This window comes from Rhodoblastus sp., assembly GCF_019449565.1.
Classification (GTDB): Bacteria; Pseudomonadota; Alphaproteobacteria; order Rhizobiales; family Beijerinckiaceae; genus Rhodoblastus.
The window spans coordinates 1-89,282 of record NZ_JAGRPM010000019.1; the positions used below are offsets into that span (position 1 = coordinate 1).

The following is an 89,282-nucleotide window of genomic DNA, read 5'->3' on the forward strand; positions in this document are numbered from 1 at the left end:
CAAGGTGCAGCGGAAAACCGCCGCGTTGGCTTTGTCAATCACGGCATGGACGAACACGTCCTGCCCGAACCAGGGGTGAAGCGCGTACAAGACCTTCCGGCTAACGGTCCCGTGGGTCTTCTCAAATCGGGTTGTACAATCGCCAGCGGCCTCACGCCGCCCATGGCGGGCAGCCGCCTGCCGTGGTTTATTGGAACGCCATTGAAACCGACCAGCAGGCCCAGCGAGTAGCTTAAATCACCCCGGAATTTGTCCAACCAATGGGGAGTAGCTCAAAGGCGGCCTGCGCCTGCACCGAGGTAGCGGTAATATCCTGGACTTCATTGACGATCTTGCTGGCGTTTCCCGCGAGCTTGCGTGCAAGTGACGCAGCCATTTCTAATTGGTTCTTGTAGACTGATTGGAGATCGTCATTCAGGGCCATGGAATCCTCCGCAAGTCGACGCGCACTGACCTGGGCCGCCGCGCCATGGAGTCCAACTAGCAGCCGCGCGGACATTGGGTAAGATCGCAATCACCCTTAAGGGTTTCTCCTTAGTCGGAACGCGGAGGACCGCCACAGCGCGCCGAGGCCTTTTCTCTCCGACATTCTCTCATGTCTTTTTCTTGGGCGCTTTGCGCAAATTCGGCAGCGCGGCAAGCGCTTATTCCGCTCATTCGGTTACGCCCGGAGCCGGGGCGGAAAGAATTTTCCGGCCCTGGCGACAAGATAAAAAGATTTGACCGGCGTTCGCCATTTTAAGCGTAGAAAATTGTTCAGGAAGAAAATAGTTCTATATCCGGCCATTGTTGCGTGTATTACAAATTAATTTCGAGAATTAATTCGCTGTTTCATTCTGTTTGACATTCATTCTATTTGGCGCAGGATTTACACCCGCATGTATCAGACTGGCGTGACACGCATCCTCATTTGAGCGAGGGCATCCAGATGATCGAGACCAGTTTTATTGAAATTGAAAACCACCCGGTCGGCATGATCGTAAGCGAGCGCGCGGGCTGCCGGTTTTATGGCGCGAGTCATATCTTCGATGCGATCGACGGCCAGTATTTTTCTTCCATCGATGCTGCGCAGGACGCTGCCGAACTCGTCGTCGCGTCGACTCGAGGGCATGTCGCGCCAGCCTCCGCTCGCGTCGCGGGCTGAGACGAGCGCAGGCGTGGCGTCCCGCCGAGGAGCATTCTCGTGAATAAGCCACTTGCGGCCAAGGCTGGCGCCTTCGCCCGGAGCCCTTCGCCCGCAGCGGCGCAATGTCCGGGCGGTTTTGCGGACGCCGGCCTTTTCCAGTTTCCGCAATTGCGCTGGGCCTTCAATCATGCGCGCGAACTGGGGCCGACAAAAGAGGTCGCGCGTGGCGATGGCCCGGTTGTTTCTTTGGAAAGCGCGCCGCGCCATCTGGGCGCGCTCACCTTTGTCAAAGGAGACGGCGAACGGCTGACGCTCTCGGAAAGCCTCACGCGAACCCATGCCGATGGCTTCATCGTGCTTCACAAAGGACGTCTCGTTCACGAGACCTATGCGGGCCAGGGCGCGGCGCATCGGCCGCATATCTGCATGTCGGTCACCAAATCCGTGGTTGGGACCATTGCGGCAACGCTCATCCATGAGGGCGCTCTCGATCCCGATGCGCTCGCGCCATATTATGTGCCGGAGCTTTCGCAGGGGGCCTATCGTGACGCGAGTCTGCGCCAGATCCTCGATATGCTGATCGGCGTCGCCTATCGCGAGGATTACGCCAATCCCGATGCCGAAATCTGGGATTATGCGCGGGCTGGCGGCCTGTTTCCGCGCCCAGAAAGCTACGACGGCCCGGAAGGATTCCGCGCCTATCTGACGGGGCTGCGCAAACAAGGCGAGCATGGCCGAGCCTTCGACTACAAGACCGTCAACACCGAGGTTCTCGGATGGATCTTGCAGCGCGTCACCGGTCAGTCTCTCGCCGATCTCGTTTCCGCGCGGATCTGGTCGCGGATCGGCGCCGAATCCGACGCTTTTTTTCTCGTCGATGGAACAGGCTCGGAAGCGGCGGGCTGCGGCTTTGCCGCGAGTTTGCGCGATCTCGCCCGCTTCGGCGAAATGATGCGCAACGACGGCGCCGCAAACGGGCGGCAGGTCGTGCCTGCTGCGGTTGTCGCCGACATTCGTCGGGGCGGCGACCGCACCCATTTCAAGGCGGCGGGCTATTCGACCCTGCCGGGATTTTCCTACCGCAACATGTGGTGGGCGACGCATGATGCGCATGACGCCTTTTTGGCGCGGGGCATTCACGGGCAGAGCCTCTATGTCGATCCCGTCGCCGAGGTCGTCATCGCGCGCTTTGCCAGCTTCCCGCTGGCGGCGAACCGGCACAATGATCCGCTGACCTTCCCGGCCTATCGCGCCATCATCGAAGCTCTGAGCGCATAGGCAAGCGGCGTCAGTTCTGCGCCTTGCGAACCCGCGCGCGCAGACGCGCCAGCATCCCCATCAGCCCGCCCTTGCCGGCGGCCGCGTCGATGCTGCGCCTGAGCGCCGAGAGGCGGGCGATGACCGCCGCCTTATATGGCGCGACGAAGTCGTGGGCCTTGTCGCGCCAATAGATCACGAAGGCGTAAAAGCGCGCGAACCAGCCGATTGTAAGCAGTTTTTCGCGCGTGAGATCGAAGATGAAGGCAATGAGGCCGAGACCGACGAATTTCAACACGATGAAGGCGAGGGCGCCTCGCAACAGGCGACCATGCGCGATCTGGTCCACCGCGACGATCTTCAGCGGCTCGATGACGGCAATGGGAATCAGGAACAGCAGCAGCGCGCCATAGGGCGGCAGGCGCTCGATCAAACGTGCGACGGTGTCCTTGAATTCCCGCCAGGGAATATGGCGGGCGGCCCATCGGCCAAGGAGGATCATCTTGTCCCACAGCCAGGCCTCGATGAGAAAGACGACCGCGGCGAAGGTCAACAGGGCGTGCTTGAGGCGATGGGCCATCTGGCTTTTGTTCCGATCGTTTCCGGCGCTTTATATCATCAAAGCGCTCGCGCCGCTTCGGATTCCGGCGCCTTTGGCGCAGCCCGGCGCGGCCGACGCCGCGCTCGGCCTTCAGAGCGCGGCCCCGCCCGCACGGGGGAGTCGGGAATTTACTTGAGCTGGTCGGCGACCTTTTCGATCCCCGCCTTGGCGCAGGCCTCGTCCTTTTCGCCGCCGGGCGCTCCGGAAACGCCGACGGCCCCGATCACTTCGTCGCCGATCTTGATCGGGAGCGCGCCCTGCGCGGCGATTACGCCAGCGAGATGGACGGCGCCGGTGGTTGGATTGTCCTTCACCCTCTGTGCGAAATCGCCTGAAGGCGAGCGGAAGGTCCGCGCCGTATAGGCCTTGCGCAGGCTGTTCTCGAAAGTGTGCGGCGAGGTTCCATCGCCCCGCAGGGCGGCGATCGACTGGCCTTCGTCGCCCACCACATGGATCGAGACGTGGTAGCCCTGTTGCAGACAGGTCTCATAGGCGGTTTGCGCGATCGTCGCCGCCAGCGCCGCCGGCAGGTATTTTTTGGCCGGCAATTCGGCCTGGGCGGGGAGTGCGAAAGCGGTCGCCAGCGCGGCGGCGGCGATGAGGCGGAATCCTGCTTGCATTTGAGTGCGATCCTCTTTTGAGTGCGGGCCTCTTGGGGAAAATCCGCACGCATTATAGAGGCTATAATAATATTATAAAGATAGGAATTATAGAAATATTCACCGCAAGGGCGCGGCGCCGCGTTGGCCGCGCGCCCGCATGGCGGCGATGGAGGTCCGGTCGAGAATCAGCGCCATCGAATCGCGGACGTCGAGCATGACGTCGCGCACCGCGCAGGCGTTTTCATCGGGGCAATCGTGGCAGGGGCGATAGGCGGTGCGACTCGCGCAGGCGATCGGCGCGAGCGGCCCGTCGAGGATTCGGATGATCTGGCCGGCAGTGATGGCGTCCGCGGGACGCGCCAGCTGATAGCCGCCGCCCTTGCCCTTCTTGCTGGAGAGTATGCCCGCCTTTGTCAGTTCAAGCAGAATCGCGTCCAGAAACTTGCGCGGAATGTTGTTTTGTTCGGCAATTGTCGCGGCCAGGCTGACGCCGTCATGGCCCGCGAGGTGTATCAGGGCCTTCAACCCATATTTCGCTTTGTTCGATAACATGGCGTTCCAGATCGGCGACAAGGGTTTCTGCGATCAAATCCGCGCCTGGGCAGTCGCGATTCTTGACCGGACGATTACCGCATAAATAGCCGCGCGGCGTCAAATTTTCCATTGCTCCCCGCAATAGAGAGAAAAATTCCCCGGAATCACGCGGTTTGATGAAGCGGCGACGCAAATGCGCTTTGGCTTTTTGCCCATTGTTCGCAGGCCCTGCTCGCGGGTTTTTGCGGCGCCTCAAAACGGCGTCGAAAATTCTTGCCATTAAATCCGATGGATTATATAGGTTATTAAACGCCCGCGCCTACATCACAGGTCCCGCGATGACAGCAGCCTTTGCGCCAACACTTTCGGCCCGGTCGGCCATTCCACAGACAGAAAGCTTTTCGGCGCCCTCCGGAGCGCAGAACCTGCTGACGCTCAAGAGCGCCCGCCAGAATTATATCGCCGAGGCCGTCGCCGTCGGGGTTTATGCCTTGATTCTGGCCGCGGCGCTGACCTATTCAACAACGCCCCAGCAGGCGCCGGCGGAAGAGCCGATGGAACTGGTGATGGAGGCGCCGCCGCCCGCGGTGGAAGAGCCGAAGCCGCCGGAGCCGGAGGCGATCAAGCCTCCGGAGCCCGAGGTCGAGGAGCCGCCGCCGCCGCCCCCGGCAGCCATCGAGCCGGCGGTCGCGCCGGTCGAACCGCCGAAGGCGATCGAGCCGCCGAAGCCCAAGCCGAAGCCCGTGGCCAAGCCGGTGGAGCACAAGGCTCCGGCAACGCCGCGTCCCGTCGCCGCCGCGCCTGTCCGCGCCGCGCCTGTTCCCGCTGGCGCGACGCCGTCGGCCATCGCCAACCAGATCCATATGCGCCTGGCGCGCGCGGCGGCCAACGCCTATCCGGAATCGCAGAAGCCGCGTTCGGCCCGCATTTCCTATCGGGTGATGGTGGACGCTTCCGGCCATATCACCTCCTTCAGCATAACGCCCTCCGGCAACCCGGCCTTTGACGGGGTCGCCTCGCGGCTCGGTGGGCGCATCGGCACGGTGGATCCGCCCGGCCGGCCGGCGGCCCTCTCGGGCGTCATCAATTTCGCCTATCGCTAATTCGACATCAGGCCGGGCGAGGACCCGGCTCCATCCAACACGCAATGCAAGGACCCGATATGAGCGATCCAGTTTCAAACGCCGCGGCGGGCGTGGCGCATAGCCTTTCCCCCGTCGATCTGTTTCTTCAGGCTGACACTGTGGTCAAAACGGTGATGGTGCTGCTGGTCCTGGCTTCCGCCTGGGGCTGGGCGGTGATCCTGGACAAGGAGATTCGCCTGAAGGTGCTGAATTCGCGCGCCAGCCGCCTCATCAACAGCATCCAGAAGGAATTGCCCTTGTCGCATCTGGCGGTGGATTTCGCACAGACTTCGCCCAGCGATCCGCTGGTGCAGGTCTACAAGGCAGCCGCTGACGAATATACCCGCTCCGCCGATCTGATCGCCACGGAAGCGCAGCGCGACGCGGTGCAGGAGCGTGTGCATCGCGCCGCCAACCTCGCCAGCGCCTCGGCGCTCGGCCATTTGCAATCGCGGCTCGGCAGTCTGGCGACCATTGGCGCCGTTTCGCCCTTCGTCGGCCTGTTCGGCACGGTCTGGGGCATCATGACCTCGTTCCAGGGCATCGCGGCGTCTAACAATACAAGTCTGGCGGTTGTGGCGCCCGGCATCGCGGAAGCCCTTTTCGCGACGGCGCTCGGCCTGGTGGCGGCCATTCCAGCGGTGGTTTTCTACAACCGTATCGGCACCGACATTTCCAATTACGCCAAGAAGGTTTCGAGCTTCATCGGCGTGTTCGAAATCGAATTGTCCCGTCAGCTGTCGAAGAAAGGGGAGCGCAATGGCCTTCGCGTTGCGTAATCAGGACGGCGGGGGCGATGTCGCGCCGATGGCCGACATGAATGTGACGCCGCTGGTCGACGTCATGCTGGTCCTGTTGATTGTTTTCATGGTCGCGGCGCCCTTGATGGCGGTGGGCGTGCCGGTCGACCTGCCGAAGGCGCAGGCCAAGCAGCTCAATGACCAGAAGCCGCCGATCGTCGTCAGCATCGATGCGACCGGCTCCTTCTTCATCGACCAGACGGCGATCGACAGCGACAAACTGCTGCCGACGCTGACGTCCAATTCCGAGAACGACAAGGAGCGCCGCATCCATGTGCGCGGCGATCGCAACATCAATTACGGCAAGGTCATGGAAGTCATGGGCCTGATCAACAGCGCCGGCTTCACCAAGGTGGCGCTGGTGTCGGAGGCGCCGGGACAATCGGCTCCGGCCGCGGCTTCGGCGGTAGCCGCCCCGGCGAAATGAACTTGCGTTGCAAATGAAAAAAGCCGGAGGCCCGAACCTCCGGCTTTTTTATGCGTTCTTCGCGGCGGGCGTCAGAGGCCGCGCGGGTCCTCATAGGCGAGGACGAGATGCGCGCGAACGGGCGCGTCGCCGATATTCTGATAGGAATGCGGCACGTCGGCGTCGAAATGAATGGCGTCGCCGGCCCCGAGGCGATAGGCCGGCTCCCGGCCCGTCACGATTTCCAGCGTGCCGCTCACCACCAGAAGATTCTCGGACGTTCCCGGCGCATGCGCCTGAGACTGTTCCAGATGGCCGGGCGCGATCACGAGCTCGTAAATCTCGACGCGCGGTTGAAGGCCGAACGCCGTCAGGGCGCGCGACTGGAACGCGCCGCCGCTCGACACCAACACATTGTCGTCGGACCGGCGGATGATCGCGGCGCCGCCGCGTCGCGGCGTGGCGATCAGGCTGCCGAAGGGGACATCGAGCGCGTTGGCGATCTTCCAGAGCACATCGATGCTCGGCGCGCGCTGGCCATTGGCGACGGCGTCCAGATGGTGGCGTTCAACACCGGTAAGATCGGCCAGCTTTGCAAGGTTGACGCCGTCCAGTCTGGTTTTCGCGCGCAGGCGGGCTGCGATCACCAGGGTGAGATCCTGCTCGGTGACGGGCGGACCTTCGGCATGTTTCGCGTTCATCGCGGGAGACTCCACAGATTAATTTATAAAAACTATAGAAACAATGTAATATAAAGGTCAAGCGCGGTTGTGCTCATAGTTTCAACGATTTGTCCGCTGGCCAGCCAGGAATCTGGCGAGCTGTTCGATCTCGGCGTCGGAAAGCTTTCTAGCGACCTCATTCATCACTCCGCCGGGGCTGTTTTCGCGCTCGCCGACTTTCCACAGATGGAGCTGGCTGGTCAGGTAGAGTTGGCGCTGACCGCCAATGATAGGGGCGGGGGCCTTGTTGTCGGCGCCGATCTCGCCGGACCCATTTTCGCCGGTTCCGTTCTCGCCATGGCAGCCTTGGCAGGCGGGCAGGCCGCGCGCGTAATCGCCGCTTTCATAAAGCGTCCGGCCCGAGGCGCTGAATTCGGCCTCTTCGGCGTCCCAGCGCGGGGCGGCGGAGAAAAACGCGGCTATATCGGCGATATCCTGCTGCGACAAGCCGCTGGCCATGGCGGTCATGATCTCGCTCTTGCGTGCACCGGATTGGAAATCGTTCAGCTGCTTGCGCAGATAGGCGCTGAGTTGCCCGGCCAGTTTCGGATAATGCTCGGAAGTGCTGATCCCTGCCTCGCCGTGACATTCTTGGCACTGCTCGGCCTTCGAGCGAATATTGCCGCGCGCCGCATCGCCGGCAATCGTCTCCCCGCGAGCGGAAGAGGCAAGGACGGCCGCCGCGAGCAGCAGGGTGGGAAGATGAAATGTTTCGCGCCGCACGGTTGGTCTTCTTCGCCCTGACGTCGGAAAGAAACGGCGCCCGGGGAGACCGGGCGCCGGATCAGCAGGTTAGGCGTGGTTTCAGAGCTTGGTGCGCAGAGTGACGCCAATCGTCAGCGGCTCGATATAGGAGACGCCGCCCAGGCTCACGCTGGTCGACAGGCTTTGGGTGCTAAGCGCCTGCTTGTTGAACAGGTTTTTCGCCCAGATAGCCAGGTCATATGCGTCATTTGGCGTCTTCAGTCCGAAGCCAAGGCTGGTGATCCCATAGGCGCTCTGCGACAGCACGTAATTGGTATAGGCCGAGCTAAGCGAGAACTGCGTCGCGCTTTTGAAGAACTCGTTGGCGTAGATATAGCCTTTCAACTCCGTGCCGAAATAGCTCCCCAGATGGTGCTCGTAACTGAAGCCCAACGTGAACGAGATTGGCGTCACGTTGGGAATGCGCGTGCCGCCCGAAAGGTTGAGCTGCGCAGTCGGGTAGGCGGCGGCGTAGTCGGCTGGCGGTGCGGCGTTGGGGAAGTCCATGTACCACGCGCCATTATAGGCGCCGGCAAAGTTGATCCAGAAATTCTCGAAGGGCGAATAGCGTCCATCGAGTTCGAAGCCTGCCAGACGCACATACGGGATATTGCCGAGGTAGGATTTGTTGATGGTGTTCAGATTGCCGGAGGTGTCGGTATAAGTATACCAGCGCGCCAGCGTGGCCTGGAAGTTGGTGATGTCGTTCAGGTAGATGTTGGCGTTGACCTGCAGCCTGTTATCAAACCAGTTCGATTTGAAGCCGAGCTCGTAGTCGAGAGCGACCTCGGGCTTTGTGATGATTGGCATGCCGCCGACCACGGGAAAGACCTTGTTGGCGGCGGAAAGGCTCGCGCTCTGATAGTAGATCGGCACAGCCGCCGTATTGGCCGCGCCGGATTTCACGCCGCGCGCGACATTCACATAAGCGGTGATGTTGTCATTGAATTTGTAGGACGGGTTGATCAGGAACGAGATCGAATCCGTATCCTGCTTGTCTTCTTGATAGAAATTCGTGCCGCCAATTGACGAGATGACGTAATTGGTTCGGACGTTTGTCAGGTTGGCCGGAAGCGTAGCGCCGCCGAAATAATAGCCGCGATCGGAGGCTGTGCGCTCTTCGTAGGAGTTGCGGACGCCAAGTGTCAGATTGGCGTGCTCATCGAAGTGATAATTTCCCTGAAGGAAGCCTGCGAGCGTGGTGATTCCCGCCGTGCCGTAGAGATTGGCTTCGACGCCGTTCAGGATGGAGGAGGAATTGAGGCCCTTGTTGGTGGTGTTCCTCTGCAGCAGGCCGACCGCGTCAGACCCATATTGCTGGCGATTATTCGAGGTGATCGACTCTTTCAGGAAATAAAACCCGCCCGTCCATTCGAAAGTGCCGCCCGTCGGCGACGACAGCCGTAATTCCTGCGAATATTGGTTCGCGCCGACGTCATAGCCGCTGATGTTGTTGATGTAGTTATAGAGGCCGTAATTGCCGTCGCTGTTGTTCGGGTGGAAGTCGAAGTGGCGGAAGGCGGAAACGGACGTAAAGGTCAGGTCGCCGATCTGCGCATCGAGCTGGTTCGAGAAGCCATCTGTGTGCGTGATGATGCTGCCAATATTGGTATAGACCGTCGCGAAAGGCTGGGCGGCGATGCGCGACGCATATTGTGGATAGAGCCAGGCAAGCGCCTGGTTGGGATTGTTGAACGTCTTGGCCACGCCGCTAGGGTTGGTGGCGGTGATGGAGCGGGACTGCCCATTGAAATTTTTGGTCCAGCCGTCGTTCCAGGTTCCGTTGCTGTTATTGGTTTCGTTGGTGGCGAAATGCTCGTAGATCAGACGATCGGTGAAATTGTCGAAAGTCCCGAGCAATTGCGCGCGGACGCCCCAGCGGTTGGTGTCCTGGCCCTTGAGGTTGGTGTTGCCATATAGGTTAGGCAGCCAGCCGTCCTGTTTCGCGCCAAAAACCGAGACGCGATAGGCGATCTTGTCGGGAATGAGCGGGCCGGTGGTCGTGAAGGTTTCCTCGGCCAGGCGACGGCTGCCGAAGGTGGTTTCGGTCGTCGTCTGCGGCGTGAAGCTCGGCGTGTTGGTGTTGATGATCACGGCGCCCGTGGTCGTGTTTTTGCCCAGCAGGGTGCCTTGCGGTCCGCGCGCGACCTGCACCGAATTGATGTCGTAGAGCGTCAGCCAGGAAAAGCCGATATAGGTATAGAACACATTGTCGACGATCAGGCCGACGTCGCCCTCTGAGCCGTCCGCGCCGCCTGAAATGCCGGTGATGCCGCGCAAGCCGTTGGCGCTGGTGCGGGGGTTTGTCACGCTTGGCGTGAAACTCGGAACGCGCTGGACGATATCCGACCATTTCTCGATATGCTGAGTGTCGATGGTCTTTTCGCCGATCGCGGAAATGGGCAGCGGCACGTCCTGCGCCTTTTCGGCGCGATCGCGCGCGGTGATCGTCACCTCTTCGATGACCGCCGAGGTTGGATTGATCGTCGCGCCGGGCGCCGCTGGCGCGGCCGCCGCGGCGGCGGCCGGCTCGGGTTGCGCCGTTTGCGCATGGGCCGCGAACGCCAATCCTAAAGCCGGAAGCGCGGCGACTCCGCCAAGAAAGGCGATGGGAAACGCCCGGACGCCAGACAACAGAGCCTGTCGCCGCCGAGCTAAGCAATTACGCATTCTGACCCCCAGATTTCAATACGCCAGCCAATGGCCCCTGAGGGCGCGTCGGAGCGCCGGTTGGGCATTGGATATTTTTCCTATCAACATAGTATGATTTTGGTTCAGACTCTGAGTCAACCAATGATGACTAAAAAATGGCGCAAATATTTTGCGTCGCCATTTTGCGTTGCGGGAAGGCAACAGCGCGCCCGCTCGCCGGAAGGCGTGATTCAGCGGTAGGAATGCTCATATTTTTAACGAAAGGTCGGGATTTCACGCGTCTTTTCATAGGGGTTAAGCGGGGGGCGTGCACGCGCAGGACATCCAATTTGGGCCTTGCCATGGCCGTCGCGTCCGGCCGCAACCGCCGGAGGCATCGACGAATCTCATTTCCTGGCGCGAAGCCCGATTGTCAAAAACGAAAAATGAAAGTATTCCTATCGTGATAATAGGATTCTGAGCCGGTATCCGAGCAAGCGGCGACGGCGGAGATAGTTCCGGCGCGCGCCTGCCGAACGCGATTTTTGATGAGGTGAGATACAGCCTATGAAAACGAACAGAGTGAAAGCCTTGGGGATCGTCCTGCTCAGCTTCACATCGCTCACGCCATTGTGGGCGGTTGAGAAGTCGGCCTTCGCGCAAGCCGCTCCTCCGCCAGCCGCCGCGCTAACGCCAGAGCAGGTCGCCGCCGAGGCGCGCGCGGCCTCCATCAAGGCGCTCGCCGCTTCCGCAGAGGCGCTGAACGCTTTGGCCCGAGCCTTGACCGCCTTGCCGGCGCCGGTCGCGCAGGCCGATTCATCCGCCGTTGCGACGGCGCCGAAGCCTTCCGCTGCGGCATCAGCCCCGGCTTCCGGCGCCGCCGCGCTGCTCGCCGCCTCAAGGGGCGCGCCGTCCGCCACCCCGCCTGGTTCTTCTCCCGCCGCCGCTCCCGCGAGCGTCGCCTCCGCTCCTGCTGCGCCAGCCGCCTCCGCTTCTGCTGCGCCAACCGCCTCCGCTTCTGCGCCAGCCGTCGTAGCGGCCGCTCCGGCTCCCGCCGCGCCGCACTGGTCCACAGTGCCAGTGGTGGCGCCCGCGGCGCCGCAGGTCGCGCAAAAGGATTGGGTTCGCAATCCGATCGACGCTTTCGTTCTCGCCAAGATCGAAGCGAAAGGCCTCAAGCCTTCGCGCGAATCGGACCGGGCAGCCTTTATCCGTCGCGCGACCCTCGACGTCTGGGGCTTGATTCCTTCGCCCGAAGATGTCGCGGCCTTTGTGAACGACAAGTCGCCGGACGCCTATGAGAAGCTGGCGGATCGCCTGCTCGCCTCGCCGCATTACGGCGAGCGTCAGGCGCGGCGCTGGCTCGACCTCGCGCGCTATGCCGACAGCGCCGGCTTCCAGGGCGATGCGACGCGCGAAAACTACTATCGCTACCGCGATTACGTGATCAACGCCTTCAATTCGGACAAGCCCTATGACCTGTTCATCAAGGAGCAGTTGGCGGGCGACGAATTATTCCCCGGCGATCAGAACGCCCATATCGCCACCGGCTTCCTGACGGGCTATCCGGACAATCCCAATTCGCGCGATCTGGTGCAGAGGAAATACCAGATCACCACCGACATGGTCGATACGGTGGGCTCTTCGATTCTCGGTTCGACGATTGGCTGCGCGCGCTGCCATAATCACAAGACCGACAAATTCACGATGAAGGACTATTATTCGCTCCAGGCCTTCTTCGCGAACACCAGCACGACCGAGGATTTTCCAGTCCAGAAGGGCAGGGCGGAAGAAGCCTATCTGAAGAACCTGCAGAAATATCTGGATAGCGTGAAGGAGCTTCAGGACCGGCGCGCGGCCCTGCTGGCCCCGGTCAAGGAAGTGGCGCTCAAATATCACAAGGAGCGCTATCTGACGGACAGCCGCGAAGCTGTCTTCAAGCCCGAGAAGGATTGGAACCCGCTCGACCGCTGGGTGAACCACCGCCTCGTGAATCACAATGTCACCAATGACGACATCATCGGCGCGGCGTATCTGCGCTATGCGTCCGAGGACAAGGAAGCGCCCGGCTACGGCCCCGAAGCCAAGGCGCGCTGGGAAGAATATCAGCGGCTCACGACGGAGTTCAGGAAGGCCGACAACCAGAAGCCCGCCAAGGGCTCGGTGACCTTCACCGCCGTCGAAGAGCTTGGCCACGCCGACTCGCCGCCGACCTTCATCTTCGCGGGCGGCAGCCATGAAAAGCCGACCGACGAAGTTCAGCCGGCCTTTCCGGCCGCGCTGACTGACAAGGCGCCGTTCATCACGCCGACCGCCACTTCGTCCGGACGCCGTTCGGCTTTGGCGAACTGGGTCGCCAGCAGGGAAAATCCGCTGACCTCCCGCGTCTACGCCAACCGCGTCTGGAGCCAGTATTTCTCCTATGGCATCGTCCGCACGGTGAGTGATTTCGGCAAGGCGGGCGATCGTCCGACCAATCCGGAACTGCTCGATTATCTGGCGGATTCCTTCGCCGGAAATGGCTGGAGCGTGAAGGCGTTGCATCGCCAGATCCTGCTGTCCAACACCTATCGCCAGTCTTCCGAGCCCCGCGAGGAAGTGGCGAAGGCCGATCCCGACAACAAGCTTCTGGCGGTGTTCCCGCGCCAGCGCCTTGAGGCCGAGGAAATCCGCGACGCGCTGCTCGTTGCGTCCGGCAAGCTGGAGGATCGCGTCGGCGGCCCGAGCGTGTTCCCTCCCGTCCCGGCAAATCTTGGCGCCGGTCAGGCCTGGCAGGTGTCTAAGGATCCCAAGGATTGGTATCGCCGCAGCGTCTACATCTTCACGCGCCGCAGCGTTCCCTATCCGCTGCTCGAAGCCTTCAACGCGCCAAACACACAGCAGGTCCACAGCACCCGCGAAGTGACGACGACCCCGTTGCAGGCGCTGGCGCTGATCAATGACGACGCGGTGTTCCAGCTGACGCAGGCGATCGCCGGCCGCGTGATCCAGGAAGCGGGACCGGACGAGACGGCGCAGTTCAACCGCCTCTTCCAGATTCTGTTCAGCCGCGATGCCGACGATTACGAGAAGGCGGCTCTGACCCGCTTCCTTGACGATCATCAGAAGGTCATCACCAGAAGAATCTTCGACGGCAAGTTCTCGCTCGCCCAGCCGATCGCGCTGAAGGAAGACGAGAACCCCAATCCCATCCGCGCGGCGGCTTTCGTGGATCTCGTCCACACCGTCGTGAATTCCAACGACTTCGTCTACCGCTTCTGATTTTCCGCAAATTCGAGAACAAGGACTGCCCAGATGACCAATCAATCAAGACGCCAGATGCTGTTTCGGACCGGCTTCGGACTCGGGGGCCTCACCCTCAGCTCGATGATGCCGGGCGGCGGCATTTTCGCCGCCAGCGCCGCCTCGCTGGTCGATCCGCTCGCCCCGAAGGACCCCCATTTCGCCGCCAAGGCGAAATCGGTGATCTGGCTGCACATGGATGGCGCGCCGAGCACGCTCGACCTGTTCGACTACAAGCCGGAATTGATCCGCCTCGCCGGTCAGGAAGTGCCGGCTTCCTTCCTGCAGGGCATCAAGACCTCGACCCAGGGCGGCGTCGGCAAGCTCTACGCCTCGAACCGCAGCTGGAAACAATATGGCCAGAGCGGCGCCTGGTTCTCCGACCTGTTGCCGAACATCGCCCAGCACGCCGACAAGATTGCCTTCATCAAGAACAGCAAGACGGTCGGCGCGACGCATGACATTTCGATCCTGAAACTCAACACCGGCGATGTGCAGCCGGGCCGCCCCTCGCTCGGCGCCTGGGTCGCCTATGCGCTCGGCGCGGCCAATCCCGATCTGCCCGGCTATGTCGTGCTCTATGACGGCAATCGCGAGCCGACCGGCGGCTCCGTCAACTGGAGCTCCGGCTTCCTGCCGGCGGTCTATCAGGGCACCGCGTTCCGTCCCGGCGATTCGCCCATCATCGATCTCGAACATCCTGAACTGGTCTCGGACCCGCAGCAGCGCGAGGAGCTGAACCTGCTGAAGGCGCTGAACGATCATCGCTCGGCCCTGCGTCCCGAGGACACCGAACTTCAGGCCCGCGCGCGCTCCTATGAACTCGCCTATCGCATGGAGAAATCGGCGCCGGAAGCGATTGACCTGGCCAAGGAGAACGACGCGACCAAGGAGCTTTACGGCCTCAACGACAATGCCACGAAGGGTTATGGAACGAACCTGCTGCGCGCCCGCCGCCTTGTCGAACGCGGCGTCCGCTTCATCCAGGTGGTGTCGGGCCCTGTAGCCGATACTGGCGGCGTGGATCGCAACTGGGACGCCCATTCGGCGCTCGAAAAGAACCATGGCGCGCATACGCGAAAGGTGGACAAGCCCATCGCCGGCCTGCTGCAGGACCTGAAGGACCGCGGCCTGCTCGACACCACGCTGGTGGTCTGGACCTCGGAATTCGGCCGCACTTCTTACGGCCAGTCCGGAGACGGGCGCGACCATAATCCCTGGGGCTACACGCAGTGGCTCGCGGGCGGCGGTTCGAAGGCCGGCTATACCCATGGCGCGACCGACGAGATCGGCCTGCGTTCGATCGGGACCGGTGTCGACACCTATGACCTCCACGCCACGGTTCTCAACCTGTTGGGCCTCGACCACCTCAAGGTGACCTATCTCCGTGGCGGCCGCCGCGAGCGCCCGACCGTCGTCTATGGCGACGTCGTGCGTGAGCTGATCGCCTGAGAAAATTAGCGCCGAAACCAAGGCCGCCTGGAAGGTCATCCTTCCAGGCGTTTCTTCGCCTGGCGTCCTGCCGGGAGCGAACGCAATTCACAGACGGGAAATCAAGGCTCAAATGCGGAAAATGCTGATGCTTTCGACGCTGGCCGCGATGATCGGCGCAGCGCCGGTTCTGGCCCAACGCGTCACGATCGATCTCAAGGATTACGACGACGATCTGATGCACGATATCGACCGCGCGCTCAAAAATTTTGAGCCGGATATCTCCGGGCAGAACGCCGAGGCGGCGCGCGACGATGTCGCGGAATTGCGCCGTGGCTTCACCTATACCGAAGATTATTTCACGAAGAAGGGCAACACGCCCGACGCGGTCGAGATCTCGCGGCAGGGGTTGCAATTGCTCGAAGCCGTGGTGAAGGATCTGGACGCGCAGAATTTCGATTCCGCCGCCGAAACCGCCCGCGACGTCTCGAAAGCGTGCCGGAGCTGCCACGACACCTATAAGCCCGACAAGGCGCGGTTCTAGCGCCATGCCGCTTGGGCCTGATGCGCGCCCGGGGCGCCCGACCGTCGTTTTGTTCGACCTTGACGACACCCTGCTCGACCATGGGAAGGCGATGCGTCAGGCGGTCGATCATGTCCACGCGGCCTTTCGGCTCGCCGCCTCGCTCGACGAGTTCCACCGGAATTGGTCCGACGCGTCAGAGCGTCACTACAGCCGCTACCTCGCCGGGGAAATCAGTTTCGCGGAGCAAAGGCGCGCCCGGGTGCGCGACGCCGTCGGGCAGGGGCTGAGCGTTGGTGCGGTCGATGAAATTCTTGGGCAATTCATTGCGGAATATGAGCGCCGCTGGATTTTGTTCGACGACGTCTTGCCCTGTCTCCAATCCTTGTCAGGCTTTCGCCTGGGGCTGCTGTCGAACGGCGCCGCCCGGGAGCAAAGGCGCAAGCTGGCGTCGCTGGGCCTGCTGTCGTGTTTTGAAATCGTCCTGACCTCGGAAGAGGCGGGCGCCGCCAAGCCGGACGCGGCGATTTTCCTGCGCGCCTGCGAGGCCTTGGGTGTCGCGCCCGCCGAGGCTATCTATGTCGGCGATCGCTGTGATCTGGACGCCGTCGCGGCCCGTCGCGCGGGGCTGGATGGCGTGTGGCTGAACCGACGCCGCAAGGGGCATCCGCTCGCCGCGACTGTCAACGCCATCGCCGGGCTCGACGAACTGGCGCCGCTGCTTAGAGAGCGGGCGCGAAAAATCATTGGCGCGTTGAAATTGAACCGGCGCGCTCTCAGAATTCCGCCGCGTCCGCCGCCGCCGAGGGGGCGTGGGTGACGATGACCACGAGAATGGCGGCCAAACCCACAACCAGCAAAACCGCAAGCCAGGTCCGCGACCCCCGGATCGCTTCCCCGGAGGGCACGACGTGTTGCGGCTTGCGCCCCGTGATCATGGCGCGCGCCAGATTTTCATTCTTGAAAATCTTGTGGCCGATCACCGCCAGAACATGCAGCGCCACGGCGCCCGCCAGCCAGTAGAACAGCTTGCGGTGGATCGAGGTCGCCTCAAGGCTGAAATCCTTCGTGACATACCCCACGAGCGGCCCGACGTTGAAAATCTCGTCATTGCCGAACAGACCCAGCACGGCCTGCGCCGCCAGCGCGCCAAGCAGCGTGAGCACCATCAGCGCGCCCAGCGGATTATGGCCGGGATAATGGGCGTCCTTGCCCGCCGCCAGATCGCGCACATAGGCCAGGGTTTCCGAGGGGCCGCGTAAAAAATTCCGGAACAGCGCGTGGCGCGTGCCGACGAGGCCCCAGACGATGCGAAACGCGACCAGCACGATGACGGCGTAGCCGGACCAGACATGATATTTGAAATAAGCGACGCCCAGCCTGTTGGTCACGAAAGCCGTCACGATGGCGGCGACGAGCGACCAGTGAAAAATCCGCACCGGCAGATCCCAAACCTGCCGCTCCGCCACGGCGGGCTCCTGCGCGGTCGAGACGGAGTTCAGGGATTCTTCATAGGAGGTCATGGACGTCGCGCTTGCGCTTGGGTTGGAAGGTCTTGGGTTTGAGAGATCCGGACGGGCGCGCCCGTGGGGCGATACAGTTGCGCCCGTCCGAGGCCGGGCCCAGCGCGGGAGGACGCCGGGCGCGGGGAGGCCGCCTTATTTCAGCTTGAACTCGTCGTGGCAGGACTTGCAGTCCTGTGCGACCGCGCCGAGCGCGGTCTTGAACGAATCCGTCAGGCCCTTGTCCTTTTCGTTGATGTCGGACAGCGCGACCAGATGGTCCTGAAAATCCTTCAGGCTCTTCTGGAATTCAGCGTGCTTGGTCCAGACTTCCGGCTTGGCCTTGGTGTCCGGCTCGCCGATGTTCGAGTTTTCAGGGAAAGCCTCGTTCAGCAGGCCGGACAGGAACAGGACGCGGGTGATGCGCTTGTTGACTTCGGCGGCGTCATAGGGGCCGCCGTCCTTCAGGATCGCGCCGAGCGGACGGAAATTCGCGCCGATCAGCTTGAAAATGGATTTGCGGACATCGGCGGCCTGGCGGGCGGCGTTAGCGCCGCCGGCGGCAGGGGCAGGCGCCGCCGCAGGGGCGGGGGCCGGTGCGGGCGCGTTCTGGGCCTCCGCGACCAGCGCGCCGCAGGCGCTCGTAGCGAGCGCCAAGCCTAAAATGGCGGCGCGGCGCCGCTTCGACACATGCGAGATCATCTTTAGAAAACTCCTTCGATTGTGGTTTGATCTGTTTCGATTTCAGCCGCGCAAAACGCGGTTGAAGAGAGCAAGGGTTCGCTCCCAGGCCAATTTGGCGGCCGCCTCGTCGAAACGCGGGGTGGTGTCGTTGTTGAAGCCGTGCTCGACGCCGGGATAGATGTAGGCCTGATATTTGACGCCGGCCTTTTCCAGCGCGGCCTCATAGGCGGGCCAGCCAGCGTTGATGCGCTCATCCTTGCCCGCGAATTGCAGAGCCAACTCGGCCTTGATGTCGGCGACCTTGTCGAGCTGCGGCGCCGCTCCATAGAAGGGAACGCCAGCGGCGAGCGTCGGCAGGCTGACCGCCAGGAAATTGACGATCCCGCCGCCGTAGCAGAAGCCGACCGCGCCCAGCTTGCCATTGCCGTCGGGCAGGGCGCGCGCGAAATTGGCGGCGGCGATGAAGTCCTCGCGGGTCTTGGTTTGGTCGAGCTTGGTGAAAAGCTCGCGCGCGGCGTCCTCATTGCCGGGATATCCGCCCAGCGGGAAGAGGGCGTCGGGCGCGAAGGCGATGAAATTATCGACCGCGAGCCGCCGCGCGATATCCTCGATATGCGGATTGAGGCCGCGATTCTCGTGGATGACGAGGACGACCGGGAGCTTGCCTTCCGCCTTGGCGGGGCGCGCCAGAAGCCCACGCACCTTGCCGAAACCAGGGGCGATTCGATCTCGACGAATTCGGTCTTGATGCGGGGATCCGTCGGCGCGATTTTCTGCGCGGCGGCGAAGCGCGGGTTCAGCGCGTCGAGCAATTCGATGGCGGTGGCCCCGCTGAGCGCCGCATAGGTCGACGCGCCCTTCAGAAAGCCGCGCCGGGACGTCAGCCCATGCACATATTTGTCGAAAAGCCGCAGCACCTCGGGATGGAAATCGGTGGCCTGCGTCAGTTTCTTCTTGTCGTTCATTTTGGCGTCTCCGGCGCTTTCGCCGCGATCAGGGTTTGGGCGCGGCGGGAGCGGTCTGGACAGCGGCTTCGCGCGGCGGCGGCGCGACGATCTTCACGATGGTCCCGCCTTCCTGCTCGTAAACCTGGGAGCCGACGGCGCCGACGACCTTGAAGCCCTTCTCGCTCAGCAGGTCGCCCGCTTTTCCAGCGCGGCCCGCATGGTTGGAGACCGTGACGATGGGGCGATCCTTCGGGATGAAGGCAAGGTTCTTTTCCAGCTCGTCGATCTGGACATTCAGATAGACGGGGAAGGTGCCGATCTTGGAGATCTCGTCGGGACGGCGCAGATCGATGAACAGGACGTGGCTGGGATCGGCGAGCAGGCCGTCGATGGCGGCGCGATGCAGCTCGGGCGTCTTGTAATTATAGACAAACGCGGCCCGCGCAGGCGCCGCCGCCGGCGTCTGGGCCAGGGCGGGAGCGGCGAAGGTTGCGGAGAGGAGAAGAAGCGGCAAAATCTTGCGCATGAGGGTTCCTGGATTAGGTAAGATTTACATAAAGCCTATCGACTAAATAGTATTATGTCGGGACTTTTGCCTGCGCGCAACCCCGCACGGCGCGAAAATCGCGACATGCCCGCAAAGTCAGGGCTTGTGCTGTTCGCGCCACTGGCGCACGGCCGCCAGGGTGTTTTCGATATGCTTTTCGGGCGCGGAATCCTGATAGGCGTAGATGATCTTGCCATCGGGCGCGATCACATAGGAGATCCGGTCGGCGACCATGGCGCCGGAGGCGCTGGGCTTGGTGCGCAGGGCGTCATAGGAGCGAATGACGGCGGCGTCGGGATCGGCGGCGACCGGGAATTTGTCGCGGCACTCTTTCGAGGAAAAGTCGATCTGGGTTTCGATGGTGTCGGACGACAGGCCGATCAGCGATGCGCCCGCCGCGGCGAAGTTCTCGGCGTTCTCGGCGAAATCATGCGCCTCGATGGTGCAGCCCTTGGTGAAGGACTTCGGGTAGAAATAAAGGACCACGGGGCCCTTTTTCAGCGCCTCCGACAGCCTGAAGGTGAAGCTCTTGCCGGCTAACGCCGCCTGCAAGGTGAAGTCCGGAGCGGGGTCGCCATCCTTGAGCGCCGCGAGGGCGGCGGTGGAAAGCAGGGCGCAAAACAAGGCGCCAGCGAAAAGGGGTTTCATGGCTCGCTCCGTTGACATTCAGATAACAGCAGATGGGCGGGATGTTGGGGCGCTTCAATGGCGATGGGAAAAATGCGCAATCCGGCGCTGCGCCCCCGTTTGAAAGGCGCGACGCCGGGCTGCCAGGGGGCGGCTTTTTCCTATTTCAAGCGCGCCTGAATCTTCTCCACGCCTGCCTTGGCGTAGGCCTCGTCCTTGTCCGAGCCTCGCGCGCCGCCGACGCCGATGACGCCGATCACCTCGTCATTGACCTTGATGAGCACGGCTCCCGCGCGCGCCAGATAGTTCGGGTTGGCGGCGATTTTGTCGGCGAGATCCTTATTGGTTTTCACCTCTTCCGCCAGCTGGCCCGACGGCTCCTTGAAGGCGAGCGCGGCCTGCGCTTTGAAATTACTATTCTGTACGGCGCGAGGCCCAGTGCCGTCGGACACCAGCACCGCCTTGAGGACTCCGGCGGAATCGATCACGCTGACGGCGATCTTCTGGTCCGCCGCCTTGGCGGCCTCCAGCGCCGTTTGAGCGGCTTCAATGGCGAGATCGAGCGCCGGTCCGCGCGCGGGCGGCGGTGGCGGGTTTTGCGGCGCCCCGACCGGGGCGGGCGCGCCCTGCGCAAGCGCGGCGCCGGCGGAAGCCAAAAAGAACAGAAGGGAAGGGCTAAGCTTTTTCATTTTTCGTTTCTCGGGAGTTGCGGAGGTTTGACGAAATTGGTCACGTCAATATTTCGCGGCGGCGACAGTGGTTTCCGCAGCTCCAAATTTATAGGTAATGCCGGCCCGGACGACGCTGGTGCTGTAGCTTTCCGAAAAAACCTTGGGGGAGTTCAGCAGGTTGTTCGTGTTGCTGGCGAAGTTGTAATAGCGATATTCAAGTCGCGCGGACCATTTATTGTTGATCGCATATTCAACGCCGGCGCCGACGTCATAACCATTGATCGCGTTGGAAACCCCGGCGACCTGAGTGCCGGCGACGTTCAAGGCGGTGTTGTTGGCGAGGAAGGCATAGCCGCCGATGGCATAGACCAGATAATTCTTGACGGCGTAGCCCAGCCGTCCGTCGGCGGAGGCAAGCCAGTCATGATAGGATCTAACGGTAAAGGCTTTCGGAGCGTAAGGTACGGAGCTGCTCAGATTTCCCTCGACGCTCAGGAAATCGAACGATCCCTGTACGCCGAAAACGAGCGAATTAACCTGGTAATTATAGCCAAAATGGGCGCCGCCAATGAAGCCGTCATTGCGCCAGCTCGAGCTATAGGCGGCCGAGGGCAGGTTGAAATCGGTCGAGCCAAATGCGCCGCCCGCCTGTGCGCCGCCATAGGGGCCGGTCCAGTTGACGGACTCCGGCGCGAAGGCGGGAGGGGCTTTCTGCGCAGGCAGATCAGCCGCGGCGGCGGCGCCCGTCAGCGCGGAGAAGGCCAGAAGGAAAAGCGTGAATTTGCGCATGGTTTGTGTTCCTGAATTGAACTCTCTCGCGGAGGCGGACATTGTTTTTTGCTGACGCCGGCCCGCCGGGTCGGGCGGATCGGCGGCGGTCTTGGGAGCGACCATCGAAGAGCGCGCCGGTGTCTTTGGTAGCCTGAATTAAAACATATAAATCCTATCAAGATAATATATTTATATGCAAGCGATTATCGTTGCGTGGCGCCGGATATGCAAAAATTTCGGGGCGATCGGCTGCTCGGCGCGCTTCGCCCCTGCAGGAGGTTCGGGCGAGCCCCGCCGCAGGCGATCTTCACACCGGTCTGGCGCGGGCGCGCTTTACGTTCCGCGAGGGGAGGCTGGAGAAAGGCCTGTCGGGATCGAGGTCTTTGGCAGGACAATTGCTTGCGTCGTTCAAATGCGCAAACCTCGCGGTTTGCGCTCCGATCCGATGCTGTCGGATTGGAACAGGCTCCAGAGGCTGTTCGCCATGGTTGAAAAATCTTCGCCCTTCCTGACGGGTTTCGCGCAAATCCACCCGGCGCTTGGCATATTGCGTCACGCCGCGCTGCTCGCAGAAGCCGACGCCGCGCCGGATGACGAAGAGTTGGACCTGCTCTACCAGCAGGCCGACGCCGGCTTTCTCCTTGATACGGAGCCGGCAGACATCTGGCCCGAACTCGCGCGTGGCCTGATGGGGCGTGCGCCATCGAAAATGCTGGCCAATCTGCGGGAATGCCGGGCGCTGGAGCAAATCCTGCCCGAGGTCGAGGATTTGTTCGGCGTCCCGCTGCTCTCGGACGAGCCGGCCGAAGTAGACCTTGGCGATCACGTGCTGAAATCGCTCGACGAGGCGGCGAGCGCCGGCGCTGGACTGAGCGTGCGCTTCGCGCTGCTGACCATGCATGTCGGCAAATCGGATTCGCCGCGCGAACATCTGCCTATTCATTACAAGCATATCGAGCGGGCCCGCCCGCGCATCGAAGCCATCGCGGCGCGCTTCGACGTCGCGCCCGAATGTCGCGATCTTGCGCTACAGGCTCTGGCCGAATGCGAGAGGGTCCATCGCGTCTCGAAGATGCGCGCCGGGCCGGTCGCCCTCATGCTGGAACGGCTGGGCGCCTTCGACACGCCGGAGATATTCGCGCATCTGTTGGCGGTCTGCGCCTGTGATTTCCGCGCCTTTCCAGGGCGCTCGGGCTTGCCTTATCCCAAGGCGGAGTTGTTGGAGTTGGCGCTCGGCGCCTGCGCGGATATCGCTCCCGGCGCGTCCGAGGCCGTACAGGAAGCCCGCGCTATGGCAATCGCGCGGGCGTTCCGTTCGTTGCGATGGGAAGACGAGGCCGATTAGGCTTCTTTCGGCGCCGGCTCGGGGGAGGCGGGCTGCGCGCCCTTCTTCTTCGCCTTGCGCAATTCCTCGAAACGCTGCAGCACGGCGAAGAAGGACGGCACAAACAATACGGCCAGACAGGTCGAGGCGATCATGCCGCTGAACACGCTGATGCCGAGCGAGCGTCGGGCGTTGGCGCCCGCGCCAGTGGCGAGCACCAGAGGCAGCACGCCGAGGATAAAGGCGAAGGACGTCATCAGAATTGGGCGAAAGCGAACCCGCGAGGCCTCGGTCGCCGCGTCGGCAATGGCCATGCCTTTGAAGACGCGGTTTTCGCGCGCGACTTCGACGATCAGGATGCCGTTCTTCGCCGAAAGCGCGATCAGCAGCATCAGGCCGATCTGGGTGTAGAGATTATTGGCGGCGCCCAGACTCGTTAGCGCGACGACCGGGCCGAGTAGGGCCAGCGGCACGGCGGAAAGAACCGCCAGTGGCAGGATCCAGCTTTCATATTGGCCCGCGAGCACGAGATAGACCAGCAGGATCGACAGGCCGAAAACATAGTAGAGCTGGTTGCCGGTGATTTTTTCCTGATAGGACATCGCTGTCCATTCGAATGTGACATCCTTGGGCAGCACGCGCTTGGCGATGGCCTCCATGGCGTCGAGCGACTGTCCCGAGCTGTAACCGCGCGCCGATCCGCCGACGATGGTCGAGGACGGATAGAGATTATAGAGGGTGTCGAGCGCCGGCGCGACCGCTTCGCCGAGATGGGCGACCGCGCCGAGCGGAACCATATTGCCATCCTGACTGCGCACGTACAGATTCATCAGATCGTCCGGACGCAGGCGGAATTGCGAATCCGCTTGGACATAAATCTGCAGCGAGAGGCCGTATTTATTGAACTGGTTGACATAGGTCGAGCCGACATAATCGGTGAGGGTCGCAAAGACGTCGCCGACGGAGACGCGCAAGGCCTGCGCGCGGTCGCGGTCCACGGTGAGCGTCACGCGCGGCGCGTCGTTGCGGAAGGTGGTGAGGACATTCTGCACGGAGGGCTCTTTCTTCGCCTCCGAAACGATCTGATTCGTCAGGTCGCCGAGCTTCTGGTAATCCGTGCTGCCGCCGAGCAGTTCGAGCTGCATCTGGAAACCGCCGGCGTTGCCGATGCCCTGGATCGCGGGCGGGGGCAGGACATGGGCCATTCCGTCTGGCAGGCTCGCGAGCGCGTTCGACAGGGCCTTGTAGATCGAGAGCAGGTCCTGGTCCTTGGCCTTCAGGCGTTCGTCGAAGGGCTTGAGCATGACCCAGGCCGCGCCCGCGTTGAACAGATCGGCGCTATTGTCGAGCAGAGACATGCCGGAAATGCTGATGACGCGATCGACGCCGGGGATTTCCAGCGCCGCCGCCGCGGTCTTCTTCAGCGATTCCGTGGTGCGGCCCATCGCGGCGCCTTCGGGAAGCTGGAGCGCGACCATGAGATAGCCCTGGTCGTCGATCGGAATGAAGGCGGTCGGAAGACGGGCGATGCCCCAGATCCCGAGACCGGACACGATCAGCGCAATCACGACCATCAGCCCGCAGCGGTGAACCATGCGGCTGATGAAATTGGCGTAGCCGCGCTCCATCGGATCATAGATCTTGTTGAAGGCGCGGAAGAAGAAGTTGCGCTGTTCCGGCGGCGTCGGCGGGCGCAGCCAGAGCGCGCATTGGGTGGGTTTCAGGGTCGCGGCGTTGAGCGCGCTGATCAGCGCGGTCACGGCGATCACCAGCGCGAATTGTGCGAACATGTTGCCGGTGAGGCCGGGAACGAAGGCGGCCGGAAGAAACACGGCCATCAGCACCAGCGTGATACCGATGATCGGCCCGAATAATTCGTCCATCGCCTTGATCGCGGCGTCGTGTCCGGACAGGCCCCGTTCGATATATTTCGTCACGCCTTCGACGATGACGATGGCGTCGTCGACCACGATGCCAATCGCCAGCACGATGCCGAACAGGGTTGAGAGATTGATGCTGAATCCCAGCGCGGCCATGCCCGCGAAGGCGCCGATGATCGTCACCGGGACCGTGGTCGCGGGCACCAGCGTCGCGCGGAAATTCTGCAGGAAGACGAGAATGACGACCAGGACGAGGAGGCCGGCTTCATAAAGCGTGCGATAGACCTCGGAAATCGAATCCTGGACGAAAACCGTGGTGTCGTAAGGGACGGCATATTGCAGGCCGTCGGGGAAGCGCGTGGCCATCTCGGCCATCAGCTTCTTGACTTCCTGCCCGACCTGAAGGGAGTTCGAATCCGGCGTCTGATAGATGCCAATGCCGGCCGCCGCCTTGCCGTTGACGCGGAAATCCTGTGAATAGGTCTGCGAGCCGAGTTCGATCCGCGCGACATCTCTCAAATGGATCAGCCGGCCGCCCTGTGCGGTCTGGTCCTTGATGACGATGCTGGCGAATTCCTCCGGCTCGTTCAGCCGCGATTTCACATCGATCGTATATTGGAAGGCGACGTCGCCCGGCGCGGGCGGCGTGCCGGTCTGGCCGGCGGCGATGTTCTGGTTCTGCTCGCGGATTGCGCGGATGACGTCCTTCGGCTCCATCCCGAAGCTTTGCAGCTTGCCGGGGTCCATCCAGATGCGCATGGAATAATTGCCGGCGCCGAAGACCTTGACGGCGCCGACGCCGGGCAGGCGCGCGAGCGCGTCGACCAGATTGATGGTCGCGTAATTGCTCATGTAGAGCGCGTCATATTTGTCGTCGGGCGATTGCAGCGTCACGATCTGCAAGATCGCAGTGTTCTTCTTCTGGACGCTGACGCCCTGCGACTGCACCGGCTGCGGCAGCGAGGCCAGCGCCAGCTGGACGCGGTTCTGCACCAGCACCTGGTCGATATTCGGATCCGTGCCGATCTCGAAGGTGACGGTCAGGCTATAGGTGCCGTCCGGCGCGCTGGTCGACTGCATGTAGAGCATGCGGTCGACGCCATTGACCTGCGTCTCAATCGGCAGGGCGACCGTGTTGAGCACGGTCTGGGCGCTGGCGCCGGGATAGCTCGCCGTGACCGCCACGGTGGGCGGCACGACATTGGGATATTCGGAAACGGGCAGGCGGAACAGCGACACCGCGCCGATGAGGACGAGCACGATTGCCAGCACATTGGCCAGCACCGGACGCTCGATGAAGAATTTGGACATCATCGGCTGGGGTTCCCGTTCCTGGCTATTCGGCGCTGGTCAGTTTGGGCGTAACCGTCAGGCCCGGCGACGAGCGCCAGAGTTCGCCGATGATGATGCGGTCGTTGCGGTCGATCCCGCTGGTGATTTCCTGCAACGATCCCACGGTCTGGCCGAGCTGCACATAGCGCTTCTCGATGACATTGGCGGCGTTGACGACAAGCAGGTAGCGCCCGCCTTGGTCCTCCTGTAGCGCGCGTTGGGGCGCCAGCAGGGCGTTCTGGACGACCTTGCCCATCGGCAGGCGCAGCTTGACGAAAACCCCCGGCAGCAGGGTCCGGTCGGCGTTAGGGAAGATCCCGCGCAGATAGAGCGTGCCGGTGGCGGCGTCGATGGCGGGCGCGACATATTCCAGCGTTCCCTTGTGCGGGAAGCCTGTTTCGTCGCTGAGCGCCGCCTCGACCGGAATCTTGTGCAGCTCTTCCAGCGTCAAACGGCGCTGGTCGAGATTGGCGCGGATCTGCAAGGCCTGCTGCGAGCTGATATTGGCGACGGCATAGATTGGATCGAGCTGGGTGATCTGCGCGAGAATGGCGGTCTGGGCGCTGGCGCCGACCATATTGCCGACATCGATGAGGTGCTTGCCCATCTGGCCGTCATAAGGCGCGCGCACTTCAGTATAGCCGAGATTGAGCTGGGCGAGCGCCACCTGCGCCTCCGCCGCCAGGATATTCGCTTCGGCGGTCTTCTGCTCATAGACCCAGTGATCGACCTCGACCTGTGAGGTGGCGCGTTGTTTCAGCAGCGCCGTGTAGCGTCCGACCTCCAGCTTGGCGTGGTCGCGCGCGACCGTGGCGGCTTGAAGCTGGGCCTGGGCCTGTTGCAATTGCGCCTTATATTGATCCTGCTGGATGATGAACAGCAGGTCGCCCTTTTTGACGATCGCGCCGTCTTCGAAAAGGATCTGCTCCAGATAGCCCGGCACGCGCGCGACCAGCTTGACCTGGTTGACCGCTTCGGCATTGCCGATGATTTCGAGCGTGTCGCTCACGGTCTGCGTCTTGGGCAGCATGACCGGGATGACCGGCGGCGCAGATGGCGCGCCGCTCTGGGCATGTACTGCAGCCGGGAGCGGATTGGCCAGCGTAGCGAGGAGGGCGAGGGCGGCGGCGCGCGCCGCGCGTTGCGGCGAAGAACGGAAAAGCTTTTTCATGGCGATCACCATTGCGGCGGCCTCACAGTCGGTCCGAGGTCAGACGGGCCAGGCAGCCCGGGCGTCGCCACCGGCTGCTGGCCGGCGGGCGGGAGCAATTCGCCCCAATTGGTGCGCGCGCGCATTTCGTCGCGGACGGAATCGTTGACGAAATCCTTGCCCCAGCGGATCTGCCAGCCGCCGCCCATCGCGCGATAGGCGGTGGTGAGGCTGACGGAGACATTGCCCTCTGCGGCGGCGAGATTGTTCTGCGCCTGATAGAGGTTCTGCTCGGCGGTCAGGACCGTGGTGAAATCACGCGTGCCAAGCTGGTACTGGGCGAGGGCGATGGTCAGGGCGTTGCTGGCCGCCGAAACGCTCTTCCTGAGGAAAGCGACCTGCTGGCGACCCTGAATGAAGCCGCTGAGGCCGTCCTCGACTTCGCGCTGCGCCTTGAGCACGCTGTTCTTGTAATTGGTGAGCAGCGCCTGCAATTCGGCGTCCTGCGCGCGGACATTATTGGTGATCTGCCCGTAATTCAGGATCGGCCAGCTGAACGAGGGACCGAAGGCGAAAGTGAGGCTCGGCGAGGTGAACAGCTGGTTGATCTTGTTGCCATTGGTGGTGCTGACCAAAGTGCCGAGCGCGCCGCCGAGCGAAAAGGCTGGATAGAGGTCCGCCTGGGCGATGCCGACCTGCGCGCCTTGCGCGATCGCCTTCAACTCCGCCACGCGGATATCGGGCCGGCGGCGCAGCAGATCGGCTGGAATGCCGACGGCGACGCTGGAGGGGGGCGCCGGAATGCCGCGCGAGCCTTTTAGCAGGCCGTCGACCGTCTCGGGCGGCTCGCCGAGCAGCACGCGCAGGGCGTTTTGCTGCTTTTGCAATTGGGCGGCATATTGCGGCACCGCCGCTTGCGTCTGGGCGAGCACGTTTTGGGCCTGATAGACGTCGAGCTCGGAGGTCGCGCCGCCCTTGAAGCGGGCGCGGGCGATGTCCAGCGCCTCCCGCTGCTTGACGACATTCGATTGCGCGATGGCGATCTGCGCCTGCAGGGTGCGGATGGCGATGTAATCGCTGGCGACATCGCCGATCAAGGTGACCAGCACGTCGTCATAGCTGGCGATGGAGGCGAGATAGGCGGCGTCGGCGGATTCGACGCCGTGGCGGAACTTGCCCCAGAGGTCCAGTTCCCAGGTGGCCTGAGCGCCGAGATCGACCCGCCAGAATTGCGTCGACAGCGTATTGCTGGGGTTGGAGGTCGCGTCCGTGCGGCTTGGCCGGAGATAATCCGCCGTGCCATTAAGCTGCTGGGTCTGCGGATAGACTTCGCCGGCGGCCTGTCCCAGCACCGCCCGCGCCTTGAGCACGCGCGCGCCGGCCTCCATCAGGGTCAGGTTCTGGTCATAGGCGATCTCGACGAGCCGATTGAGCGTCGGGTCGCGGAAGGCGGTCCACCAGTTGCGGTAGTCCTGACGGCTGGTCTTGACCGCGGGATTGCTGGCTTCGCGCCATTTCCCGCCAATCGGCGCGTCGGGGATCACGACATTCGGGCCGACCGAACAGGCGGAGAGGGACGTCGCCAGGGCGAGGGCCGACAGAATTGCCATACGGCCGCGCGGCGCGCCGGCGGATCGGCGCCAGCGCCGGGACATGCCGCGATCTTGCTTCATAAAACTCCGTCCCCGGGGCTCTTAACCGAGCGTCAACTAGTTAGCTTTTTAATGAAAAACGAATCTCGTGAAATGCTAGGCGCCACTGATCGGACGATCAAGCGGACCTGAGGCTTTGCGCGCAATTCCTGTCACGCGTGTCATTAGCGCAACAGGCATTTTTTCCCGGTCCGCCATAGATTTAGCATCACGCGACCAGAAAGCCGCGTGATAGCGCGTTGCGCTACGATCCGTATCGCAGGTCAGGCGAGGTAGTCGTGGACGACCTTGCCGAGATCGAGCGTCAGGTCCGCCAGGATATGGGTGGCGGAAACCACCTCCAGCACGGGCAGTTCCGCCACCGGCGCAAGCGCGTGATGGAACAGCTCCAGCGCCGCCGGGCCGGTCCAGGCGCCTTTGAGGTCGATGTCGGTGAGGTAATATTCGACCAGTTCGCAGATGCGCGGCGTCCCGTCGACATGCGGGATGATCTTGAGCAGGAAGTTCGGCGCCTCCATCGAGGCCTTCACCGCCGCGAGATCGGCCTGCTTGTGCTTGTAGCCCATGGTGCCGACGGCCACGCGCACGGGGCCGTAATGCAGCTCGCCGACGAACGTGTCGATCTCGGCTTTCAGGGTCGGGCTGGCCAGCTTTTTCGGGAAGCCCCATAATTCGCGCCCGCCCGCGATTGGCGGATGGTCGTCGAGGAACATGCAATGGGTGTAGCCGCCCTTGCGGCCCTTGAAACTCACCGGAATGACCTGCCCGGTCTCGGTGTAATCGCCGAAGCCGGTTGAATCCGGCATGCGGATGAACTCATATTTGACCAGCGGTTCGTCGACCTGGAGCGGCTCGGGGACAAGCTCGCGCAGCTTCGCCGGATCGGTCCGATAGGTGATGATGAGATATTCGCGATTGACGAAACGATAGGGCCCGATGGGATAGGCGGGGCTGGTCAGGGGCATGGCGAATGCCCGGCCGAGTACGTCCTTTTCCTTCATGTCTTGCTCCGTTAGATGGCGGCGTCGGTTGGGCGTCAGGCTTCGTGGGAGAAATCGAACACGCGGAAGCCTTCGCGATTATGCGGGCGTTGCAGAACCTCGGGATGGGAGAGCGCCTTGCGGCCGGCGGCATAGCCGGCGCTCCAATGCTCCTCCATCGTGCGGCGGGAGAATTCATAATCCTTCGCCGCCCCTTCGTAGTTCTTGGCGTGATAGATCAGATGGACGATGTTATAGACCGACTCATCGGCTTCCTTGGCGAGATACGCAACCTCTGGCAACGCGCGAACTTCTTCCGGTAAATGCTCGTAAGCTTGACGGAAAATCCGCCTGAGCCTCTGGGCGTTGAGGACCTGGTGGGTCGCCTCGCGGGTCCGGCTGGAAAACATGATGTCCTTCTGCCGCACCTCGGCCTCCGAGAGATCGCGAGGCAGCTCGCCGGTGGCGCTCCAGAGATCGACCTGGAAGGTGAGCGTGTCCTTGCGCGGGCGGGAGTCGAGCACCCATTGCAGCGGCGTGTTGGAGACGATGCCGCCGTCCCAGTAAAACTCGCCGTCGATCTCGGTGGCCGGAAAGCCCGGCGGCAGCGAGCCGCTCGCCATGATATGGCGGAAGTCGATTCGATGGGTCTTGGTGTCGAAATAGGTGAAATTCCCGTTGCGGACATTGACCGCGCCGACGCTGAGGCGGGATTCGCCGGAATTGAGCCGGTCGAAATCGACCAGCCGCTCCAGCGTCGCTTGCAGCGGCGCCACGTCGTAATGGCTGAGTTGAGCCGGACTCGGCGCGGGCCAGACGAAGGGGGACGGAACGCGCGGGCGGAAGAAGCCAGGCGCTCCCAGAGCCGCCACGCCCATGGCGCGGAACTGGTTGAGCGCGCGGTGAACGGTCTCGTTCAGATGTTTGATGCTTGGATTATAAGGCGCGCCGAGCGGCCCGAGCGGTGGCTTGGTCACCGTCTCCCAGAACTCGCGCAGCTTTTCGACCCTCTTTTCCGGCGCATTGCCCGCGATCAAGGCTGAATTGACGGCCCCGATGGAAATGCCGGAAACCCAATCGGGATGAATATCCGCCTCCGCCAGGGCCTGATAAACGCCCGCCTGGTAGGAGCCGAGCGCGCCTCCGCCCTGAAGGACCAGAGCAACCGAGTCGAACTGCTTTTCCGTGGCGTCACGCCCGGAACGGCGGGTTGAATTCTGGGCCATGAACACTCCTGCGCGAGCTGAGTCGCGGCTGAGCCTCGCCTGGATAGTTCTTGGAAACAAGGCGAAAAATAATTCGGGCCCAAGGTTCTTTTAGAATGACGCGCGGCAGGTTTTGCGCGCGACGCGGCCTATTTGCCGCCCGCGTCGATGCCCGGCGGCGCGTGGCGCCAGGCATAGCCGTGAACCGCCTTGTCATAGCCATAGGAATAGAGCGCCCGCATATAGCTTTGGTCGAAATCTTCCTTGTGCGGGGCTTGGAATTCCGGATCGATATAGGCGAGGTTGAAGGCGACATTCGCCTGTTTCACCAGCGAATAGATGCGGTAGAGATCGCCGACGCCGTTGTAATTGATCAGGGTGCTCACAGCCTTTTGCGCGATTGGCAGGGTGTGGCGGTCAACGTCGCTGAATTCCACCGTTAGACGCGCATTGCGTATGACATAGCCGAAGGCGCTTTTCCGCTGGTAGCCGGCCAGTTTTCGCGCCTTGCGAAGGTCTACGCCCGGCGGCAGTAAAAACGCCTGGCTGACGGCGCCGCCATCGACATGCAATTCGCGATAGGCGCGGCCATTGGCCTCGACATCGAACATGACGGGCGGGAAGGCGGCGGGAATCGCGGCCGAGGCGAGCATGATGTGGCGGATCAGGTCCAGTGCGCGCGGATCGCCGCTCTCGGCGATGGCGCCAATGTTCCAGCGCACGGGCACGCCGGCGTCGAGATCCGTAGTCTGGATGAAGAGCAGCCGTCCCTTGTGATATTCGGCCGCGATCTTCGCCATTAGGGTTTCGTCGATATGGCGGGAGATGGTCTGAAAGAGCGGCGCCGTGTCGGCGAGGGCGTCGTCGATGATCGCGGCGGAGAGGATGAAACGCTTCTGGTAGATGTGAGCCGGCGTCACATTGGTATAGACGTCAGTGAGTGCAGAATCATAATCCGAGCCCAGAAAGGCGAAGGGCGCGATCAGGGCGCCGGTGCTGACGCCTGTCACCATCTTGAACTGCGGCCGGTCGCCATGCGCGGTCCAGCCCGCGAGCAGCCCGGCCCCAAAGGCGCCGTCGTCGCCGCCGCCCGAGAGAGCGAGGAAATGGGCGGGCGGAAGAACCGAGCCGCGCTTCAATCCGAGACTTGCGCCTTCGCGGATCAAGCTGCGCTCCAGTTCGCGGTCCATTTCGGCGGTTTGATCGGCGAAATAACGGGCGTTGGGAATGCCGGGAATCGTCGCGTATGATTTCGCACTGAGGGGCGCGACATCCGGGCGGCCACTTGGCGCGCAGCCCGACAGGGCAAGCCCGGCGATCAATGCGAGGGCGGAGGCGGCGACCCAGTTCATACGTGACAAATCGGCGGCTTTCCTTGAGCGGGCCAAGGTTGGCGCGCCGAGATCCATTGCAAAATGCATCTGATCGATAAACATGGGCGCGGCGGGGGGCAAGTCGCTTTTCTCCGCAAGGCGCCGGCTGTCGGCAGGCGGGGAGCGAATCGCTGAACATGGGCTTCAGGATTTTACAGGGACTTTTGCCGCTGAAGCCGCGCGAGGCTTTGAAAGACGCGCTCGCCGGTCTCACCTTGGCGTCGATGAACGTGCCTCAGGTGCTCGGTTATACGCGCATCGCGGGGACGCCGGTCGTCACCGGCCTCTATACCGTCCTGCTGCCGCTGGTCGGCTTCGCCTTGTTCGGCTCGTCGCGGCATCTGGTGGTGGCGGCAGATTCGGCGACCGCCGCGATCTTTTCCAGCTCGCTGTCGCGCGTGGCGCCTGTCGCCAGCGAAAAATACATGGCGCTGGTCGGCATGTTGACCCTGCTGACCGCCGCGCTGCTGTTGCTGGCGCGCATCTTCAAGCTGGGTTTCCTGGCGGATTTTCTTTCGCGCACGGCGCTGGTCGGGTTTTTAACCGGGGTCGGCGTGCAGGTCGGCGTCGCCATGCTGCCCGACATGCTTGGCGTTGGCGCGGATTCGCATCGCACGCTCGGCCAGCTCTGGGAAGTCCTGCGGGGCTTGCCCAATCTTCATGCGTTCGATTTGGCGCTTTCGGCGGTCGTCGTCGCCGCCATCCTGTTCGGGCGGCGGTTCGCCCCGCATTTCCCGATGTCTATGGTTCTCGTGGTCGGGATGATCGCGGCAAGCGCCTTCTTCGATTTCGCAGGGCGCGGCATCGCCGTTATCGGCCCCGTTCCGGGCGGTCTGCCGTCGCTGCGCTGGCCCGACGTGAGCTGGTCGGAGACGCTCCTGCTATTGCCGGTCGCAGCATCCTGCTTCGTGATGATCATCGCCCAGAGCGCCGCGACCTCGCGCGTCTACGCCTTGCGCCACAATGAGCGCGTCGATGAGAACGCCGACATTCTCGGCCTCGCGGCGGCCAATGCCGGGGCGGCGCTCACGGGCGCCTTTGTTGTCAATGGCAGCCCGACGCAGACCGCAATGGCCGACAACGCCGGCGCCCGCAGCCAGTTCGCGCAGCTTGTTTTCGCGGGCCTGGTGGTGGTCGTTCTGATCGCTTTGACGGGGCCGCTGCAATATTTGCCGCATTGTGTGCTCGCGGGCGTGGTTTTCACCATCGCGGTGGGAATGGTGGACGTCAAAGGGCTGATGGCGATCCGGCGCGAAAGCGCGAGCGAATTCCGTCTCGCCCTGTTTACCGCCGCCGCGGTTCCCTGCATCGGCGTCGAGCCGGGCATTCTGCTCGCTATCGCTCTGTCGCTGGTTGGCCATGTTCGCCATTCCTACCGGCCGCATATCGCCATGCTGGCGCCGAATGGCGAGGGCCGCTGGGAGCCGAGGGACGCGCAGCCAGGCATTGAGACGGCGCCTGGCCTGATCGTTTTTCGCTTCGGCGCCGATCTGTTCTACGCCAATGCGGATCGTTTCGCCGACACGGCGCGCGACCTGATCGCCAAGGCGCCGTCACCGGTGCGCCATTTCGTGATCGACGCAGCCGCCCTGACCGATATCGACTTTTCCGCCGCGCGGACCTTTCGCGACCTGCTCGGCGAACTCAGGGACAAGCAGATCGAAGTCGTGCTGGGCCGGGTCAGCGCCAATCTGCGCGCCGATCTGGAGCAGCACGCCCTTGTCGAGGCGCTCGGCGCGGAGAAAATTTTCCCGACGTTGCATAAGGCGCTGGCGGCGGTCGGCGTCGATGGCGCATCGCGCGTCGGTTCGGCGGCGTAGGTCCTTAGGTCAGCGCGCCTATGACCGCGCCGCCCATCAGCGACGCCAACGCGCCGGCGACGAGCGCGCGAAAGCCGAGCGCGACGATGTCGTGCTTCCTCTCAGGCGCCATGGCGCACAGGCCGCCGACCAGAATGCCGACTGAGCCGAAATTGGCGAAGCCGCACAGGGCGTAAAGCAGGATCAGCCGCGAGCGTGGGCTCAGCGCGCTATCGGGTAGCGCGGCGAGATCGATATAGGCGATGAATTCGTTGAGCGCGATCTTCGTGCCGAGCAGCCGCGCGGCGGTATCGACGTCGGGCGCATCGACGCCGATGGCGAAGGCCAGCGGCCGGAACAGCCAGGAGAAAATGCGTTGAAGGCTGAGCGGGGCGCCCCAGAGGTCGGGCAGGGCGCCGAGCATCGCGTTAAGAAGCGCGACCAGGGCGAGCAGCACGATCAGATGGGCCAGAACATGGGCGAGGATGACCACGCCATCGCTCGTGCCGCGCGCGAGGGCTTCAAGCGCATTGCGCGGCGGGTCGGCGATGACGATGGCCGCGTCGCGCTCATCGCTCGGTTCAAAGGGAATGAGAATGGCGGCCACCGCGATGGCCGCGGGCGCCGAGATCAGTGCAGCGGTCAGCACATGGCCGAAGGCCTCCGGAATGGCCGCGCCGAGGATATGGCCATAAATCACCATGACCGAGCCCGCGATGCCCGCCATGCCGGCGGACATCAGGGCGAAAATCTCGCCGCGCTGCATCCCCACGAGATAGGGCCGGATCAGGATCGGCGATTCGACCATGCCGACGAAAAAATTCACCGCAGCGCCCGTGCCGAGCGCGCCGCCGACGCCGACCGTGCGGCGCAGCGCGAAGGCCATGCCGCCGACAACCTTCTGCATGAGTCCCCAATGGAACAGCAGTGCGGAAATCGCGCAAATTACCAGAATCAGCGGAAAGACATGGAAGGCGAAAACCATCGGCGAGCCCTTGCCATTGGGCTCGAAGGGCAAAGGCGCGCCGCCGAGATAGCCGAAAACGAAACTTGTGCCGGCCTCAGTCGCCTTGTCGAGCGCGCCGACCGCGCTGGCGAGCGTCGCCATGAAGGCGCTGGCGGGCGGGAATTTCAGCAGCAGCAGGGCCAGCGCCGCCTGCATAGCAACGCCCGCAACGACAACGCGCCAGGGAATGGCGCGGCGGTTCTCGCTTAGGGCGAAGGCAAGGCCGAGCAGGCAGGAGAGGCCGAAAATTCCGTGCAGGATATTCATTGGGGACCGGAAACAAGGGGCGGGGCTTGCACACCTTAAGCAATCGGAAGGCCAGAACCAGCGGGAAGGCCCCGATCTCGGAAAGGCGCCCGCGCTGCCAGCGCGAAAATCTTGAGCGCAAATTGTTCTCGCGCATTGCGGAGCAGACGTCGCAGGGCAACATAAAGCCCATGCGCAAACTCGATCTCGGCAAGGTCTATCAGAAGCTCGAACCCGGGCCTGTCGTTCTGCTGACGACGGCGGAGAATGGCCGCGCCAATGTGATGACGATGTCCTGGCACATGATGGTCGAATACGGATTTATTGGCTGATAAGTCTGTGATAACAATAGGATGGTGGGGTGGCCGGATAGTGGCGGAACACGGGGGGACGTGGGTAAAGCGAGGCATGAAAAATATTTCTTGGCACTGCCTTGCTCGGGGCCGTGGTGGCCATCGCCACGGGAAAAAACCGACCATAGTAAGGGCGTGATTTTTGAGTCATCTATCGGCTATCGATCTACGAAAGGATAAAGCTGATGAAGACCCTTCTGCTGTGCAAGGCCACCATATCCGTGATGGCGCTGACGGTCCTTCTTGGGCTGCCGGAGGAATCGACGCCCGCGCAGGTCGCAACAGCCTTCGCCCAGTGGCTGGAGGACACCGGCGGTGAGCTGGTAGACGTTCAGCTCAAACGCCCATGACGGTAATGAATTTTTGCCGGAGCTCTGAATATGGGGTGCGGCTTCCACACGACTGACAAACATGACGCGGTCTTACACGCAACGTGCCCCGCTCCGGAATGCTCTCGTGGACCAGAATTATTTCCGGCAAGTCGTAGTCGTAAGCGCCCGAGATTTTCGCACAAATTAGACACGTCGCCGTCGCGCTGTCGAGGACGGCCCGACAGATGGCAAGATCCACATCATTGCGGTCCCGCCGAGCCATGGCTGTCGGAACATCGATTAGCCTAATAGAGGTGGGGCGGGTGCGGTCCTTGGCGGCGGCTGGGGGCTTGGGCTTGGTGGTCATGCCGTCACCATGGTCAGCCGCCGCTCTTGGCGAAGGGCTTCAAGGCGACGCGCTACCCGCTCGTCAAAGGCGATCTTGGCCAGTCGCCGGTTTTCGGCGCGCTCGAGCTTCATGCGCTCGGTGTCCTCTGCCAGTAGCAGCGCCTTGGCCGCGCGCTTTGCCGCCAGCTTGTCCATGCGCCGGGTCAGACGTTCTTCCCTGAGCTGCTGCTCCGCCCGGACTCGGTCGGCTTCAAGTTGGGCTTCAAGCTGGACCTGACGTTCGGCGTCCATGCGGGCGGCTTCAAGGACGTGCTGCTCCCGCTGGAAGTTGGCATAGGCGATGGCATGGGCGGTGACAGACCGCTCGTAAGCGCGCAGGACCATGACACACTCAACCTCCCAATGGTTCGCCGCCACGCCGTCGCCGTTGGCATAGGCTAACGCCCTTTGCCGTTGGGCGTCGCGCAACTGGATGCGAAGACGGTCCTTGGTGATGAAGGCGTGCAGGAGGTCAAGGCGTGTTTTTTCAAGCATGATGTGGTTGTCCAGGGTCTACGGCACGCGCCAAACCGGCGTGGCGCTGTTGGGACTGCGGGCGTCGGTGTGGAAGGGTGGCGTTGGTGGAGTGCCTGCGTCCCAGACCGGCAACGCGGCGGAATCGTGTGACTGGTCGCTTCCCGCAGCCGTGGCCAAGTCCGCCACGACTCTGACCGGACATGCGCCGCCATCATCCGCTTGCGAATTTGGCCAAGGGCCACCCCCCGGCTGGGGCACGAAATAGACCGGCTTCGCCGATTGAGCGTCCGTCTGCGAACTGGGCGGCTGACCTGTCCACGTTGGGCGTGGGACGATGCAAACCGGAATGGCCCCCGCTTCCAAATTCTGTTTGTTGGGATAGCTCATCAGCTAAGACCTTTCGGTGTCCGTACCCATTGAGCGTAGGTGGCGGACAAGGAGCTTTCGCCAGCATCCACGGGGGCATCCATGGCGTCCACGACACCCGCCGTAGGATTGCACCGGGCGGGCGTGGTGGGCGGGGCCGTTGGCGTGGGCGGGTCCATACCGGGCGGAGGCGGCGGGGCCTGTGTGGCGTCCCCTGCGCTCTGGTCGAAGCTGTATCGGGGCGCCGGTGGCGTAACTGGAGCTAAGTGACCGAACGCCCTTGCAGCCATGTCCACGATCCGGCGGGCGAGGGGGACGTGACGGCGGGCAAGCTGATGGAGCATGGCAGGCCTCGTGGAAGGTGGAGCCGCCCAACGCGGAGACGATGACGTCAGGCGGCCCCGTGCCCGCTCGAATACTCTTGATGCCGCTCAGAGAGTATCGACGTGCGGGAACTCAAATGGTTGGGGCGGCAACGCATAAGGGACATCGCCGCCCCGGTCCTCACCCCCGGCCAAGGGGCTAGGCTCTGGCCACGTAACCGAGCAGGAGCGTGGCCAGAATTCAGTTCAGACCCACAGCGACCGCGACCGCTCAACAATCTGAGACGGGGTCAACATGCGGACGTGCTTCGCTGGCAATGTGAAGTCGCGGACGAAACTTTGGCGCGAGAAGAACTGATTTTCTTTGTGCCCAGAGACGGGATCGACCACGCGCCGCATGACCATCTCACCGTCTGGCACGGCATCGTTTGATACAGCAAACCTCGAGACTTCATCGAATAATTGAGCCTCTAGGTTTGTGAAGGCCGCGTTCTTCGGCAGGGCGGCGAAATCCACCCGCTTCAGCTCAGACGAGTTTGGGAGACGCTGCTGCAACTCGCTCGCAATCCTCGAGCGGTACGAGAATTCATCTTCACCCGGCAATGCCCTTGGCGCTGCTCGATTGAATAAACTGAGCACTTCGTCGCACCTCGACTGAGCCTGCCTACAGGCGCTGTCCGCCCGTTTTTGGCTTTCCTCCCGCTCAGCAATTTGCCGGCGACGAAGGTTCTCCCGCGCGGTGGCGTCTTCAGCTTCAATCTTGTCCATGGCTTTATCGATGCTGTTTAGCTTGGACATGACGCGGTCTAGCATTGTGGACATCATTGGTCTCCTTTATTTGACGACGAGTTCGGGTATGGAGCACCGGCCCCCGGCGGTGTGGACATGGGGACGTTCCCCGGAGTGTCGTCGCCACGGCCATTGCTGGGACTCGACCCCGCACCGGGTGAGCGTGGTTTGGTAGCACCCGGCGAGGGCTTGCTGTGAATCGTGCTGCTGCGGCTGCGAACGGTCTTCATGGCAGTCAAGCTCCAGCCGCCGCCCGGTGACGGGGGCGGTCCAAGGTGGGAATGGGGTTGATGGGTAACGCCCGGTCGAAGTCCCGGAGGCTGCTGGCGTACACCTGAGCCTGTTGTGGCAACACGGCCGCCGCGTTGTCTGGCATCAGAAAATGGAGCCGAGTCTCGGGTTGGATTTCGTTTTCAATGAGCAAGGCCGTCGCGGCGTCCCGGATCGGGCTTGGCGTGTCGGTAATGACGACCACACCACACAGGCGACTGACGGCGTACAAACCGCCGGGGAGGGCGGAGACGCGGAGTCGCAGGGGGGAGGGACCAACAGCCATAGCTCTGCACACGCAAAAAAGAGACTTTGCGGGCAAGACGGATGTGTAGTTGGTGGATAAGTGAGGTAGATGGTAGTATTGAGGCCCTGCCCGGGATAAAAACAGCTTACGGCGTTTTTTGGGGTTTGGGTACTGTTATTGCATATCACTCGGTAATTACTTGTATCGTGGTTTTTACCAGTCCCAGACCAGCACCTTTTCCCGCGCGGCTGTTCCATGTCCTCGACCAAGTCCATAACTCTGTTTTAGTTATGAGTATATCTTGGAAGTGAGTTCATAACATCTTGGTGCAGGCAACCGGTTTGATCAGATGAAGGCGGTCGAGCCCCAACGCCGCGCCGATGAACGCCTTGGCCACGCTATCCATGTGTGGTGGTGCAACCACACATGCGGCCCATAACAGTCTAATACGGTTCCAGAGGTGTTATATCATTGATATACCGAGCTTTTTTCTCGACCATGACCATCAGCGGATGCGATGCGGATGAGTTGGCGGGGGTTATTCCGCAGCCTCGCTGGACTGCTGGTTGCCCTCAAACACGCGAACAGCCGACACCAACGCCCCGTGATAGCGTGCCAACCTGAATCCGTTCGTGACGTGGTTAAAATGGTCATAGGCCAGCTTGGCCAAGGCGTGATCATCGGCCGTGAGATTCTGGTCGTACTGGGCCTTCCAAAGGGCGGTGCGAACGATGTTGGTGCTGGCCGTGGGGAACTGCTCGACAATGGCCAACACCAACCGCAGGGCCGTGATCGTTGGTTCTTTGGTCAGCGTGTCCCGGACAAGGTCCATGATTTCGGTGTTGAACCTTAAATGGTTGGGGAACTTGCCCCGGTGGACGGGCGGCAACTCGACCATAAGGTCGCCGGTGATCTCGTCAAGGACAACAGGCTTCCAACCCGAGGAACTCGGCGGCGTTGGCGCGGCCATGGCGGCTTTGGCGAATTTTGCGCGGGTGTCCGGGGTGGCGTTCTTCCAAGCGGTGACGAGCGCCACGAGATCGGGGGACGGCTTCACCGGTTCCGCCAATTTGCTGGACATGGACGTGTCCAGCTTGGTGGCCGGTTTGGTGGCCGAAGAAGTCGTGGAGTTTTTGAGGTCCATGTGCTTGGTCATTCAGGTATTCCTTTTCCGTGTTGTTAAAGACGTGTTGGGTGTCGGACGTGTAGGGAGCGCCGTGGGCTGGTTTGGGGAGCCGTTGGGGCGGGGTAGTACCGGACAGGGTGGACATCCCAGCCCACACCCTCCGGTGCTGGCCGGTGCCCCCGCCGGTGCCCCGGCAACTGCCCCGCGGCGGCGTGGAGTTGGTGGGTTACGGGCTGGGGGGCAGAACTGGCAACATCCTCTACGGGCTGGGGGGATAGAACCACGCCCCTTGCAGCTTCCTCGGTCCTGGATCACTTCCTCCAAGGATCCACGTGAGTAAATAAAATACGGGCAGGGGGGACAGGGCGGTGGAAGGTGGGGAACGTAACACGCCCGTCACCCCCTTTAGGGGGTGCCAGTGTTGTGTTCCTCCCCATCCTCCGTAACCGGCCGCCCCTACAGCCTTGAATGTTGGTATGAGGCCTTTGTTACCGGCCCCATACCGTTTGACCTCAGAACGGCAGCAGTTCATCCCCGCCCATCCAGACCAGCACCGGCCGGCTGTTGTCGCCCCTCAGCACACCAATCTTACGCTTCTCCTCCGCATCAGCGAGGCTGCGGCTGAACGCAACCTTGCGTGACTCAGCCGAGATATCCTGCCGCTTCCCGTAGAACGCTGCACGCAGCCGCTCGGCATCGTGCGCCATCACTTCCACAGTCCCGACCTTGTGGGGCTGCCCACCTCCCCCCGCCTCGATCTCCTTCATGCACTCGACAACGATGTCCATGTTGAAATTGGTGGACGGCTCCTTGGTCTTGGTGGCCTTGCTCTTGGGCGAGCGGTCTTCCGCCTCCTCGCCGACATAAGCCCCCTTCCACTCGACAATGGCGGGAGAGCCCTCCGACTCGGCGGTCAGGTCAAACTTGACAGGCGGCAGGGGATCGCCAGCCCTGAACTTTTCAAACACGACACGCCGGTTGCTGTGAACCATCGTTGCAATATCAATGTCGGTCCGCACGCTCAGAATGGCATCATAGGCCGCCGTCTTAGCCGATGATCCACGCGCCCCCTTCGTCTGGTCCTTACCCAGATGGTCAACGACCAAAAACAAGACTTGGTGCTCATGCGCCAGCCGGGCCAGCATGGCCAGAACCCGGTCCACCTCGCCCGCTTCATTCTCATTGCTGAACATGGCCCCGCGCGTCAGGGTGTCCACAACGACCATGCGCAGGTCACCGCCACCATGCTCGGCCACCTGTTCCTTATAGCGAACGATCAGAGTTCCCAGCCATTCCTCAGCGTTTTCGTCCGTTAGCGCAATGCGGGTGCGGGTCGGGCGGCCGAAGGGAACCTTACTCAGGTCTGTTTCCCCGTACTTACGCCGCAAGGTCTCGGCCGCCCGTGGTGCCACCGATGGCGCACCTTCATAGGCCAACCAAAGAACCGCACCCGGAGCCAGCACCTTACGCCCGGCAAACTCGCCGCCTTTGACTACAGCGAGGGCCGCGTCATTGACCGCGTAGCTCTTTCCCGCATAGGCCAAGCCCAGAACGGTGGCCACGCCGACCAGCGGCAGCATGCCTTCAACCAATTGAGGCTCGGGTGTCGGCTCCTCGTCCCCGAGCCACGTAATGCCGTAATCAGCTTCCTCGATCACCGACCGCACTTGGACAGAGGTAGTGCTCCGCCGCCTGCTAAAGGCGTCGTCCTCCATCAGTTTTTCCGCCCGCTGTTCGTCCCAAAAGTTGTCTGAATGATTATTCATTGCTCTGCTCCCAGTTAGCGCAGGTAAACTTCAACATCGACGCCTGCGCGCGCCCATTGGTGACAGGCAACGGAGGCCGCCCGCCTTTTGTCCTCACCGACAAGGAGCTTCACCTTGTGGAAGCCGGTGCCGATGAGGAGTGTTTCGATACCGTTGACGGCGACCACGACCGGCCCATGACCCGCCCGTTGCAGCCCGGTCACCAGCTTGTCTGTGACCACGAGGACGTCGCCCTCGCAGGCGTCGGTCAGCCAGATGCCGCCGCCATGGGCCGGGCCATGGGTCGTGATGGAGCCGTCCAAGCTGACCGACCAGACGCCACAAAAGCCATCCGTCACGCGATGTAGGGCAGCCCAGACGGTGGGCCGGTCAGGGGTGAAGCGCAGGCGGGTCAGGGCCGCCGAGGGCAGGGCGTCGAGCTTGGCGTGCTGGAGCAGCCAGCGTTCCCCGTCCGTGTCGGCGATGGGCTGGGCGTTGTGCCACAAGGGCCGCACCAGATCGACCTTGGCGGCGTCCTCGGGCCGGGGGGCTGTGGCCACATCAAGGTTCTTGGAGCTCCACCCGTAATGTTCATTAGCGATGTGAAATATCGTCGCCAGTGTGTAGGTTTTACCGGATGTCCTGAGCCTGAACCCGCTGTAGGTCTTGACCGTATAGCGTGGGTCATTTCTGGTACATAGCGCCGACCAGCGATAAAAGAGGTCGCGGTAGGCCTCCGCTAAATCAAAAGCGTCGGCGCTGACATCCCCCGAGTCCTGCTCCTCACGATCCGGGCAGACGTTGCCATGTTTCAGGTTGTCAGCCTCGACGCCGGCGCGCTTCAAACCGGCGCAGACCTTCAACCATGTGTAACGGTCAACTCCCTCGCCCCGGTTGTTGATGGCCATGACGGCACTGGCTACCTCAGCATAGGTCGGGGCAGAGCCTTGGGGCTGGGGTGGAGTCGGAGGGACGTAGGGCTGGCCGGACAGGTTCGGTCCCGCTACCCGGAGCAGCCATTCCAAATCCTCAGGCCGCAGGGGAGCAATAGCGTCGCCTTTGATTGATTGGCCAGTGAACGCAAACCAGCCCTCAAACTTGAGCTCGATGGCCAGTGGATGGCGGCCCTTGCTTTGGACCTTGGTGAAGGTGCGGTTGTGGCACTCTCCCCCCGACACCCGTTCAAGGTCTTCGACGTCCTGCTTTTTGATTAGGCAGTAGATCTTGAGGCCGGTTTGACTGGGGCTGATCTCGGTGTAGGAGTCGAGGCGATCAACGATGTCCTGTGCCCATGGTGTTAGCTCGCCGGTGTCCGTGTCGCGGCAGCTATCGAGGTCGACGCCAAAGATGGGGAAGGATTTCTGGCCAAGGATGAGAGCCAGGCCTTGGGTAGGGGAGGGTTGGCCAACAGCAGCGGCGGCGACGGCGTAGGGTTGCCACGGCTCGGCTCTTGTGTAGGACGCCCAACGCCGGGTGATTGGATCGCGCGGGGCGCCCTTGTTCCATGAACCGTCGTCGCGTTGTGTGGCCTGCCAGTAGGCCCAGACGGGGGCATCTCTAAGAAGTAATTTTGTTTGTGTATTCATCACCAACCGCCCAAGATTTTTTGGGGCGGGAAGGTCAAAGCAGCTTTACAAAGTCGGACAGGTGGGCTATACCTAGATTGCTTTGCTACCCGCCTACCTGTTCAACCTGAACAAAGAACGCCTCCGCACCAACGGGGGCGTTTTTTTGTGCTTTGCACATCACGCCACTATTGTAACCTGCCTCAGGCTAAGCTGCTTCCCGCGGTCCTGTAAAGGGATAAACGCCGAGGGAGCTATGCTATTACTGCCGGACAGCGCCTTTTACCTATGCAGCTCTTGCATGACAGCGCCTTTTACTTGGGGATCAAAACGCGATCTCCCGGCCCCGCTGCCGTTCTGCTGCCACCATCTTCCGCAGCTCCAGCATGTGGGGGCCGGTGGCTACGCCCTCGCCATACTCGTGGAAGACCGTACCGGCCTCGTCAATAATTGCGCGCACTTCAGAGCCAGTGTAGTCGATGCGCTCCCAAGCTTCATGAATGGCCGGGACCAGCCATTCCCTGCTGCCGGTCTTAATGATCACCCAGATGCTGTCCCGGTGTGCGTAAAGGCCGAGGATGTTGCTACCTTCCACGCGGAGCTGGATCTCCACCAATGGCCGCCTTGCTTCAACAAAGCCCAGCAGCCGGTAAAGGTCGTTCACACAACAGCAGCACTCGTCACTGTTGGTCTGGTGGACTACTGGGCGCATGTCGTCGATCCTGCCGTGTTTGCCAGACCAAAAACATCCTTAAAGAGCCGGTAGGTCTTGATGTCCTCCGGTGGTAGCATTTCATCCCCCGGGAGAAGACCAAAGAGCGTCGCAACGACATTCCAATACTCACGCATGATCCTTGAGGTTTTATTGTACGGGTCATCCCTCAAGCGCGCGGCCATGAACTCGTTGACATCAACAAAGTCGCTTGTGCGGTGCATGTGGACTTCTATTTTAGACCGCAGGCGCATGGCGTAGATTTTCAGTTCCCGTCCCCACGTAGCAGTAGACTCTGAACGTCCTTTGTCGCGCAGTTTTTCATAGACCGTGTCGGCCTCATGCCGGCGTTGTTGATGGTTCATTTTTGCCTCCTGTTTGACCTGAATCCGGCGCTGGCGCATCCGCACCAAGTCCGCATTTTGGTAGTGCCCCCGACATCATGCTCTATGTCGTTGGAATCACGGTCTATTTTCCGGACGTATACAGACTAGTCGATTATGTGCCGGTCTTTGCGACGGCCTCGGCATAGGAGGAGAAGGTCAAAGCTTCTTCAAAAGCCTCGACATCCTTCACGCGGTAGAAATAGGAACGAGGACCGATACGTAAAAATTTGGGACCGGTCCCGCTGCACCGCAAGGAGGAGATGTGGTTGATTGACCGGCCCCAACGCTTGGCGAGGTCAGCAGTGGTGAGTAGATCGGCGGCGGGGGTGCGGTTGTTGCTTGGAGTGTTCATGTGGTTTACCTACTAGTTCCAAAGGATATTGGAGGGTAAACCGTGTTCGTGGGCAATGTCCAGTGTTATTTGTGTACAAAGCCCTTTACAAGCTTGTATAACGGACTTTACAACTACAGGCAATCAATAATAGTGAGTATAGAAAACAGGCTTACTCGACGGCATGGGGTAGTTGGACGCCAGACAAGGCCATCGTGTAGCTGTTGACCGCTGCCTGTAGCTCTTGTCTACGCCGCAACAAGACCTTTGAGCTGCATTTACCGGCGTAATGATCCCGCTCCGCCTTGGTGGCGCGGGCGCGGCAAGCATTGAGGTTGTCACGGGTCTTCTGTACTTGGACAGGGTTAGACATGGTGATCTCCGTCAATTCTGGTCGTAGGCCAAGAGGATGCCGTACACCCCCGCGTCCAGCAAATCATCGGCACGCCGGTAGGCTTGCTTGTCCCCGACCCTGAAGCTGCCGAACTGCGCCAGCAAATGGTTGCGGACGACGCCCTTCAACTTGAGAGTCTTGTTGAATGCGTGGTCGGTAATCTTGACCTGCCCCTCGTTGACCAAGGGTTCCGCTGCCAATGCGCGGAGGTCTTTACCACGGGCCACAAGATGGCTCGGGATGGGCTGGCAAATGTGCGGGAACTTCGCCAGCAACATCTCTCCCAACGCCACGCCCTCGATGTAGATGCCTTGCTCGTTCAACCGGACCTTGTCCCCGGTGAGCTCTTGCAGGCGTGCCTCGCACGTCAACAACCATTGCTCAACGTCAGCAGCTCCAACTTCTACGGCATCCCAATCGAGTATGAAAAGGCCACGGGGCTCAAGGTGGACGTTGAGGCCGAAGAAGACGCAGGCCGCCGCATCGTTTTCACTACCGCCCTTCACGGCCGAGTCGATCACGGCAAAGGCGATGTCAAAGGTCTTTGGGACCGGCGGGGCAACACCGTCAACTAGCAGCTTGGTGATGCTGAACAGGGCGAGGCCACTGAGGTCCACGAACTCAGCAAGGAACTCCTGCCTGAAAATTAGCGGGTGATGGACACGCGAAAGCCTGTCCAATTCCTTGGCCGGCAAAAAGGGATTTTTTGAGCTGGGGGCATGGAACTGCGTAAATCCAAGCTCGGTCTGGTGGCATATCTTATAAAAAAAATTGGACTCGTCGATGCCGTTTGGCGTTGAAGCCACGACAACATCACCGGCGAAATCAGAATAATCGAGTGTAGTTGCCAATATACTCGCGTCGTAAATGTCGCTCAGGTCCGGGCCACCAAACGCGGCCTCGTCAATTAGAACGCGATGGTACTTGCGGGACCGGCCAGCTCGTTCATGCTCAAGGGACCAGCATTCAATAGACCCGCCTCCGGGCAAGGAGAGGTACCCGGCGCTCTTGTTGGACGTGTCCGCGACACCGCCCAGAACCATGTCAAGGGCCATGAAGGTCGGGGCACTGAGTTTGTAGGTGGGAGCAAAGATTCCACAGGCCCGACCAAGCAAAGCATCATCGATGGCGAGGGCCGTTATGAGAGCGGTCTTGCCAAACCGGCGACCACAGCGCAACGCCGTGAAGCGTCCGGATTGGATGGTGGCCAAGGCGTCAATCTGGCCTTGGTGCAAGGGGCCGTCTGGCAGGCGCAGCACACTATTAGGCAACCCTACAGCTTGCAGGGCTTGCGCTGGGTGGCCTTCGTCGGCGTGGGTGGTGGTGGCGTCCCCGGCAGCAGGCCGGAGGCCGCCCACGACCAGCCTCTGGGCGCCGTGGACCATGGCGTCATTGTGGGCGCGCTGGGTGAAGTCCGTATAGAGTTCGCCCTGACCCTGGATGGTGGTAGAGACGATCCGGCCCTTGGCATCGGTCGCGCGAGCAAAGTCGGCACGCTGGCCGGTGAGAAAGTCCACGGCGGCGAAGGTGCGCAGGGCCGGCGCGCTCCGGGTGGCCAAGGCCGTGCTGAGCATGGACTGGACTAGGCGGCTGGCCGTGGCGAGGTTGCTCATTGATCGCCGCTTAGCAGAGCTTGCAGCTTGGCGATATTTCCTTCCAGCTGAACACCAACGAGCAGTTCGGTGAAGGCCTTTGCGCCGTCGATTAGGAATTTCGCGGCGTCGGTGTCGAGTTCCCCGGCAGTCGCCTTTTCCAGTACCTTTGAGACGAATTGTGATGCGTCCGTCGCCGTCACCAGCTTGGGCAAGTCTGCACTCGGTTCAATGAAGCGCAGGGGCGGTTTCGGGCTGGGCTTCGATTCAAGGTAAGCGGTTGCGGCGCGCAAGCATGCAAGCTTCAGTTCGGGGTCAACTCCCTCGGCGTGGGCCATCTCCATCATTTCAATGGGGCCGCGTTTCCATCCACGCTTTTCGAACTCGTCCAGCAGCTCTTGAGTGCGCTTGTTGGGGGTTCCTTTTGCTCGCCCCATCCCAACATTCTGCAAGGTTTCGGGATGCCCCCTACTCTTCGCTACCTTTGGGGATTCTTTGGTCATCAGAATAGTTCTCAGTAGTTGCTTATCCGACGCAAACAATACCCTATTGGCGGTATCTCAGCAACTATTGTGTATTATTCAGGACGCCGGAACAACACAACATTATCCCTCAATACTGGCTCTATCCTTGATCGTGGTCTAAGAGCCAAGGCCACACGGCAAACCACCACGACCAGCCTACACACCGCCCAGCCCGAGGCCATGACAAGAACATAGGCCAGCCAGCCGAGGACCAGCATCACCATGGCCAAGCTCAGCATTTGGGGGCTTCCCGCGCCGCCTCGGGCCAGCCATAAATGATGGTGTCGATCTTGATGGAGCGGGCTTCCAGCGCCGCCAAAGCCGCTCTCTTGTGCTCCGGCGTGCGACACACCATCGCAATCAGCTTGGTGTAAAACGGCACCATGCTCTCCAACAGCTTGGGCGGCCCATCCGCGATAGTGAATATCGTGAAGTCCTCGTTCATGCCTCAGCCCTGCTTCTTCATCGGGATTACGTTGGCGGTGTCGACCTTACCCTCGGCGAGGAACTGCCCCCACATCCTCAAGGCCTCGGCGCGCTTCTCGGCGAAATCGTGCTGCTGGTAGATGAGTGCGACCGAGGACAGCGACGACGACTTATGGGCCAAAAGCTTGTCAGCCACGTCCACGCCGACACCCTTCTTCGCCAGCCAAGTGACCCCCGACCTGCGGAAATCATGATAGGTCCACGGCTTCATCACAGGGCCGCCGTCCCGTACCAGCGCCTCATCGAGCGCCACCTTGATCCTCTGCATCCCGCCCATCACCCTTAGGCCGTCCGTGGTGAAGACGATGTCGCTCGTGTCATGCCGTGGCAGGGTGGCCAGCACGTCCTTGGCCGGGGGTGCAAGATCCACCCGATGCGGCTTGGCCTGCTTCATCCGTGCGCCGGGAATGTGCCAGACGTCCCCGGTGATCTCCGCCCAACGCAAACCGAGGGCCTCGGTGCGGCGAACCAGTGTGAGCATCAGGAAGCGGACATAGGCCGCGCGCAATGGGGACAGGGTACCAGCCGCCGCCCAAACACGGTGCAACTCCTCCTCCGTCAGGGACCGGTCGCGGGCTGCACCGGCCGGGGGCAGTTTCAGCCGGTCGTCCAGTTGGTTCACGTCAATATGGCCCTCGCTGTAAGCCCAGCGAAACACCGCCTTGATTCTTACGGCCGCCGCGTGCATCGCGATGGGGCCGCTGTTGGCGCGCACAAGATCCAGGGCCTTGGACACATCTTTGACCTGAATGGCGGCAACCGGCTTGGCCAGCAGCCCAGCGAAACCGCGCGTCAAGGACGAGAGGGTAACCTTGAGCGAGTTGGGGCGGCATTTGGGGGCCATGGCCTTCTCCCAATCGCCCAGCAGGACCGCGAGGGTGAAGGCGTCGGCCTCCCGGCGCTGACGGAGAATGGCCTTGTCCTCCTCGCGTTTGGCGAACGGGTCCAAGGTCGTGACCATGGCGGCCGATTCCAGCTTGGCCAAGTTGCGAGCCTGCATCACCGTCAGGTTGCCGAACCGGCCGAGCGCCTTGCGGAAGCTGCGCCCGTCCTTGGTGCGGCTCTGGAATAGGAAGGTCTTGCGCCCCGACGACGAAACGCGGACGCCCAGCGAGGGCGTTTCGGTGTCAAACACAAGGTAGTCCTTGCGGGAAGGCTCAGGTTTCAAGCCGTTGACAGAGGTGTCGGTGAATTTGATTGCCATGATTTTTGCGGACCTTTTGCGGACGCGACCCGGATGGTGTTAGGTGCGTTTCTTGGCCCTTATATGCGATCCGGCTAATCAGTCGTCAAGGCCGCAGCCCTTGTAAACCAAGGCATTCAGAGGTTAGCGGGTGTTAGCGGGTGTTAGTTGTAAAGGTCCGTCACATATTGGTCGAGTTCAATCCGCCGCTGATCGCCTGCGTTGTCAGTGAGGGTGATTACTCGCATCGGGCGCTGAAGAAGACCGGCGAATGCGTGCTCGCCATTCCACCCGCCGAACTTGCTGGGACGGTGGTGGCCATCGGCAATTGCTCGGGGCGCGAGGTCGATAAATTCGGGCGTTTCGGCCTCACGGTCAGACCAGCAAAAGAAGTTGCCGCGCCGCTGATCGACGAGTGCATCGTCAATATCGAATGCAAGGTCGTGGATCGCGCGCTCGTGACGGCTTACAATCTGTTCGTTCTAGAGGCGGTGCGGGCCTGGATCGACCCGAAGAAGGCCAAGGCCCGCACCCTGCACCATTGCGGCTATGGCCGCTTTCTGCTGGATGGCGAGGAGTTGCGACTGCGGTCCGCAAAACCATGATGTTTCAATGAATTGGAAGCCATAATTGCCGGGAGAAATGAAATGACAGTCTATCGCCTCTCGCCCATCGCCCCCGACGATCCGTCCTGGAAATATTCGGTGGAGAAAGCCCATGTTTGGGCGGGCGCCGCGACGCCCGAGGACGCCCGCGAGCTCGTCGCAGTCAAAACCGGATTTTTGAAACTTGCCGGGCAAGGCGCCATCTCGCCCTGGAAGAACGAGGGCGTCACATCCTGCAACGAAGAGCCAACGATGAACTATCCTGACCCGGGCGAGGTCATCCGCGAAGACGGCAGCCGGGTGGATCCCTGACAAGAATGCCGCCGCCGGTCGAGGACCTGCGGCGGCGAGAACAGGTGTGACGGGCGTTCAGGCCACGTTGTGCAGGCCGGCGTCGACATAGATCGTGTCGCCGGTCATGCCCGAGGCGGCGCCGCCGACGAGGAAGGCGGCGACGCGCCCGACTTCGGCGATATCGACCAGACGATGGGCGGGGCTGCGCTTCACAGCCGCGTCGATCAGCTCGTCGAATTCGGCTATGCCGCTTGCGGCGCGGGTCTTGAGCGGGCCGGGCGAGACGGCGTAGACGCGGATGTTCTTGTCCCCGAGTTCCGCCGCGAGATAGCGGGTGGTGGCCTGCAGGGCGGATTTGACCGGACCCATCACATTGTAATGGTTCACGACCTTGTCGGCGCCGTAATAGCTCATGGTCAGCAGCGCGCCGCCCTGTTTCATCAGCGGCTCGGCCAGCCGCGCCATTTCGATGAAGGAATAGCAGGAAACGTGCATCGCCTGCAGGAAGCCTTCCAGGGAGCAATCCACCACCCGGCCATGCAGATCCTTGCGCGGGGCGAAGGCGATGGAATGAATGACGAAATCGAGCTGGCCCCATTCGGCCGCGATGCGCTCGAAAACGCTTTCCATCTCGCCGGGCTTTTCGACGTCGAGCGGCAGCAGCAGGCTGGCTTCGATCTGATCGGCCAGCGGCTGGACGAAGGGTTTGGCCTTTTCATTGAGATAGGTCAGCGCCAGTTCCGCGCCGAAGCCGCGCAATTTGGCGGCGCAGCCAAAGGCGATGGAATGCTCGTTGCTGACGCCGACGACGAGGCCGCGCTTGCCCTTGAGCATTTCGCCGATCTTGAGGTCGGGATCCCACACCTTGGGCAAGGGATCGATCTTGATGGCTTGTTCGCGCATTTTTCGCTCCTGATGTAAGCGCCACCCGGCGAGGCCAGGGCAGCGCGGCGGGTGTTCAGTTCGCGTAGGAGAAGAAGCCGCGCCCCGACTTGCGGCCGAGATAGCCAGCGTCGCACATCTGCTTTAGCAGAGGGCTGGGGCGGAATTTGGGATCGTTGAAGCCGGCGTAAAGCGTCTCCATCACGTCGAGAACGATGTCGAGGCCAATGAGATCGCCCAGCGACAGCGGACCCATCGGATGGGCGGCGCCGAGCTTCATCATGGCGTCCACGTCCTCCGGCGTGGCGACGCCTTCATAGACGCAATTGACCGCCTCGTTGATCATCGGGATCAGCACGCGATTGACCACAAAGCCATAGGAGTCCTTGGAGACGCGCGCGTCCTTGCCGATGGCGCCGACCAGGGCCGTGATCGCCGCGCAGGTTTCGTCGCTCGTCTGCATCGCGCGGATGATCTCGACCAGCGGCATCATCGGAACGGGATTGAAGAAATGCATGCCAATGACGCGCGACGGAATTTTCGATGTCGCCGCGATCTTGGTCAGCGAAATGGAGGAAGTGTTTGAGGCGAGGATGGCGTCGGCGCGGCAGACCCGGTCGAGTTCGCCGATGATGGCCTTCTTGACCTCGAATTTTTCAACGACGGCTTCGACGACGAGGTCGCAGCCGTGCAAATCCTCGACGGCCAGCGTGGTCGTGATGCGGGCGAGGGCGGCGTCGGCGTCGGCTGCGGAGAGCTTGTTTTTCGAGACGAGGCGGCCGAGGCTGGTCTGGACGACGGATCGGGCGTGATCGAGCGCGCCCTGCGCCAGATCGCGCAAAACGACATGGAAGCCGGAGACCGCAAAAGCCTGCGCGATGCCAGAGCCCATTGTGCCCGCGCCGACAACGCCGATTTTCTGGATTTTCAAACTCATCAGAGCCTCTTTCGCCGAGGCGCGCCGCCCGCAGGGCCGGAGGCCCAGGACGAAGCGCGCGCCAAACAAGGGACCGGCGCCAATCGCAAGTCCGTGGCGACCGGGAAACCCCGGCCTCAAGCTTTTATAAACGGCTCTTGACGGGATGACGACTGCCGCATCCATATCACGGTTTCCATAGGCCCCGTTGATGCAAAGCCGTGAACGCGGTTTTTCAAGGCCCACTCGGCGCCATTGGCGAAATAATACACGTTAAACGTGTAATAATGCATTTTACATCCTTAAATTGAGCAGTTGTTTACCGTCGCCCCTTAACGTCGCCAGGGCGTCGCCTATCGGGAGGCGCGGCGGGGAAGGGATGAACCGCGGCCTGTTGGCGGCGTTTCATCCGGTCGCCGGATCGCCTGTTCGGCGGCTCAAGGATGGTGCGTTGACGATAGCCCTGGTCCAATCGCGCAATTCGGTCGGGACTGGATCTCCGGCGCCGGCGAGCGCGCTCGCGAAAGAGCGCAATGAGGGCAGGGCCTTTCTCGACGCCGCACCGGCTTTGACCCTGGGCGGCGCCGTGCTCGGCTGCAATTTTGGCCTGCTCAGCAATTTCGCGGGTTGGGCGCTCGTCGCCGCCGCCGGCGTCAAGATCGGTGTCCAGAGCCTCGAAAGCCGGCTGGGCGGCGGCGCGACCAAATTTCCTGACGCAGCTCACGGCCTCGCCGGCGCAGCAATGGCGGCGGCGCTCGGGTTTGTCTGCCTTTCAGTCTTTCTTACGGAAACTCCGGCGAGCATTCGGACGGCGGCAGTCATTTCCACGGTCGGCTACGCCGTCCTGGCGGCGGAGCGCGAGGCGTCGCGCCCGCGTTTCGCCAATCTGCAGGCCGCCTGCGCGCTTGGCCTGTTCGCTCTTGGCCTCGCGCTGAGCTGGGACAAATATTCGCCCATCGCAATAGCTTCGACTTTGACTCTCGGCTTCGCCTTGTTCATGGCGACGCGGCGGCGCACGCGCGGCGTGGCGCAAACGGCCGAGTCCGAGCGTCGCTTTACCATCGCGCTCAATAGTATGAGCCATTGCGTCGGAATGTTCGACGGCTCGGGGCGGCTGATCGCCGGAAACCAGCAGTTCCTGCGCATGTTCCGTTTCGCCGAGCCAGCCTTCGGGAACGCGCCGGTCGAGGATATGCTGCGGAAAAGCCTGGGGCTTCGACTGAGGAACCCCTCGGCGGCCGATGTCCTGTGCGACGCGGCGGCGGAGGTCCTGAAACGGCAGGCGCGCGAATGCGTCGCGCTTGAGCTGTCCGACGCCCGCTTCATGGAATTTACCTTCCAGACGACGCCGGAAGGTTTCTCGCTGCTGATCGAGGACGTCACGGCGCGACGGGTCTCCGAACTGAGAATCGAGCGCGTTGCTCGCGTGGACGATCTTACCGGCCTGTCGAACCGGACCAGTTTTCGAGAATCGTTGGAGCGCGCGACCGCCGCGATCGGGGAGGCCTCGCCGCCTTTCGCCGTGATGATGGTCGATCTCGACCGCTTCAAGCATGTCAACGATTCGCTGGGCCATCCGGTGGGCGACAAATTGCTGCAAAGGGTCGCCAAACGCATGCAGGAAATGGCCGATCCGGAAGATGTCGTTGCTCGGCTTGGCTGCGACGAATTCGTCTTTCTGCGCTTCAGCGCGCGCGAGGACGCGGCGCGTTTTGCCGCCAGCGCGGTCGAGACTTTGAGCGAGCCCTATCACGTCGAAGGCGCGAAACTGATGATCGGCGCCTCGATCGGAATCGCCATGGCGCCCGAGGATGCGACCGAGACCAGCGATCTGATGAAAGCGGCTGACATGGCCCTTTACGCGGCCAAGGACGCGGGGCGGGGCGCCTTCCGCTTTTTCCACGCGGAGATGGCCGAGGAGGCGCGTCGCAAACAGGAGATCGAGCAGGATCTGCGCATCGGCATCAGCCGCAACGAGTTGGAGGTGCATTACCAGCCCATCGTCAGCCTCGTCAAAAGGCGCATTTGCAGCTGCGAGGCTCTTGTGCGCTGGCGTCATCCCGTGCGCGGGCTGATCTCGCCGGCGGACTTCATGGAAATCGCGGAGGATTCGGGCCTCATCGTGCCACTCGGCGAATGGGTATTGCGGCAGGCCTGCAATGACGCGAAATCATGGCCCCGCGACGTGCGGCTGGCGGTGAATTTCTCGGGCATCCAGTTCGCGCGAAGCAATGTCGCCGACACCGTGCGCCGTGTGCTCAAGGAAACGAAATTCCCGGCGTCGCGGCTGGAAATGGAGATCACGGAATCGGTGCTGATGCATGATTTCGAGGCCGTGCTCGACACCATCAATGAGTTGCGCGACATGGGAATGCGGGTCGCGCTGGACGATTTTGGCGCCGGCTATTCATCGCTCGCCTATCTCAGCCGTTTCCGCCCCGACAAAGTGAAAATCGACCAGTGTTTCGTGCGGGACATGGCGAAGAACGGAACGGCGCTCGCGATTATCAAGGCGGTCAAGGCGATTGTTCAGGAGCTTGAAATCGACATGCTGGTCGAAGGCGTCGAAACGATGGAGCAGTTCGAAATCCTGCGCGCACATGGCGCCGACGAAGCGCAGGGCTATCTGTTCAGCAAGCCGCGCCCGGCGCAGGAGATCGCACGTTTCGTCGCGGATCCGGCGCAACTCGTGCGTGGCCGCAAGCTGCTGATCGAAAAATCCGCGCCCTGGGTGAAGGCCTGCGAGCGCGTCAATCCGGCGATGGCGCGGCGCGCCGCCGGGTAAGGCTCGGCGCGCGCGATGTTTTGCGCGCGCGCCAGACATTCAGCCATTACGGGGCGGGAACGACCCGGTAATAGACGCCATTGGCGCCATAGGCCGGCTGCAACCAGCCGGAATCGCAGCGATAAAACACCTGTCCCGCGACATCCTGATAGGCGCAACCCGTCGGCAGATAGCCATAGGTCGCCCCGACGGGCCAGGCGTAAGCCGCCGCCGTCGCAGCCGCCGCGCCTACGACCGCTCCCGCCGCCACAGCGCCCGCGCCCCAGCCCGCCGCGCCGCAGCCGGCGCAATAAGCGCCATAGCTATTGACCACCACTGGCTGATGATAATAAGCGCCATAGCCTCCGGTGTGATAGACGCCGCCGCCATCCACCGCAGTCCCGTGATAATAGCCGCCGTAATCGCTGGCGTGCGCAACGCCATTGGGACCGGCGGCGGTTCCGTGCCAATAGCCGCCCGCGTCGCTCACATGGGCCACGCCGTCAGGTCCCGCCACCGTTGCGTGATCGAAGCCGCCAGCATCGCCGGCATGAAAACCGCCGCCGCCGAAGTCTCCGCCGTGGAAGCCGCCGCCGCCGCGAAAAAACGCGCTAGCCGGCTGCATCGAGGCTGCCAAAGCCAGGGCGGCCGAAATCGCAATGATCGTTTTTTTCATCGCAAGAACTCCTGTGCCTAAGGGGCCGGGTTTCACTTCTTGTCCACGGGCGGCTGCGGGGGCGCAGGCGGCTCTGGGGCTGCCGGCGGCTTGGGAGCGTCCGGAGGGGAGAACGCGATGCGTTTGGCCTTGGCCGCCTTTTCGGAGGCGAAGGCTGTCGCTTCGACCTTTTCGCCGAGCTTCCAGTTTGAAAACTCCGTCTGGTAGAGCGCATGCGCAGGCTCATGCGCATAGACGACCGCGATCTTGCGCGGCAGATGGTCCTCGGCGCCGAGCCAGATCTGCCCGGCGGCGTCGTCGCCCGCGATGGCGATCATGTCGGTCGTCGTTCCGCCGACGGTGATCGAGCGCCCGATATAGAAGGCCGAATGGAGGTTCTTGGAGAGTTCGGCATAGGGATTGGAGGCGAGCACATCGGCGAAGGGGAAATAGATCGCGGCCTTTTCCCAGACCTCGTCGAGCAGCTTGTCGATGGTTGGCGGAGCATCCGCGATGGCTACAAGTTCGAGCGAGGGAATGTAGGCCGACATAGTCTTGCCGTCGTAATAGAACTCGTCCGGCGTGCCGTCGCCCAGCGTGATGACGCGCAGCTTGTCGGGGCGCTGCAGAGCCACCTGACTTACCGAGCTATAGAATAGCGGCTGTCCGTTCAGGGCCACGCGCTCGTAAGTGGACGTGGCGTTGAAGGTCACGGATTGCGCGCCCGCGAGCGCCGCGCTCGCGGCCTTGAGCAGGTCCAGCGCCTTGGGTTCAAGCTTTGGGGCCGCCGGCGCCGCTGCGGGCGGAGGCGGGGCGTTTTGCGCCAGCGCCGGGGGCGCGGCTAGAGAAGCCATCATGGCCAGGCAAAGGCCGAGCGTCAGTATTTTTGACATTTGGGTTTTGCTCCCTTCTTTCGGCGACCGTCTTGAAAATGAAAGGTCCGCCTCAAAACACGCCGCCAGAAATCATGCGCTTGAATGAAGAATCGGGCGTTTGAAAGAGGCCTTGAGCCTAGCATTTCCGAGCGAGGCAGAAAACATGAACAATCGCGCCCGGACGGGGTCCGGGCGCGTCGTTGCGACAATAAGATTTGAAACTTGCCTGGCCCTGGAGACGCGCCGCGCCAGCGCGGGAAAACCCGTGCTCAGAACGCGTAGGTGATCGTCACCTGCGGCCCGAGCAGGGTCTGCTGGAAGCGGAAGCTGCCATTGAAATTATTGGCCTTTTCATAGTCGACATAAAGCGCGCGGAAGCCCAAGGTCGAAGAAATATGCTGCGTCCAGTTATATCCGACTGCGGCAAAAGTCTGCCATGTCACGCTCTTGTTGTAGCCGCCAACGTCGGCTTCGGCGTCCACGTACCATTTTTCATTGATGACGTAGCGCGAGGCGAAGCCGATGATCGGGTCGACCCAATCCTTGCCTTGCTGCGCGGACAGGCCGAGACCGGGGATAGCGGTGTTCAAAGTGAGCGTGTTGTTGACGTTGAAATAGCGGGCGCCAGCAATCCCGTAGAAGCTCAAATTGGTGACTTGAAACGGGAGCCGCACGCCGCCGAAACCGGTCAGAATCGTTTGGGCCGTGTGGAGATTGGCGTTCACGCCGCCGAAATTTGCGAGGGTTCCCGTTCCACGCAAGTGCGAGCCCGCCGACAGGGCGCTCCAATAGAGGTCCACGCCTAAAATGAAACTATCGTTCCGGGCGATGAGACTCAGCGGGACGACGCCATTGAGTTTGGAAAGAATTTTGAAGAAGCCCACATCGACCGAGGAGGTCGGGAAGCTGGCGACGCCGACATTGGCGATCATGCTCGGCATCCAACCATTGACCGTCGCCTCGAAACGCCAACCGCTGGGAATCGGCGCCAATACGGGGGCGGGCGCTTCCTTGACCGACGGAAGATCCGCCGCGAACGCTGGCGCCGAGAACGGCAGAGTTAGGGCGAGAACGGCAGCGCCGCTCGATATGACTTTCCGCACGCGGTCTCTCCCAAACCAAAGCCGATTTTCTTGCGCTTAGAATGACAAAATAACCGCGCGAATGAAACGACCATCCGAGACAGGCGGGCGCCATTTCCCCCCGACGTGGCAAATTTACGACAAGCGGGAAGCGGCTTTTCGCGCTGGTGCACGCTTCATGAGACTTTCTTCACCACCGGCGGCTTCCATTCGCCCTTGCCGGGCGGAAGAATCGAGGGTTTTTCGGTCTTGGGCCAATAAAGCCGCATCACCAGATAAATCGGTCCGGCTGGCGCCGGAAGCCAGTTCGGCTCCTTGTCCGGCCCGGGCGATTGATTCTGAATATAGAGCGTCAGTGAGCCATCCGCGTTGCGCTTCATATTGGGCAGCATCGGCGAATTAATCAGGTAGCGGTCAATTGGATTCTGGATCAGGAGCTGGGTCTTGCCGTCATACATGGTGACGGACCAGAAGGCGTTGACCGGAGGCAAGCCGTCGGCGGCAAAAGTCAGCGTATAGGCGTGCGCGGCGCCGTCGAGCAGTTCGCCGTCGCCGTCCAGGCGGGTCATCGGATACATCGCCTCTTCGGCGTCATTGGCGTAGATTCCAGCCTTCGCCAATGCGGCGCGGGAGAGCCAGTCGCCATTGAAAAAGGCGGCGTCGCCGCCGGCCGCGCCGACGCGCCAGCCGTTCACATCGACGCCGCGCTTCGCCACGGCCCCATCTATCTTGCGGGCGCCCTGCTGCATGCCAAGCGCGATTTCGCGCTTCTGTTCGACCGTCATGTCATCGAAATTGAATTTCTTGCCGGGACCGATTCCGATCTGCGCCATTCTGGCGCGAATCTCCTCTTCATTGGGCGCGGGGGGAATGAATTGCAGGGCGAAATCGAGGAATTCGAAAAACAGTCCCCTGACGGAATCCTTGTCGATCTTCGGAAAATCGATCGGCGGCGCGGAGGGCGGCGCCGGCTGCTTCAAAAAGGCGGAGAGCGGCTGAACCTTGTAGCCAGACTGCACCTTGATGACATTGTCGATATCGGCGGCGTCGAACAGCTGAGTGCGGTAGATCGCGCCGCCGAGCTGGCTCCCGGATCGGAAAACCTTCTTGATCCCGGGCGGAATCTCGCCCTTCCAGTCAGGGCCGACCACAAGATAGTCGCCCGCTTCGCTTCCCGTCGTCCGCGAGCCGATATAGCCGAAATTATAGGTGCTGCCGTCGAACAGCTGCACGGAATAATAGCGCTTCGGATCGATGGCGGGCACGGACAGCACCAGCGGTTCCGTGCGCAAATCCATGAACAGCATCGAATAGGGCGTGTCGCTGTTCGGCGTGACGACTGCGGTATCCTTATAGGTGAAAACCTCGTGGGCGTTGGCGATCTCGTTGAACGGCGCCTTGAACTGGCTCGAACTCCGGTCGATCGCGATCTGATACATCACGGAGTAATTCATGACGATGGGCAGGCCGAAGATGAACGCTTCTTCCGCGATATCTCTGGCCGAGAGATCGCCGGGACGCGAAGCGTCGGTTTGCGCGCGGGCGCTCAATGGCGCGTAGGAGGCCGCGGCCAAAGCTGTGAAACCAGCGGATTTCAGTAAGTCGCGCTTGGATATCATGAGGCGTTCTCCCGTTTTCAGGAATCATTGCGGCGGCGCAAGGGCGCCGCCGCTTGTTCGCATTGTCAGACGCTGGGCGTGACGGCGTCGCTTTGGCCTATGCCTTATTTGGCGTCCTGGCCCGACGCCATGCCTTCCGCCAGCTTTTTCTTGTCGGCGTCGGTGAGGACCGGCGGCTCGACCGTGATGTTCAGCTTGTCGATCTTGCCGGTGAAGGCGAAGGGCGTCTGATAGTCGCGGTCGTCGATCGGCGTGCCGGATTTCGCGCCAATGTCGAAGGTTTCATCGATCGGCAGCATGATCGGGATCGTCTTATCAAGCGTCTGCGTCGCAACCACCTTACCGTCGACGCTGAGCGTTCCCGTGCCCGGACGTCCAAGGCCGCTGACATTGTTGAAGGCAAGGGTGGCGAAGCCCAGCCCGTCAAATTTGAAGTCGAAGACGAGCGTGTGCTTGCCCGGCGCTAGAACGTCCGGGCCTTCCCATTTCACGCGCTTGAGGTCGAGCAGGTTCCAGTTGAAGACCGGCTTGCCTTTCAGCAGATAGAGGCCATAGCCGCCGAAGCGGCCGCCTTCCGACACGATATTGCCTTCGGCGCCGCCTTGCGGGACATCGATTTCGGCCGTGATCGTATATGAGGTGTTCAGCAGGTTGGGCGCGGCATTGTCGACGATGCCGGTGACCGGGTTGCCTGAATAGTTGAAGACCTTGCGGCCGGCGGCGAGGCCTGGCCGCGGCGCCACCACGCGGGTGATGACGGAAGCGTCGAGCGGCAGCACCTGATATTTGGCGAATTCGCCAAACATCTGCTCGGTCATTTCCTTGACCTTTGCCGGGTTCTGGGCGGCGACGTCGGTGTTCTGGGTCCAGTCGTGGGCGACGTCATAAAGCTCGAACTGGAAGGAATTGGCCGGGTCGAGATTGACATTGCCGAAGCCCAGCACCCACGGCGGGCGTTTTGGCACGGCCGAAAGCATCCAGCCGTCGTTATAAAGGCCCTGCACGCCGAACATTTCAAAATATTGCGTCTTGTGCGGCGTGGCCGCGTCCGCATTGGCCTTGTCGAAAGTATAAGCCAGGCTGACGCCCTCGATAGGCTTCTGGGCGATGCCGTCCACCATGTTCGGCGCAGTGACGCCGGTTGCCTCCAGAATGGTCGGCACGACGTCGATCACATGGTGGAACTGCCAGCGGACGCCGCCCTTGTCCTTGATCCTGTTGGGCCAGGAAACGACCATGCCGTTGCGGGTGCCCCCGAAGAAGGACGGGATCTGCTTGGTCCACTTATACGGCGTGTCGAAGGTCCAGGCCCACGGCACGGCGAAATGCGGATAGGTCTGGTCCGTGCCCCAGGCGTCATAAAAATATTTCAGCTGGTCCGCGACGGGGATTTCGACGGCGTTGAACGTCATGATCTCGCTCGGCGTGCCATTCAGCCCGCCTTCGGCCGAAGCGCCATTGTCGCCATTGATGAAAATGATCAGCGTGTTGTCGAGCTTGCCGAGCCTTTCGATTTCTCCGATCACGCGGCCGATTTCATTGTCGGTATAAGCCAGATAGGCGGCATAGACCTCCGCCTGCCGGATATAGAGCTTCTTTTCGTCGGCGCTCAGCTCGTCCCAGTTCTTGAACATGTCATGCGGCCAGGCGGTCAGCTGCGCGTCCTGCGGAATCACGCCGAGCTTCTTCTGATTGGCGAAGATCTGCTCACGGACCTTGTTCCAGCCCTGGTCGAACAGGTGCATGTCGCCGATCTTCTTGGTCCATTCCGGGGTCGGATGATGCGGCGCATGGGTGGCGCCCGGCGCGAAATAGAGCATGAACGGCATCGAGGGATCGATGTCATTCAACTGGTCGACCCAGTGAATGGCGTCATCGGCCATGGCGGTGACGAGATTCCACTTCGGATTGCCCTGAAAGGGCTGGATCGCGGTCGTGTTGCGAAACAGGTTCGGCTGCCACTGGCTCGTGTCGCCGCCGACGAAACCGTAGAAATATTCGAAGCCCATGCCGCTCGGCCACTGGTCGAACGGGCCGGCCTGGCTGGCCTGATAGGTCGGCGTGTTGTGATTCTTGCCGAACCAGGAGGTGCGATAGCCGTTCTCCAGCAGGACGCGACCGATGGTGGCGCTGTCCTTCGGGATGATGGAATTATAGCCGGGGAAGCCGGTCGATTGTTCCGAAACCACGCCGAAGCCGACCGAGTGATGGTTACGGCCGGTGATTAGCGCCGCGCGGGTCGGCGAACACAGCGAGGTGGTGTGGAAATTGGTGTAGCGGAGGCCCTGCGCCGCGACTTTGTCGAGCGTCGGTGTCGGGATGACGCCGCCGAAGGTCGAGTTGGCGCCGAAGCCCTCGTCATCGATCAGAATCAGCAGAATATTCGGAGCGTCTTTCGGCGGCACGACGCGGGCAGGCCAATAGGGCTTGGATTGGGCGGCGTTGAGGCCGATCTGCCCGCCGAAATTCTGCGGAAAGGGGGGTAGCACATGGCCGTCGATCGTGGTCGTCGCATTGGGCGCGCCTGGCGAGCCGGTGATCTGCTGCGCCTGGGCGGCGCCTTCCGTCAGGCCGATGGCCAGAACCAGCGCGAATCCGAATCCTCCGAGCCGCAAGCCCGCGAGCGTCGTGGTCTTGCTTGGCGGTATAATTTCCGCGACCATCTGTCGGAACGCTATCATGGCGTCTTCCCTCAAAATTGTTCTTTGAACTCCCGGGATCTGGGTACGGGAAAAGAATTTGCCCGCACGACCCAGGGGGCAAACTTAGCAGGGGCAGCGCATCTGTCATCCGGATTTTCTTGGCAAAAACTTATTTTTTGTCGCAGCAAATGTTGCGGTTTTGCTGCGATTTCCGATGGTGGCGGCAGTTTGAGACCCATCGCGGGGCTCGGCGCTCAGGTCCAGCGCAAAGAATCGAAGCCCCGAATGCTTTGTCAGCTTTTGGCCCCAACCGTTCATGACGCGTCGCGTGTGCGACGCGCGCAACAGATAAAATAATTACATAACGATTTATACCTTCATTCCAAGCCGCACAAAGGCTGGCCTATGTATTGCATTCACATGTTGAGAGCATGAGGTCGCCCATGTCGAAAGCCGGTCAGAACCTTTTTTCGTTTCAAAGCCGCCGTCTCGCTGTCGTGATGGGGACGAATGAAATCGCTTCGGCTGTCGCGGTCGCGCTGATCCGGGCCGGCTATCCGACGGTCATGAGCCATGATCCGTATCCGCCCGTCATCCGGCGCGGCATGGCCTTCCACGATGCGCTCTTTGACGATTACATCGAACTCGGCGGCATTGTCGGGCGGCGCGCGGAAAGCCTGCTCGAAATCGCTTCGGTCCTCGCGCGCAAGAAAAGCGTGGCGGTGTCGCCGCTCTCGCTTACCGATTTGCTGGCCCTGCGCGTGGCCGACGTCCTGATCGACGCGCGGATGCAGAAGCACCGCGTCACGCCGGATTTTCGTGGCCTGGCGCGGATCACGGTCGGGCTGGGGCCGAAATTCGTCGTCGGCGCCAATTGCGACATAGCGGTCGAGACCCGGCCGGCGCGCACGGGCGCGCTTGTCGAGACCGGAGCGACGGAAGAGCCGGACGGCGAGGCGCGCCAGCTTGGCGGCGTGGGCCGCGAACGCTTCGTCTATTCCGGCCGCACGGGCGTCTGGCGTACGCCGGTCGATATCGGCATGTGGGTTCCCAAGGGCTTTCTGATCGGGCGCCACGAGGGGGCTCCCGTCCTTGCGCCGCTCGACGGCCATGTGCGCGGCGTGGCGCGGGATTCGGCTTTCGCGCCCGAGGGCGTGAAACTGCTCGAAATCGATCCGCGCGGCCGCGCCGAGGGCTGCAGGGGCGCCGACGAGCGCGGGCGGATGATCGCCGCCGCGACCCTGAAGGCGGTCAAGCTGGAATCCGCCCGGCGCGAAGCCCTGGCGGAGGCGGGGGCGGGAACTCGCTGACAGGCGTGGGGCGTTCCAATATTTCTTCAAAGGGATTGCAGGCCTACGTCCGGGCGCGGTGGAACCGAAAATCAACCCTATTGCCCTAACAAGACCTCTTACGGCGCCATTGCCGTCGGGAGAGCTATGATGCTGCCGAATAGTGTGACGACCGCGCTGGAGCTGCCGGGTTACCGCGTGGTCCGAAATATCGGGATTGTGCGCGGAATCACGGTCCGCTCGCGCTCCGTCGTTGGAAATATCGCCGGCGCGTTCCAGATATTCTTTGGCGGAAGTATCTCGGTCTACACCAATCTCTGCGAGCGCACCCGCACGGAAGCCTATGAAATGATGTGCGAACACGCCGATGCGGTCGGCGCCAACGCGATTCTGATGATGCGCTATGACGCCAATGAAATCCTGAGCGGCGTCACTGAAGTCATCTGTTACGGGACGGCCGTGGTCGTCGAAGAGGAGCAGACATGAACTGGACGGTTCCCGCCGGTTTTGGCCTTTTCCTGATCGGCGCGATCGTGGCGCTGATTCAGCTCTGGCTCCGGGTTCTCGATCCCGAAACCTTCGTGAAGGCGATGATCACGCTCGGCGTGCTGCTGGCTCTCATCCTGGCCTGGGGCCTCGTCCTGCGCGAGCGGCGCGATGCGGCGAGGCTGAAGGACAAGAGCCGGCTCGATTAGCCTCAAGCACACGTCACGAATGGTCGTGGCGGTGATGCAGGTCCGGATAATGCGGATGGGAATGCGCCAGCCGTCTGTGCCGATGACGATGGGAATGCGGTTCGACCACGTCTTCGCCGTCATGGCTGTGCTGGTGGTGCTCGTCATGCACATGGCTGTGCTCGTGATCCAGCGGTTCGTGGGCGTGCTGGTGTTCATGCCGTTCGGCGAGATGCAGCCACACGCCGAGGCCCATCAAGGCGCCGGCGACGAGCAGGCTCGGCGTCGCCGGTTCGCGCAGCAGCGCGATGGCGGCGACGGCGCCGATGAAGGGGGCGAGGGAGAAATAGGCGCCGGCGCGCGCGGTCCCCAGATGGCGCAGCGCCAGAATGAACAGCACGAGGCTGACGCCCACGCCGAAAAAGCCGAGGGTAGCGGCGGCGGCCACCGGGACGGGGCCGGGGAGGTCGGCGCCGCGCGCGAGCGCAATGACGCAATTGACCGAACCCGCCGCAAGCCCCTTGATCGCGGCAATCGCCACCGGGTCGGCCGAAGATAATTTGCGCGTGAGATTATTGTCGACGCCCCAGGCGAGGCAGGCGCCGGCGATCAGCACCGCGCCTTTGTCCAGCGACACGCCCGCGCCGTTCCATGACAGCACGGCCGCCCCGGCCAGGATCGCCATGGCCCCGGCGAAAAGCCGAGCGTCGACATTCTCGCGAAAGACCAGCCAGGCGATTGCCATGGTCGCCAGCCCTTCGAGATTGAGCAGCAGCGAGCCATTGGCGGCGCTGGTCGATTGCAGGCCCGCCATCAGCAGCAGCGGGCCGATCAGTCCGCCCGCGATGACGACCGCCGCGAGCCACGGCAGATCGGGCCGTCGCAAGGGCGCCTCGGCGCCGGGCAGGCCGATCGCGCGCCGCCCGAAATTGACCGCCGCAAGGCCGAGGCCCGCGCCGAGATAAAGCACGCCCGCCAGCAATTGCGGATCGAACCGGTCAAGCAGAAGCTTGCTGAGCGGCGCCGTCAGGCCGAACAGCAAGGCGGAGCCGAAGGCGAACGCCGCCCCCGGCAGAAGTTGGGATTGAAAAGGAAGGCCAGACATGACGCCTTCTACCACGGCGCCCGTGGCGGCAGCCAAATTTCACGCCGCGCAGGAGATGCACTTAATTGCCGTCGGCAATGCTTTCAGGCGTTTCGGGTCGATGGGTTCGCCGCATTGCGCGCAGACGCCATAGCTTCCTTCAGCGATCCGATTCAGTGCATCGCGGATCTGGCGAATCTCCTCAAGCTTGGACTTCTCGATGCCTTCAAGCGCGTCCTGGTCCTCAAGCTTGGTCGCCTGTTCTTCCCAGTTTGCGGGCAGCCCGCTGCGCAATTCGCTGTCGATCTCGGCGACATTGCCCATCAGTTCCGCCAGACGACGCTGAAGCGCCTTTTCGATGTCCTTGCTCATTTCTTTCCCCAGTCGCATTTCCGATGGCTTTCCGGTCCTTCTTAACCTGACTCCAGGATTGCCGCCATTCGCAATGGAGAGAGGGGCAGGGGCAGACGCCCCCTCAATAGGGGGGCGGGCGCAGCGCCCGCTGCGCTTTGGCTGCGTCGGCCCACCAGGCGAGGTCGTCCGCGAACCTTGGGAACGCCTGTTCCAGAGCCTTTCCCGCAGGGCCCGACGGGGCGCCGTCCGCGTCCAGGGTCTGTACGATCGGACCGACCGCCAGGGCGCTCGAAATCACCACCATGCCCATTTCGGACAGACTATTATGCCAGGCAAAGCTCGACCGCGCTCCCGAAAGACGACCAGCCGAATAGCTGGCGATTGCTGCGGGGCGCCAGAACCATTCTTCAAGAAAATGATCGGTCAGGTTCTTCAGACCCGGCTGCACACCCCAGTTATATTCGCCGACGACGAAGACGAAGGCGTCCGCGCCGCGAATTTTCGACGCCAGAGCTTCCATGGCGGGCGGAGCCGAACCTGACGGATATTCCTTGTACATCCGGTCCAGCATGGGAAGGCCGACAGCCTTTGCGTCAATAAGTTCGGCAGCGTCGCCGCGCGCGCGAAGCCCTGCGACAATGAAGTCCGCCAGTCGGATGCCCATCCGGTCCGACCGATAGGAACCGTAAAAAACGAGGATCTTGTGAGCCATCTTTCGCCTCGCCTCTAATACCTAAGGCAACTTCGATGATTGCCAAATGGTTCAGATCAATGAGACGCCTTCCATAGAAGTCCATATCGAAGCGATGGAAAGCGGCCATGCTTTGGAGCGATCAAGCGGGATCCTGACGTTCCGGCGCCGCCGATCCGGGCGAATGCGGCAGGAAGGCCGCAAGCGTCAAGCCAATGCATACCGCAACCGCAGCAATGATCACGCCGGGGATTTCGGCGGCGCCCGTCTGTCGTTGCAAGGTTTGGACGACATAGGGCGCTGCTCCGCCGAACAAGGCCGTCGCAGTGGTGGCGCCCAGGGCTAGACCGGTCAGACGCACCGCCCCGGAGAATTGTTCGGCGGTCGCCGTCGCGCCGACCGCGCTGACGCCGCCGCCAAGCGCGGCCAGAATGGCGACGCCTGCTATCGCAGCCTCGGTGGAGCCGCTAGCGATGAGACGAAACATCGCGACCGGAAGAATGACGCAGGCGAGACAAAGGCCCAGCAAGACCGGTTTGCGCCCGACGAGATCGGAAAGCCATCCAAACCAGGGCGTCACCGCAATGACGACCACCGCCGCGATACTGGAAAATTCCAGCGCCTGAGCCTCATTGCCCCGTCCGGCCGTCGCGAGAAAAGAGGGGACATAGGTAATGCCGATGTAATAGGTCACCGATCCCAGAGCGGAAATGGCGAAGCCGAGCGCAACGCCGCGACCTTCGTTGCGCAGGACTTGGATGAGAGGCCGGATCGTGCTGGCGGCGCCGACCGGCGGCTCCATAAAAAGCGGCGTTTCCACAATCATGTTGCGCGCGACAAAGACGGCGCCCGCCAGCACCCCGCCGAACAGGAATGGAAGCCTCCATCCCCATGCGTCGAGCTGCGCAACATCGAGCTTGCGCGCCAGGACCGCGCAGAAGCCGACAGCCAACAATCCGCCAATCTCGCTCGCCGCCGCCGCAAGGGACGTGACAAGACCTCTTAGATGAGATGGCGCGCTTTCAAAGAGATAGGCGACCACGGCGGTATATTCGCCTCCGACGCTGAAACCCATAAGGCAACGCATCAGGATCAGTCCCGCTCCCGCGATGGAGCCGACCTGGGCGTGGGTTGGCAACAAGGCGAGGCACAGCATCGTCAGAGTCATCGCCGCCATCGACATGAGCAGCGTCGGCCTTCGGCCGTACCGGTCGCCGAACAGTCCAAACAGGATGGCGCCGAACGGCCGCATCAAATAGGCGATGGCGAAACCGGCCAGCGTTTTGCCCAGAGCCATCTCATCCTGGCCAAAGAACACGCGCGACAAGGTTGGCGCGAAATAGAGGCAGAGCGTAAAATCATACCACTCGACCACGGTGGAAAGGCCCACGGCCAACATGGAGACGGCGCGGCGCGGGCCGGCGGCGGTCATGCGCCATCCTTGGCCAATCGCGGGCCGTTCAGTCGCCAATCCTGATGAGGTTCAAAAAATTCGCTAGTCGTGCGCGATTGGACGCAGGGAGACGCGTGACCGCTTTTGAGAAAAACGAACTGCCCGTTCATCGACCTGCCATTAGCATCCCTGATCGCTGATTGCGCGATCCGATAGCCAGGATAGTTCCGCCAAGCGTCGCCCGTCCATCCACGCTTCAATCCTTCTTATTTTCCAGCTGTTTGTGGAAAGATAGTGCCGCCGCGTCAATCGGGACCTGGTGGGCGGCCTGCCGGTCGTCAGGTTTCCCGGAAAGGTGGCGGTTGGGCGGCTTTCTCGCGCTGCAGCTTGTAAGGCGTTGGCGTCCAGCTATAAATTGAAGTTCGGCGAAGCGGCGCGAAACAATACATATTGGGCGCAACGTCGGCGTTCTTGCATTCGCCAATGCCGACCTGACTCGATTGAAATGGGAGCGCTTCGATGAGGACTTCCGCGTTATTGCGCTGGCTGCTCACGGCGGGCGCCATTTTCGGAGCGAGCGCCGCCCATGCGGATGGGGCCGGTAGCCCGACGCCGGCGACTTCAACCAATGGCGAATATTTCGATAAGCAGGGAAATCCCACATACAAGATCGAGAAAGACGGCACGGTGGATTGGTATACTTACATCGGCTACACGATGTATGGCGCCAATTGCTTGCAATGCCATGGTCCCGATGCGCTCGGATCGAGCTATGCGCCTTCGCTGGTCGATGCTTTGAAGTCGTTGAATACGTCGGACGCGATGGGAATTATTATCGGCGGGAAGAAAAATATCAGTAGTTCCCAGGAACTGGTGATGCCCTCCTTCGGCCTCAACAAGAACGTCATGTGTTACATCGACGCAATCTATATCTATTTGAGGGCGCGTTCCGACGGTGCGCTTGGCAGGGGTTGGCCAGACAAATTTGAGGCCAGGCCGGCGAATTACGAAAAAAGCCTGAATTCCTGCCTGGGCGGTTAATTCCGTCACACATCCGTCAAGCCGCGCGCCTGTATCGGCATCCTCATTGGGGACCGCTTGACCCGATCTGCCGCACCGATTGATTGAACTGGTTAAGCTGGTCGCCGAAACCATTCCGCGTTTCCGGGTCGACGATGGCGACCGGGGCGGAAAGGACCAGTCCGGCGGCGTTCCCGACCGAACCCGCGGCGCCCGCCGTCACCTGCATCATCCGGGCGCCGACGCCCACGCGCTGGTCGGTCAGCGTCTGCCCCGCCGCGATCCTGCGGCCGATCAATTCGACGACACGCGGATCTTCCGCGAACTTGCCGTGATTGAAAAAATCATGTGAGGGCAATCGGGTCATGTTGACGACCGACAATTGCTCTTGTTCGATCTTGCTCTTGTACGGCTCGACATTGGGATCGATGGCCCCCAGTCGCGGTGCCTCCCAAAGGTCCCGCGACGCCGCCAGCGCGCGGTCGTTTTCGGACACGAACAGCACGATGTGCGGGCGTTGGGGGCCGAGCGTGGCGAATTGTTGCCACGCGATATCAACATCGACATCGGCGTCCGCCAGCATGACCAGCCTGATCTTGGGGGCGACGCGGCCGTCGCGGATCGCCATCTGCCGCAGCGCTTCGAGCGTCACCCAATTGCCCATCGAATGGGCGAGGACACTGATCTTTTTGACCTCGGGGTTCTTGTCTAAATCCCGCAACAAGGCTTCAAGCGCGTCGCGCGAATAATTGGCGCTGTCGCGATCGTAATTATACGCGGAAATCTTGCCTTTCGACGGCCAAGTGAACAGAACCGGCGCCACGTCGGGGCTGGCTCCGGAATCATGCAGAATCTGCGCGAAGCGATAGACCGCGTCTTCGTAACGGTTGTTGAAGCCGTGCACGAAGACCAGCGCCTGCTTCTCGCGGGACTGGTCGACCAGGCGCGAGAACGAGGCCTTGGCCTGGTCCATCGTGATGATCTCGGATTTGAGGGTCACGAAGTCCGTTTCAGGATTGCCGGGCGGCTGACGCGGCCACTCGACTTCGCCGATCTTGCGGTTGGCGTCGGGCGGGATCGAAACCACCATGTCGGCGAAGGAAACCTCCGGCGCCCGACCGCCGCCGAACAGAAAGGCGCGCGACTCCGCCTTGGTCCGCGTTGTCGCGACGACCATTTCGACGTGGCTCGTCCCCGGCGCATGAGCGGCTGACGGGACGGGGACGAGAAAGCCTTCGGAGCTGGCGCAGCCCGAAAGTCCCAAGGCGACGATGATCGCAAAGCCTAATCCACGCAAAACCGTCCCCGCTTTCAATAAATTCCGGCTACTCCCGGTCCGTTAGAAGATGAAAGTCACTTGTGTACGCAATTGCCAGTCGGCGCCGAGATCCGGCCGGATAACATTGTAATAGGCGCCAACCATCAGATTGACCGGCAGCTTGCCGATCTTGATCACGCGGCCCACGCCGCCGCCCACCGGAACCGTCCATTTGGTTCCCTGCGTCTCCCAGTTGGCCGTGACGATCGGGGAGCTGGTGACATACCAGCCGGCGCCGAAATTATAGTTCACGAAGGGCTGGGTCAGGAAATTGTTATAGCTCGTGCCGAAGCGCCCGCTGGTTCCGCCGAGCGACCAGACGTTATTGACCAGCACGCCCGCGACCCACGGTCCCTTCATATAGACGAGGACGCCGGTCGCTCCGCCGCCCCAGACGCTGGAGCCGAGCAGGGGCGAACTGGCAGTCGGGATCTGGACGACAGGGCCGACGCCCCAGAGCCAGCCGTCGGTCGGATTGCGCGGCGACAGGAAGGCCGAGAAGGTCGTGGCGCTCGTGCCGAAGTCCTTGCTCGGCAGCGGCGACATGTCGGGATTCCAGACCAAAGGCAGGATGGTGCGGGTGATGATGTTCCAGTTGTCGCTGATGTGAAACGGAATCACCGGCTGGATATTAAGAATTTCCTGCGTGCCGTTATGTGGCCCGACGCCGAAATTGGTGTTGCCCTGGAAGGGGAAACTGTAGAGATCGCCGATCGGATTCTGCAGTTTCTTGGCGAGGTCGGATGCGCTGTCGCCGCCGCTCGCATCGGCAGGCCTGTCCGCGGACGCCTGCTGGGCCTGCGCGGGGGCAAGACCGACGAGCGCCGTGGTGGTCAGGAAGGCCCGCCAGCAGCGCCGGCGTCTTGAGAGAGATCATCGGGGTGCGCCTTGGCTTGCGATCGGCCCTTTGTGGGCGATCGTTAAATGAACGATAGGGCAGGTCTTCGAAAATCACCACGGCTGCGCCGGTCCGATTTGCGGCGACTTCACCGGTTTGGCCATGCCATAGAAGATCACGACACCCTGGCCGCCGCAGCGGGTGGACAGAGCCTCGTTGGGCTTGAAGGCCACGCAGCTGTCGATATCCTGCCAGTTGTTCATCGCCCAGACGTTGCCGGCAGGATCAACAGCAATGTCGGTCTGCATCTGCAAGCCGCCGCCGACATAGCCACCGGGCGGTGCAATCTGATCGCCCGTTTTGAAGCCGGGAGGGCAGGTTTCGGTGCGGACGCCGCACAGCTGCACGATCGGACTGCTCGGCATCGCGAAGTTGGAGACCCAGACGTTGTCGTCGCCATCGACGGCGGCGGCCCATGGCCCAGGCAGACCGCCGCCGGTGAAGGGCGAGCCCGCATAAGCCGAACCGTCGGGCCGAAGCAGCGCGACGCTGCCGCCGAAACGGCCGCCCTTCTGCTTGGACATCGTTTCGGTCAGGTAGTCGGAAGCCGCCTCCACGCCTTTGAGTTTCAGTCGAATGCCCATATCGACCAGATGCATCATGCCCAGCAGCCCGCTGCCGAACCGTTCCGTGACCCAGACATTGCCCTTGCTGTCGATGGCGAGGCCGCTGCTGTTGAAGCCGACCTTGAAGTTCTCGACCTTGGTCGGATCGGACGCAGGAAAACGGGTGACGTGGTCGACGCCGCTGTTGGACACCCAGATTCGGTCCTGCTGGTCAACCCCGAGGTGGAACGGCGCCATGAACGACTTGCACGGCTCGGCCGAGTCGGCTTCGCAAACGATCCGGCCTTTGGTCCAGTCGCCTTTGGGAAAGTGAACCAATTGCCGCTTTTCGATCCCCAGCACCCAGACATCGCCACTCGTCGTGACGATGACGCCCTGCATCAGTCCGAGACGCCCGTCGAAAGTGATGCCCTCGGCGGGCGTCAAAGGCTTGCCGTTCTTGTCGAACACTGTGATCGACTTGCTGCCGTAACTTGTGAGCCAGGCATTGTCGTGGGAATCGACCGCGGCGCCGAAGGTGCCTCCCTCCATGCCGCCGCCCGTGAAGCCGGTGGTCTTTGGCGAAAGCGGGCGGCCATTCGGAGCGAATTTGGAGGCGTGACCCTGCCACAGCGAATCCTGGCCCTGCCAGCCGACGGAGAAGTTGTCGCCGACCCAAAGGTTGCCCTCACTGTCGAACATCGCCTTGCCGCCGGCGCGATAGCCGCCGCCGTCGAATTTCAGCGGCAGCACCCAGGCGCTGGGCGGGTAGTTCAAATAGGGCATGAAAGGAACCGGCCGTAGGTTCTTGCCTTGCGGAACGGGGTAAAATGAATCGAGAAGCGCAAAAAGACGTTCGGGTTGGCGCCAAGGATAACGCGCAATCGATTGCGCGGCGGTCAGCATGTCGACGGGAGCCGCGCCTTTGGGCGGCGTCGCCGCCGCGAAGAGCTGAGTGCAGGCGTCGGCCGTTGCACGGCTGGCGCAGCCGGCCAGCACGTCAGCCAATGTGGCGAAATTGGCCATGGTCGGGGTCTGGCCGCTGTTGAGCGGGTCCTGGATGGCCTCCCCCCATCCGCCGCTTTGTAGATCGACGAAATTGGGCACATTGCCGGCGGCGATGCGCAAGCCGAGGGCGTGGCCTTTGATCTCGGCGCCCTCGATGAACTGCGCGTGGGTCCACACCGAGGCCACAGTGGTCATTTCGTTGATCGCCACCTGGGCCGGCGGCTTGTTCCCCAAAACCGTCAGAAGGGCGATCGCCGGATTGTCGCCGTCGATCTTGTCGGCGGCCGAATGCCCGCCCTTGGCGACGAGATAGAGCGAGGCGTCCGGGCCGGGCGCATTGGCCGATGCGAAGGAGAAATGTCCGTCGCCATCAGTGCGCGCCTGCGCCAGCTGCTGCGGCGCGCCGGCGCCCGCCGCCCAGAGCGTCACCGTGGAATTGGCGACCGGCTGGCCGCCGCCAAAGACGCGCCCGTCGAGAGCGTCGGCCGCAGCCGCATTGGCGGCCAAGCCAATCATGCCGGTCGTCAAAAGGATCGCGGCCAGTTTTGCGTTGTCGACCTTCCGCATCCTTGCTCCCCTCTTGAAAAAAACAACGTCCGTCGTGGACGGCATTTATGATCTTGTCCCTTCATCCGTCCAAGCTTCAGACGGCTGGGTTGGGACGCTAACATTGAAAAAAATTTTCAGGTTGCACAATTTTGGGCAATTAATGGACTTCACCGCAAGATTTCATGGCGATCATAAGGGATTTTGACTTGGATCAAGAAGAGGGGATGCGCATTCTGACGGGTCGCGGCTGGCTCAGCGCGACCTCGGTCGATTTTCAGCGTGCTATCTTGTCGTTTTGCCGCCGGGATCGCCTCGAAGCCGGCGCCCCGATTCAGGAAGGCGGCGAGGAAATTGGCGAATTGCTCGGACTTGCGAGTGGCGTCGCTGAAATGAGGAAGATCCTCGGCCCGGCGGACACGCCCATCATGCATTTCGCGCATCCGGTTTTCTGGTTTGGTTATGTCCCGATCATCTTTGGTAAGCCACGGCGCATCACCGGCGCAGCCAAGACGACGGTTTGGACCTCCATCTCCATCATTCGCTCGGCGGCAAAGCCGATGAAGAGCGGCGGCCGCAGGCGTGACCAGTTGGACGCGGACTGGAAGGTGTTGAGATCGGGGAAGTTCTGGCCGATCAGCTGCATGCGCGCCGGCATCCGGTCCCCGACAATGCCGAGCGGCGCGTCAACGATCGGATAGCGATTGAGGAGGTTCCATGGCCATCTCAGCGCGTATGCGCCTGCAAGTTTTGAGGGGATGCGTTTCGGCCATCGCACGGTCTCAGGCGTGCTGCTCGTGTACAAACTTTCCGTTCATCACGGTCATCAGAACCTTCGTCTTGTGGATGTCCTGTGGCGCGACCTCGAACAGGTTTTTTTCAAGCACGACGAGATCGGCAAGTTTGCCAACCTTGATCGATCCGACCTCGCGCTCCATCCGAACCTGATGTGCGGCGGCTAGTGTATTGGCTTTCAGGGCAGCTTCGAGCGAGAGCGCCTCGTTGATTGGCGAAAGTTGCGGGCCTTGGGGCTTGTCGAGCTCGCGCCGGGTAGTTGCAATCTCGATCGCGTCGAGGGGGCGGTAGGTGCTGTAATAGCCCGCCGCCGGCCAGTCCGTGCCGAGCGAGACAATGCCGCTATGGTCGAGGATCGACTTCACGCTATACAGCGCGTCGCTACGGGCTGCGCCCCAACGGGCGCGCGTGATGTCCCGCCATTGCTGGTCAGGCGCCGCCCACTGAGCCGAGAACTGCGCGACGATCCCGAGCTTTCCGAACCTCGGGACGTCCTGCGGGTCGATCAGGATCAGGTGCGCCAACGCATTCCGGCGATTGCGGGGCGGGTTCGCCTTGATCGCCGCTTCGAACGCATCGAGCGACAGCCGCGTGCTTCGGTCGCCATAGGAATGGATGTGGATATCAACCCCCTCCCGATCGGCGCGCCTGATAATGTCGGCGAACAGCTCGGGCGGCAGCAGGGTGTCTCCGCTCGTCGCAGGGTTGTCCGAGTAGGGCGCGAGCATGGCGGCCGTGTACTGCGCGTCGCCGCCGTCGATGTTCAGCTTCAGCACAGAAGCCTTTACCAGCTCGGACTGGAACTCCCGGCGCAAAGCCTGAATCACCGGCACGGGATCGATCGCCGGGTTGTTGTGGTAATAGGATCCGATCACCCGGAACGGCAACTTTCCGTCCCGCTCGGCCTTTGCATATATGTTGAAGCCTTCCGTCTCCGGTAAGATCTGCATGCCGGCGTCGAAAACGGTGGTAATGCCGGCAGCCGAGGCTCGCGGAAGCCATTCCGCAAGGGATTCGGCGACATAATTCGCGCTGAACGGTTCGATGGCGTTGTTGACCTGGATGATGGCCGGAACTTCAACGAGATAGCCCGTCGGCTCGCGTGTCGTCGGATCGCGCGCGAAGTAGCTGAAGCCGGGCAGGGGGTCCTTCGTGTCCTTCGTAACGCCCGCGAGCGCCAAAGCCTGCGAATTGACCCAGGCGCTATGTCCGTCGATAGCGAGCAGGATGACCGGAACGTCGGGCCAGATCGCGTCCAGATCCTCCTTGCGCGGGCCGGTCGCCGGGAAGGCGAAGTACCGCCAGCCGAAGCCGCGGACGACATCAACCTTGCCGACCGAATCGCGATAGGCCCTGAGCGAGGCGAGAATTTCCTCGCGGCTATTCATTTGCAGATCTGCGCCGCGGGTGAGGGTGGCCCCGATGAGCGGATGGATGTGTCCTTCGACGAAGCCGGGCAGCAGCATCTTGCCCGCGAGATCCACGACGCGCGTTTCAGGCCCGATGAAGCTTTGAACGCCGGACTCGTCGCCGACAAACGCGATGCGTTTGCCCTTGATCGCGACGGCGCGCGCCCACGGCTTGTCGTCGTCGACCGTGTAGACCGGGCCATTCCTGAAAACAATGTCGGCGCTCGGATCCGCTGCGGCGACCGCCTCCGCAACGAACGACGGCGTAGCGGAGGCCGCGGCTGCCGAGGCCGCGAAGACCACGCTGCGTTTGAGCGCGTTGCGTCGCGTTAGTCCGGTGGGTTCCGATGTCGATGCGTTGGGGAAGTATTGGCGGAATTTCGCCCAGTGACAACCGATGCACATGACCGCTTCTCCTTGCGTCCGATCCGGACGCTCAATGCGAGAGTTTCAGGGTGACGACGCCGGCAAGGATGAGCCCGACGCCGAAAAACCGGCCCAGGCTGACGGCGTCGCCGTAAAACAGGATCCCGAACAGAAACGTCCCCGCCGCGCCGATGCCCGTCCACACCGCATAGGACGTGCCCATGGGGATTTCTCGTTGCGCCAGCCAGAGGAGATAGCCGCTCCCGAACATGAACATCAGCGCGACGATCACACCGATCAGGCGCTGTCCTTCGACCTGCGCCATCTTCAGGCCGACCGGCCAGCCGATCTCGAGGAGCCCGGCGGACATAAGATAGATCCAGGACAAGGAATTCTCCCATTGAATGGCGCGGATGCGATGACGGCCTGCGGCCCTCACCGTTTGTCGCATCAGAAGATGAACGTAAGTTGGGTGCTCAATTGCCAATGCGCGCCGACATCCGGTTTGACGACGTTGTAATAAGCGCTGACCGACAGATCGACCGGCTGATCGCCGATATGGAAGACGCGGCCCGCCCCGCCGCCGATCGGCACGGTCCATTTGGTTCCCTGAAACTGCCAGTTCGCCGTGACATTCGGACTGGAGGAGAGATACCAGCCGTCGTCGAGGTTGTAGGCGACGAAGGGATTGAGGAGGAAAGTGCTGTAGCCGCTGCCGGATGGTCCGCGCGTCCCGCCGAGCGACCAGATGTTGTTGAACAGCGCGCCAGTGACCCAGGGGCCGGTCGAATAGACGATCGCCGCGCTGGGGCCTCCGCCCCAGACGCTCGAACCGAGCGTTGTGCTGCTGATCGTCGGGAACTGCACCACGGGGCCCACGCCCCAGAGCCAGCCGTTGATGTCATGACGAGGCGCGAGGAAGGCGGTGAAGGATGTCGGGCCTGTGCCGACCGGCACGGTCGGAATTGGCGAGGCGTCCGGGTTCCACACGACCGGCAGGATCGTTCGGGTGATGACGTTCCAGTCGTCGCTCACGTGGAAGGGGAGCACCGGCTGCGCTTGAAGAACGTTTTGCGTCCCGCCGCGCGGTCCATAGCCGCAGTTCACCTTGTTCTGCAGCGGCACGCTGATGAGGTCGCCGACCGGGTTCTGGATTTGCTTGGCGAGATCGCTGCTGCTCTCGGACTTCGCATTGTCGCCGATCAGGCGTTCGGCGGCGGCGCAGGATGGCGCTGAAGCGCCCGCGACGACCAAAGAGAGCAGGCCGGCTGCCACCTTCAAAGTAAAATGGCCGCATTTCAGCATTGAACGATCTCAATTCCAGACCGTTTGCTTCTATGGTTTTCAGGCAATGATTGAATTGATCCAAGTCAACCGCTAAGAAACATCGTATGGGTAGGGTGTTTTTTCAGTAAAGACATGGCGAGCCAGTTGAATTCAAATTCGATCAATGAAAACAGCGGCGCCACCCGCTCAATACGGAACGACTCACGAGGCTACGAAGGTCATTTGAGGGGCATGGCCTGACGAACCGACAAGGTGGAGCCGCACCCTGCGCGGGCTCGCTCCATACCATTTGTTGAAAGCGCGGGTGAAGGCCGAATTCTCCGAATAACCCAACATGTAGGCGATCTCAGTCAACGGAAGCTGCCGCTGCGCGATATAGGAGCGCGCCAGGCCGCGGCGCGTTTCTTCAAGCAGAGCGGAAAATGAGGTTCCCTCCTCGGCCAGTCGACGCTGGAGGGTCCAGCGATGCATGCCGATCGCTTCGGAAAGATCCTCTACGCCGATGCGGTTGGTCGCCAGTAATTGCCGGATTTCGCCCTTGACACGGTTGATAAACCTTGGCGCGCCAATTGATCCCGTCAACCGCAAAAGTTCCTGCGTGCGCAACGCCAGAGCCGTTCGATCCGCCTGCGGCATCGAGGCGGCCAATTTCGCATTCTTGAAAATGATCGCATTTTGCTGCTGCGACCAGTGGATCTCGGCGTCGAAGATTGTTTCGTGCTGCTTCCAGTAGGCCGGCCGCGGATGCTCGAACAGGACGATGTCGGGCGTCCAGCGCGCCCCGAGGCAGGTTCGCAGAATATTGACGAACATGCCCATCGTAAGCTCGGCGTCCTGCCGGCGGTCAATCACCGATCCATCGAGAATTCGATAGCTGAGCAGCCAGCGGTCGCCCCACGGAACGAAGCGGGTCTCGGTCGCTTGCTGATGCCAAGGAAACCAGAGCGCCAAATGTTCGAGGGCGGAGCCGAGGGTTGGCGCCGCCAGGATGATCTCGCCAATCAGGCCGAGCATCTCCGGACGGTAGCCACGGCCGTAGAGGAGGCCGAAATTATCCTGCCCTGTCTCTCGCGCGGCATTTTCGAGCATCGTGACATAGGTCGCAAGATCCAGTGATGCGCGCGTGTCATTGATCGCCGAGGAATCGAGACCCGTGATTTCAAAAATTTTCTCGGGCTCGCCGCCCTGCGCCGCGATGAACGATCCGATGCCAGTCGCCGCGCCGGCGAGGATCTTTCGGCCCAGCGCCGCCTCCTGCGGCGACGGATCGAAGAATGACGAGCGAGACATAGCCACACTTTTCGGGTCCGCAGCGCGCTTCATGAATTCACGAAAGCAGTGATTTCGCAATGACGGCTAAGACTTAACCTGACAAAGCTAGGCACGTGACACTATTGCGTCAACTCACAAATAACGGCGCAGGGCCGACTGAGTTCACGGCCGCGAATCGGCGCGGCGAGGCGGCGTTCAGCTTCGGCGTAGAGAGTCGTGTCAGACCCGACAGAACCGTATCCGAGCCGTAAGCTTAGGTTTTCACGCGAATTCGCTCGGCATATGTTCAATTTTTCATGAGAAACGACATCCAATTTCCTTGAACCGAAGGTCCCCGAAGCAAAAACGGCCTAATCCGGATCCCGATCGCCGATCAGGAAATTCTTTCGCGTCTGTGGGACGTCGGCCTGCAACGCCGCCACGTCGGCCTCGTCCTTGAGATCGACCCCGGAAAGCTTTCGCCGCCGCGCCTCAGTCAGCAGGAAGAGCAGCCGGCGCGCAGCGATAGGGAAGCTCTGGCCCTCCGGCCGCACATTTGAAATGCAATTGCGGGCGACGTCGGTGAGACCGACGCGCGGCGCATAGGTCAGGTAAAGGCCAAGGCTGTCCGGTGCGCTGAGACCTGGCCGTTCACCGATCAAGATGACCACCATTTCGGCGCCCAGCAGGGCGCCGATTTCGTCGCCGATCGCCACCCGTCCCTGTTCGACGACGCAGACCGGCGCCATGCGCCAATTCATCTCCACCAGGCTTGGCCGCACTGCCTCGAGCATGCCGATGGCGTGCTGATTGACAGCAAAGGCGGAAAGACCGTCCGCGATGATGAAAGCAATGTCGAAACCATGCGCGCCCTTTTCCGCAAGATTGGCGAGTTTGCCACGCGAGGCTTCGTCGAGGCGCCGGCCAAGGTCGGGGCGCTGCAAATAGGTCGTCCGGTCATGCGCCGCGCTCTTAAGTTCGATCGCCGGATAGCCGGCAGCTTCGAGCCTCGCAACGATACCGTCTCTGTCCATCGGCAGATGCACGGCATCGCGCGCACGCGCATGAGCGAACTGAAAATCGAGCGACGCCTTCGTCGGAATGCTCACGCCGGCGCGACCAAGCGCGATGCGCGCCTGCGTGAACCGGCGAAGTTTCGCCCAGGGGTTCGTATCGACAAGTTTCATGATGCAAGCTCCCCTCTCAGGCGATGCGCGCCAAAGCAGCGCCGAACGCTGGCGAAAGATCCTCGCGCGGGCGAAGGCGCTCGGCGCCGTCGATGATGCGCCGGTCGAAGACGCCCATGCGAAGAAGCCAATCCTCGAATTCGGGCGCCATGCGAAGGCCGAGCGTTTCGCGCGCGTAAAGCGCGTCATGGAAGGACGTCGTCTGATAATTCAACATGACGTCGTCGGAACCAGGAATGCCCATGATGAAGGTGCAGCCCGCGGCGGGAAGCAAGGTCAGGAGCATATCCATGTCGTCCTGGTCAGCCTCGGCGTGGTTCGTATAGCAAATGTCACAACCCATCGGCAGGCCAAGCAGCTTGCCGCAGAAATGATCCTCGAGCCCTGCGCGAATGATCTGCTTGCCGTTGTAAAGATATTCGGGCCCGATGAAGCCAACGACCGTGTTGACGAGCAGCGGCTTGAATTTGCGTGCGACGGCGTATGCGCGCGCCTCGCAGGTTTGCTGGTCGATCCCATGATGCGCATTGGCCGAAAGCGCCGAGCCCTGTCCTGTCTCGAAATACATCACATTGTCTCCGACCGTGCCGCGCTTCAACGCGAGCGCCGCCTCGCGGCCCTCCCGCAGAATGGCGAGATTGACGCCGAAGCTGTCGTTCGCGGCTTGCGTGCCGGCGATCGACTGAAAGACGAGATCGACGGGGCGGCCGCGATTGATCGCCTCGATCGAGGTTGTGACATGGGTCAGAACGCAGGACTGCGTCGGGATTTCATATTTGTGGATGATGCCGTCGAGCATATCCAGCAGGGCGCAGACGGCGGGCACGCTGTCGGTCGCGGGATTGATGCCGATCACGGCGTCGCCGCTACCATAGAGCAATCCGTCGAGAATACTCGCCGCGACGCCGGTCGGATCATCGGTCGGATGATTTGGCTGCAACCGCGTCGAGAGACGCCCTGGAAGTCCGATCGTGTCGCGAAACCGCGTCACGACGCGACATTTGCGCGCCACGAGAATGAGGTCCTGCACGCGCATGATTTTCGAAACGGCCGCCGCCATTTCGGGCGTTATCCCCGGCGCCAGCTTTTCCAGCGCCGAAGCGTCTGCCAGCGGGCCGAGCAGAAAATTGCGAAATTCGCCGACGGTGAGACTTGCAATCGGCTCGAATGCGGCGGCGTCATGCTCGTCGATGATCAGCCGCGTGACTTCGTCCTCCTCGTAAGGGATCAGCGCGTCGTTCAGGAAATGCTTGAGCGGAACGTCCGCGAGCGCCAATTGCGCCGCGGCGCGCTCACTGTCGTCCCCAGCGGCGACGCCCGCAAGATAATCGCCAGAACGCGCCGGGCTCGCCTTGGCGAGCAGCGTCTTGAGGTCTGGAAAGCTGAAACTTCGATTCCCGATCATGTGATTATAGGACATCAATCGCCTCCCGGCCGCTTCAACTGGCGGCCCTTTCATTGGCAAAGCCTGGGCGCGACGCGCGCGGACCTGACGCATAGGTTGGGTTGAAGCATTTCTGGACGCCGCGCGCGCGGCCGGTCATTTCGAAAATCATCGAGTGCGCGTTCAGGCTGTGCTCACGCCCCAACGCATTTTCCGGGCTGGAGAGCCGGGGCTCTCCAGCCCGGAGTTTTTATATTTTCTCGGCCGCGAGTTCCTCGGTCGATTCGATGAGATCGTCGAGCGGCGATTCTTCGCGCCGTTTAGCTGTCGTTAGGAAATAGCCATAGCCGATCGCGAGCAACGCCACGAAGATGCCGAAGACCAGCAGGTTGTAATAGATCATCGCGATCAAGCAGATCGTCGCCGCGAAGAGAGCGAAAGCCGGAAAGAACGGATAGAATGGCGCGCGGAAAGGCCTGTCCATATTAGGCTCGCTCCGGCGCAGCTTGAACAGGCTCGCCATGCTGGTCATGTACATGACGATCGCGCCGAAGACCGACATCGTGACGATATTGGCGGTGAGCGGCTGGCCGCCGATGACGATAAGATCGTCGCTGAAAATGGCGAGAATGCCGATCACGCCGCCAGCGAGAATTGCGATCCATGGCGTCTTGAAGCGCGGATGAATCGTCGCAAGTACGCGTGGCAGATAGCCGGCTCGGGCGAGCGCGAAGATCTGCCGCGAATAGCCGAGGATGATGCCATGGAAAGAGGCGACAAGGCCAAAGAGACCAAGAGCCACCAGCATGTGCAGCCAACCGCTTTTTTCGCCAACGATGAATTTCATCGCTTGGGGCAGGGGATCGTTGATGTTCGAAAGCTTGGTCCAGTCGCCCGCCGCGCCGGCGAAAAGCATGACGCCAATAGCCAGTACGAGAAGCGTCAGAATGCCGGTGATGTAAGCGATCGGGATTGAGCGCTTCGGATCCTTCGCTTCTTCCGCCGCCATGGCGACGCCTTCGATCGCGAGGAAAAACCAGATCGCGAAAGGGATCGCGGCGAACATGCCGCCGAAAGAAGCTATGCTGAAGTGATCCTCACCCGACCAGCCGCCCTTGACGAAATTGGCAATGGAAAAGCCGGGGCTGACGACGCCCATGAAGACCAGCAATTCGAAGATCGCCAGAATGGTGACGACAAGCTCGAACGTCGCGGCTATGGCGACCCCGACAATATTGAGCGACATGAAAACGAGATAGGCGCCGAGGGCGGCTATTTTCGGATCGAGCCCGGGAAACTGCACGTTGAGATAGGCGCCGATGGCGAGCGCGATCGCCGGCGGCGCGAATACGAATTCGACGAGCGTTGCGGCGCCGGCCAGATAACCGCCTGTCGGGCCGAAGGCGTGACGCGCGTAGGCAAAGGGGCCGCCGGCGTGCGGAATCGAAGTCGTAAGCTCCGTAAAGCTGAAAATGAAAGTCGTATACATGGCAGCGACGAAGAGGGCCGTGATGGTAAAGCCGAGTGTGCCGGCGCTCGCCCAGCCGTAGCTCCAACCGAAATACTCGCCCGAAATGACAAGTCCGACCGCGATCGCCCAAAGTTGAAGGGTTGTCAGACTTTGATTGAGTTCGTGGTGCGTGACTGCTCCCACATGATGGCCATGCGCCTCTTCCATTTTAGCCTCCCTGGCTGATCCTTAAGCGCTTTCGCTTTGGTTGAATCGACGGAAGATTAATGATCGCGAAGTGCGGCGACTTGACATTTCGTCACAAACAAGCGGCTCAATTTGTTTTTTTTCGATGTTCGGAATTTTCGAGACGGCTTCATGCTCGCAGCTCTGCGGAAGCACAAGTTTCTCTCACGGGAGATCGACGTCGTCGATGTTGAAGTTCACTTGCACCGTCCGGGCTTTTCATTTCGGCGTCAATACATTGTCGCCCCATCGGCCCGACGGGAGGTCAAGAGCCTCGCCGATCCTCCGTCCCGCGATGACGGCAAAACTGGCCGCGTACCTTCGCCGGACTCCCATTGATTTTAGGGGCTTGGCCAAGCAGTATCGGTTAGAAGATCAATGGAAGAATTCGCATGACGAGACCACCGAACCGGTATCGACCGACCGACGCCTTATCCGTAGCCGAAGCTGTGTTCAAACCAGCGACGCCACCAGCGGCTGAGCCCGTCCGCGCGCAAAGAAAAGGTGGCGTTCCGGTCTCTAAAGAATTGGTGTCGATCAAGCTCGACAGCGATCTGATTGCGCATTTTCAAGAAGATGGGCCGGGTTGGCAGGAGCGAATCAACGATGCGCTACGGCGGGCAACGGGCTTGTAATCCGGCAAGCTCTCAAAGGTGTTCTCTCGCCGGTTGACTTGCGGAAAACCAACGGCGGCATTCCGCCGATTCTGTTGAAAAACTCGAAAAATTGGGCGCCTCAAAACTCCCGCCAATTTCGTTGGCGAATGTCTCTTCGCATTCAATGGCGTCTAGAAATGGGTGCGGTGGTTTTCAGCGGATTTTTCGTCAAACCTACTGGTCCCCCACATCTTTTTTATACTGCCGGCTCAACGGGGCTGCAAATTGAGATGAGCGGCCAAAAAAGAGTTTTTCAACAGAATCCGCCGACTTCGTACGCTCGTCATCCTGTCCGGCAAGGCCCGGACCTGGCGCCAAGCCGGCGGCCATAGATCATATTCGAACGGCCGTTATTTGCGGTTCGGAGCTTCAGCGCCGCCTACGCGTTGTGTTTCAGGCCAGCGGTCCGCTGGGAGCTGGGGCGGGAATGGTCGGACAAGGAGGTTACGTCCATGCCCAAGACTATCCAGCAACAAGAGCATGGCCACACGCCTTGGAACAAGGGACGTCTTGTCGTTCAGAAGCGCCCCTCAAACCGAAAGAAGTCTGGAATATCCGGGCCCGGCCTCAAATCGAGGCGCGTAAACGCGAGCTTGCAACCTGGCGATCGACAGCAAATTAAGGGGGGCGATCTCACCCAATCGCAAATCGCGACGGCAATCTATAGATTGCCAACATGAAGAAAACCGGATTTCTCTATTTCGACGGGGCGCTGACGACGCGAACCAGCTTTAAAGGAGCCTAAGTTGAGTGTCGCCTTCACCAAGGAAGACAGTGCGGAAACAGCGTCGGAGATTTTGCTGCCCGACCGGCCGATATCTCCACATCCGAACCTTGTTACGGAAACGGGATTGAAGGCTCTCGAATTTCAACTCGAACAGGCTCGCGAGGCCTACGAGACGGCGCAGAAAATCGAGGACGTGAATGAACGGCGGCGGCACGCAGCAATTCCCTTGCGCGATATCCGCTATTTTGTGGCGAGAGTTCGGACCGCTCAGGTCATCACCGATCCAGCGTCAACCGAAACCGTCGCCTTTGGGAGCACGGTGACGTTTAGACGCGAGGATGGGCGCGTACAAAAGTATCGCATCGTGGGCGAGGACGAAGCGGACCCTAAGTCCGGCTCTATTTCCTTCGTATCCCCAGTGGCGCGGCTTCTGTTGAGCAAAGCTGTTGGCGACGAAGTCGGCGTATCCGGTCAAAGGCTTGAAATCATTTCAATATCCTAGTTCGCCGCATCTCAGAAGGGGCTAACATTCAACGCGAAAATGACGGCAGCTTTCAAAGCAATGTGAAAGCCCGGTAAAGTGGATGCGCAAATCTTGCTAATGTGGTCACGACCGGGGCTTGGATCGCGATCTCGCATCTGGATTGCCGGCGCCAGCGATGGTCTCAGTTTGACCCAAAGCGGTCGGCCGCGCTTGGGATCGTCGCTGGCGCTCGACGGGAGCAACGGGCGTGGGTGGTCGCGATAGACGATTCCTGGCATCAGCGCAGATTCGGCAACGCTCCTGATGGCGCCGATGACAGCGCGCTCACCCAGAATGATTCAGGCAGCAGGGATCATAGGCGTCGGCATCGCGACGGCGGCAGGTTCGGAAAAACGCTTGACGACAGCCGCGACCAGCACGCTTGCAGCGGCGAGCAGTCCCAGCACGCCGTAATCCACGACGCCCGACAAAAATCCCAAATTCATCTTCTTCGCCTTCCCGGCGGGCCTCAAAAAGTCGTCCCGTTCTCGATCTTCTGGTTCTGGAAAAAGGGCGCCGAACATGCCCCGACGCGCGCCCCTTGTGATCGTCATCGTCGCAAAGGCGCGGCCAAGCGAAATCGTCACGTTGTTCGAACAGCAATTGACGGCGGGCTGCGCAGTAATGGCGATGCAGATGGCGGCTGTGGCGCTGGGTTTTTCCGTCTGGCGCTCAGGCTGGCCGATGTTCGACGCCCGCCTCGCGAAAACGCTGGATCTCCGCGAACATGACCGTATCGTCGGCTTCCTCTATCTTGGGACGCCCGCGCGTGAGTCCAATGGGCCGCCCGTGCGGCGCCGGACGATTTTGTTCGTCATCTTTGAAGTGAAGGCCGATGCGGATCGAAGAACTCGAGCAAAAAGATTTCGCGGACTGGGCGCCGCTCTGGGCGGGCTATCTGACCTTTTACAAGGCCGATCTAACGGCGGCGGCGACAAGCCTCACCTTCGCGCGCCTCATCGACCCGACCGAGCAGATGGGCGGCTTCATCGCCCGCGACGAATTTTCTACGGCGCGGGGAATCGTTCACTGGATTGATCATCGCTCCTGCTGGACGACCGGCGATTATTGCTATCTGCAGGATCTCTTCGTCGCCGATGCGGTTCGCGGACGCGGCGTTGGAACAGGTTTGATCGAGGCGGTTTCGTCGGCCGCGAGTCTGCGCGGCTGCTCACGCGTCTATTGGATCACACATGAGACCAATCTCGCCGCGCAGGACCTTTACAACAAGGTCGCGGATCGCAGCGGATTCATCCAATATGTTCGGAAACTGGCGTGAAATTGGACCTGAGATCGATGAGGCCAACCATGCGTTTCCCTCAATTGAACGCGGCCGTCCTGGCTCTCTTGCTGGCATTCTCCGTCTCGGCAAAGGCTCAGGAAACTACGGATTGCGATAAGTTCAAATGGAGCGTTGCGCGCGAATTGGCGTGGTTTGCGGCGTCGCCCATGCCCGTAGCGTCTGGCGCAAGCGTGAGCTTGGGAGATCGGGCGTTTGCTGTGGCGCTCAAGCCGGTGGAAGCGGCCGGGTTCGTCATGGAGCCGGAGCGCGCGCCAAAGCCCGGGACCTTTGGCGCTGTTTTGAGATTCGATTCCGTCGACAAGGCGGGCGCCTACCAGATCACCCTGTCGAATGAGGCGTGGATCGACGTTGTCCAGGGGGGTGCGCGTGTGAAATCAACGGCATTTTCGGGCCAAAAGGCCTGTCCAGGCGTCCGGAAGAGCGTTCGTTTTGATCTCATCGCGGGGCCGTTGATCGTCGAAATCAGCAATGCCGAAAGCGACACCATCGCCCTCGCCATCGCCCCGGCTCAATAGAAGCCATCGCACGATACCCGGCGGGATGCTGATCGCTCCTTCGCCGCCGCGTTACATTGGGGAACAGCGCGGGGGGCGTAAGAGGGTAGGGCGCTGCTTTTATCGATCTTACTCGCTAAGACGCAAAACCGCGTCCGCCTTACCGAAATCTTGTCCGATCTCGATAAACCGTCTTAATCGGCTGCTAAGTAATCGATTTTATTGGCTGGGAGACCTGGATTCCCAGCAACATGCCTCAGTGGCCGCAAACCCCCGGAAAATATGGAGAGTCGAAGCACTCTGGACATGCTTTTGGACCATGCGATTGGACCATCTGTCAAGACCATTCTGGCTGGCCGAGCGCCTGCGGCCATCCCCTCGGTTTTGATCTCGTCGAACAATTGCGCGGGGGTACTCACTGCGTGAGTACCCGCTCTGGTCGGGTTGCGTCAGGAGCAGCGCCGCATCCGGCTTGTCATTGGCGCGCATGCGCCTAAGCGACGGTTCCTCGACCGGTCAGACGATTTCCAGAATGGTAAGATCGCGTGCGGGCTTCAGTTGCGCAGATATTTGATGAGGGCGGCGATCCCGAGGATCAGGACGACGAAAATCAAGACACCGAAGAAGCCCATGCCCCACATGCCACCGCCCATCGTCTCAAATGATCCCATCATGGCTTCGATCCCTGGCTTGCAATCATAGGTTGACGCGCCGGAGCCGCGCGGCGTTGGTGATGACGCTGACGGATGACAGCGCCATGGCCGCCGCCGCTATGATCGGCGACAGCACGATCCCGAAGGCAGGATAGAGCGCTCCGGCTGCGACCGGGAGGCCGAGCGCATTGTAGATGAAGGCGAAAAACAGGTTCTGGCGGATGTTGCCCATCGTCGCCTGCGACAGCCGCCGGGCGCGCACGATGCCGGTGAGGTCGTCCTTGAGCAGGGTCACGCCGGCGCTTTCGATCGCGACGTCCGAGCCCGACCCCATGGCGACGCCGACGTCGGCCGCCGCCAGGGCGGGCGCGTCATTGACGCCGTCGCCCGCCATGGCGACAATCCGTCCGGCTTCCTTGTAGCGTTGGACCACCAAGCTTTTCTGTTCGGGCAACACCTCGGCCTCGACCTCGTCGATTCCCAGCCGGCGAGCGACGGCTCTCGCCGTCGTCCAGTTGTCGCCGGTCAGCATCACGACTTTTACGCCAGCGCTTTTCAAGGCGGCGAGCGCTTCAGGGGTTGATTGCTTGACCGGATCGGCGATGGCGATGGCGCCGACGGCTTTGCCATCGACTCCAACAAAGATCGCGGTCGCGCCATCTTCGCGCAGCCGGTCCGCTTTTTCCGCCAGACCGCCAGTTGCAACGCCCTGATCGGCCAGAAAGCGGGCGTTGCCGAGCACAAGGCGTCGGCCCTCGACCGATCCCAGCGCCCCGCGTCCGGTCGGCGAGTCGAAGTCCTCGACGGGCGAAAGTTTCAATCCTCGCGCTTTCGCTGCGGTGACGATGGCCACGGCCAGCGGATGTTCGCTCGCCGCCTCGACGCTAGCCGCAAGGCTGAGAACTTCGGTCTCGTCAAATCCGTCGCCTGTCACGATGGCGGTGACGGCGGGCTTGCCCTCGGTGAGCGTGCCGGTCTTGTCGATGACGATAGTATCGACCTTTTCCATCCGCTCCAGCGCTTCGGCGTTCTTGATCAACACGCCGGCTTGCGCGCCGCGGCCGACGCCGACCATGATCGACATCGGCGTCGCCAGACCCAAAGCGCAGGGACAGGCGATGATCAGCACGGCGACGGCTGCGATGAGGCCGTAGGAGAAGCGTGGTTCGGGGCCGAAGATCGCCCAGGCGGCGAAGGCCAGAACAGCGACGAGGATTACCGCCGGGACGAACCAGGCCGCGACCTCGTCGGCCAACCGCTGGATCGGCGCGCGGCTGCGCTGCGCTTCGGCGACCAATTGCACGATCCGCGACAACATCGTATCGCTGCCAATCTTTTCAGCGGTGATGACGAGCGCGCCGCTCTGATTGATCGTGCCCCCGATCACTTTGGCGCCGACCTCCTTGGTCACCGGCATCGACTCGCCCGTCACCATGGATTCATCGACCGCGCTTCGGCCTTCGACGACCACCGAATCGACGGGAACCTTCTCTCCGGGACGGACCCGCAGCCGATCGCCGACCTGAACGGCGTCGAGCGGCGCTTCCTCCTCGCCGCCATCGGACTTGATCCGCCGCGCGGTTTTTGGGGCGAGGTCGAGTAGGGCGCGGATCGCGCCGCTCGTCGTTTCCCTGGCGCGCAATTCGAGCACCTGGCCGAGCAGAACCAGCACCGTGATGACGGCCGCCGCCTCGAAATAAACGGCGACGGCGCCGTGGGCGTCGCGGAACTCGGATGGGAACAATCCCGGCCATATCGTTCCGACGACACTGTAAATCCAGGCGATGCCGGTTCCCATCGCGATCAGCGTGAACATGTTGAGTTTGCGCGTCCGAACAGACTGCCAGCCGCGCACGAAGAACGGCCATCCGGCCCAGAGAACGACGGGGGTGGCGAGCGCCAACTGGATCCAGTTCGAGAGTCCCTGACCAATGAGATGGTCGAGACCGGCGAGATGTCCGCCCATTTCGAGGACGACGACCGGCAAGGAAATGGCGAGGCCGATCCAGAACCGGCGCGTCATGTCGGCAAGCTCGGCGCTCGGCCCCGTCTCGGCCGTGGCCAGCACCGGCTCCAGAGTCATTCCGCAAATCGGGCAGTTGCCCGGCCCGACCTGGCGGATTTGCGGGTGCATCGGACAGGTGTAGATCGCCCCGTCCCGCGCCGGCGCGACGGAGGTTTTTTGCAGCGCGGATTGCACATATCGCTGCGGTTCGGCGACAAACTTGTGATGGCAGCCGGTCGAGCAAAAATAATAGCTCTGTCCGCCGAAATCGGCCCGGTCGCTCGATTTCGCAGGATCGACCGCCATGCCGCAGACCGGGTCTTTTACGCTTGCGGCGTTGTGGTGATGATGGCCCTCATGGGCCGCATGACGCGGGTCGGACATAGGATCATTCCCCTGTTGCGTTGGGGCGCGGCTCGATAGCGTTCGTGGCGTCCTTGCCGCCATGCGCGCCGTGGTCGTGACCGTGGTGCATGAAGATGTGCGCCAGAGGACAGGCGAGCACGATCAGAAAGGGAAGGGCGTCGAGCGCGTGGCGCCAATGCCAATAGACGACAAATGCGGTCGCGGCGGCGCACAGGAGCAGAAAGGGCGTCTTGCCACAGAGCAGGTTGTTCATGATCTTCTCCTCCAATTTTCAGGCGCAGCGCGCCTTCGTTCAGTAGTCAGGCGGGCGAGCGACGCTCCTCCGATTGCCGAAGCGAACTTGCTATGATGACGGAATAGCGTCGTGGCATGGTGAGTCTCCTGAAAGACGGCGCCTATTCGGCAGCCGCGCTTTCAGCCGGTCTGGTTCGGGCCGTTGCGTCATTGTCAGCTTGAGCAGCCGCCTCTTCGCGCAGCAGGGCGAACCCCTTGATCAGGTCGTAGATCGCCGGGATGACGACGAGGGTCAGGATGGTCGAGGACACCATGCCGCCAATCATCGGCACGGCGATGCGCTGCATCACTTCGGAGCCGGCGCCAGTGCTCCAGAGAATCGGGATGAGACCGGCCATGATGGCCGCGACCGTCATCATTTTCGGCCGCACGCGCTCGACGGCGCCGAGCATGATCGCTTCGTGCAGGTCGGCGCGCGTGAAAGGCCTGCCCTCTTCGGCGCGCTTGGCGGCGACCTCTCTCATCGCGTGATCGAGATAGATCAGCATCACGACGCCGGTCTCGGCGGCGACGCCGGAAAGAGCGATGAAGCCGACCGCCACCGCCACCGACATGTTGAAGCCCAGATGCCACATCAGCCAGACGCCGCCCACCCAGGCGAAGGGCAGCGAGGCCATGACGATCAGGGTCTCGGTCAGCCGCCTGAAGTTGAGATAAAGCAGCAGAAAAATCACCAGCAGCGTCAC

83 protein-coding genes and 2 pseudogenes are annotated in these 89,282 nt (G+C 61.8%); 26 read left to right on the forward strand and 59 right to left on the reverse strand.

The genetic code is table 11. From position 1 onward, the window contains the following. Window positions 1-232: 232 nt before the first annotated feature. Entirely contained in the window at window positions 233-424 is a 192-nt protein-coding gene (locus QZ409_RS03835) for a hypothetical protein (protein ID WP_296707257.1), read from the reverse strand. 504 nt (window positions 425-928) lie between these two features. On the opposite strand from QZ409_RS03835, the gene QZ409_RS03840 reads away from it, so the two are divergent. Beyond that, window positions 929-1,144 (forward strand): hypothetical protein, encoded by a 216-nt coding sequence (locus tag QZ409_RS03840; RefSeq protein ID WP_296707258.1) that lies wholly within the window; start codon window positions 929-931, stop codon window positions 1,142-1,144. A gap of 39 nt (window positions 1,145-1,183) precedes the next feature. Then, window positions 1,184-2,404: a serine hydrolase gene (locus tag QZ409_RS03845; protein ID WP_296707259.1), complete on the forward strand. Its 1,221-nt coding sequence runs from the start codon at window positions 1,184-1,186 to the stop codon at window positions 2,402-2,404. Between the two features lie 10 nt (window positions 2,405-2,414). On the opposite strand, the gene QZ409_RS03850 is transcribed toward QZ409_RS03845, so the two are convergent. The 4 genes from QZ409_RS03850 to QZ409_RS03865 all read right to left on the reverse strand — a co-directional run bounded on the left by QZ409_RS03850 (window position 2,415) and on the right by QZ409_RS03865 (window position 4,400). Further along, the gene (locus QZ409_RS03850; RefSeq protein WP_296707260.1) at window positions 2,415-2,963 is read right to left on the reverse strand and encodes a hypothetical protein; all 549 of its coding nucleotides are present in this window, start codon (window positions 2,961-2,963) and stop codon (window positions 2,415-2,417) included. Window positions 2,964-3,112: 149 nt separating this feature from the next. Beyond that, window positions 3,113-3,604: a heme-binding protein gene (locus QZ409_RS03855; protein WP_296707261.1), complete on the reverse strand. Its 492-nt coding sequence runs from the start codon at window positions 3,602-3,604 to the stop codon at window positions 3,113-3,115. Between the two features lie 99 nt (window positions 3,605-3,703). Then, window positions 3,704-4,138, reverse strand: coding sequence for an Rrf2 family transcriptional regulator (locus tag QZ409_RS03860; protein WP_296707262.1), 435 nt, complete (start codon window positions 4,136-4,138; stop codon window positions 3,704-3,706). Further along, window positions 4,080-4,400 (reverse strand): hypothetical protein, encoded by a 321-nt coding sequence (locus QZ409_RS03865; RefSeq protein WP_296707263.1) that lies wholly within the window; start codon window positions 4,398-4,400, stop codon window positions 4,080-4,082. Before QZ409_RS03865 ends, QZ409_RS03860 begins: the two co-directional genes overlap by 59 nt. A 58-nt stretch (window positions 4,401-4,458) precedes the next feature. Between QZ409_RS03865 and QZ409_RS03870 the strand changes: the two genes are divergently transcribed. Genes QZ409_RS03870 through tolR form a run of 3 tightly spaced genes read left to right on the forward strand, consistent with a single transcriptional unit; the run spans window position 4,459 to window position 6,471 of the window. Then, window positions 4,459-5,223 (forward strand): energy transducer TonB, encoded by a 765-nt coding sequence (locus QZ409_RS03870; protein WP_296707264.1) that lies wholly within the window; start codon window positions 4,459-4,461, stop codon window positions 5,221-5,223. A 59-nt stretch (window positions 5,224-5,282) separates the two neighbouring features. Then, window positions 5,283-6,023: a tonB-system energizer ExbB gene (exbB, locus tag QZ409_RS03875; RefSeq protein ID WP_296707265.1), complete on the forward strand. Its 741-nt coding sequence runs from the start codon at window positions 5,283-5,285 to the stop codon at window positions 6,021-6,023. Continuing rightward, complete coding sequence (gene tolR, locus QZ409_RS03880) at window positions 6,004-6,471, forward strand: protein TolR (RefSeq protein ID WP_296707266.1); 468 nt, start codon at window positions 6,004-6,006, stop codon at window positions 6,469-6,471. The genes exbB and tolR overlap by 20 nt, the downstream gene beginning before the upstream one ends. A gap of 71 nt (window positions 6,472-6,542) precedes the next feature. Here tolR and QZ409_RS03885 read toward each other — a convergent pair whose 3' ends face one another. The 3 genes from QZ409_RS03885 to QZ409_RS03895 form a co-directional block, all read right to left on the reverse strand. Next, a complete protein-coding gene (locus QZ409_RS03885) occupies window positions 6,543-7,151 on the reverse strand; it encodes a cupin domain-containing protein (protein ID WP_296707267.1) in 609 nt (202 codons plus the stop codon). 81 nt (window positions 7,152-7,232) lie between these two features. Then, window positions 7,233-7,895, reverse strand: a complete 663-nt coding sequence (locus QZ409_RS03890; RefSeq protein WP_296707268.1) for a c-type cytochrome — start codon at window positions 7,893-7,895, stop codon at window positions 7,233-7,235. A gap of 81 nt (window positions 7,896-7,976) precedes the next feature. Then, the gene (locus QZ409_RS03895) at window positions 7,977-10,586 is read right to left on the reverse strand and encodes a TonB-dependent receptor (protein ID WP_296707269.1); all 2,610 of its coding nucleotides are present in this window, start codon (window positions 10,584-10,586) and stop codon (window positions 7,977-7,979) included. Window positions 10,587-11,114: 528 nt separating this feature from the next. On the opposite strand from QZ409_RS03895, the gene QZ409_RS03900 reads away from it, so the two are divergent. The 4 genes from QZ409_RS03900 to QZ409_RS03915 all read left to right on the forward strand — a co-directional run bounded on the left by QZ409_RS03900 (window position 11,115) and on the right by QZ409_RS03915 (window position 16,603). Beyond that, window positions 11,115-13,808, forward strand: coding sequence for a DUF1549 and DUF1553 domain-containing protein (locus tag QZ409_RS03900; protein ID WP_296707270.1), 2,694 nt, complete (start codon window positions 11,115-11,117; stop codon window positions 13,806-13,808). Between the two features lie 33 nt (window positions 13,809-13,841). Beyond that, on the forward strand, window positions 13,842-15,281 hold the full coding sequence (locus QZ409_RS03905; RefSeq protein WP_296707271.1) for a DUF1501 domain-containing protein: 1,440 nt from the start codon (window positions 13,842-13,844) through the stop codon (window positions 15,279-15,281). A gap of 127 nt (window positions 15,282-15,408) precedes the next feature. After that, window positions 15,409-15,804 (forward strand): hypothetical protein, encoded by a 396-nt coding sequence (locus QZ409_RS03910; protein WP_296707272.1) that lies wholly within the window; start codon window positions 15,409-15,411, stop codon window positions 15,802-15,804. Window positions 15,805-15,853: 49 nt separating this feature from the next. Beyond that, complete coding sequence (locus QZ409_RS03915; RefSeq protein WP_296707273.1) at window positions 15,854-16,603, forward strand: HAD family hydrolase; 750 nt, start codon at window positions 15,854-15,856, stop codon at window positions 16,601-16,603. Here the strand turns inward: QZ409_RS03915 and QZ409_RS03920 are convergent. The 7 genes and pseudogenes from QZ409_RS03920 to QZ409_RS03950 all read right to left on the reverse strand — a co-directional run bounded on the left by QZ409_RS03920 (window position 16,560) and on the right by QZ409_RS03950 (window position 21,550). After that, window positions 16,560-17,306 (reverse strand): cytochrome b/b6 domain-containing protein, encoded by a 747-nt coding sequence (locus QZ409_RS03920; protein WP_296707274.1) that lies wholly within the window; start codon window positions 17,304-17,306, stop codon window positions 16,560-16,562. The genes QZ409_RS03915 and QZ409_RS03920 overlap by 44 nt on opposite strands. Window positions 17,307-17,441: 135 nt before the next feature. Continuing rightward, a complete protein-coding gene (locus tag QZ409_RS03925) occupies window positions 17,442-17,987 on the reverse strand; it encodes a cytochrome c (RefSeq protein ID WP_296707275.1) in 546 nt (181 codons plus the stop codon). 42 nt (window positions 17,988-18,029) lie between these two features. Next, window positions 18,030-18,916: pseudogene (locus QZ409_RS03930) on the reverse strand (dienelactone hydrolase family protein). Window positions 18,917-18,962: 46 nt separating this feature from the next. Next, window positions 18,963-19,442 carry a rhodanese-like domain-containing protein gene (locus QZ409_RS03935; protein WP_296707276.1) on the reverse strand — a complete coding sequence of 160 codons (480 nt, stop codon included), beginning with the start codon at window positions 19,440-19,442 and terminating at the stop codon, window positions 18,963-18,965. A 117-nt stretch (window positions 19,443-19,559) separates the two neighbouring features. Next, the gene (locus QZ409_RS03940; protein ID WP_296707277.1) at window positions 19,560-20,111 is read right to left on the reverse strand and encodes a peroxiredoxin; all 552 of its coding nucleotides are present in this window, start codon (window positions 20,109-20,111) and stop codon (window positions 19,560-19,562) included. 140 nt (window positions 20,112-20,251) lie between these two features. Continuing rightward, complete coding sequence (locus tag QZ409_RS03945; protein ID WP_296707278.1) at window positions 20,252-20,779, reverse strand: heme-binding protein; 528 nt, start codon at window positions 20,777-20,779, stop codon at window positions 20,252-20,254. Window positions 20,780-20,824: 45 nt separating this feature from the next. Further along, window positions 20,825-21,550 (reverse strand): outer membrane beta-barrel protein, encoded by a 726-nt coding sequence (locus QZ409_RS03950; protein WP_296707279.1) that lies wholly within the window; start codon window positions 21,548-21,550, stop codon window positions 20,825-20,827. 466 nt (window positions 21,551-22,016) lie between these two features. Between QZ409_RS03950 and QZ409_RS03955 the strand changes: the two genes are divergently transcribed. Further along, entirely contained in the window at window positions 22,017-22,877 is an 861-nt protein-coding gene (locus QZ409_RS03955; protein ID WP_296707280.1) for a tRNA nucleotidyltransferase, read from the forward strand. Here the strand turns inward: QZ409_RS03955 and QZ409_RS03960 are convergent. The 6 genes from QZ409_RS03960 to QZ409_RS03985 form a co-directional block, all read right to left on the reverse strand. Then, a complete protein-coding gene (locus QZ409_RS03960; protein ID WP_296707281.1) occupies window positions 22,874-26,050 on the reverse strand; it encodes a multidrug efflux RND transporter permease subunit in 3,177 nt (1,058 codons plus the stop codon). The two genes, QZ409_RS03955 and QZ409_RS03960, sit on opposite strands and share 4 nt — an antisense overlap. Before the next feature lie 22 nt (window positions 26,051-26,072). Beyond that, the gene (locus QZ409_RS03965; RefSeq protein WP_296707282.1) at window positions 26,073-27,239 is read right to left on the reverse strand and encodes an efflux RND transporter periplasmic adaptor subunit; all 1,167 of its coding nucleotides are present in this window, start codon (window positions 27,237-27,239) and stop codon (window positions 26,073-26,075) included. 5 nt (window positions 27,240-27,244) lie between these two features. Then, complete coding sequence (locus QZ409_RS03970) at window positions 27,245-28,891, reverse strand: TolC family protein (protein WP_296707283.1); 1,647 nt, start codon at window positions 28,889-28,891, stop codon at window positions 27,245-27,247. A gap of 242 nt (window positions 28,892-29,133) precedes the next feature. After that, the gene (locus QZ409_RS03975) at window positions 29,134-29,871 is read right to left on the reverse strand and encodes an acetoacetate decarboxylase (RefSeq protein ID WP_296707284.1); all 738 of its coding nucleotides are present in this window, start codon (window positions 29,869-29,871) and stop codon (window positions 29,134-29,136) included. 35 nt (window positions 29,872-29,906) lie between these two features. Continuing rightward, window positions 29,907-31,076, reverse strand: coding sequence for a patatin-like phospholipase family protein (locus QZ409_RS03980; protein WP_296707285.1), 1,170 nt, complete (start codon window positions 31,074-31,076; stop codon window positions 29,907-29,909). A gap of 128 nt (window positions 31,077-31,204) precedes the next feature. After that, window positions 31,205-32,407 carry a patatin-like phospholipase family protein gene (locus QZ409_RS03985; protein WP_296707286.1) on the reverse strand — a complete coding sequence of 401 codons (1,203 nt, stop codon included), beginning with the start codon at window positions 32,405-32,407 and terminating at the stop codon, window positions 31,205-31,207. Between the two features lie 158 nt (window positions 32,408-32,565). Here QZ409_RS03985 and QZ409_RS03990 point away from each other — a divergent pair, with 158 nt between their 5' ends. Next, complete coding sequence (locus QZ409_RS03990) at window positions 32,566-34,248, forward strand: SulP family inorganic anion transporter (protein ID WP_296707287.1); 1,683 nt, start codon at window positions 32,566-32,568, stop codon at window positions 34,246-34,248. 4 nt (window positions 34,249-34,252) lie between these two features. Here the strand turns inward: QZ409_RS03990 and QZ409_RS03995 are convergent, their stop codons facing one another. Then, on the reverse strand, window positions 34,253-35,500 hold the full coding sequence (locus tag QZ409_RS03995) for a nucleoside transporter C-terminal domain-containing protein (RefSeq protein ID WP_296707288.1): 1,248 nt from the start codon (window positions 35,498-35,500) through the stop codon (window positions 34,253-34,255). Between the two features lie 122 nt (window positions 35,501-35,622). Between QZ409_RS03995 and QZ409_RS04000 the strand changes: the two genes are divergently transcribed. Then, window positions 35,623-35,811, forward strand: a complete 189-nt coding sequence (locus QZ409_RS04000) for a hypothetical protein (protein WP_342394825.1) — start codon at window positions 35,623-35,625, stop codon at window positions 35,809-35,811. Between the two features lie 206 nt (window positions 35,812-36,017). Beyond that, complete coding sequence (locus QZ409_RS04005) at window positions 36,018-36,182, forward strand: hypothetical protein (protein WP_296707289.1); 165 nt, start codon at window positions 36,018-36,020, stop codon at window positions 36,180-36,182. Between the two features lie 324 nt (window positions 36,183-36,506). On the opposite strand, the gene QZ409_RS04010 is transcribed toward QZ409_RS04005, so the two are convergent. The 12 genes from QZ409_RS04010 to QZ409_RS04065 form a co-directional block, all read right to left on the reverse strand. Continuing rightward, on the reverse strand, window positions 36,507-37,025 hold the full coding sequence (locus QZ409_RS04010; RefSeq protein WP_296707290.1) for a hypothetical protein: 519 nt from the start codon (window positions 37,023-37,025) through the stop codon (window positions 36,507-36,509). Window positions 37,026-37,942: 917 nt separating this feature from the next. Beyond that, on the reverse strand, window positions 37,943-38,518 hold the full coding sequence (locus QZ409_RS04015) for a hypothetical protein (RefSeq protein ID WP_296707291.1): 576 nt from the start codon (window positions 38,516-38,518) through the stop codon (window positions 37,943-37,945). Between the two features lie 1,022 nt (window positions 38,519-39,540). Beyond that, window positions 39,541-40,158, reverse strand: a complete 618-nt coding sequence (locus tag QZ409_RS04020) for a hypothetical protein (RefSeq protein WP_296707292.1) — start codon at window positions 40,156-40,158, stop codon at window positions 39,541-39,543. A 482-nt stretch (window positions 40,159-40,640) separates the two neighbouring features. Next, window positions 40,641-41,894: an AAA family ATPase gene (locus tag QZ409_RS04025; protein ID WP_296707293.1), complete on the reverse strand. Its 1,254-nt coding sequence runs from the start codon at window positions 41,892-41,894 to the stop codon at window positions 40,641-40,643. A gap of 14 nt (window positions 41,895-41,908) precedes the next feature. Continuing rightward, complete coding sequence (locus QZ409_RS04030; RefSeq protein ID WP_296707294.1) at window positions 41,909-43,459, reverse strand: hypothetical protein; 1,551 nt, start codon at window positions 43,457-43,459, stop codon at window positions 41,909-41,911. Between the two features lie 304 nt (window positions 43,460-43,763). After that, window positions 43,764-44,102, reverse strand: a complete 339-nt coding sequence (locus tag QZ409_RS04035) for a hypothetical protein (protein WP_296707295.1) — start codon at window positions 44,100-44,102, stop codon at window positions 43,764-43,766. A 35-nt stretch (window positions 44,103-44,137) separates the two neighbouring features. Continuing rightward, on the reverse strand, window positions 44,138-44,515 hold the full coding sequence (locus QZ409_RS04040) for a hypothetical protein (RefSeq protein ID WP_296707296.1): 378 nt from the start codon (window positions 44,513-44,515) through the stop codon (window positions 44,138-44,140). 133 nt (window positions 44,516-44,648) lie between these two features. Next, on the reverse strand, window positions 44,649-44,888 hold the full coding sequence (locus QZ409_RS04045) for a hypothetical protein (RefSeq protein ID WP_296707297.1): 240 nt from the start codon (window positions 44,886-44,888) through the stop codon (window positions 44,649-44,651). A gap of 363 nt (window positions 44,889-45,251) precedes the next feature. Next, the gene (locus tag QZ409_RS04050) at window positions 45,252-46,874 is read right to left on the reverse strand and encodes a hypothetical protein (RefSeq protein ID WP_296707298.1); all 1,623 of its coding nucleotides are present in this window, start codon (window positions 46,872-46,874) and stop codon (window positions 45,252-45,254) included. Next, window positions 46,871-47,356 carry a hypothetical protein gene (locus tag QZ409_RS04055; protein ID WP_296707299.1) on the reverse strand — a complete coding sequence of 162 codons (486 nt, stop codon included), beginning with the start codon at window positions 47,354-47,356 and terminating at the stop codon, window positions 46,871-46,873. The genes QZ409_RS04050 and QZ409_RS04055 overlap by 4 nt, the downstream gene beginning before the upstream one ends. A gap of 253 nt (window positions 47,357-47,609) precedes the next feature. After that, window positions 47,610-47,822, reverse strand: a complete 213-nt coding sequence (locus tag QZ409_RS04060) for a hypothetical protein (RefSeq protein WP_296707300.1) — start codon at window positions 47,820-47,822, stop codon at window positions 47,610-47,612. 3 nt (window positions 47,823-47,825) lie between these two features. Further along, entirely contained in the window at window positions 47,826-49,067 is a 1,242-nt protein-coding gene (locus QZ409_RS04065; RefSeq protein ID WP_296707301.1) for a site-specific integrase, read from the reverse strand. A 140-nt stretch (window positions 49,068-49,207) separates the two neighbouring features. Here QZ409_RS04065 and QZ409_RS04070 point away from each other — a divergent pair, with 140 nt between their 5' ends. Together QZ409_RS04070 and QZ409_RS04075 are read left to right on the forward strand one after the other, a co-directional pair. Beyond that, window positions 49,208-49,651, forward strand: coding sequence for a flavin reductase family protein (locus tag QZ409_RS04070; RefSeq protein ID WP_296707302.1), 444 nt, complete (start codon window positions 49,208-49,210; stop codon window positions 49,649-49,651). 42 nt (window positions 49,652-49,693) lie between these two features. Continuing rightward, complete coding sequence (locus QZ409_RS04075; RefSeq protein ID WP_296707303.1) at window positions 49,694-49,963, forward strand: hypothetical protein; 270 nt, start codon at window positions 49,694-49,696, stop codon at window positions 49,961-49,963. 57 nt (window positions 49,964-50,020) lie between these two features. Here QZ409_RS04075 and fabI read toward each other — a convergent pair whose 3' ends face one another. Beyond that, complete coding sequence (gene fabI, locus QZ409_RS04080) at window positions 50,021-50,848, reverse strand: enoyl-ACP reductase FabI (protein ID WP_296707304.1); 828 nt, start codon at window positions 50,846-50,848, stop codon at window positions 50,021-50,023. 55 nt (window positions 50,849-50,903) lie between these two features. Continuing rightward, window positions 50,904-51,764 carry a 3-hydroxybutyryl-CoA dehydrogenase gene (locus QZ409_RS04085; RefSeq protein WP_296707305.1) on the reverse strand — a complete coding sequence of 287 codons (861 nt, stop codon included), beginning with the start codon at window positions 51,762-51,764 and terminating at the stop codon, window positions 50,904-50,906. A gap of 430 nt (window positions 51,765-52,194) precedes the next feature. On the opposite strand from QZ409_RS04085, the gene QZ409_RS04090 reads away from it, so the two are divergent. Beyond that, entirely contained in the window at window positions 52,195-54,528 is a 2,334-nt protein-coding gene (locus QZ409_RS04090; protein WP_296707306.1) for an EAL domain-containing protein, read from the forward strand. 46 nt (window positions 54,529-54,574) lie between these two features. Here QZ409_RS04090 and QZ409_RS04095 read toward each other — a convergent pair whose 3' ends face one another. The 5 genes from QZ409_RS04095 to QZ409_RS04115 form a co-directional block, all read right to left on the reverse strand. Beyond that, a complete protein-coding gene (locus tag QZ409_RS04095; protein WP_296707307.1) occupies window positions 54,575-55,183 on the reverse strand; it encodes a hypothetical protein in 609 nt (202 codons plus the stop codon). Between the two features lie 32 nt (window positions 55,184-55,215). Beyond that, a complete protein-coding gene (locus QZ409_RS04100) occupies window positions 55,216-56,055 on the reverse strand; it encodes a DUF2092 domain-containing protein (RefSeq protein WP_296707308.1) in 840 nt (279 codons plus the stop codon). Between the two features lie 251 nt (window positions 56,056-56,306). After that, window positions 56,307-57,140 carry a hypothetical protein gene (locus QZ409_RS04105; RefSeq protein ID WP_296707309.1) on the reverse strand — a complete coding sequence of 278 codons (834 nt, stop codon included), beginning with the start codon at window positions 57,138-57,140 and terminating at the stop codon, window positions 56,307-56,309. Window positions 57,141-57,295: 155 nt separating this feature from the next. Then, window positions 57,296-58,738 (reverse strand): DUF1254 domain-containing protein, encoded by a 1,443-nt coding sequence (locus tag QZ409_RS04110; protein ID WP_296707310.1) that lies wholly within the window; start codon window positions 58,736-58,738, stop codon window positions 57,296-57,298. Between the two features lie 104 nt (window positions 58,739-58,842). After that, complete coding sequence (locus tag QZ409_RS04115; RefSeq protein ID WP_296707311.1) at window positions 58,843-61,419, reverse strand: arylsulfatase; 2,577 nt, start codon at window positions 61,417-61,419, stop codon at window positions 58,843-58,845. Window positions 61,420-61,823: 404 nt separating this feature from the next. Here QZ409_RS04115 and QZ409_RS04120 point away from each other — a divergent pair, with 404 nt between their 5' ends. From QZ409_RS04120 to QZ409_RS04130, 3 genes are all read left to right on the forward strand, one after another. Continuing rightward, window positions 61,824-62,690 carry a xanthine dehydrogenase gene (locus tag QZ409_RS04120; RefSeq protein ID WP_296707312.1) on the forward strand — a complete coding sequence of 289 codons (867 nt, stop codon included), beginning with the start codon at window positions 61,824-61,826 and terminating at the stop codon, window positions 62,688-62,690. Between the two features lie 129 nt (window positions 62,691-62,819). Continuing rightward, on the forward strand, window positions 62,820-63,155 hold the full coding sequence (locus QZ409_RS04125; protein ID WP_296707313.1) for a heavy metal-binding domain-containing protein: 336 nt from the start codon (window positions 62,820-62,822) through the stop codon (window positions 63,153-63,155). Beyond that, window positions 63,152-63,364 (forward strand): hypothetical protein, encoded by a 213-nt coding sequence (locus QZ409_RS04130; RefSeq protein WP_296707314.1) that lies wholly within the window; start codon window positions 63,152-63,154, stop codon window positions 63,362-63,364. Before QZ409_RS04125 ends, QZ409_RS04130 begins: the two co-directional genes overlap by 4 nt. A gap of 13 nt (window positions 63,365-63,377) precedes the next feature. Here QZ409_RS04130 and QZ409_RS04135 read toward each other — a convergent pair whose 3' ends face one another. From QZ409_RS04135 to QZ409_RS04150, 4 genes are all read right to left on the reverse strand, one after another. Next, on the reverse strand, window positions 63,378-64,448 hold the full coding sequence (locus tag QZ409_RS04135) for a DMT family transporter (protein WP_296707315.1): 1,071 nt from the start codon (window positions 64,446-64,448) through the stop codon (window positions 63,378-63,380). 39 nt (window positions 64,449-64,487) lie between these two features. Beyond that, window positions 64,488-64,799, reverse strand: a complete 312-nt coding sequence (locus QZ409_RS04140; RefSeq protein WP_296707316.1) for a TraR/DksA C4-type zinc finger protein — start codon at window positions 64,797-64,799, stop codon at window positions 64,488-64,490. Between the two features lie 103 nt (window positions 64,800-64,902). After that, the gene (locus tag QZ409_RS04145; protein WP_296707317.1) at window positions 64,903-65,493 is read right to left on the reverse strand and encodes an NAD(P)H-dependent oxidoreductase; all 591 of its coding nucleotides are present in this window, start codon (window positions 65,491-65,493) and stop codon (window positions 64,903-64,905) included. A 121-nt stretch (window positions 65,494-65,614) separates the two neighbouring features. After that, on the reverse strand, window positions 65,615-66,904 hold the full coding sequence (locus tag QZ409_RS04150) for an MFS transporter (RefSeq protein WP_296707318.1): 1,290 nt from the start codon (window positions 66,902-66,904) through the stop codon (window positions 65,615-65,617). Window positions 66,905-67,384: 480 nt separating this feature from the next. Here QZ409_RS04150 and QZ409_RS04155 point away from each other — a divergent pair, with 480 nt between their 5' ends. Then, complete coding sequence (locus QZ409_RS04155) at window positions 67,385-67,906, forward strand: c-type cytochrome, methanol metabolism-related (RefSeq protein ID WP_296707319.1); 522 nt, start codon at window positions 67,385-67,387, stop codon at window positions 67,904-67,906. A gap of 43 nt (window positions 67,907-67,949) precedes the next feature. Here QZ409_RS04155 and QZ409_RS04160 read toward each other — a convergent pair whose 3' ends face one another. The 3 genes from QZ409_RS04160 to QZ409_RS04170 form a co-directional block, all read right to left on the reverse strand. After that, window positions 67,950-69,182 (reverse strand): alpha/beta hydrolase, encoded by a 1,233-nt coding sequence (locus QZ409_RS04160; protein WP_296707320.1) that lies wholly within the window; start codon window positions 69,180-69,182, stop codon window positions 67,950-67,952. A gap of 42 nt (window positions 69,183-69,224) precedes the next feature. Further along, a complete protein-coding gene (locus tag QZ409_RS04165; protein ID WP_296707321.1) occupies window positions 69,225-69,824 on the reverse strand; it encodes a hypothetical protein in 600 nt (199 codons plus the stop codon). 330 nt (window positions 69,825-70,154) lie between these two features. Continuing rightward, window positions 70,155-72,221, reverse strand: coding sequence for a hypothetical protein (locus QZ409_RS04170; protein WP_296707322.1), 2,067 nt, complete (start codon window positions 72,219-72,221; stop codon window positions 70,155-70,157). A 188-nt stretch (window positions 72,222-72,409) separates the two neighbouring features. On the opposite strand from QZ409_RS04170, the gene QZ409_RS04175 reads away from it, so the two are divergent. Continuing rightward, complete coding sequence (locus tag QZ409_RS04175; RefSeq protein WP_296707323.1) at window positions 72,410-72,901, forward strand: hypothetical protein; 492 nt, start codon at window positions 72,410-72,412, stop codon at window positions 72,899-72,901. Between the two features lie 81 nt (window positions 72,902-72,982). Here the strand turns inward: QZ409_RS04175 and QZ409_RS04180 are convergent, their stop codons facing one another. The 7 genes from QZ409_RS04180 to eat all read right to left on the reverse strand — a co-directional run bounded on the left by QZ409_RS04180 (window position 72,983) and on the right by eat (window position 81,557). Next, a complete protein-coding gene (locus QZ409_RS04180; protein WP_296707324.1) occupies window positions 72,983-74,707 on the reverse strand; it encodes an amidohydrolase in 1,725 nt (574 codons plus the stop codon). 133 nt (window positions 74,708-74,840) lie between these two features. Next, window positions 74,841-75,158 carry a multidrug efflux SMR transporter gene (locus QZ409_RS04185; RefSeq protein WP_296707325.1) on the reverse strand — a complete coding sequence of 106 codons (318 nt, stop codon included), beginning with the start codon at window positions 75,156-75,158 and terminating at the stop codon, window positions 74,841-74,843. A 62-nt stretch (window positions 75,159-75,220) separates the two neighbouring features. Continuing rightward, window positions 75,221-76,075, reverse strand: a complete 855-nt coding sequence (locus QZ409_RS04190) for a hypothetical protein (protein ID WP_296707326.1) — start codon at window positions 76,073-76,075, stop codon at window positions 75,221-75,223. 183 nt (window positions 76,076-76,258) lie between these two features. Then, a complete protein-coding gene (locus QZ409_RS04195) occupies window positions 76,259-77,347 on the reverse strand; it encodes an AraC family transcriptional regulator (protein WP_296707327.1) in 1,089 nt (362 codons plus the stop codon). A 332-nt stretch (window positions 77,348-77,679) separates the two neighbouring features. After that, entirely contained in the window at window positions 77,680-78,495 is an 816-nt protein-coding gene (eutC, locus tag QZ409_RS04200; RefSeq protein ID WP_296707328.1) for an ethanolamine ammonia-lyase subunit EutC, read from the reverse strand. A 16-nt stretch (window positions 78,496-78,511) separates the two neighbouring features. Continuing rightward, the gene (locus tag QZ409_RS04205; RefSeq protein ID WP_296707329.1) at window positions 78,512-79,915 is read right to left on the reverse strand and encodes an ethanolamine ammonia-lyase subunit EutB; all 1,404 of its coding nucleotides are present in this window, start codon (window positions 79,913-79,915) and stop codon (window positions 78,512-78,514) included. A 214-nt stretch (window positions 79,916-80,129) separates the two neighbouring features. Continuing rightward, on the reverse strand, window positions 80,130-81,557 hold the full coding sequence (eat, locus tag QZ409_RS04210) for an ethanolamine permease (RefSeq protein ID WP_296707330.1): 1,428 nt from the start codon (window positions 81,555-81,557) through the stop codon (window positions 80,130-80,132). Between the two features lie 410 nt (window positions 81,558-81,967). On the opposite strand from eat, the gene QZ409_RS04215 reads away from it, so the two are divergent. Then, window positions 81,968-82,210: a BrnA antitoxin family protein gene (locus QZ409_RS04215; RefSeq protein WP_296707331.1), complete on the forward strand. Its 243-nt coding sequence runs from the start codon at window positions 81,968-81,970 to the stop codon at window positions 82,208-82,210. A 767-nt stretch (window positions 82,211-82,977) separates the two neighbouring features. Then, window positions 82,978-83,460 carry a transcription elongation factor GreA gene (gene greA, locus QZ409_RS04220; protein WP_296707332.1) on the forward strand — a complete coding sequence of 161 codons (483 nt, stop codon included), beginning with the start codon at window positions 82,978-82,980 and terminating at the stop codon, window positions 83,458-83,460. Window positions 83,461-83,780: 320 nt separating this feature from the next. On the opposite strand, the gene QZ409_RS04225 is transcribed toward greA, so the two are convergent. Then, window positions 83,781-84,005 carry a hypothetical protein gene (locus QZ409_RS04225; RefSeq protein WP_296707333.1) on the reverse strand — a complete coding sequence of 75 codons (225 nt, stop codon included), beginning with the start codon at window positions 84,003-84,005 and terminating at the stop codon, window positions 83,781-83,783. Between QZ409_RS04225 and QZ409_RS04230 the strand changes: the two are divergent. From QZ409_RS04230 to QZ409_RS04240, 3 genes and pseudogenes are all read left to right on the forward strand, one after another. Next, a pseudogene (locus QZ409_RS04230) lies at window positions 84,004-84,180 on the forward strand (NAD(P)H nitroreductase); the annotation flags it as partial. The gene QZ409_RS04225 and the pseudogene QZ409_RS04230 sit on opposite strands and share 2 nt — an antisense overlap. Window positions 84,181-84,316: 136 nt before the next feature. Next, on the forward strand, window positions 84,317-84,760 hold the full coding sequence (locus QZ409_RS04235; protein WP_296707334.1) for a GNAT family N-acetyltransferase: 444 nt from the start codon (window positions 84,317-84,319) through the stop codon (window positions 84,758-84,760). Window positions 84,761-84,930: 170 nt separating this feature from the next. Beyond that, window positions 84,931-85,299: a hypothetical protein gene (locus QZ409_RS04240; RefSeq protein WP_296707335.1), complete on the forward strand. Its 369-nt coding sequence runs from the start codon at window positions 84,931-84,933 to the stop codon at window positions 85,297-85,299. 675 nt (window positions 85,300-85,974) lie between these two features. Here the strand turns inward: QZ409_RS04240 and QZ409_RS04245 are convergent. From QZ409_RS04245 to QZ409_RS04255, 3 genes are all read right to left on the reverse strand, one after another. Beyond that, a complete protein-coding gene (locus QZ409_RS04245) occupies window positions 85,975-88,320 on the reverse strand; it encodes a heavy metal translocating P-type ATPase (RefSeq protein ID WP_296707336.1) in 2,346 nt (781 codons plus the stop codon). A 4-nt stretch (window positions 88,321-88,324) separates the two neighbouring features. Then, window positions 88,325-88,555 (reverse strand): DUF2933 domain-containing protein, encoded by a 231-nt coding sequence (locus QZ409_RS04250; protein ID WP_296707337.1) that lies wholly within the window; start codon window positions 88,553-88,555, stop codon window positions 88,325-88,327. Window positions 88,556-88,697: 142 nt separating this feature from the next. Continuing rightward, window positions 88,698-89,282 (reverse strand): efflux RND transporter permease subunit (locus QZ409_RS04255; protein ID WP_296707338.1); only part of this gene is annotated, 585 nt, incomplete at its 5' end.

What these genes read in the sequence shown, in the direction of transcription:
- QZ409_RS03835 (WP_296707257.1), bottom strand. Translation starts at nt 424, where the DNA reads ATGGCCCTGAATGACGATCTCCAATCAGTCTACAAGAACCAATTAGAA.
- QZ409_RS03840 (WP_296707258.1), top strand. Translation starts at nt 929, where the DNA reads ATGATCGAGACCAGTTTTATTGAAATTGAAAACCACCCGGTCGGCATG.
- QZ409_RS03850 (WP_296707260.1), bottom strand. Translation starts at nt 2,963, where the DNA reads ATGGCCCATCGCCTCAAGCACGCCCTGTTGACCTTCGCCGCGGTCGTC.
- QZ409_RS03855 (WP_296707261.1), bottom strand. Translation starts at nt 3,604, where the DNA reads ATGCAAGCAGGATTCCGCCTCATCGCCGCCGCCGCGCTGGCGACCGCT.
- QZ409_RS03860 (WP_296707262.1), bottom strand. Translation starts at nt 4,138, where the DNA reads ATGTTATCGAACAAAGCGAAATATGGGTTGAAGGCCCTGATACACCTC.
- QZ409_RS03865 (WP_296707263.1), bottom strand. Translation starts at nt 4,400, where the DNA reads ATGGCAAGAATTTTCGACGCCGTTTTGAGGCGCCGCAAAAACCCGCGA.
- QZ409_RS03870 (WP_296707264.1), top strand. Translation starts at nt 4,459, where the DNA reads ATGACAGCAGCCTTTGCGCCAACACTTTCGGCCCGGTCGGCCATTCCA.
- exbB (WP_296707265.1), top strand. Translation starts at nt 5,283, where the DNA reads ATGAGCGATCCAGTTTCAAACGCCGCGGCGGGCGTGGCGCATAGCCTT.
- tolR (WP_296707266.1), top strand. Translation starts at nt 6,004, where the DNA reads ATGGCCTTCGCGTTGCGTAATCAGGACGGCGGGGGCGATGTCGCGCCG.
- QZ409_RS03885 (WP_296707267.1), bottom strand. Translation starts at nt 7,151, where the DNA reads ATGAACGCGAAACATGCCGAAGGTCCGCCCGTCACCGAGCAGGATCTC.
- QZ409_RS03895 (WP_296707269.1), bottom strand. Translation starts at nt 10,586, where the DNA reads ATGCGTAATTGCTTAGCTCGGCGGCGACAGGCTCTGTTGTCTGGCGTC.
- QZ409_RS03900 (WP_296707270.1), top strand. Translation starts at nt 11,115, where the DNA reads ATGAAAACGAACAGAGTGAAAGCCTTGGGGATCGTCCTGCTCAGCTTC.
- QZ409_RS03905 (WP_296707271.1), top strand. Translation starts at nt 13,842, where the DNA reads ATGACCAATCAATCAAGACGCCAGATGCTGTTTCGGACCGGCTTCGGA.
- QZ409_RS03910 (WP_296707272.1), top strand. Translation starts at nt 15,409, where the DNA reads ATGCTTTCGACGCTGGCCGCGATGATCGGCGCAGCGCCGGTTCTGGCC.
- QZ409_RS03920 (WP_296707274.1), bottom strand. Translation starts at nt 17,306, where the DNA reads ATGACCTCCTATGAAGAATCCCTGAACTCCGTCTCGACCGCGCAGGAG.
- QZ409_RS03925 (WP_296707275.1), bottom strand. Translation starts at nt 17,987, where the DNA reads ATGATCTCGCATGTGTCGAAGCGGCGCCGCGCCGCCATTTTAGGCTTG.
- QZ409_RS03935 (WP_296707276.1), bottom strand. Translation starts at nt 19,442, where the DNA reads ATGCGCAAGATTTTGCCGCTTCTTCTCCTCTCCGCAACCTTCGCCGCT.
- QZ409_RS03940 (WP_296707277.1), bottom strand. Translation starts at nt 20,111, where the DNA reads ATGAAACCCCTTTTCGCTGGCGCCTTGTTTTGCGCCCTGCTTTCCACC.
- QZ409_RS03945 (WP_296707278.1), bottom strand. Translation starts at nt 20,779, where the DNA reads ATGAAAAAGCTTAGCCCTTCCCTTCTGTTCTTTTTGGCTTCCGCCGGC.
- QZ409_RS03950 (WP_296707279.1), bottom strand. Translation starts at nt 21,550, where the DNA reads ATGCGCAAATTCACGCTTTTCCTTCTGGCCTTCTCCGCGCTGACGGGC.
- QZ409_RS03955 (WP_296707280.1), top strand. Translation starts at nt 22,017, where the DNA reads ATGGTTGAAAAATCTTCGCCCTTCCTGACGGGTTTCGCGCAAATCCAC.
- QZ409_RS03960 (WP_296707281.1), bottom strand. Translation starts at nt 26,050, where the DNA reads ATGATGTCCAAATTCTTCATCGAGCGTCCGGTGCTGGCCAATGTGCTG.
- QZ409_RS03965 (WP_296707282.1), bottom strand. Translation starts at nt 27,239, where the DNA reads ATGAAAAAGCTTTTCCGTTCTTCGCCGCAACGCGCGGCGCGCGCCGCC.
- QZ409_RS03970 (WP_296707283.1), bottom strand. Translation starts at nt 28,891, where the DNA reads ATGAAGCAAGATCGCGGCATGTCCCGGCGCTGGCGCCGATCCGCCGGC.
- QZ409_RS03975 (WP_296707284.1), bottom strand. Translation starts at nt 29,871, where the DNA reads ATGAAGGAAAAGGACGTACTCGGCCGGGCATTCGCCATGCCCCTGACC.
- QZ409_RS03980 (WP_296707285.1), bottom strand. Translation starts at nt 31,076, where the DNA reads ATGGCCCAGAATTCAACCCGCCGTTCCGGGCGTGACGCCACGGAAAAG.
- QZ409_RS03985 (WP_296707286.1), bottom strand. Translation starts at nt 32,407, where the DNA reads ATGAACTGGGTCGCCGCCTCCGCCCTCGCATTGATCGCCGGGCTTGCC.
- QZ409_RS03990 (WP_296707287.1), top strand. Translation starts at nt 32,566, where the DNA reads ATGGGCTTCAGGATTTTACAGGGACTTTTGCCGCTGAAGCCGCGCGAG.
- QZ409_RS03995 (WP_296707288.1), bottom strand. Translation starts at nt 35,500, where the DNA reads ATGAATATCCTGCACGGAATTTTCGGCCTCTCCTGCCTGCTCGGCCTT.
- QZ409_RS04005 (WP_296707289.1), top strand. Translation starts at nt 36,018, where the DNA reads ATGAAGACCCTTCTGCTGTGCAAGGCCACCATATCCGTGATGGCGCTG.
- QZ409_RS04010 (WP_296707290.1), bottom strand. Translation starts at nt 37,025, where the DNA reads ATGCTTGAAAAAACACGCCTTGACCTCCTGCACGCCTTCATCACCAAG.
- QZ409_RS04015 (WP_296707291.1), bottom strand. Translation starts at nt 38,518, where the DNA reads ATGTCCACAATGCTAGACCGCGTCATGTCCAAGCTAAACAGCATCGAT.
- QZ409_RS04020 (WP_296707292.1), bottom strand. Translation starts at nt 40,158, where the DNA reads ATGACCAAGCACATGGACCTCAAAAACTCCACGACTTCTTCGGCCACC.
- QZ409_RS04025 (WP_296707293.1), bottom strand. Translation starts at nt 41,894, where the DNA reads ATGAATAATCATTCAGACAACTTTTGGGACGAACAGCGGGCGGAAAAA.
- QZ409_RS04030 (WP_296707294.1), bottom strand. Translation starts at nt 43,459, where the DNA reads ATGAATACACAAACAAAATTACTTCTTAGAGATGCCCCCGTCTGGGCC.
- QZ409_RS04040 (WP_296707296.1), bottom strand. Translation starts at nt 44,515, where the DNA reads ATGAACCATCAACAACGCCGGCATGAGGCCGACACGGTCTATGAAAAA.
- QZ409_RS04045 (WP_296707297.1), bottom strand. Translation starts at nt 44,888, where the DNA reads ATGAACACTCCAAGCAACAACCGCACCCCCGCCGCCGATCTACTCACC.
- QZ409_RS04050 (WP_296707298.1), bottom strand. Translation starts at nt 46,874, where the DNA reads ATGAGCAACCTCGCCACGGCCAGCCGCCTAGTCCAGTCCATGCTCAGC.
- QZ409_RS04055 (WP_296707299.1), bottom strand. Translation starts at nt 47,356, where the DNA reads ATGACCAAAGAATCCCCAAAGGTAGCGAAGAGTAGGGGGCATCCCGAA.
- QZ409_RS04060 (WP_296707300.1), bottom strand. Translation starts at nt 47,822, where the DNA reads ATGAACGAGGACTTCACGATATTCACTATCGCGGATGGGCCGCCCAAG.
- QZ409_RS04065 (WP_296707301.1), bottom strand. Translation starts at nt 49,067, where the DNA reads ATGGCAATCAAATTCACCGACACCTCTGTCAACGGCTTGAAACCTGAG.
- QZ409_RS04075 (WP_296707303.1), top strand. Translation starts at nt 49,694, where the DNA reads ATGACAGTCTATCGCCTCTCGCCCATCGCCCCCGACGATCCGTCCTGG.
- fabI (WP_296707304.1), bottom strand. Translation starts at nt 50,848, where the DNA reads ATGCGCGAACAAGCCATCAAGATCGATCCCTTGCCCAAGGTGTGGGAT.
- QZ409_RS04085 (WP_296707305.1), bottom strand. Translation starts at nt 51,764, where the DNA reads ATGAGTTTGAAAATCCAGAAAATCGGCGTTGTCGGCGCGGGCACAATG.
- QZ409_RS04095 (WP_296707307.1), bottom strand. Translation starts at nt 55,183, where the DNA reads ATGAAAAAAACGATCATTGCGATTTCGGCCGCCCTGGCTTTGGCAGCC.
- QZ409_RS04100 (WP_296707308.1), bottom strand. Translation starts at nt 56,055, where the DNA reads ATGTCAAAAATACTGACGCTCGGCCTTTGCCTGGCCATGATGGCTTCT.
- QZ409_RS04110 (WP_296707310.1), bottom strand. Translation starts at nt 58,738, where the DNA reads ATGATATCCAAGCGCGACTTACTGAAATCCGCTGGTTTCACAGCTTTG.
- QZ409_RS04115 (WP_296707311.1), bottom strand. Translation starts at nt 61,419, where the DNA reads ATGATAGCGTTCCGACAGATGGTCGCGGAAATTATACCGCCAAGCAAG.
- QZ409_RS04120 (WP_296707312.1), top strand. Translation starts at nt 61,824, where the DNA reads ATGTCGAAAGCCGGTCAGAACCTTTTTTCGTTTCAAAGCCGCCGTCTC.
- QZ409_RS04125 (WP_296707313.1), top strand. Translation starts at nt 62,820, where the DNA reads ATGCTGCCGAATAGTGTGACGACCGCGCTGGAGCTGCCGGGTTACCGC.
- QZ409_RS04130 (WP_296707314.1), top strand. Translation starts at nt 63,152, where the DNA reads ATGAACTGGACGGTTCCCGCCGGTTTTGGCCTTTTCCTGATCGGCGCG.
- QZ409_RS04135 (WP_296707315.1), bottom strand. Translation starts at nt 64,448, where the DNA reads ATGTCTGGCCTTCCTTTTCAATCCCAACTTCTGCCGGGGGCGGCGTTC.
- QZ409_RS04140 (WP_296707316.1), bottom strand. Translation starts at nt 64,799, where the DNA reads ATGAGCAAGGACATCGAAAAGGCGCTTCAGCGTCGTCTGGCGGAACTG.
- QZ409_RS04145 (WP_296707317.1), bottom strand. Translation starts at nt 65,493, where the DNA reads ATGGCTCACAAGATCCTCGTTTTTTACGGTTCCTATCGGTCGGACCGG.
- QZ409_RS04150 (WP_296707318.1), bottom strand. Translation starts at nt 66,904, where the DNA reads ATGACCGCCGCCGGCCCGCGCCGCGCCGTCTCCATGTTGGCCGTGGGC.
- QZ409_RS04155 (WP_296707319.1), top strand. Translation starts at nt 67,385, where the DNA reads ATGAGGACTTCCGCGTTATTGCGCTGGCTGCTCACGGCGGGCGCCATT.
- QZ409_RS04170 (WP_296707322.1), bottom strand. Translation starts at nt 72,221, where the DNA reads ATGCGGAAGGTCGACAACGCAAAACTGGCCGCGATCCTTTTGACGACC.
- QZ409_RS04190 (WP_296707326.1), bottom strand. Translation starts at nt 76,075, where the DNA reads ATGCTGAAATGCGGCCATTTTACTTTGAAGGTGGCAGCCGGCCTGCTC.
- QZ409_RS04195 (WP_296707327.1), bottom strand. Translation starts at nt 77,347, where the DNA reads ATGTCTCGCTCGTCATTCTTCGATCCGTCGCCGCAGGAGGCGGCGCTG.
- eutC (WP_296707328.1), bottom strand. Translation starts at nt 78,495, where the DNA reads ATGAAACTTGTCGATACGAACCCCTGGGCGAAACTTCGCCGGTTCACG.
- QZ409_RS04205 (WP_296707329.1), bottom strand. Translation starts at nt 79,915, where the DNA reads ATGTCCTATAATCACATGATCGGGAATCGAAGTTTCAGCTTTCCAGAC.
- eat (WP_296707330.1), bottom strand. Translation starts at nt 81,557, where the DNA reads ATGGAAGAGGCGCATGGCCATCATGTGGGAGCAGTCACGCACCACGAA.
- QZ409_RS04215 (WP_296707331.1), top strand. Translation starts at nt 81,968, where the DNA reads ATGACGAGACCACCGAACCGGTATCGACCGACCGACGCCTTATCCGTA.
- QZ409_RS04225 (WP_296707333.1), bottom strand. Translation starts at nt 84,005, where the DNA reads ATGTTCGGCGCCCTTTTTCCAGAACCAGAAGATCGAGAACGGGACGAC.
- QZ409_RS04235 (WP_296707334.1), top strand. Translation starts at nt 84,317, where the DNA reads ATGCGGATCGAAGAACTCGAGCAAAAAGATTTCGCGGACTGGGCGCCG.
- QZ409_RS04240 (WP_296707335.1), top strand. Translation starts at nt 84,931, where the DNA reads ATGCCCGTAGCGTCTGGCGCAAGCGTGAGCTTGGGAGATCGGGCGTTT.
- QZ409_RS04245 (WP_296707336.1), bottom strand. Translation starts at nt 88,320, where the DNA reads ATGTCCGACCCGCGTCATGCGGCCCATGAGGGCCATCATCACCACAAC.
- QZ409_RS04250 (WP_296707337.1), bottom strand. Translation starts at nt 88,555, where the DNA reads ATGAACAACCTGCTCTGTGGCAAGACGCCCTTTCTGCTCCTGTGCGCC.